Annotated in this window: 109 protein-coding genes, 1 pseudogene and 2 riboswitches (1 of these 112 cut by a window edge); of the genes and pseudogenes, 49 read left to right on the top strand and 61 right to left on the bottom strand. The window is 66.8% G+C overall.

Translation table 11 applies throughout. The features are described from left to right. Positions 1-807, bottom strand: the 5' portion of a protein-coding gene (locus tag QRN53_RS00560) for an MFS transporter (RefSeq protein ID WP_285242088.1). 573 nt of this gene lie to the left of the window's left edge; the window shows 807 of its 1,380 coding nt (coding positions 1-807); its start codon is at positions 805-807; its stop codon lies beyond the left edge, outside the window. A gap of 127 nt (positions 808-934) precedes the next feature. Between QRN53_RS00560 and QRN53_RS00555 the strand changes: the two genes are divergently transcribed. Then, a complete protein-coding gene (locus QRN53_RS00555; protein ID WP_285242087.1) occupies positions 935-1,831 on the top strand; it encodes a LysR family transcriptional regulator in 897 nt (298 codons plus the stop codon). Positions 1,832-1,883: 52 nt separating this feature from the next. Here the strand turns inward: QRN53_RS00555 and QRN53_RS00550 are convergent, their stop codons facing one another. From QRN53_RS00550 to ccmD, 3 genes are all read right to left on the bottom strand, one after another. Beyond that, entirely contained in the window at positions 1,884-2,813 is a 930-nt protein-coding gene (locus QRN53_RS00550) for a spermidine synthase (RefSeq protein WP_285242086.1), read from the bottom strand. 117 nt (positions 2,814-2,930) lie between these two features. Further along, a complete protein-coding gene (locus tag QRN53_RS00545; protein WP_285242085.1) occupies positions 2,931-3,893 on the bottom strand; it encodes a sigma-70 family RNA polymerase sigma factor in 963 nt (320 codons plus the stop codon). 165 nt (positions 3,894-4,058) lie between these two features. Then, entirely contained in the window at positions 4,059-4,856 is a 798-nt protein-coding gene (gene ccmD, locus QRN53_RS00540; RefSeq protein WP_285242084.1) for a heme exporter protein CcmD, read from the bottom strand. A 190-nt stretch (positions 4,857-5,046) separates the two neighbouring features. On the opposite strand from ccmD, the gene QRN53_RS00535 reads away from it, so the two are divergent. The 5 genes from QRN53_RS00535 to QRN53_RS00515 all read left to right on the top strand — a co-directional run bounded on the left by QRN53_RS00535 (position 5,047) and on the right by QRN53_RS00515 (position 9,012). Next, positions 5,047-6,084 (top strand): hypothetical protein, encoded by a 1,038-nt coding sequence (locus QRN53_RS00535; protein WP_285242083.1) that lies wholly within the window; start codon positions 5,047-5,049, stop codon positions 6,082-6,084. Continuing rightward, positions 6,084-6,515, top strand: a complete 432-nt coding sequence (locus tag QRN53_RS00530; RefSeq protein WP_285242082.1) for a phage holin family protein — start codon at positions 6,084-6,086, stop codon at positions 6,513-6,515. Before QRN53_RS00535 ends, QRN53_RS00530 begins: the two co-directional genes overlap by 1 nt. Continuing rightward, a complete protein-coding gene (locus tag QRN53_RS00525; RefSeq protein WP_285242081.1) occupies positions 6,512-7,153 on the top strand; it encodes a DUF3618 domain-containing protein in 642 nt (213 codons plus the stop codon). Before QRN53_RS00530 ends, QRN53_RS00525 begins: the two co-directional genes overlap by 4 nt. A 106-nt stretch (positions 7,154-7,259) precedes the next feature. Beyond that, positions 7,260-8,423, top strand: coding sequence for a YihY/virulence factor BrkB family protein (locus tag QRN53_RS00520; RefSeq protein WP_285242080.1), 1,164 nt, complete (start codon positions 7,260-7,262; stop codon positions 8,421-8,423). Between the two features lie 331 nt (positions 8,424-8,754). Further along, on the top strand, positions 8,755-9,012 hold the full coding sequence (locus QRN53_RS00515; RefSeq protein ID WP_285242079.1) for a hypothetical protein: 258 nt from the start codon (positions 8,755-8,757) through the stop codon (positions 9,010-9,012). A 19-nt stretch (positions 9,013-9,031) separates the two neighbouring features. On the opposite strand, the gene QRN53_RS00510 is transcribed toward QRN53_RS00515, so the two are convergent. The 5 genes from QRN53_RS00510 to QRN53_RS00490 are packed head-to-tail and all read right to left on the bottom strand — an operon-like array spanning position 9,032 to position 13,416. Next, positions 9,032-9,829 carry a glycosyltransferase family 2 protein gene (locus QRN53_RS00510; RefSeq protein WP_285242078.1) on the bottom strand — a complete coding sequence of 266 codons (798 nt, stop codon included), beginning with the start codon at positions 9,827-9,829 and terminating at the stop codon, positions 9,032-9,034. Beyond that, on the bottom strand, positions 9,826-11,208 hold the full coding sequence (locus QRN53_RS00505) for a bifunctional PIG-L family deacetylase/class I SAM-dependent methyltransferase (protein ID WP_285242077.1): 1,383 nt from the start codon (positions 11,206-11,208) through the stop codon (positions 9,826-9,828). Before QRN53_RS00505 ends, QRN53_RS00510 begins: the two co-directional genes overlap by 4 nt. Next, positions 11,202-12,299, bottom strand: a complete 1,098-nt coding sequence (locus QRN53_RS00500) for an acyl-CoA dehydrogenase family protein (protein ID WP_285242076.1) — start codon at positions 12,297-12,299, stop codon at positions 11,202-11,204. The genes QRN53_RS00505 and QRN53_RS00500 overlap by 7 nt, the downstream gene beginning before the upstream one ends. Positions 12,300-12,340: 41 nt before the next feature. Further along, positions 12,341-13,033, bottom strand: a complete 693-nt coding sequence (locus tag QRN53_RS00495) for an O-methyltransferase (protein WP_285242075.1) — start codon at positions 13,031-13,033, stop codon at positions 12,341-12,343. A gap of 59 nt (positions 13,034-13,092) precedes the next feature. Then, positions 13,093-13,416: a thiamine-binding protein gene (locus QRN53_RS00490; RefSeq protein ID WP_285242074.1), complete on the bottom strand. Its 324-nt coding sequence runs from the start codon at positions 13,414-13,416 to the stop codon at positions 13,093-13,095. Positions 13,417-13,538: 122 nt separating this feature from the next. Between QRN53_RS00490 and QRN53_RS00485 the strand changes: the two genes are divergently transcribed. Both QRN53_RS00485 and QRN53_RS00480 read left to right on the top strand, forming a co-directional pair. Next, positions 13,539-14,156 carry a TetR/AcrR family transcriptional regulator gene (locus QRN53_RS00485; RefSeq protein ID WP_285242073.1) on the top strand — a complete coding sequence of 206 codons (618 nt, stop codon included), beginning with the start codon at positions 13,539-13,541 and terminating at the stop codon, positions 14,154-14,156. 254 nt (positions 14,157-14,410) lie between these two features. Next, positions 14,411-14,635 (top strand): hypothetical protein, encoded by a 225-nt coding sequence (locus tag QRN53_RS00480; RefSeq protein ID WP_285242072.1) that lies wholly within the window; start codon positions 14,411-14,413, stop codon positions 14,633-14,635. Positions 14,636-14,732: 97 nt separating this feature from the next. On the opposite strand, the gene QRN53_RS00475 is transcribed toward QRN53_RS00480, so the two are convergent. The 7 genes from QRN53_RS00475 to QRN53_RS00445 all read right to left on the bottom strand — a co-directional run bounded on the left by QRN53_RS00475 (position 14,733) and on the right by QRN53_RS00445 (position 19,522). Continuing rightward, entirely contained in the window at positions 14,733-15,119 is a 387-nt protein-coding gene (locus QRN53_RS00475; protein ID WP_285242071.1) for a hypothetical protein, read from the bottom strand. Between the two features lie 84 nt (positions 15,120-15,203). Further along, positions 15,204-15,461, bottom strand: a complete 258-nt coding sequence (locus QRN53_RS00470; protein ID WP_285242070.1) for a hypothetical protein — start codon at positions 15,459-15,461, stop codon at positions 15,204-15,206. Between the two features lie 106 nt (positions 15,462-15,567). Further along, entirely contained in the window at positions 15,568-15,879 is a 312-nt protein-coding gene (locus QRN53_RS00465; RefSeq protein WP_285242069.1) for an AzlD domain-containing protein, read from the bottom strand. Next, positions 15,876-16,721, bottom strand: coding sequence for an AzlC family ABC transporter permease (locus QRN53_RS00460; RefSeq protein ID WP_502934803.1), 846 nt, complete (start codon positions 16,719-16,721; stop codon positions 15,876-15,878). The genes QRN53_RS00465 and QRN53_RS00460 overlap by 4 nt, the downstream gene beginning before the upstream one ends. Further along, complete coding sequence (locus QRN53_RS00455; protein WP_285242068.1) at positions 16,661-17,170, bottom strand: DoxX family protein; 510 nt, start codon at positions 17,168-17,170, stop codon at positions 16,661-16,663. The genes QRN53_RS00460 and QRN53_RS00455 overlap by 61 nt, the downstream gene beginning before the upstream one ends. A 111-nt stretch (positions 17,171-17,281) precedes the next feature. Then, positions 17,282-18,613 (bottom strand): CoA transferase, encoded by a 1,332-nt coding sequence (locus tag QRN53_RS00450; protein WP_285242067.1) that lies wholly within the window; start codon positions 18,611-18,613, stop codon positions 17,282-17,284. Positions 18,614-18,622: 9 nt separating this feature from the next. Beyond that, positions 18,623-19,522 carry a glycerophosphodiester phosphodiesterase gene (locus QRN53_RS00445; RefSeq protein WP_285242066.1) on the bottom strand — a complete coding sequence of 300 codons (900 nt, stop codon included), beginning with the start codon at positions 19,520-19,522 and terminating at the stop codon, positions 18,623-18,625. A gap of 205 nt (positions 19,523-19,727) precedes the next feature. Between QRN53_RS00445 and QRN53_RS00440 the strand changes: the two genes are divergently transcribed. Both QRN53_RS00440 and QRN53_RS00435 read left to right on the top strand, forming a co-directional pair. Beyond that, positions 19,728-20,933 carry a DUF445 domain-containing protein gene (locus tag QRN53_RS00440; protein WP_502934807.1) on the top strand — a complete coding sequence of 402 codons (1,206 nt, stop codon included), beginning with the start codon at positions 19,728-19,730 and terminating at the stop codon, positions 20,931-20,933. 348 nt (positions 20,934-21,281) lie between these two features. Then, positions 21,282-22,730, top strand: a complete 1,449-nt coding sequence (locus QRN53_RS00435) for an HNH endonuclease signature motif containing protein (RefSeq protein ID WP_350224150.1) — start codon at positions 21,282-21,284, stop codon at positions 22,728-22,730. A gap of 60 nt (positions 22,731-22,790) precedes the next feature. On the opposite strand, the gene QRN53_RS00430 is transcribed toward QRN53_RS00435, so the two are convergent. The 3 genes from QRN53_RS00430 to cycA all read right to left on the bottom strand — a co-directional run bounded on the left by QRN53_RS00430 (position 22,791) and on the right by cycA (position 26,012). After that, entirely contained in the window at positions 22,791-23,540 is a 750-nt protein-coding gene (locus QRN53_RS00430; protein WP_285242063.1) for a LamB/YcsF family protein, read from the bottom strand. Continuing rightward, positions 23,524-24,327 (bottom strand): hypothetical protein, encoded by an 804-nt coding sequence (locus tag QRN53_RS00425; protein ID WP_285242303.1) that lies wholly within the window; start codon positions 24,325-24,327, stop codon positions 23,524-23,526. The genes QRN53_RS00430 and QRN53_RS00425 overlap by 17 nt, the downstream gene beginning before the upstream one ends. Before the next feature lie 173 nt (positions 24,328-24,500). Further along, complete coding sequence (gene cycA / locus QRN53_RS00420) at positions 24,501-26,012, bottom strand: D-serine/D-alanine/glycine transporter (protein ID WP_285242062.1); 1,512 nt, start codon at positions 26,010-26,012, stop codon at positions 24,501-24,503. 155 nt (positions 26,013-26,167) lie between these two features. Further along, a riboswitch (glycine riboswitch) is annotated at positions 26,168-26,265 on the bottom strand. Between the two features lie 308 nt (positions 26,266-26,573). After that, a riboswitch (glycine riboswitch) is annotated at positions 26,574-26,673 on the top strand. Between the two features lie 153 nt (positions 26,674-26,826). On the opposite strand from cycA, the gene gcvP reads away from it, so the two are divergent. The 6 genes from gcvP (at position 26,827) to lipA (ending at position 35,388) form a co-directional block, all read left to right on the top strand. Next, the gene (gcvP, locus tag QRN53_RS00415) at positions 26,827-29,676 is read left to right on the top strand and encodes an aminomethyl-transferring glycine dehydrogenase (protein ID WP_285242061.1); all 2,850 of its coding nucleotides are present in this window, start codon (positions 26,827-26,829) and stop codon (positions 29,674-29,676) included. A 9-nt stretch (positions 29,677-29,685) separates the two neighbouring features. After that, positions 29,686-30,798 (top strand): glycine cleavage system aminomethyltransferase GcvT, encoded by a 1,113-nt coding sequence (gene gcvT, locus QRN53_RS00410; RefSeq protein ID WP_285242060.1) that lies wholly within the window; start codon positions 29,686-29,688, stop codon positions 30,796-30,798. Between the two features lie 59 nt (positions 30,799-30,857). Then, on the top strand, positions 30,858-31,241 hold the full coding sequence (gcvH, locus tag QRN53_RS00405) for a glycine cleavage system protein GcvH (RefSeq protein ID WP_285242059.1): 384 nt from the start codon (positions 30,858-30,860) through the stop codon (positions 31,239-31,241). A 20-nt stretch (positions 31,242-31,261) separates the two neighbouring features. After that, a complete protein-coding gene (gene glyA / locus QRN53_RS00400) occupies positions 31,262-32,551 on the top strand; it encodes a serine hydroxymethyltransferase (protein ID WP_285242058.1) in 1,290 nt (429 codons plus the stop codon). A gap of 328 nt (positions 32,552-32,879) precedes the next feature. Continuing rightward, positions 32,880-34,319: an L-serine ammonia-lyase gene (locus tag QRN53_RS00395; RefSeq protein ID WP_285242057.1), complete on the top strand. Its 1,440-nt coding sequence runs from the start codon at positions 32,880-32,882 to the stop codon at positions 34,317-34,319. 55 nt (positions 34,320-34,374) lie between these two features. Next, positions 34,375-35,388 carry a lipoyl synthase gene (lipA, locus tag QRN53_RS00390; RefSeq protein ID WP_285242056.1) on the top strand — a complete coding sequence of 338 codons (1,014 nt, stop codon included), beginning with the start codon at positions 34,375-34,377 and terminating at the stop codon, positions 35,386-35,388. Between the two features lie 10 nt (positions 35,389-35,398). On the opposite strand, the gene QRN53_RS00385 is transcribed toward lipA, so the two are convergent. The 3 genes from QRN53_RS00385 to QRN53_RS00375 all read right to left on the bottom strand — a co-directional run bounded on the left by QRN53_RS00385 (position 35,399) and on the right by QRN53_RS00375 (position 39,431). Further along, positions 35,399-37,744: a glycoside hydrolase family 65 protein gene (locus QRN53_RS00385; protein ID WP_285242055.1), complete on the bottom strand. Its 2,346-nt coding sequence runs from the start codon at positions 37,742-37,744 to the stop codon at positions 35,399-35,401. A 133-nt stretch (positions 37,745-37,877) separates the two neighbouring features. Beyond that, complete coding sequence (locus tag QRN53_RS00380) at positions 37,878-38,615, bottom strand: HAD family hydrolase (RefSeq protein ID WP_285242054.1); 738 nt, start codon at positions 38,613-38,615, stop codon at positions 37,878-37,880. A gap of 198 nt (positions 38,616-38,813) precedes the next feature. Further along, positions 38,814-39,431, bottom strand: coding sequence for an alpha/beta hydrolase (locus QRN53_RS00375; RefSeq protein WP_285242053.1), 618 nt, complete (start codon positions 39,429-39,431; stop codon positions 38,814-38,816). Positions 39,432-39,598: 167 nt separating this feature from the next. Between QRN53_RS00375 and QRN53_RS00370 the strand changes: the two genes are divergently transcribed. The 5 genes from QRN53_RS00370 (at position 39,599) to QRN53_RS00350 (ending at position 44,345) form a co-directional block, all read left to right on the top strand. Next, positions 39,599-39,856, top strand: coding sequence for a DUF6458 family protein (locus tag QRN53_RS00370; protein ID WP_285242052.1), 258 nt, complete (start codon positions 39,599-39,601; stop codon positions 39,854-39,856). A gap of 252 nt (positions 39,857-40,108) precedes the next feature. Continuing rightward, positions 40,109-40,915 carry a DeoR/GlpR family DNA-binding transcription regulator gene (locus QRN53_RS00365; protein ID WP_285242051.1) on the top strand — a complete coding sequence of 269 codons (807 nt, stop codon included), beginning with the start codon at positions 40,109-40,111 and terminating at the stop codon, positions 40,913-40,915. After that, positions 40,912-41,934 carry a 1-phosphofructokinase family hexose kinase gene (locus tag QRN53_RS00360; protein ID WP_285242050.1) on the top strand — a complete coding sequence of 341 codons (1,023 nt, stop codon included), beginning with the start codon at positions 40,912-40,914 and terminating at the stop codon, positions 41,932-41,934. The genes QRN53_RS00365 and QRN53_RS00360 overlap by 4 nt, the downstream gene beginning before the upstream one ends. A gap of 2 nt (positions 41,935-41,936) precedes the next feature. Then, positions 41,937-44,000 (top strand): PTS fructose transporter subunit IIABC, encoded by a 2,064-nt coding sequence (locus QRN53_RS00355; RefSeq protein WP_285242049.1) that lies wholly within the window; start codon positions 41,937-41,939, stop codon positions 43,998-44,000. Between the two features lie 66 nt (positions 44,001-44,066). Then, on the top strand, positions 44,067-44,345 hold the full coding sequence (locus tag QRN53_RS00350) for an HPr family phosphocarrier protein (protein WP_018763716.1): 279 nt from the start codon (positions 44,067-44,069) through the stop codon (positions 44,343-44,345). Between the two features lie 85 nt (positions 44,346-44,430). Here the strand turns inward: QRN53_RS00350 and QRN53_RS00345 are convergent, their stop codons facing one another. From QRN53_RS00345 to ku, 3 genes are all read right to left on the bottom strand, one after another. Beyond that, complete coding sequence (locus QRN53_RS00345; protein ID WP_285242048.1) at positions 44,431-44,871, bottom strand: SRPBCC domain-containing protein; 441 nt, start codon at positions 44,869-44,871, stop codon at positions 44,431-44,433. 2 nt (positions 44,872-44,873) lie between these two features. Further along, positions 44,874-45,713, bottom strand: a complete 840-nt coding sequence (locus QRN53_RS00340; protein WP_285242047.1) for a class I SAM-dependent methyltransferase — start codon at positions 45,711-45,713, stop codon at positions 44,874-44,876. 148 nt (positions 45,714-45,861) lie between these two features. Continuing rightward, the gene (gene ku, locus QRN53_RS00335; RefSeq protein ID WP_285242046.1) at positions 45,862-46,989 is read right to left on the bottom strand and encodes a non-homologous end joining protein Ku; all 1,128 of its coding nucleotides are present in this window, start codon (positions 46,987-46,989) and stop codon (positions 45,862-45,864) included. A gap of 40 nt (positions 46,990-47,029) precedes the next feature. On the opposite strand from ku, the gene QRN53_RS00330 reads away from it, so the two are divergent. The 4 genes from QRN53_RS00330 (at position 47,030) to QRN53_RS00315 (ending at position 53,274) form a co-directional block, all read left to right on the top strand. Further along, entirely contained in the window at positions 47,030-49,525 is a 2,496-nt protein-coding gene (locus tag QRN53_RS00330) for an ATP-dependent DNA ligase (RefSeq protein ID WP_285242045.1), read from the top strand. Between the two features lie 326 nt (positions 49,526-49,851). After that, a complete protein-coding gene (locus QRN53_RS00325; protein WP_285242044.1) occupies positions 49,852-50,193 on the top strand; it encodes a hypothetical protein in 342 nt (113 codons plus the stop codon). Between the two features lie 143 nt (positions 50,194-50,336). Next, positions 50,337-51,926 carry an MFS transporter gene (locus QRN53_RS00320; RefSeq protein WP_285242043.1) on the top strand — a complete coding sequence of 530 codons (1,590 nt, stop codon included), beginning with the start codon at positions 50,337-50,339 and terminating at the stop codon, positions 51,924-51,926. Between the two features lie 223 nt (positions 51,927-52,149). Further along, positions 52,150-53,274: an FUSC family protein gene (locus QRN53_RS00315; protein ID WP_285242042.1), complete on the top strand. Its 1,125-nt coding sequence runs from the start codon at positions 52,150-52,152 to the stop codon at positions 53,272-53,274. Here QRN53_RS00315 and QRN53_RS00310 read toward each other — a convergent pair. Further along, positions 53,242-54,003 (bottom strand): SDR family NAD(P)-dependent oxidoreductase, encoded by a 762-nt coding sequence (locus QRN53_RS00310; RefSeq protein ID WP_285242041.1) that lies wholly within the window; start codon positions 54,001-54,003, stop codon positions 53,242-53,244. The two genes, QRN53_RS00315 and QRN53_RS00310, sit on opposite strands and share 33 nt — an antisense overlap. A gap of 224 nt (positions 54,004-54,227) precedes the next feature. Here QRN53_RS00310 and QRN53_RS00305 point away from each other — a divergent pair, with 224 nt between their 5' ends. Then, positions 54,228-54,548, top strand: a complete 321-nt coding sequence (locus QRN53_RS00305) for a hypothetical protein (protein ID WP_285242040.1) — start codon at positions 54,228-54,230, stop codon at positions 54,546-54,548. Between the two features lie 29 nt (positions 54,549-54,577). Here QRN53_RS00305 and QRN53_RS00300 read toward each other — a convergent pair whose 3' ends face one another. From QRN53_RS00300 to QRN53_RS00270, 7 genes and pseudogenes are all read right to left on the bottom strand, one after another. Continuing rightward, positions 54,578-54,907 carry a GNAT family N-acetyltransferase gene (locus QRN53_RS00300; RefSeq protein WP_285242039.1) on the bottom strand — a complete coding sequence of 110 codons (330 nt, stop codon included), beginning with the start codon at positions 54,905-54,907 and terminating at the stop codon, positions 54,578-54,580. 15 nt (positions 54,908-54,922) lie between these two features. Further along, positions 54,923-56,278: an acyltransferase family protein gene (locus QRN53_RS00295; RefSeq protein WP_285242038.1), complete on the bottom strand. Its 1,356-nt coding sequence runs from the start codon at positions 56,276-56,278 to the stop codon at positions 54,923-54,925. Between the two features lie 96 nt (positions 56,279-56,374). Next, complete coding sequence (locus QRN53_RS00290) at positions 56,375-56,779, bottom strand: DUF1304 domain-containing protein (protein ID WP_285242037.1); 405 nt, start codon at positions 56,777-56,779, stop codon at positions 56,375-56,377. A gap of 36 nt (positions 56,780-56,815) precedes the next feature. Continuing rightward, entirely contained in the window at positions 56,816-57,679 is an 864-nt protein-coding gene (locus tag QRN53_RS00285) for a class II fructose-bisphosphate aldolase (protein ID WP_285242036.1), read from the bottom strand. Continuing rightward, positions 57,679-59,145: a GntP family transporter gene (locus QRN53_RS00280; RefSeq protein WP_285242035.1), complete on the bottom strand. Its 1,467-nt coding sequence runs from the start codon at positions 59,143-59,145 to the stop codon at positions 57,679-57,681. The genes QRN53_RS00285 and QRN53_RS00280 overlap by 1 nt, the downstream gene beginning before the upstream one ends. A 158-nt stretch (positions 59,146-59,303) precedes the next feature. Then, positions 59,304-60,197: pseudogene (locus QRN53_RS00275) on the bottom strand (NAD(P)-dependent oxidoreductase); the annotation flags it as partial. 64 nt (positions 60,198-60,261) lie between these two features. After that, complete coding sequence (locus tag QRN53_RS00270) at positions 60,262-61,773, bottom strand: four-carbon acid sugar kinase family protein (RefSeq protein ID WP_285242033.1); 1,512 nt, start codon at positions 61,771-61,773, stop codon at positions 60,262-60,264. A gap of 173 nt (positions 61,774-61,946) precedes the next feature. Between QRN53_RS00270 and QRN53_RS00265 the strand changes: the two genes are divergently transcribed. Both QRN53_RS00265 and QRN53_RS00260 read left to right on the top strand, forming a co-directional pair. Then, a complete protein-coding gene (locus QRN53_RS00265; RefSeq protein ID WP_285242032.1) occupies positions 61,947-62,651 on the top strand; it encodes a FadR/GntR family transcriptional regulator in 705 nt (234 codons plus the stop codon). A 107-nt stretch (positions 62,652-62,758) separates the two neighbouring features. Next, positions 62,759-62,971 carry a dodecin gene (locus QRN53_RS00260; RefSeq protein WP_285242031.1) on the top strand — a complete coding sequence of 71 codons (213 nt, stop codon included), beginning with the start codon at positions 62,759-62,761 and terminating at the stop codon, positions 62,969-62,971. A gap of 85 nt (positions 62,972-63,056) precedes the next feature. Here the strand turns inward: QRN53_RS00260 and QRN53_RS00255 are convergent, their stop codons facing one another. Next, a complete protein-coding gene (locus QRN53_RS00255; RefSeq protein ID WP_285242030.1) occupies positions 63,057-63,263 on the bottom strand; it encodes a hypothetical protein in 207 nt (68 codons plus the stop codon). A 149-nt stretch (positions 63,264-63,412) separates the two neighbouring features. Next, complete coding sequence (locus QRN53_RS00250; RefSeq protein ID WP_285242029.1) at positions 63,413-64,327, bottom strand: helix-turn-helix domain-containing protein; 915 nt, start codon at positions 64,325-64,327, stop codon at positions 63,413-63,415. Between the two features lie 199 nt (positions 64,328-64,526). Between QRN53_RS00250 and QRN53_RS00245 the strand changes: the two genes are divergently transcribed. The 10 genes from QRN53_RS00245 to QRN53_RS00200 all read left to right on the top strand — a co-directional run bounded on the left by QRN53_RS00245 (position 64,527) and on the right by QRN53_RS00200 (position 74,229). Next, entirely contained in the window at positions 64,527-65,348 is an 822-nt protein-coding gene (locus QRN53_RS00245) for an aldo/keto reductase (protein WP_285242028.1), read from the top strand. 75 nt (positions 65,349-65,423) lie between these two features. Then, entirely contained in the window at positions 65,424-66,395 is a 972-nt protein-coding gene (locus QRN53_RS00240; protein WP_285242027.1) for an aldo/keto reductase, read from the top strand. Next, a complete protein-coding gene (locus tag QRN53_RS00235) occupies positions 66,389-67,411 on the top strand; it encodes an NAD-dependent epimerase/dehydratase family protein (RefSeq protein ID WP_285242026.1) in 1,023 nt (340 codons plus the stop codon). The genes QRN53_RS00240 and QRN53_RS00235 overlap by 7 nt, the downstream gene beginning before the upstream one ends. An 81-nt stretch (positions 67,412-67,492) precedes the next feature. Then, a complete protein-coding gene (locus QRN53_RS00230) occupies positions 67,493-68,215 on the top strand; it encodes a TetR/AcrR family transcriptional regulator (RefSeq protein ID WP_285242025.1) in 723 nt (240 codons plus the stop codon). A 127-nt stretch (positions 68,216-68,342) separates the two neighbouring features. Beyond that, positions 68,343-69,599 carry an acyl-CoA dehydrogenase family protein gene (locus QRN53_RS00225; protein WP_285242024.1) on the top strand — a complete coding sequence of 419 codons (1,257 nt, stop codon included), beginning with the start codon at positions 68,343-68,345 and terminating at the stop codon, positions 69,597-69,599. A 45-nt stretch (positions 69,600-69,644) separates the two neighbouring features. Continuing rightward, the gene (locus QRN53_RS00220) at positions 69,645-70,841 is read left to right on the top strand and encodes an acetyl-CoA C-acetyltransferase (protein WP_285242023.1); all 1,197 of its coding nucleotides are present in this window, start codon (positions 69,645-69,647) and stop codon (positions 70,839-70,841) included. Between the two features lie 40 nt (positions 70,842-70,881). Beyond that, complete coding sequence (locus tag QRN53_RS00215) at positions 70,882-72,438, top strand: long-chain-fatty-acid--CoA ligase (protein ID WP_285242022.1); 1,557 nt, start codon at positions 70,882-70,884, stop codon at positions 72,436-72,438. A gap of 35 nt (positions 72,439-72,473) precedes the next feature. After that, positions 72,474-73,307 (top strand): aldo/keto reductase, encoded by an 834-nt coding sequence (locus tag QRN53_RS00210; protein WP_285242021.1) that lies wholly within the window; start codon positions 72,474-72,476, stop codon positions 73,305-73,307. A 130-nt stretch (positions 73,308-73,437) separates the two neighbouring features. Beyond that, the gene (locus tag QRN53_RS00205; protein WP_018763745.1) at positions 73,438-73,701 is read left to right on the top strand and encodes a GlsB/YeaQ/YmgE family stress response membrane protein; all 264 of its coding nucleotides are present in this window, start codon (positions 73,438-73,440) and stop codon (positions 73,699-73,701) included. Between the two features lie 126 nt (positions 73,702-73,827). Beyond that, positions 73,828-74,229, top strand: a complete 402-nt coding sequence (locus QRN53_RS00200; RefSeq protein WP_285242020.1) for a YtxH domain-containing protein — start codon at positions 73,828-73,830, stop codon at positions 74,227-74,229. Between the two features lie 176 nt (positions 74,230-74,405). On the opposite strand, the gene QRN53_RS00195 is transcribed toward QRN53_RS00200, so the two are convergent. Next, the gene (locus QRN53_RS00195; protein WP_285242019.1) at positions 74,406-75,248 is read right to left on the bottom strand and encodes a putative protein N(5)-glutamine methyltransferase; all 843 of its coding nucleotides are present in this window, start codon (positions 75,246-75,248) and stop codon (positions 74,406-74,408) included. A gap of 89 nt (positions 75,249-75,337) precedes the next feature. Between QRN53_RS00195 and QRN53_RS00190 the strand changes: the two genes are divergently transcribed. After that, positions 75,338-76,399 (top strand): lactonase family protein, encoded by a 1,062-nt coding sequence (locus tag QRN53_RS00190; protein WP_285242018.1) that lies wholly within the window; start codon positions 75,338-75,340, stop codon positions 76,397-76,399. Positions 76,400-76,438: 39 nt separating this feature from the next. On the opposite strand, the gene malQ is transcribed toward QRN53_RS00190, so the two are convergent. Next, entirely contained in the window at positions 76,439-78,649 is a 2,211-nt protein-coding gene (gene malQ / locus QRN53_RS00185; protein WP_285242017.1) for a 4-alpha-glucanotransferase, read from the bottom strand. 285 nt (positions 78,650-78,934) lie between these two features. Between malQ and QRN53_RS00180 the strand changes: the two genes are divergently transcribed. The 3 genes from QRN53_RS00180 (at position 78,935) to QRN53_RS00170 (ending at position 81,015) form a co-directional block, all read left to right on the top strand. Continuing rightward, positions 78,935-79,984 (top strand): aldo/keto reductase, encoded by a 1,050-nt coding sequence (locus QRN53_RS00180; protein ID WP_285242016.1) that lies wholly within the window; start codon positions 78,935-78,937, stop codon positions 79,982-79,984. Positions 79,985-80,098: 114 nt separating this feature from the next. After that, the gene (locus QRN53_RS00175) at positions 80,099-80,623 is read left to right on the top strand and encodes a DUF488 domain-containing protein (protein ID WP_285242015.1); all 525 of its coding nucleotides are present in this window, start codon (positions 80,099-80,101) and stop codon (positions 80,621-80,623) included. Positions 80,624-80,718: 95 nt separating this feature from the next. Beyond that, entirely contained in the window at positions 80,719-81,015 is a 297-nt protein-coding gene (locus QRN53_RS00170; protein WP_285242014.1) for a DUF3040 domain-containing protein, read from the top strand. Here the strand turns inward: QRN53_RS00170 and QRN53_RS00165 are convergent. From QRN53_RS00165 to QRN53_RS00120, 10 genes are all read right to left on the bottom strand, one after another. Continuing rightward, the gene (locus QRN53_RS00165) at positions 80,926-81,984 is read right to left on the bottom strand and encodes a DMT family transporter (protein WP_285242013.1); all 1,059 of its coding nucleotides are present in this window, start codon (positions 81,982-81,984) and stop codon (positions 80,926-80,928) included. The genes QRN53_RS00170 and QRN53_RS00165 overlap by 90 nt on opposite strands. Beyond that, positions 81,981-82,577, bottom strand: a complete 597-nt coding sequence (locus QRN53_RS00160) for a TetR/AcrR family transcriptional regulator (protein ID WP_285242012.1) — start codon at positions 82,575-82,577, stop codon at positions 81,981-81,983. The genes QRN53_RS00165 and QRN53_RS00160 overlap by 4 nt, the downstream gene beginning before the upstream one ends. A gap of 70 nt (positions 82,578-82,647) precedes the next feature. Continuing rightward, positions 82,648-83,181, bottom strand: a complete 534-nt coding sequence (locus QRN53_RS00155; protein ID WP_285242011.1) for a gluconokinase — start codon at positions 83,179-83,181, stop codon at positions 82,648-82,650. A gap of 2 nt (positions 83,182-83,183) precedes the next feature. Next, a complete protein-coding gene (locus tag QRN53_RS00150) occupies positions 83,184-84,269 on the bottom strand; it encodes an L-idonate 5-dehydrogenase (protein WP_285242010.1) in 1,086 nt (361 codons plus the stop codon). Beyond that, on the bottom strand, positions 84,269-85,039 hold the full coding sequence (locus tag QRN53_RS00145) for an SDR family oxidoreductase (protein ID WP_285242009.1): 771 nt from the start codon (positions 85,037-85,039) through the stop codon (positions 84,269-84,271). The genes QRN53_RS00150 and QRN53_RS00145 overlap by 1 nt, the downstream gene beginning before the upstream one ends. After that, complete coding sequence (locus QRN53_RS00140; RefSeq protein ID WP_285242008.1) at positions 85,036-86,007, bottom strand: 2-hydroxyacid dehydrogenase; 972 nt, start codon at positions 86,005-86,007, stop codon at positions 85,036-85,038. The genes QRN53_RS00145 and QRN53_RS00140 overlap by 4 nt, the downstream gene beginning before the upstream one ends. Positions 86,008-86,054: 47 nt before the next feature. After that, positions 86,055-86,810 carry an SDR family oxidoreductase gene (locus QRN53_RS00135; protein WP_285242007.1) on the bottom strand — a complete coding sequence of 252 codons (756 nt, stop codon included), beginning with the start codon at positions 86,808-86,810 and terminating at the stop codon, positions 86,055-86,057. A gap of 143 nt (positions 86,811-86,953) precedes the next feature. Further along, a complete protein-coding gene (locus QRN53_RS00130; RefSeq protein WP_285242006.1) occupies positions 86,954-87,967 on the bottom strand; it encodes a 5-oxoprolinase subunit C family protein in 1,014 nt (337 codons plus the stop codon). Beyond that, positions 87,964-88,698 (bottom strand): 5-oxoprolinase subunit B family protein, encoded by a 735-nt coding sequence (locus QRN53_RS00125; protein ID WP_285242005.1) that lies wholly within the window; start codon positions 88,696-88,698, stop codon positions 87,964-87,966. The genes QRN53_RS00130 and QRN53_RS00125 overlap by 4 nt, the downstream gene beginning before the upstream one ends. 2 nt (positions 88,699-88,700) lie before the next feature. Then, positions 88,701-89,486: a LamB/YcsF family protein gene (locus QRN53_RS00120; protein ID WP_285242004.1), complete on the bottom strand. Its 786-nt coding sequence runs from the start codon at positions 89,484-89,486 to the stop codon at positions 88,701-88,703. Positions 89,487-89,880: 394 nt separating this feature from the next. Here QRN53_RS00120 and nac point away from each other — a divergent pair, with 394 nt between their 5' ends. Both nac and QRN53_RS00110 read left to right on the top strand, forming a co-directional pair. Further along, the gene (gene nac / locus QRN53_RS00115) at positions 89,881-90,840 is read left to right on the top strand and encodes a nitrogen assimilation transcriptional regulator NAC (protein ID WP_285242003.1); all 960 of its coding nucleotides are present in this window, start codon (positions 89,881-89,883) and stop codon (positions 90,838-90,840) included. Between the two features lie 123 nt (positions 90,841-90,963). After that, positions 90,964-91,206 (top strand): hypothetical protein, encoded by a 243-nt coding sequence (locus tag QRN53_RS00110; protein ID WP_285242002.1) that lies wholly within the window; start codon positions 90,964-90,966, stop codon positions 91,204-91,206. Between the two features lie 165 nt (positions 91,207-91,371). On the opposite strand, the gene QRN53_RS00105 is transcribed toward QRN53_RS00110, so the two are convergent. Together QRN53_RS00105 and QRN53_RS00100 are read right to left on the bottom strand one after the other, a co-directional pair. Beyond that, positions 91,372-92,067 (bottom strand): 4-carboxy-4-hydroxy-2-oxoadipate aldolase/oxaloacetate decarboxylase, encoded by a 696-nt coding sequence (locus QRN53_RS00105; protein WP_285242001.1) that lies wholly within the window; start codon positions 92,065-92,067, stop codon positions 91,372-91,374. 49 nt (positions 92,068-92,116) lie between these two features. Continuing rightward, positions 92,117-93,325 carry an aspartate transaminase gene (locus tag QRN53_RS00100; protein WP_285242000.1) on the bottom strand — a complete coding sequence of 403 codons (1,209 nt, stop codon included), beginning with the start codon at positions 93,323-93,325 and terminating at the stop codon, positions 92,117-92,119. A 249-nt stretch (positions 93,326-93,574) separates the two neighbouring features. On the opposite strand from QRN53_RS00100, the gene QRN53_RS00095 reads away from it, so the two are divergent. The 4 genes from QRN53_RS00095 (at position 93,575) to QRN53_RS00080 (ending at position 97,616) form a co-directional block, all read left to right on the top strand. Next, positions 93,575-94,129 (top strand): hypothetical protein, encoded by a 555-nt coding sequence (locus tag QRN53_RS00095; protein ID WP_285241999.1) that lies wholly within the window; start codon positions 93,575-93,577, stop codon positions 94,127-94,129. 287 nt (positions 94,130-94,416) lie between these two features. After that, positions 94,417-95,796 (top strand): MFS transporter, encoded by a 1,380-nt coding sequence (locus QRN53_RS00090; RefSeq protein WP_285241998.1) that lies wholly within the window; start codon positions 94,417-94,419, stop codon positions 95,794-95,796. A gap of 323 nt (positions 95,797-96,119) precedes the next feature. Further along, a complete protein-coding gene (locus tag QRN53_RS00085) occupies positions 96,120-96,419 on the top strand; it encodes a DUF4193 domain-containing protein (RefSeq protein WP_285241997.1) in 300 nt (99 codons plus the stop codon). Positions 96,420-96,545: 126 nt separating this feature from the next. Continuing rightward, the gene (locus tag QRN53_RS00080; RefSeq protein ID WP_285241996.1) at positions 96,546-97,616 is read left to right on the top strand and encodes a quercetin 2,3-dioxygenase; all 1,071 of its coding nucleotides are present in this window, start codon (positions 96,546-96,548) and stop codon (positions 97,614-97,616) included. Positions 97,617-97,767: 151 nt separating this feature from the next. Here the strand turns inward: QRN53_RS00080 and QRN53_RS00075 are convergent, their stop codons facing one another. The 11 genes from QRN53_RS00075 to QRN53_RS00025 form a co-directional block, all read right to left on the bottom strand. After that, positions 97,768-99,003, bottom strand: coding sequence for a DUF3500 domain-containing protein (locus tag QRN53_RS00075; RefSeq protein ID WP_285241995.1), 1,236 nt, complete (start codon positions 99,001-99,003; stop codon positions 97,768-97,770). Continuing rightward, the gene (locus QRN53_RS00070) at positions 98,981-100,729 is read right to left on the bottom strand and encodes an FAD-dependent monooxygenase (protein ID WP_285241994.1); all 1,749 of its coding nucleotides are present in this window, start codon (positions 100,727-100,729) and stop codon (positions 98,981-98,983) included. The genes QRN53_RS00075 and QRN53_RS00070 overlap by 23 nt, the downstream gene beginning before the upstream one ends. Next, positions 100,729-101,610 (bottom strand): fumarylacetoacetate hydrolase family protein, encoded by an 882-nt coding sequence (locus QRN53_RS00065; protein WP_285241993.1) that lies wholly within the window; start codon positions 101,608-101,610, stop codon positions 100,729-100,731. Before QRN53_RS00065 ends, QRN53_RS00070 begins: the two co-directional genes overlap by 1 nt. Positions 101,611-101,669: 59 nt before the next feature. Then, positions 101,670-102,575 (bottom strand): alpha/beta hydrolase, encoded by a 906-nt coding sequence (locus tag QRN53_RS00060; protein ID WP_285241992.1) that lies wholly within the window; start codon positions 102,573-102,575, stop codon positions 101,670-101,672. Between the two features lie 242 nt (positions 102,576-102,817). Continuing rightward, positions 102,818-103,831, bottom strand: coding sequence for a bile acid:sodium symporter family protein (locus tag QRN53_RS00055; protein WP_285241991.1), 1,014 nt, complete (start codon positions 103,829-103,831; stop codon positions 102,818-102,820). A 109-nt stretch (positions 103,832-103,940) separates the two neighbouring features. Continuing rightward, positions 103,941-105,503, bottom strand: coding sequence for an acyl-CoA synthetase (locus QRN53_RS00050; RefSeq protein WP_285241990.1), 1,563 nt, complete (start codon positions 105,501-105,503; stop codon positions 103,941-103,943). A 7-nt stretch (positions 105,504-105,510) separates the two neighbouring features. Further along, positions 105,511-106,836: an MFS transporter gene (locus QRN53_RS00045; protein WP_285241989.1), complete on the bottom strand. Its 1,326-nt coding sequence runs from the start codon at positions 106,834-106,836 to the stop codon at positions 105,511-105,513. 108 nt (positions 106,837-106,944) lie between these two features. Then, positions 106,945-107,400, bottom strand: coding sequence for a MaoC family dehydratase (locus QRN53_RS00040; protein WP_285241988.1), 456 nt, complete (start codon positions 107,398-107,400; stop codon positions 106,945-106,947). A 49-nt stretch (positions 107,401-107,449) separates the two neighbouring features. Beyond that, positions 107,450-108,661 (bottom strand): acyl-CoA dehydrogenase family protein, encoded by a 1,212-nt coding sequence (locus QRN53_RS00035; protein ID WP_285241987.1) that lies wholly within the window; start codon positions 108,659-108,661, stop codon positions 107,450-107,452. Between the two features lies 1 nt (position 108,662). Continuing rightward, positions 108,663-109,553 carry an amidohydrolase family protein gene (locus QRN53_RS00030; protein WP_285241986.1) on the bottom strand — a complete coding sequence of 297 codons (891 nt, stop codon included), beginning with the start codon at positions 109,551-109,553 and terminating at the stop codon, positions 108,663-108,665. Between the two features lie 2 nt (positions 109,554-109,555). Next, positions 109,556-110,497 carry an SDR family NAD(P)-dependent oxidoreductase gene (locus tag QRN53_RS00025; protein WP_285241985.1) on the bottom strand — a complete coding sequence of 314 codons (942 nt, stop codon included), beginning with the start codon at positions 110,495-110,497 and terminating at the stop codon, positions 109,556-109,558. A gap of 130 nt (positions 110,498-110,627) precedes the next feature. Between QRN53_RS00025 and QRN53_RS00020 the strand changes: the two genes are divergently transcribed. Beyond that, on the top strand, positions 110,628-111,095 hold the full coding sequence (locus QRN53_RS00020; RefSeq protein ID WP_285242302.1) for a MarR family winged helix-turn-helix transcriptional regulator: 468 nt from the start codon (positions 110,628-110,630) through the stop codon (positions 111,093-111,095). 132 nt (positions 111,096-111,227) lie between these two features. Here QRN53_RS00020 and QRN53_RS00015 read toward each other — a convergent pair whose 3' ends face one another. Continuing rightward, entirely contained in the window at positions 111,228-111,803 is a 576-nt protein-coding gene (locus QRN53_RS00015; protein WP_285241984.1) for a recombinase family protein, read from the bottom strand. Positions 111,804-112,768 lie beyond the last annotated feature (965 nt).

Below are 112,768 nucleotides of genomic sequence, written 5' to 3'. Positions count from 1 at the left end.
GTAGTACATGATGTTTTCCGCGAACCGCAGGCCCATGGCCTGGAAGATGCCCTTGGGGTACTTGCGGACAACTTCGAACACGCCGTAGCTGACGGCCTGTTCCTTCTCCACCAGTTCCTTGGCTTCGAGGAAGATGGGCGACTCGCTGACGTTGGTGCGGATGTAGTAGCCCACGAACACGATCACTGCGGAGAGCCAGAAGGCCACACGCCAGCCCCAGCCGAGGAACGCCTCGGTGCTGAGGGTGGTGGACATGATGTAAAGCACCAGGGTGGCCAGCAGGTTGCCCACCGGGACGGCGGCCTGGGGCCAGCTGGACCAGAAGGCACGGGTCTTGTTGGGGCTGTGTTCGGCAACGAGCAGGACCGCGCCGCCCCATTCTCCGCCGAGCGCGAAGCCCTGGATGAACCGGAGCGCCACCAGCAGGGCCGGGGCCAGGTATCCAATATCCGCGAAACCGGGAAGGCATCCCATCAGGAAGGTGGACACGCCGATGATGATGATCGTCAGCTGCAGGGTGGGCTTGCGGCCGAGCCTGTCGCCGATCTGGCCGAAGACGATGCCGCCCAGTGGCCGGGCAATGAAGCCCACCGCGTAGGTCAGGAAGGCCTGGATGATTCCGTCCAGGTCATTGCCGGTAGCCGGAAAGAAGTACTTGCCAAAGACCAGGGTGGCGGCGGTGGCGTACAAGAAGAACTCGTACCATTCCACCACTGTGCCCACCATGGAGGCGGCAACGATTTTCTTCAGTCCAGTTCCTTTGGATGCATACCTGGCTTCGTTTGCCTGGCTGTGCTCAACGCTCATGGTTCTCCTCAGTGTCCACATTGACACGTGCTGTGATCTCCAGCACAAGTGACTCAGATGAGTATTGCTGCACAAACTTTGCAGTTCAATGCCCAAAGAGGCACCCGGCATGTGCACAATTGCAGATATGAACGCCAATCCCGATGACCTGCTGATCCTCCTGGCGGTGTCCCGGTCAGCAAAATTTACGACGGCGGCCCAGGCCCTGGGCTTGAACCACACCACCGTCTCGCGCAGGATTGCCGCGCTGGAGAAGTCGCTCGGCGGCCGGGTCCTGTCCCGGGCCGCCGGTGGCTGGGAACTCACGGAACTCGGTGAGCGGGCGGTGCAGGTGGCCGAACAGGTCGAAGCGGTGCTGGGCACGCTGGGACCGGCCGGCCAGGCACCCGACCCGATTACCGGCGTCGTCCGCATGACGGCGACCGATGGCTTCAGCGCCTACATCGCAGCCCCCGCCGTGGCGCGGCTGCGCCGGGACCATCCGGGCCTGAGCGTGGAGGTGGTGACCATGACCCGCCGGGCACTGCAGCAGCGCTCCGGACTGGACATCGAAGTGGTGGTGGGCGAGCCCCAGGTGCACCGTGCGGAGGCCATCCGGCTGGGCGAATACCGGCTGGGAATGTACGCCTCCCGCAGCTACCTCGCCGAGCACGGAACTCCTGCCACCGTGGCCGAACTCAATGAGCATCCGCTGGTCTATTTCGTGGATTCGATGCTCCAGGTGGACGATCTCGATGCGCCACGGCGGCTGGTTCCAGCCATGCGGGAAGGCCTGACGTCGACCAACGTGTTCGTCCATGTGGAGGCCACCCGGGCCGGCGCCGGCGTCGGCTTCCTGCCGTGCTTCATGGGCGATCTCCATGATGACCTGGTCCGGCTGCTGCCGGAGGAAATCGGTGAACTCCTCCCCTACTGGATGGTGCTGCGCCCGGATTCGCTCCGCCGCCCGGCCGTGGCCGCCGTCGTGCAGGCCCTGCGGGAGCGGATGGCCGAGCACCGGGGCGCGCTCCTGGGCAAGTGGTAAGGCTCGTCGACTGCTCACCACCCGCTGCCGCTTTGGAGGTTGAAAACGGCCGCTACCCAGCAGTGGGTGTGGGCGCCGGCAGGTCGTGCCGGACCGGCGCCCCGGCAGCGAAGGCCCTAACCTGGGCGTCATCCCAGAGGTGGGCTGGAACGGCCCCGCCAAGGAGCCTGCGCCGCAGCTGGGGATCGTCTCCGAAGGGGACGTCGCTGCCGGCCATCACCATGTTGCCGTAGCGACGGCCCTTCAGCATGGCGGGGTCGGCAATGATCACCGTGTATTTGAAGGCAGCGGCGATGGTGGCGGCATCCTCCCGTGCGTTCTTGAGGTCGGGGGCGTCCCCTGAGTTGGCCACGTACAGGCCTCCCGGCGCCAGAACCCGCTTGGCGTGGGCGGTGAATTCGGCGGTGGTGAGCGGCCGCGGTGTGAAAGCCCCCGCAAAGACATCGCGGATGATGAAGTCCCTGGTGTGCTCTGTGAGGGTTTCGGTCACGGCGCGGGCCTCCCCCACGCGGATGCGGAGCAGGGGCGCCTTGGGGAGGTCGAACCAGCCGCGCACGTAGTCGGCGAGCTTGCCGTCCAGTTCCACCACCACCTGCCGGGCATCGGGATAGGCGGCGCTGAAATACCGCGCCATGGAGCACGCGCCCCCGCCCAGGTGCAGGCCGCGGAGTTTATGGGCGGTACCGGCAGAAGCTGCACCGGCAGCGGCCGGCGGCCAGCGGGACTCAATGAGCGCCGCCATCCAGCGCATGTACTCAAAGTCCAGGAACAGGGGGTCGGCGAGGTCGATGTGCGAGCTCATGACACCGTTGATCTTCAGCAGCCACCCGGTGGAGTTGTCCTGGTCCGCGATCAGCTCACAGTCGCCGGTGTCGATGTAGTAGACGCCTTCCACGGGACCGTCCGGCGCAGTTCCCTTGGGAACCTCCACCACGCCTGCTCCGGACCGGCCGCGGCCCCCCGGTTTTCCGCGCCTGGCCATTACCGGTGCCCGCCTTCAGTCATGGTTCAACCCTAGTTGACGCGCTGGCGCCCAGGCAGCGGGCGCGGCTCGCCCCTGGTTGTTTGGATGCCGCTCCGCGGACGCTCCGGATCCCGACTAACTGGTACCTGTGCAGTCGAGGCGGCCGGTACCCGGGATGCCTGGCCGGCCGGCCTTCCTGGGACGGCGGAACGGCACCACCTGGTTGGCCGGCGGCGCCGTCCGTGCTTCCCGTTCCGCCCGTACTGCCCGGTCCACCCTCTCCCTGCCGTCCCCGCCAGGGCCGTCCACGCCGGCACTTTCTTCCAGGCGGCGCTGCAATTCCGCCAGCACCTTCGCCAAGCGGCGGGAAACCTGCATTTGGGACATCCCGAGCCGCTTGCCCAGCTGAACCTGCGTTTCCTCGCAAAAATAACGGCGGTACAAGAGCTCCCGGTCCGAATCGGTCAGGTCCTTCATGGCAGCACGCAGGCAGGCGAGCTCTTCAAGTTTCTCCAGCGGCGTCTCAGGGCTGGCCAGCATTTCACCAATGGAGGGGGCATCGGAGTGGGGACTCACCGCGTCCAGGGAATCGGGGTGCATGCTGCTGGAGGCAGACATGGCTTCCTGCACGTCCAAGGGATCGGTACCCAGCTCTCCGGCCAGTTCGGCCACGCTGGGGATCCTGCCCAAGGACTGGGTCAGCTCCGGCTCCGCCCTGAACAGGCGGGACCTCAGGTCCTGGACCTGGCGTGGCGGGCGCACAACCCATGTCCGGTCCCGGAGGTACCTTTTGAGTTCACCGGTGATGGTGGGCGCAGCGTAAGCCGGGAAACTGTCCCCCTTGGCCTCGTCGAATCCCCTAGCAGCCTTCACCAGTCCCAAGTAGGCGACCTGGTTCAGGTCCGCCCTTTCCCTGCCGCGTGCTTCAAACCGTGCGGCCAAGGCCTCGGCGAGGTCCAGGTACTTCAGGACCATGTCCCTTTCGGATGCTCCCAGCGGAGGCCCCGGGGTGGCGGGTGGAGATGGCTGATCAGATGTTGCGGCCTTTTGGTGGACCGGGACCGCGTTCGCGGCCAATGCGGCAAAGGATTCGGGCATGCGTGCTGTTTTCCCTCGGTCTGGTTCCGAAAGCCTGCGGCAAGACTTAGAAGCAGGAAATCATAAGGCTGCTTATAAAACAATCCTTGTCCGCCCGGCCGGGCGCGGGAACTGAGGACGGAACCCGCCCTTCCAGCTCCCGCGCTGCGGCGGAAACGAACCGGCCTAGAGGCCCTGCTGCGGGTTCCTGGCGCCGCGCACATCGCCCTCGGCGCCGGCATCATTGAGCCGGTGCCCGGCCTCACGGGGCGTCTGGTCGCCATCCACCGCGTCCCCGCGCTCCGACTCGCGGTGCGCTCCAAGGTCACGTCCGACGTCGGCCGCGTTGCCGTCCCTGCGCTCCGACTCATGGTGCGTCAGGTCGCCATCCTTGACGCCCCCGCGCTCCGACTCGCGGTGCGCTCCAACGCCATGTCCGACGTCGGCCGCGTTGCCGTCCCTGCGCTCTGACTCACTCGCCGCATGCCGGACAGGAACCGCAGCGGGCGCCCCCTCCCAGCCGTCACGGACGTCGTGAACCTCATGGCTGCTGCGGGCCGCATGGCCGTCATGGTTGCCGGCCTGGGCCTGCAGGTCTTCGCGCTCCTCGCGCGCGCCACGGCGGGTGCCGTCGCGGTCTACATCGGGATCCAGCTCGTCCGCCTTCCGGGCATGGCCGGCGACGTCACTCCGCAAGGACTGGGCTTCCTGGCTGCGCTGCTCGGCTTCCCGCTGCAGGCGCGCCGCATCCACCTTGGCCTGCTCGGCATCGGCACGCGCACGGATGGCCTTCGCTTCCCGATCGCGGGCATCGAGCTCCATGGCTTCAGCCTCCCGGCGGATTTCGGCAGCTTTCTCGCGGTGCTCCTGGTCGCGCTTCTCCTGCATGGCCTTCCGGCGCCTCCTGCCGGAGAGGATCAGCAGCACAATCAGCGCCACCGCGACGATGGCAACCACTATCCATACCCATGGAGCTGTGTCCACGTTTCCCACCACTTCCCACTTCGTTGTGACCGGCAGGCCAGAGCCTTTCCGGCTGACATTTTTACCCGAACGGTTAGAACCCAAATAGAAAGGGTACTTACTTTTCGTTAGTAAACATGCTTACTATTTTACGGCCAGTCCAGCTGGTTCTTGATCAACAACCAGCATTCTTCTGAAAGGGAGAGCGAAGATGACAGAGAACCATTGGCCCGAGGACTCCGCAAACACGGCACCTCAGGCACATACAGGAATCCCCGGCGAGCGCGAGCCCGCCACCTTCCCGTCCCCTGCCGGCCAGTACGGCAGTGAGGCCGGAACCGGGTACGCACCCGCCGATTACGAACAAACCAGTGTTGTACCGGTCGTAGCCGGGGCCCACACCGAGGCCGATACCGCCCCTGCGCCCTCCCGGACGGACGCCGCCAAGGACGAAGCAGCAGATGTAGCCCGGACTGCGGCCGGTTCCGCGCAGAACGTGGCGCAAACGGCCAAGGAAGAGGCCGCCAACGTGGCCTCTGAGGCAAAGTCCAACGCGCAGGATCTGCTGTACCAGGCGAAGTCAGGCCTCACCAGCGAGGCCGCAACGCAGCAGCAGAAGGCTGCCGAAGGCATCCGCAACATTTCCGGCCAGCTGCACAGCATGGCCAGCTCCCCGGATCAACAGGGCATGGCCACTGACCTGGTCCGGCAGGCGGCCGAGCGCACGTCTTCGATTGCCACCTGGTTGGAAAACCGGGAACCCGGGGACCTGCTGAACGAGGTCCAGCGGTTCGCCCGGAACCGTCCCGGCACCTTCCTGCTCCTCGCCGCTGGCGCCGGTGTCCTTGCCGGACGCCTCACCCGGGGCCTCACGGCGGGCGTCCCGGAATCCAGCAACCCCTCCGGCCCGGGCACTGCCGGCGTTGCCGGCCAGCACGCCGGTACCGGATATTCGAACCAGTACAGCCAGCCGCCCGTTGCCGGCGGAACAGTGCCTCCGCCGCCTGTCCAGTTGCCGGGTCCGGCCACCACCACGGCCGGATACGACGGCGGCGCACCAGGCAGCAGCTACCCTGCGTCCACTTCCACGGCGAGCGGATTCGACAACCCGCAACTGGTGGAGGAGCCCTGGTCCGGAAACCAGGTATCTGACGATCCATTGGGGGACCAGGCATTTGCCGACGATCCCATGGCGGATGACCCCCTCGCCCGGAACCGCTCCAGGGGCGGCCAGGCTGGCGGCCTGTGATGAGCAACCAGATTCCTGAGCCGCCGCCCAGTGCGGCGCACGTCAAAGCGGACAACGCCTCCCTCGGGGATTTGCTGGGCGATGTGACCCGCGATTTGTCCACCCTGATGCGCCAGGAGGTGGACCTGGCGAAAGCCGAACTGAAGCAGTCCGCCAGCAAGGCAGGGAAAGGCTCCGGCATGCTTGCCGGCGCCGGCGTGGGTGGACACTTCGTCCTTGTCTTCCTCTCCCTGGCCCTGATGTTCGGCCTCGGCGCCATCATGCCTCTGGGCTGGGCCGCGCTGATCACTGCCGTGGTCTGGGCCATCATCGCCGCGGTCCTCGCCTCCATGGGCCGCAAGGAACTCAAGCAGATCAAGGGCCTGCCCCAAACCGGCGAAACCCTCTCAGAAATACCCCCAACCCTCAAACCAGGTGAGGTAAACCGATGAGCGAAAACCCTGACGTCATCCGAGCAGACATCGAAGCCACCAGGGCACGCCTGGGAACCAACGTGGACGCCGTGGCGGACAAAGTCACCCCGTCCAACATCGTCCACCGCCAAACCGACAAGCTCAAGGACGCGGCCACCGGGATGAAGGAGAAAATCATGGGTGCAGCAGACACCGCCACCACCAACATCCACAACACCTCCGGTAACGGCGGGCACTCCGCGGCGGACAGCCTGCACCAGGCCGGCGACACCGTCTCGGCGAAACTCACCGACGCCGGCCACGCTGTCTCCCAAACCCCGGACCAGGTGAAGGCCAAGACCGCGGGCAACCCGTTGGCTGCCGGCCTCATCGCGTTCGGGGCCGGGCTCCTGGTCTCGTCCCTGATCCCTGCAAGCCGGACAGAACGGGAAACCGCGGACCAGCTGAAAACCGCAGCCCAGCCTTTGGCCGCGGAACTCTCTGATGCCGCCAAGAATGTGGCCCAGGACCTCAAGCAACCGGCCCAGGAAGCCATGGAGAACGTCAAGGCCACGGCCACCGACGCCGCCCAAAACGTCAAAGCGGAGGGCCAGCAGGCCGCAGACGACGTCAAAGACCGTGCCACGGACGCCAAAGACAACGTCCAAAACGCATAACGCGTCGCGATCTGCGGCACCCTAAGGCAACATCCATGTCGACAGGCCGGCACCGCCACCCGCGGGGCCGGCCTGTCTTCTTGGCCCCCAATCGAGAGGACTCGCCATGGCCACTCACAACACGTCCGAGACCAGCACCGCAAAGGCGGCCCAGGCTCCCGCTGCGAACGATGCAAGGAAACCCTCAAGCCCCCGGGAACTTGAGAAGCCGTCCTGGAAATACATTGCCCGGAAGACATTCCGGGAATTCAGCAAAGACCAGTGCCCGGACCTCGCAGCGGCCCTGACCTACTATTCGGTCCTATCGATCTTCCCGGCCCTGTTAGCCCTGGTGTCCCTCCTTGGGATCTTCGGCGATCCGCAAAAGACCACCTCCGCCCTGTTGGACATTGTCCAAGGTTTCGCCCCCGGGCAGACCGTCGAGACGATCCGGCCTGTGGTCCAGGACCTGGCCAGTTCATCGGCCGCCGGGTTCACCCTGATCCTTGGCCTCCTCACCGCACTCTGGTCCGCTTCGGGCTACGTCGGGGCGTTTGGCCGCGCAATGAACAGGGTTTACGAGATCGATGAGGGCCGCCCGTTCGTAAAGCTGCGCGGCACCATGCTCGGCGTTACCGTCGTGAACCTGCTGATCGTCGTCGTCATCGCTGCGATGCTTGTGCTGAGCGGTCCTGTTGCAGAATCCGTAGGAAACCTGGTTGGGCTTGGGGGTGCCTTCCTGACGGTCTGGAACATCGCCAAATGGCCGGTAATGCTGGCGCTGATCATCGTTGCGATCGCCATCCTCTACTACGCCACACCGAACGTAAAGCAGCCGAAGTTCCGCTGGATGAGCATGGGTTCGGCGATAGCCCTGGTGGTGTTCCTGCTGGCTTCGCTGGCCTTCGGCTTCTACGTGGCTTACTCCAACAGCTACAACAAGACCTACGGCGCCATCGGCGGCGTCATCGTCGCGCTGCTGTGGCTGTGGATCCTGAACATGTCCCTGTTGTTCGGCGCCGAGTTCGACGCGGAGGTGGAGCGCGGCCGCGAACTCCAGGCTGGAATCGAAGCTGAGGAAACCATCCAATTGCCGCCCCGGGACACCAAGAAGAGCGAGAAACTGCAGCAGCAGATTGACGAAGACATCAAGCACGGCCGCGAGCTCCGGGAGAGGCTCAGCCAAGACACCACGGACGGGCAGTCCCAGGGCGAACGGCACCGCGACAGGATTCGCGAGCAGGTCCGGACCCGCAGCGAAAACGGACCATCCGACGGCGGGCACCGATGAAAAGGGCAATGACTGGCAGGCGCACCCTGGCGGCCGGGAGGGACTAGGCAGGACCTGCGCGAAGGAGGAAAATTGAGGGTGAAGGTCCTGTTGACGCTTCCCGGGCTGTGCTGGTCCGGGGCGAAGCGGGGCCGGCGGTGAGATGGCCTCTTCTGAGACCGAGGCCAGTCCCCCCAGTCGCCGTCGGCCCCCTCAGTCTCAGCATCCGCTGCGCAACTGGACAAGCCGCGCGGACTGCAATAGTTTCGTGAATACCCTGCAGGGGCCCTCCGGGGCCGCCAGGGCCGCTGAAGCAGCCGGCGGCGACAAGCTCGACCCCAAATGAGCGGACATGACTGCTACCCATTTTGACCAGTTCCTCGCCGAAGCAGTTGTCGCGGACAGGGAGCCCGGACTGGGCCTCGGACGCGACGAGCTCTACGGTCTTTATACGAGTTGGTGCCTCCTGAACAAGGCTGAGCCGCAGTCCCCGGCCGCCCTCTGGGATGCCCTGCAGCGCGCGGGCATTGCCCCTGACAGCAACAACCTCTCCATGACCGGGCCGGCAGCGGCGGACTACATCGTGGCCAGCGCCCCGGACCTGGTGTAACCGGCGGTCGACGTCAACCTCAGGGTTGTGCCAGCGCCAGAAGGTAGGCTGCGAAGCCCCCTGGAGCCCGGCCGCTGGTCCGCCCCGAAGTAAGCACACGTATCGTATCCGTGGAAACAATGCCCGCTCCCGAGCGCCGCAGCTGCTCCACAAGCGCCAGGTCCTCGTCCCGGTCAACCCCGGGGAATCCACCTGCTGACAGGTAGGCGGAGGCACGGACGCCAAGGTTGGCCCCATGGATGTGCGGGTGGTCCTCGGCCAAGGCATGCCGGGCATGCCAGCGGGCCAGAAGTTCGTGGTGGGTGCCATGGGCATCGGGCTCAACGGAGCCAAGGACGAGATCGGCGCCGCCGGCTGCCAGTTCCAGTTGCCGCACCAGCCAGTTTTCCGGCACCTGGGAATCGGCATCCGTGTTGGCCAACCACACGCGATGCGCCGGAATGCCGGCTGCGCTTCCTTCCATCGCACCGGACCCGCCAAGGCTTTCCAGCACCGCCCGGCACCCGGCCCGCCGGCTCTTCCCAACACTCTGGAACGTGACAGGCAGGACCCGGAAGCGGAGGTCACGGGCCGCGAATGCGGCGGCCACGTCCAAGGACCGGTCCGTGCAGTCGTCCAGGACAACGACCACCTCCACAGCGGTTCCGGGGCTGGCGACCGCCAGCCGGTCCGCTGCGGTCCGGGCCGCGGTGAGCGCCCGCCCCAGGACCTGTTCCTCGTTGTGTGCCGGGATCACCACGGCTACGTGGTCTATCCCGGGTCCGACCGGGACGGCCCGGAACCCTGCGGCATGACCCCCCGAGGCCGCCAGCGTCATGCCACGTCCGTCCCGCGGACCGGACGTACCAGGATTTCCAGGACGAAGTCGCGCTCCCGGTACAACCCCGTGGTCTGCCACCGTAAGCGTTCGCGGGCGAGCGCGTGGACGGTGTCGCCGTCGAGCTGCCAGCCCTCGATGGGATGCCGCCAATGGCACAGGACCAGGACCCCTCCGGGCTCCAGCGCCGCCTCCACGCGGTCCCACAGGCCAGCCAGCTCGCCGGGAGCAAGGTAGTAGCCCACCTCGGACACCACCAAAAGATCGAAGGTGCCTTCAGGCCAGGAGCCGGGCACCACGCGCTGCTCAACCCTGACCCCGTCACGGCCTTCAAGGCGTTGCCTGGCCAGGCGAACCGCGGCTCCGCTGGCATCGACCGCCAGCACGCTCCGGCAGCGGCCTGCGAGGTCCTCGGTCAGGGTGCCGATGGAGCAGCCCACTTCCAGGGCGCGCTGGTACATCTCGCCGGGGAGGGCAGCGAGGGTGAGCGCCCGCTTGCGTCGCTCGTACCAGCTCGAAGCGTAGTCCCAGGGGTCGGCAGAGCCGTTATGGACGGCGTCGAAGACCTCCTCGGCATCCTGGCTGGAGTGCGCCGGCCCGGGCACGTCCCGGGCCGGCGTCCAGGCAAACACCTCGTAGCCGCGCGCGAAATGGTCCAGGAAATCGCGGCTCAGCAGGGTTTCGTCCCCCAGGGCCGGGGACAGCGGCATGACCTGGGTGGCGTGTTCTGCCATGGCCCGTTCCTTGGCCTCGCCGGACGGGGCATCCAGCGGGAACCGGACCCACGCCCGCCAGTGATCGTCCGCGGGTGTGGCCCAGTGCCAGTACCAGATGGGGTACTCCAGCAGTGCGTGGCCTTCCTCCCGGGCGGTTTCCGCCGCGACGGCACCGAGCGCGTCGTGGTCGGCGTGGCCGTCGGAACGGTAGGGCGCTACGAGGACCAGCTGATCGGGCCGGCCGGGCAGCCGGGCGGCAGCCTCCCCGACGGCAGCGGCGATGGCGTCCGTGTGGGAGCCGAGGCCGCGGTCCGGAAACCCGAGGAAGCGCCACCGGTCCTGCAGGCCCAGGGCGGCCAGTGCCGCTGCGAATTCCGCCAATCGGGCCTGCGCCAGCTCCTCGGGGGACGTAGTGGGCGAATCCGGGTGCGACCCCTCCCCCGCCGTGCACAGCAGGACTTCCACGTCTGCCCCCAGCGCGGCCAGCCGTGCCATGAGTCCGCCCGCGCCGAGGGTCTCGTCGTCAGGATGCGCGGCCAGGACCACGAAGCGCATACCGGCCAGCTCAGCGGGGCCGAGCGGAAGCTCCGGCGCAACTGCCAGTCCGCTTCGGGCCCAGGCAGCCTCCGCGGTGCCCTGGTCAGCGTGCGAGAACGTCACCACGGGCAGTCTCCCTTGAGCGTGAGGCGGCCCAGCTGGGCGTCATCCCGTACACCGTGGTGCTGGCGTACGTAGAGTCCCAGGTCGGCCGTTCGTTTGGCGTAGCGTTCGTCGAAGGCAAGCGGGCCGGGGCCCCGGTTGGAGAGCACCAGTTGCAGGACGCGTTCGACGGCGGCGGCGATGGTTCCGCGGACACGCTGGGCTTCGCTCCAGGTGCTTTGGCCGGCGGCGCCCAGGCTGCCGTCGTCGATGCGTGCCGCGGTACGGGCGAGGTATTGCATAGCGGCAGTGAGGGTGCGGTCAACTTCGCCGAGGGCGGCAAGCGACACCTGGTCCGGGTCCCTCCCGGCATCGGCACCGGCGACCAGGCCGGCGCGGAAATCGCGGGCCACGCCCACCGCACCGCCCAGCCAACAGGCCGCAACGCCCATGCCTCCCCATGCGAACCCGGGGCGGCTGTGATACCAGCCGGGTCCACCCAAGGGCACTGCCGGGACCTGGTCGAAGTGCACGGTTCCGCTGGGAATCTCCCGGAGGCCGCGCGCCACCCAGACGGGCTCTTCGCACCGTACCCCGGGGTGGCGGAGGTCGACGGCGAACGCCGCCCTGCCGCCGTCGTCCGTATGGGCGGTAATGACGGCCCTATCCAGGCGTGCAGCCAGTGAGCACCATGGTTTGGCCCCGTTCAGCATCACCGCGGCGCTGTCGGGCGTAGCCTGCAGCCTGGCACCGGGCCCCTCTGCGGCGAAGACGCCCCACGACGCCCGGGGCTCCTTCCCAGGTACCGCGCCCGGGCCTCCCGCCGCAGCCGCGGCCTGCGAAAGGATAGCCACCGCGTCCAGGTGCGGTTCAAACACCCGGGCTGCTGCCACGTCAATGGCGGCGACGGAGGCCAGGAGCTCCCATAACAGCGACGTCCGGCATTCACCGGGGCGCGGCCAGGTTGCGCCCGCTTCAACGGCGAGCGCCAGCAGGGCAGTGACGTCGCCTGCCGCTTCCGGAACGGCGCGGAGGATCGAGGCCCAGGGGGCAAGAGCGTCGGCAGTGGATTCCAAGAGGACAGGAGTGGTTACCGCTTGCAAACGTTCCTCCATCGACGCTGTGGGCGCCCGGCCACCGGACGCATCTACACAGCTTACTTACTATTTTGCGGGAGGATACGGGCCAGGGCGAATCCGTCCCAGCCCTTGGAGCCAACAGTCTGGATGACGGTGGCGTCGAGCCGCGGATGGTCGCCCAACAGCCTGAGCGCGTCAATAATGCCGGGTGCGTTGACGGGGTCCACGTCCGGATCCAGGACCGCCCCCTCCCAGATGGTGTTGTCAACCACCACGGTGGCACCCGGCCTGCCCAGCCTGACGGCCCAGTCAAGGTAGCGGCTGTTGTTCTGCTTGTCGGCGTCAATGAAGATGAAGTCGAACGGTTCCCGGTCTTCTTCCTCGAGCGCGGCAAGAGTATCCAGCGCAGGGCCCAGCCGGATCTCCACCTTTTCGCCCAGGCCGGCGGCATCAATGTTCGCCCACGCCACCTCGGCATGCTGGGGCAGGTATTCGCACGTGACCAGAGTGCCGCTGGGCGGAAGGCCCCGGCCCAGCCAGATGGTGCTGTAGCCGGCAAGCGTCCCGATTTCCAGGATGCGGCGGGCACCTGACATCTGGACCAGGAGCTTTAGCAGCTTCCCGGCGTTGGGTGCCACCTCAATGGCCGGCATCCCAGCCTCGGCCGCCGCCCGGATGGCCTGCTGGAGCGCCTCGTCCGGATGCACCACGGTCCGGGACAGGAACTCTTCGGTGGCTATCCACTCCGGCCGGGGCTTGTGCTCGAACATGGGCACAGTTTGGCACGGGGCGCCGTGGGGGTCCAGATGTTTCCGGCACTCCCGCCGGCTCAGGATTCCTGAGCCAGCGCGCCTTCCAGCCGGTCCACTTTCGCCGTGAGTTCACCGGAGTAGCCCGGCCGGATATCGGCCTTGATCACCAGCGACACCCGGCTGCCGTAGCGCCCCACTGCCTCGGTGGCGCGCTTGACCACGCCGAACACCTCATCCCATTCACCCTCGATGGTGGTGAACATGGAATCCGTCTGGTTGGGCAGCCCCGAGTCCCGGACGATCTTCACCGCGGCGGCAACGGCGTCGTGCACTGATGCGTCGTCGGGCCGGGTGCCCCCGCTGGGAACACCTGAGGGAGCCACAGAAAATGCAAGCAACATGCCCCCAGTGTCCCACGCCGTTCGGCACCGCCACAGGCCGGACAACCGGAGGGGGCCGTCACATAAGGGCCTACCCCACGGTAACCATGCCGGACGCAGCCTCCGTTGCTAACCTTTTGGCCATGAGCCTCGCAGTCGCCCGAAAGCCCCTCCGTGCTGACGCAGCGCGGAACGTGGACAAGATCATCACGGCGGCGCGCCAGTGCTTCCGCGAATTCGGCCCCGAAGTGCCGCTCCAAACCATCGCAACCACAGCCGGCGTGGGCCCGGCGACCCTCTTCCGGAACTTCGCGGACAAGGAGGAGCTGGTCCTGGCTGCGCTCAACCGGCAACTCCGCCTCACCGTGGACCCCGTCATGGACGGCGCACTGGCCGATATAGACGCCACAGCCGGGCTCCTGCGCGTACTCGAAGCACTGATGGCGGCCGCCAGCGCCGACGCCAACCTGCTCTGCGCCGTGGCCGGGCGGCGGGAACTCCTCACCGGCATCACCGGTTCACTCATGGAGTCCATCAGTGTGCTGCTGGTCCGCGGGCAAGGCCAGGGTACCCTCCGTGCCGACATTTCCATGACCGACATGTTCCGGCTGCTTGCCATGCTGATCGGCGTGGTGGACACCATGGAGCCCGGTTCCGACGCGTGGCGGCGGCCCCTGGCACTGGTGGAGGATGCCATCCGTGCCACCCGTCCGGCGCGTCCGCTTCCCGCGCACGTGCCGGTCCCCGCACCCACGGCCTGAGCCGGGCCGGACTGGACCGGACTGGTCAGCCGGCGGGCGGGCGGGTCACGCGTGGGGCCGGGTCAATAGTTGGCACAGGTCACGCGTGCGAGCGGGCCACCGGTTGGTACGGGCCTCATCGCAGCGGATCCATTGTGGGTGGTTGGCAGGTGCAATAGAATCTGGGGAGGTTAAGCAGCCAGCCTCGGAATTTTCAGCTGGAGGCGACCCATGAACAATTTTGCCCCCTTCCGCCGCGAAATGGCATCACGGCAGTGAACAGTTCAAACCTTTTCCGGTACCTCTCGGACCCCCGCGGGCCAGAGGAAGTCCTGGCTGCCCTGACGCCCGGGGAACTCGCGGGGCTGCTGGATGCCCTCTACCAGAACCTTGATACTCCCGAGCCCGAGTTCGGCGCCGAAGCGTGGTATGAGATGGCCGTCGAGGAAAGCTGCCGCCGTACCGACTCACCCGACGGCGCCACGCAAAGGCTGGCCTAGCCACCACTAACCGGTAAGGGAGGTCGGCTGCAAGGGACTTCGGCGGGCGAACCAAGGAAAGGCGCCGCCACCCCCGAGTGGAGGCCAGGCCCCGCGGTCAGCCTTCTTCCGCGACCCCTTCGCCAACGTCGTCCTTGCCTTCCGGACGGCTGTGACCGGGGGCGTCTGCGGGTCGGCCGTGCTCGGAGTCATGGGCGTGCGGGTGACCTTTTGCATCCTGGTGCTCATGGAACTCGTTGGGAACGTGCTCTTTGGCTTCCATCAGATGCTGCTGCAGCTTCTCTTCGGCATCCCGGCGCCGCCGTGCGGTGTCCCGTAGTTCCCGGGTTCCTTCCGAGCTGCGGGGATCAATGTAGGCGGGCCGCTGCTTCGCTGGCCGCTCCGCCGCCGGGCTACCGATGGAGTCCCCTTCCGGCTTGCTTCTTCCGGCGTCCTCGGTGCCCTGGCCGTCTTCAGGCCCGGCAGGCCGTGACTGTTCGTCCATCTCGATTCCTCCTTTGGTGGCAGCATCAATGCGGGCCGCCTCTCTTCCAGTGCACCACACGCGGCGCCGGGAATGCTGGGGGCGTTAGGCCCTGCCACCCTCAGACCGCTTGCGGACCTCCCGGCGCAGCAGCGCTTGAAGGGCAGGGACGGGCGACGACGGGTCCACGTCAAGTGCCGACTGGAGCCTCTGTGACAGGATCTCGAGGTCCTCCGCCGGCACGTCCGAAAGACCTGCAAAGCGTTTGAAGAAGCGTTTGGCAGGGAGACCCGCCCGGCGTCGAACATTTTTTCGGCGGGGACCGCCCACCAGTTCACTTACCGGCTGCAGCTTGTTTTCCATGGTTGCCGTTCATCGCGAATGCCATGGCCAATTGCATAAGCCGATCCCATAGTACAACCGGCGAACCACACAGGAAGTGATCTACATCACCCCGCGAGGGTCGTCATCAGTTCCAGCCCATCAGCCTCAGCAGAGCCGCCGTACCGGCGCCCGCAATGACCACCACCAGGAACGGAGCCCTGAACGCCAAGGCAACCGCGGCCGCAGCCAGCGCACCCAGCCGCGCGTCAGCAGCCAGCGCCTGTCCGGATGCCACGGCGTTGACGACGGTCAGCGAGGCGAGCAGCCCGATGGTCATGGTGCCCGCAATGCGTGAGGCCCGGGGGTCCTCCAGGAATTTGGCGGGAACGAAATATCCCACCAACTTCCACGCGTAGGCAAGCACGCAGGCGATCAGCAGCCAGATCCACAGGCTCATGGGGCGGCCGCCTGGTCCGGGGTGTCCCCGGGCTGGCTACCCGCATCCGCGGCGTTCCCTCGGGCATGGCAGCCGCCCGGGTGCGCGTACGGTTCGATGTCCGGCTCCAGGCCTTCGTCACGCCGGCCGTGGCTGAGCCATCCGGCCAGCGCCGCCACGACAGCGGCAACCAGGATGGGGACACCGGGCGGCACGAACGGCACAGCAATCACGGTGGCCACGGCGCACGCCACCGCGATCGCAACAGGTTCGCGGCCTTTGAGCCGCGGCCAGAGCAGGGCGAGGAATGCCGCCACGGCGGCGCCATCGAGCCCCCACTGCCTGGGATCTCCCAAGCCGCTGCCGGCCAGCGCGCCGATAAGCGTGAAGATGTTCCACAGCACGTAGATGCCAATTCCGGCCGTCCAGAATCCGCGGCGCTGCTCGGCCGGATCGGCCTGCCCGGTGCTGGTAGCCGTGGACTCGTCTATGGTCAGCTGCGCACCCACGTACTTGCGCCAGCCGGTGGGCCGCAGCAGCGCGTTCAACTGCATGCCATAGATTCCGTTGCGCATGCCCAACAGGGTGGCAGCGCTCATGGCGGCAATGCCCGAGCCACCACCGGCCACGACGCCGATGAACGCAAACTGCGAGCCGCCGCTGAACAAGAGCAGGCTCAGCGCCATGGTCTGCCAAAGATTGAGGCCGGACGTCACTGACAACGCTCCGAAGGAGATTCCATACAGGCCTGTGGCGATGCTGATGGAGATTCCCACCTTCACGGCCGGCGAGGCCCGCAGTTTCACGGCCTGCGGCCCGGCGGGCACCCTGGCGAGGGCGGCCTGCGCAGGCTCCAGGCCCACAGGATCAGCGGCGCCTGCAGCGGGAGCCGCAGCGAGTGGATCTTCCGGCGGCGGGGTGAACCCTCCGGTCCGTAGGCCCGCACCAGGGCGTCGATGTGGCCCGCCAGGAATGCCGTAAACATCCCGGTCAGGGCGGTGGCCGTCACCTTCCGGGTGGGCGGGAGGACAATCCCGACGGCGGCAGCGAGTTCCAGCAATCCGCTCAGCGCGATCCACTCCTCGCGGGACAAGAGGGCCAGCGGGTGCTGGGGCTCCCGGGGCTGGCCGGGCTGCGGATCCACGCGGCAGAGGTATTGCGGAACAACGTCACGGAAGAAGCCGGGGTCCCGGAAATGCTTGCCGGCGCTGGCCAGCAGGAGGGCACCCATGGCGGCGGCGGACAGGCCCTGAAGCGGAAGGCAGTGCAAGGGCAGGCCCTTGACGGCGGGGCCGGACCGGGGAAAAGGCATGGAACCACTCAACCACAGCAGGAGCGGGCTCCCGAAACCCGGCCGGCCTGGCAGCGGCGGGGCCGCGCGACGCTTTTTGACTCAGGCCCAGGTGGCGCGGCTCTTTTTGACTCAGGCCCAGGCGAGCGTGGCGCTTCCGTAGGGAGGCGGCGGAGATGGATAGTCAAGCGGCTGGCCGCCGGACAGCAGCGGCGGACCAACGTAGCGGAGCAGGCCGTAGGGGCTTTCCAAGGTGCGGTACTGCGGTGCGGGCAGTTCCCCTCGGCGTGCCATGGTGTCCGGCAACGCAAACAATTCCTCCGCCGTCCGGGCCAGCGAGAGGCGCGCCGCGCCGCCCGTCCCCGCCTGCCGACGCACGTCAAGGAGGTGGATCACGGCCGCCGCCACGCCGTACCCTGTGGCGTGGTCCAGCGCCTGGACCGGAAGGGCACCCGGGCGCCACCCGCCGTCGTCGTCCTGCCTGTACGCGTGGGCAATCCCGCATGCGGCCTGGACAATGCTGTCGAAGCCGCGCAGGCCGCTCCAGGGCCCGGTGCTGCCCCAACTGTTGAGGGTAACCACCACCAGGCCGGGGTGTGCCGCCAGCAGTTCCCCGGGGTTGAGACCAAAGCGGTCAAGGGCGGCGTGCCGGTAACCGGTAACCACTACGTCCGCGCCAGCCAGGAGCTGCCGGAGGCTGTGCTGGTTCGCCGGGAACCCGAGGTCGGCTTCCGCGCTGCGCTTGCCGAACGCCGTGTCCACGAACTGGCCGGCAATCTCGGGGATGGCGGGCGGATCGATCCGGAGGACATCGGCTCCGAGCGCGGCCAGCAAACGGGTGGCGACGGGCCCTGCGATGACCCGGGTCAGGTCAAGGACCCGGAGGCCCTGCAGGGGCATTCCATCAGTGCGCCCCGGGCGGGCGCTTATTGCAGGGAGGTCCCCCAGGCCTAAGCCGGCCGTCCGTCCATCCGCGAATTCCAGCGCGACCCAGGGTCCCTGGCCGGCGGCGCGGCCCATGCCTGTCGCAAGCCATTCGCGGCGGGTCCTGACCGCGGCGGCGATCCCGCCGTTGCTCTGGATGGCAGCTTCGGCCTGCAAGGACGGCATGGCGCGGAGTGCCTGCTCCGCCTCTTCGGCGGAGGCTGCTCCGAGTGCCTGCAGCAGCCGCTGCTCATGGTGCGGGTAGTTGGCATGGAGCCGGATCCAGCCGTCCGCCGTGCGCCGGAAGCCGGACAGCGGCGCGAAGCCCTGCAACTGGCGCCCGTCGATGCGCAGGTGACCGAAGGAGTCGAAGGCCGCCGCCGTGAGGGCCGCAGTGGTGCTGAACCGGCCGGGGTCACCGGTGTACCGGTTCAGCGCTTCAGCGGCTGACCCCACCGACCGCAGGGCCAGGGCCTCAACATCCAGCGGCCCTGCCCACCACCTGCGCGGGAGGGATCCTTCGCCGTCGGCTGCCGGCATGGGGCGGCCCTACTTCGCCTGCGGAATGGCCAGGCGCAGCTGGCCCAGAACACGGGCCGGAACGTTCGTGGTGATCTCCTGGATGCCCAGGTCCTGGCACAGTTCAACGTCCTCGGGCGAGTCCACCGTCCAGACCCGGAAGCGCCGGCCGGAGTCCAGCCAGCGGCGGACCGTGTCCCGGCGTTCGCGGACGTAGTCGATGCCGGGGCCCGCCATGCCCACAAGGGAGTCGTCCAGGATCTGTTCGCCTTCCAGCTGGGTGGCCTTCATCAGGTTGGCGATCGCACCACCGGTAATCGGGCCCACTCCCAGACCGCCGCGTATTTCGTGGACGGTGAGATCGTCCACAAGCTGGCAAATGTACCGGGGCGGGACGGATTCCAGGAGGTGGCGGACGGAGTCGGGGCTGAAACTCATGAAGGTCACGGCCACGTTGTCCACCGTGGAGCTTTCGGGATCCCAGCCCTCGCTGCGCAGGACTTCCAGGACCCGGTCCTCCAGCTTGAGCTGGTAAGGGCTGGGATGCTTGAGCTCGATGGCCAGGCCTACCGGGCGGCCCGCACCGCGAAGGATGTCCAGGAGCTCCGGAAGGGTAAGGAACTGTTCCGAACGGGCGCCGTAGGCTTCGGGGATCCGCGCCCCCTTCCAGGACGAAAAGTCCAGCTGCCGCAGTTCGTGCAGTGTCCGGTCCCCTACAGGTCCCGTCCCGTCCGAGGTCCGGTCAAGGTTTGCGTCGTGGAGTAGGACCACGTGCTGGTCCCGGGTCAGGTGGACATCGCACTCCACCCCGTCGGCCCCGTCCTCCAGGGCCTGCAGGTAGGCGGCGCGGGTGTGTTCAGCATAAGTGCCACTTGAGCCCCGGTGGGCGTAGACCAACGGCCGCTGCGGCACTGACTCGTCAGTTGTCATGCTCACACGGTAGCGGACCGGCTTCCGCCTTCGGGGCTAGGCTTGGCACATGCAGGTGAACTCTGAGGCAACTACCGGGCACGCCACGCAGGATGCACCAGCGGAGGCGACGCGGCAGTTGCCGCAGGGCACCCGGGCGGCAGGCGCCGTCGCCACCCGGGAACTTGGCGCCGGAGACGCCGAAAAGGCGGCAGCGCTGCGGAAGATGAAACTGCTGGCGCTGAGCCTGCTCATTGCCATGGCCGTGATATTCGTCTTCGCGTTTGCCCTGCAGAAAGATTATCCGGGGCTGCAGTACGTTCGGGCCGCCGCCGAGGGCGGCATGGTGGGTGCGCTGGCCGACTGGTTCGCCGTGACAGCCTTGTTCAAATACCCCATGGGCATCAAGATTCCGCACACCGCGATCATTCCCCGCCGGAAAGACCAGATTGGTGCTTCCCTCGGCGAGTTCGTGGAGACAAACTTCCTGTCCGAGCAGGTAGTCCAGGACAAGCTGGCCAGCGTCAACATCGCCGGCCGTGCCGGCCAGTGGCTGGCCGCACCGGGTGGTGCGGAGCGGGTGGCCAAGGAGGGTGCCGCCGTGATCCGCGGCGCCTTCAAGGTCCTCAATGACGACGACGTCCAGGAAGTCATCGAGGGCATGGTGCGCAAGCATTTGCTCACCCCGCCCTGGGGGCCTCCAGTGGGTAAGCTCGCCGAGCGGATCTTCCATGACGGGCACCACCACACGCTGGTGGACCTGATGGTGGACCGCGCCGCAGACTGGGTGGACGACAACCACGAGACCGTCAGCCGCCTGGTGTCCGACCGCTCTCCCACTTGGGTGCCTCAGTTCGTTGACGGGCTGGTGGGCGACAAGGTGTACGTCGAGATCTTGAAGTTCGTCCGGGCGGTCCAGGCCGACCCCAACCACCAGGTCCGGCAGTCGATCGACAAGTACCTCAACGACCTCGCGCAGGACCTTCAGCACGACCCGGCCATGATCGCCCGCGCGGAGGACATCAAGGCACAGGTCCTGGGGGATCCCGAGGTGCGCGAACTGGCGTCCCGGACGTGGGGCACCGTCAAGAATGCGCTGCTGGGGGCCGTGGACGATCCCAACAGCGAACTCACCATCAAGTTCAAGGCCGCCGTGCGGGATTTTGGAACCAGGCTGGTGGGCGACCCCGAACTGGCGGGGAAGGTCAACGCCTGGATCGGTGACGCTGCGGCGTACCTGGTGAAAACCTATCGCTCGGACATCGCCGGAGTCATCACGGATACGGTGGCCCGGTGGGATGCCGAGGAGACCTCACAGAAGATCGAACTGCAGGTGGGCAAGGACCTGCAGTTCATCCGCATCAACGGCACGGTTGTGGGTTCCCTGGCCGGCCTGGCGATTTTCACGGTGGCGCAGCTGGTCTTCGGGTGATCCTTCGCGGCGGATTTTTCGCGGCGGTAATGGTTACGACGGCGCTACGCGCCTTCTAGGGTCGGGGCACCTTCTAGCGGCGGTTGATCCTGGGGGCCCGGCGGTTGGGCAGGGACGGCTTCAAATGTCAGTGCCTCGCTGGATGATGTGGGTATGGGAATCAACGGCGGTTTTGGGGCGGTGCTGGAGGGGCTGCGTGCTTCTGTCGCGGCCCTTGACGCGCTGGTTCTTGAAGACCGGAACCTTGAGGATCCATGCTTGGAGTCTGCAGGGGCTGCCGCTGGTCGTGGTGTCAGCTCCGGCACCGGGTCTGAGGTCGATGTTTTGCAGCGTCGGTATGAGTTGTGCGTGGAACGGTTGGAGGTTGTTGCCCGGCTGGAGGCTCAGTTGGCGGCCGTGAAGGCGCGGGATGTGGCTGAGTGCATGGGGTTGCAGCAGTCCATGCTTCCGCCGGATGCGACCGTGCAGGACCGCACCTACGCGGAGATGTCCACCGTGGAGGAGATCGCCGGGGTCCTGACTATCAGCTCTGCCGCTGCGGGGGCGTTGGTGGACGTTTCCCGGCGGGTCTGTTCCTTGCCCTTGGTGTTTGGGGCGTTGTCCGCTGGGGACATGTCGTGGCAGCACGCGAAGGTTCTTGGGGATGAGATCGAGGGCCTTGATCCGGTGGGGGCGGCCGGGTTGGTGGAGCATTTCTTCGACCCCGGCGCTCCCAACGCGGCCCGGGGTGCCGCGCCCGGTGAGCTCGTGCCGTCCCGGTTCCGGGCGAAGGTCCGGGCCTGGCGGGAACGCCACCACCCCGACTCCATCGAGAAGCGGCATGCAAAAGGTGTGGGTGACCGGCGGATGGACTACACCCCCGACCGGGACGGCATGGCCTGGCTGTCGCTCTACCTGCCCGGGGACACTGCCTGCGCCATCTGGAACCGGACCACCGCCACCGCCCGGGGTTTACAGGGCCCTACGGAAGAGCGCACCCTCACCCAGCTGCGCGCCGACGTCGCAGCATCCCTGCTCCTCGGCGCAGGCAACGCGACCGGCACAGGAACTGCCGCCTCTACCGGTGAAGATCCACGCGCGGCTTCGGAAACCAACACCAAACTCGGCAAAGTCCCCACCCCTCGGGCGGATGTCCTGGTCACGGTCCCGGTGTTCTCGCTGCTCGGCCTCACCGACGAACCCGCCATACTCGACGGGTTCGGCCCCGTCCCGGCGTCCATGGCACGCAAACTCGTCGCCGACGGCGCCGAATCCTTCTACCGGGTCCTGGTCGACCCCCGCGACGGGGCACCCCTTCAGATCGGCCGCACACGTTACCGGCTCACCGAGACCATCAAGAAATGGATCCGGATGCGGGACGCCAAATGCACCTTCCCCGGCTGCACCAACCACACCCCCGACAACGACACCGACCACCTCACCGCCTGGGGCGACGGCGGAAGGACCGGAATCAGCAATCTGGCACAGCTCTGCCCCAAACACCACAGACTCAAACACCACAGCAGATGGACACCGGGTCTGGCCTACAAGAATGAGCCGCCAGCCTGGACCTCACCCACAGGACGTCGCTACACCCCGGAACAACAGGATTCAGAACCAACCCACTGGCCGCCGGAAAGCCTGCCACCAGGGCCGCAACGGGGTGTGTCCGGCGAATGCCAGTGCCTGGAGGCCAGCCTCGAACACGCGCCGCAGTGGGAACCGGACAACGACAGATTCCTGGACACCAATGACCTTCCGGCCGACGATCCACTCTGGGCGGAACTCCTCGCGACGTCATTAGTGCCGTCGGGATGATGCGGGTCCTTCCAGTCCAACGGTCAGCAAACCCAAGGCACCGGAGCGAGCCGGCACCTTTTACGCGAAAGGCTCCAGCTGCACTCCTGCGGCCTCCAGACCCGCCCGGATGCGGGCGGCCAACTCCACCGCGGCAGGGCTTCCGCCGCTGATCCGCAGCGAATCCGGGCGGATTGAAACCACGGTTCCGTCCACGGCAACCACGTCGCCCTGGGTTGCCAGGCGGACGGCGCGCTCAACTACGGCGTCGACGTCGTGCAGGACGGCGTTCTCCTCCGAGAGCGGCACCAGGCTGCCGTCGCCGAGGTAGGCGCGGTCAGGGAATGCCTCGGTGAACACCGGGTGCCCGGCTTCCCTGGCCTGCGTCAACAGCTCTGAGCCGGGAAAGCCCAGGATGGGAAGGCCGGGGTCGTAGGCGTTGACTGCCGCTACCACTGCGGAGGCCTGCTCGGCGTCGTGGATCACCGCGTCATAGAGTGCTCCGTGCGGCTTGACGTAGTCCACGGAGGCACCCACGGCGTGGGCCACGCCGTCGAGCGCGCCCAGCTGGTACAGCACGTCGCCGAAGAGCTCATCAAAGCTCATGTCCAGCGAGCGGCGACCGTAGCCGGCCAAATCGCGGTAGCCAAGGTGGGCCCCCACGGTAACGTCAAGTTCGTAGGCCGCCCTGCAGCTGTCCAGCATGGTGATGGGGTCACCGGCGTGGAGACCGCAGGCCACGTTGGCGCTGGTGGCCAGTTGGAACAGTGCCGGGTCGCCTCCTGCGGTCCAGGAACCGAATGATTGCCCTACGTCAGCGTTGAGATCCAAGTGTGTTGCCTTCCAGCGTCAGGTTGTCCGGCGCGGCAGCGGCGGTCAGCTCGCCGGGAATGGTGTCCGGCATCGGCCCGAACGCCTCGCGGGCGTTCTTGGCCACTGCGCGGCCCATCATGAGGTTACCGGCTCCGCCCACAACGGCCCCTATCCCGAAGGGGAGGGCCCGGCCGAGCAACGCCGTGCCCTGCCGCTTCAGCAGGTTCTTCAGGAAGGCCGACTGGATCCGCTTCCGGACGCTCCCGAATCCCGGCACCACCATCGACTTGGACAGGACGCTCCCCCAGGCATTGCCGGCGCTGTTGCCGGCCGACTGGCCGCCGAGCGTTCCCAGCAGCGCGGTACCCTCTTCGCCGAGCATGATGGCCATGACCATGGTGCCGGCCTTTTCCGGGTTGGCTAGACGGATGCCGTGCAGCTCCGCCAGCGAGGTGGCGTAGAGGGCGGTCGCCTCGAGGAAACCGACGGTGGCTGCGGCGGAAAGTCCCAGCGATGCGACGGTTCCAACGCCGGGGACGACGGCGGTGGCGCCCACCACGGCGCCCCCGCCGGCGACGGCCCGGAGGTAGTCGCGCTCAGCGATAGCCGCCAACTGGGCCGCCGTGGCCCGGGGGTGCTTCTTCTGGAGCCGGCGGATGTAGCCGACAACCAGTGGCCGCTGGATTTGCACTGCCTTCAGGAGAAGGTTGTGAACCCCGGGCTTGGGCTTGCCGTCGGAATCGAACATTGCGCTGTGCGCTGTTTCCTGTGCGATACGTAGTGCGGGGTTGCTGCGCCGGGCCATGGTCACCTTCATTCAAATCGACCTGCAGCGCGTGGGCTGCCGTGCTATCCCATCCTATGTGGACAAACACTAAGCATGCTGAACTTTCCACGCCACGCCCGCTACTTCCTGGCCGCCCGTCCGCCACCGCCCGGACACCGCCAAGGGCGTCCGGGCAAGGGAACGTCAGCCGATCACCGGTTGACCCGTTCTTCCCCCGCGCCTGCGGCGGCACCCGGACGGACAACCTTGCCCGATCCGGCGTCCGTGAAGTCCTGGTCTGCCTGCAATTCAGCCTGGAACGTGGCAAAACGGGCTTGGTGTGCGGGCCGGCGGCGGAGGACGAACCATGCAGCGCCCAGCAGGATGAACCAGGCCGGCGTGGCCAGCAGAGCCACCAAGGTATCCGGCTGCGTGGTGAGGGTCCAGATCACGAAGGCGAAGAAGGCGAAGACCACCCAGACCATGGCTATGCCGCCGGGCATCTTGAACTTCGATGACTCGTGCAGGTGCGGCCGGCGGCGACGGAAGGCAATGTAGCTGGCCAGGATGATCGACCAGACAAAGACGAAGCAGACGGCGGACACGGTGGTCACCATGTCGAATGCCTTCCCCACGTCCTGGCCCGCGTACATAAGGACGACGCCGGACAGCAGCAGTACGCAAGAGAGGAACAGTGCATTCTGGGGCACCTTACGCCGGGACAGTTTGCCAAAGGCTTCCGGGGCGTCGCCTTCCTGGGCAAGGCCGAAGACCATGCGGGAGGTCGAGTAAATGCCGGAGTTCGCGGAGGACATCGCCGAGCTCAGCACCACGAGGTTGACCACGGTGGCCGCGGCGCCCAGGCCTGCCAGGGAGAACATGGCGATGAACGGGCTGTGGCCGGCCCTGAACTCGGTCCAGGGGGTGACAGCCATCAGGATAATGAGGGCGCCTACGTAGAAGAGGAGCACGCGGATGGGGATGGAGTTGATGGCCTTGGGGAGGTTCCGCTCCGGGTTCTTGGCTTCGGCGGCGGTGGTGCCCACCAGTTCGATGCCCACGAAGGCGAAGACGGCGATCTGGAAACCGGCCACAAAGCCCATGAACTCGTTCGGGAAGAACCCGCCATGGCTCCACAGGTTGGTGAAGGTGGCGGGGCCGGCATCGGATTGGAAACCGGTGAGGATCATGAACAGGCCAACGATGATCAGCGCGGCAATGGCAACGATCTTGATCAGCGCAAACCAGAACTCCGTCTCGCCAAACGCCTTTACGGTGGCGAGGTTCAGCACGAGCAGGATGGCCACAGTGGCCAGGCCAGGAACCCACAGGGGCACCCCGGGCCACAGTTCACGTGAGTAGCCGGCGATGGCAATGACATCGGCGATGCCGGTGATGACCCAGCAGAACCAGTAGGTCCACCCCGTAAAGAAACCCGCCCACGGCCCCAGGAGGTCCGCAGCGAAATCGCTGAAGGACTTGTAGTTGAGGTTGCTGAGCAGCAGTTCACCCATGGCACGCATGACGAAGAACAGCATGAAGCCGATGATCATGTACACGAAGATCACTGAGGGGCCGGCAGCCGAGATGGTCTTACCGGATCCCATGAACAGGCCGGTGCCGATTGCGCCGCCGATGGCGATCAGCTGGATGTGGCGGTTGCTGAGCTGCCGTTCAAGGTGCGGGACTCCGCTGCCGGGGGACGTCGAGGAATGGGTCGTCATTGAGGAACTCCATCGTTCGAGCGGCACCCGGGGTGTCGCAGAGATTGGACTTCCTCCCCGCTCTGTCTGGGACCTGAGAGATTCCGCAAACCCAGCCAGGGCCTGCTTGCACCGTCGGTGAGCCAGGACAGGGCCTGGCTGCTTTCCAGAGTTGCCTCACCGCGGCGGTACGTGGGCCTGAGAGTTTCCTGGGGAGGGTTTGCTCCTACGGCGCCTGCTGAACGTACCGGCAGGGCTCTCCCGCCGCAGGTCAAAAGCGTTGCTTGGTAAATCAGTTTTCAGTTTTGGGAGGACATCGGCTCTGGACTTCCAGGAGCACTGCGGACTTTGGCCTCCGGCGATCTCAGCCGGCGACGGAACGCCCAGCGTTCTTTGGGCCAGTTCCGCTGCCCGGCCGGATCACGGGGTTCAGTGTGGCGTCCGTCACGAACAAAAGTCAAGCCCTGCGTTACGCCATTCATGTAACCCATCCGGACCGCAGTCCATGACAGGCCGATTTGCCCACCCCTCGGCATTGCCTGTACCCTGTGAGCCGAATCACCCACATTTCAATAAGCCTTTCGAGCTGTGGCGGGAGAGTTCTCCCGGCCATCACCGGGCAGGCGCCGTAGGAGCAAATCCTCCCCAGGAATCTCTCAGGCCCATGTACCGTCACGGCGAGGCGACTCTGGAAAGCAGTGCTGCTCAGGCGGCACTCACCGACGGTGCAAGCAGGCCCTGGCTGGGTTTGCGGAATCTCTCAGGTCCAATACAGAGCGGGGAGGGACCCGATCCATGCCGTGCCATCAGTGGCCGGCCAAACCTGGAGTTCCTCATGACGATTCAATCCCAACCGTCTGTCTTTGCGGACCGTCACATTGGCGCGCGCCGCCAGGCTGACCTCGACACCATGCTTAAGGCCGTTGGTTACGACAGCGTGGACGGCCTGGTGGATATCGCTGTCCCCACTTCGATCCGGCAGTCCACGCCGCTCGCGCTCAAGGGTGCCCTCAGCGAGGTTGAGGTGCTTGCCGAGCTGCGCCGGCTGGCCGCCAAGAACAAGACTGCCGTCCAGATGATCGGCCAGGGCTATTACGACACCATCACGCCTGCTGTGATCCGCCGGAACGTGCTGGAAGCCCCGGCCTGGTACACCGCCTACACCCCCTACCAGCCTGAGATCTCCCAGGGCCGGCTGGAGGCGCTGCTGAACTTCCAGACCATGGTCCAGGACCTGGTGGGCCTGCCCATCGCCAACGCCTCGCTGCTCGATGAAGCCACCGCCGTGGCCGAAGCAGTGCTCATGATGCGCCGCGCCAACAAGAACAAGGACGCCCGCGACGGCAAGACCGTCTTGGACGCCGACGTCCTGCCGCAGACCATCGCGATCGTCAAGGGCCGCGCCGAGGCGCTCGGCTTCGAGGTTGAGGTCGCCGACCTGTCCAACGGCCTGCCGGAGGGCGACATCAACGGCATTGTGCTCCAGCAGCCCGGCGTCTCCGGCCGCGTCTGGGACCAGGCCGGCGTTATTTCGGCTGCGAAGGAGCGCGGCGCGCTAGTGACGGTAGCCGCTGACCTGCTGGCGCTGACCCTGATCACCCCTCCGGGCGAACAGGGCGCTGACATCGCCGTCGGCTCCACCCAGCGGTTCGGCGTACCGCTGTTCTTCGGTGGCCCGCACGCCGCCTACATGGCCGTGGCCAAGGGCCTGGAGCGGTCCATGCCCGGCCGCCTGGTGGGCGTGTCCAAGGACGACGCCGGTGTTCCCGCCTACCGCCTGGCGCTGCAGACCCGCGAGCAGCACATCCGGCGGGAGAAGGCTACCTCCAACATCTGCACCGCGCAGGCGCTGCTGGCCATCGTCTCTTCCTTCTACGCCGTCTACCACGGCCCCGACGGGCTGAAGGCCATCGCCGAGCGCGTCCACAACAACGCCCGCGCCCTCGCCACCACGCTCAAGATCGCCGGCCGGGAGCTGGCCGCCGAGACCTTCTTCGACACGGTCACGGTCTCCGTCCCGGCCAAAGCCGCCAAGGTCATCACTGCGGCTGAAGCACGCGGCATCAACCTGCGCCACATCGACGCCGACACCATCGGAGTGTCCGTGGATGAAACCACGACGCCGGAAATCCTGTCCGCGATCGCCGTCGCCTTTGGTGCCGGCCCGGTAGTGGACGCTGAGGGCTTCGACCTGCCCGCAGAGGTGCTCCGCACTTCCGGGTACCTGCAGCACCCGGTGTTCAACACCCACCGGTCCGAGACCCAGCTGCTGCGCTACATCCGCAGGCTCTCGGACCGGGACCTGGCGCTGGACCGCACCATGATCCCGCTGGGTTCCTGCACCATGAAGCTGAACGCCACCGCCGAGATGGAAGCCATCTCCTGGCCGGAATTCGCCTCCATTCACCCGTTCGCCCCGGAATCCCAGACCACGGGCTGGCGTGAACTGATCAGTGGCCTGGAAGCCGATCTGGCGGAAATCACCGGCTACGACCAGGTGTCGCTGCAGCCGAACGCCGGTTCCCAGGGCGAACTCGCCGGCCTGTTGGCCATCCGCGGCTTCCACCGTGCCAACGGCGATACCCAACGCAACGTCTGCCTGATTCCCGCTTCGGCGCACGGCACCAATGCCGCGTCTGCCGTCCTGGCCGGCATGAAGGTTGTCGTCGTTGCCACGGCTGCTGACGGCACGATCGACCACGATGACCTGTACGCGAAGATCGAGGCGAACAAGGACGTCCTCTCGGCGATCATGATTACCTACCCGTCCACCCACGGGGTCTACGACGCAGACGTGACCGAGATCTGCGAGGCCGTCCACGCGGCCGGTGGCCAGGTCTACGTTGACGGTGCCAACCTGAACGCGCTGGTGGGCCTGGCCCAGCCCGGCAAGTTCGGCGGCGACGTGTCGCACCTGAACCTGCACAAGACGTTCTGCATCCCGCACGGCGGCGGCGGACCCGGCGTCGGGCCCGTTGCAGCCAAGGCGCACCTGGCACCCTTCATGCCCGGCGACGCCAACAAGGCCGCGCATGAGGAGGGCCACGGCGTGGCCATCAGCGCCTCGAACTTCGGGTCCGCCGGTGTCCTGCCGATCTCTTGGGCCTATGTGAAGCTGATGGGCGGGGAGGGCCTGACCGAGGCCACCAAGGCAGCCCTGCTCGCCGCGAACTACGTGGCAGCGCGCTTGAACGAATACTTCCCGGTCCTGTACACCGGGGAGGGCGGCCTGGTGGCGCACGAGTGCATCCTGGACCTGCGGGATTTGACCGCAAGGACCGGGGTGACCGCTGAGGATGTGGCCAAGCGCCTTATCGACTTCGGTTTCCACGCCCCCACGCTGTCGTTCCCGGTGGCCGGCACCCTGATGGTAGAGCCCACCGAGTCCGAGGACCTGGCCGAGATCGACCGCTTCATTGAAGCGATGATCACCATCCGTAAGGAAATCGACCAAGTGGCCAACGGCGACTTCACGGTCCAGGACTCCCCGCTGCGCCACGCACCCCACACCGCGGCCGCCGTCGTGAACTCCGAATGGACCCGGCAGTACAGCCGTGAGCAGGCAGCCTTCCCAACCCACCACAAGCAGGACAAGTACTTCCCGCCGGTGGGACGGATCGACGGCGCCGGTGGAGACCGGAACCTGATCTGCTCCTGCCCGCCGCTGTCCGAGTTCGAAAACTAAGGATCCCCGATGACTGAGAACTACACGGCTCTCTACGAAGAGCACAAGAAGCTTGGCGCGTCCTTCACCGACTTCGGTGGCTGGCAGATGCCGCTGAAGTACAGCTCCGAACTCGCCGAACACCACGCCGTCCGCAAAGCCGCGGGCCTGTTCGATCTCTCCCACATGGGCGAAGTCTGGGTGACCGGGCCCGACGCCGGCGCCTTCCTGGACTACGCACTGGTGGGCAAGCTGTCCGCCATCGCGGACGGCAAAGCCAAGTACTCGCTGATCTGCAATGAAGACGGCGGCATCATCGACGACCTCATCACCTACCGTTTCGGCGATGAAAAGTACCTGGTGGTTCCCAACGCCGGCAACGCACCCACCGTGGCCGTAGCCCTCGCCGAACGCGCAGCCACCTTCGATGTGACGGTGGAGGACGCTTCTGCGGCCACCTCGCTCGTCGCAGTCCAGGGCCCCAAGGCAGAGGCCATCCTGCTCAAGCTCACGGACGAGTCCCAGCACGCCCTGGTCACCGGCCTGAAGTACTACGCGTTCAACGAAGTCACGGTGGCCGGCCACGACGTCATCCTGGCCCGCACCGGCTACACCGGTGAAGACGGCTTTGAGCTCTTCCTCCCGAATGAAGGCGCCGCCTCCCTGTGGGAGTCCGTGGCCCAGGCCGGGGAAGAGTTCGGCATTGTCCCCTGCGGCCTCGCCTCCCGCGATTCGCTTCGCCTTGAAGCCGGCATGCCGCTGTACGGAAACGAACTCTCGCTGGAGCGTTCACCCTTCGATGCCGGACTGGGCCCTGTGGTGGCGCTCAAGTCCAAGGAAGGCGACTTCGTGGGCCGGGCAGCGCTGGAGGCGGCCAAGGAAGCGGGCCCCAAGCGCAAACTGGTGGGCTTGAAAGGCCACGGCCGCCGGGCCGGCCGTGGCGGCTACCCCGTCCTCAAAGACGGAACTGTGGTGGGCGAGGTGACCTCGGGCCAGCCGAGCCCCACCCTGGGCTACCCGGTGGCACTGGCCTATGTCGACGTCGAGCACGCCGACCTGGGCACCGCCTTGGACGTGGACCTGCGCGGCAAGGCCGAGCCCTTCGAAGTCGTTGCCCTCCCGTTCTACCAGCGCCAGAAATAGCCGGCGCTCCAGGATTTTTGAACCGAACTTTTTGATCCCCGAACTTAAGGAAACACACCATGGCTAAAGTTGCCGCTGAACTGAAGTACTCCGCCGAACACGAGTGGATCGCCGCTGACGGCTCCGGCCCGTCCGTGGTGGGCGTGTCCGCTGTCGCCGCCGAGGCGCTGGGCGACATTGTGTACGTGGACCTGCCCGAGGTTGGAGCCACGGTGACCGCAGGCGAGACCTGTGGCGAGATTGAGTCCACCAAGTCCGTCTCCGACCTGTACTCCCCCGTCACCGGGGAGGTCACGGAAGTCAACGACGACGTGGTCGGCGACCCCGCCGTGATCAACAACGATCCCTACGGCGCCGGCTGGCTCTTCAAGGTCACCGTCACCGAAGAGGGCCCGCTGCTGTCCGCACAGGAATACGCCGAAGCAAACGGCGGCGAACTGTGAACGCGGCAGGAGCCAACACCGTGGCCTTTGAACAGGTGGTCTCCCCCAGCCTGAACGCAGACCTGTCCGCCCTGGACCCCGAGATCGCGGCAAAGATCGACGACGAACTGGGCCGCCAGCGCGACGGCCTGGAAATGATCGCTTCCGAGAACCACACGGCTGCGGCGGTCATGCAGGCGCAGGGCTCGGTGCTCACCAACAAGTACGCCGAGGGCTACCCGGGCAAGCGCTACTACGGCGGCTGCGAGCACGTGGACGTCATCGAGCAGCTGGCCATCGACCGCGTGAAGGCACTCTTCGGCGCCGAGTTCGCCAACGTCCAGCCGCACTCCGGCGCCCAGGCCAACGCTTCGGTGATGCACGCGCTGATCAAGCCGGGCGACACCATCATGGGCCTGAACCTGGCCCACGGCGGACACCTGACCCACGGCATGCGGATCAACTTCTCCGGCAAGCTCTACAACGTGGTTCCCTACCAGGTCCGCGAAGACACCCACACCATCGACATGGCAGAGGTGGACCGGCTGGCACAGGAGCACAAGCCGCAGCTGATCGTGGCCGGCTGGTCCGCGTACGCCCGGCAGCTGGACTTCGCTGAGTTCCGCCGCATCGCCGATTCCGTGGGTGCCTACCTCATGGTGGACATGGCGCACTTCGCCGGACTGGTGGCCGCGGGCCTGCACCCGTCGCCGGTGCCGCACGCCCACGTGGTCACCTCCACCACGCACAAGACCCTTGCCGGTCCGCGCGGCGGCATCATCCTCTCCAACGATCCCGACATCGCCAAGAAAATCAACTCGGCCGTGTTCCCGGGCCAGCAGGGCGGCCCGCTGGAGCACGTCATCGCCGGCAAGGCCGTGGCGTTCAAGATCGCCGCGTCCGAAGAGTTCCGCGAGCGGCAGGAACGGGTCCTGGCCGGTGCCCGCATCCTCGCCGAGCGCCTGGTCCAGCCGGACGTCACGGCCAAGGGCATCAGCGTGGTGTCCGGCGGCACCGACGTGCACCTGGTCCTCGTTGACCTGCGCAACTGTGAACTCGACGGGCAACAGGCAGAAGACCGGCTCGCCGCGATCGACATCACCGTCAACCGCAACGCCGTCCCGTTCGACCCGCGTCCGCCCATGGTCACCTCCGGCCTGCGCATCGGCACCCCCGCCCTGGCCACCCGCGGCTTCGGCGAGGACGCCTTCCGCGAGGTTGCAGACATCATCGCCGAGGCATTGATTGCCGACGCCGGCGCCGACCTTTCCAGCCTGCGTCACCGGGTCGAGGCCTTGGCTTCGGCGCACCCGCTCTACCCGGGGCTGTAGTCACCCACGGGACTACCATCCTTGGTTTGCCCCGTGGTCACCTTCGCGACGGCGGACCGGACATTTTCACGCGTGCTGCTCGTTCCTCGCTTTGACGCACGCTTTCGAAAAGTCCGGCTCCGCCGGCGCTCGTGGGCACGACGTTACCTGCCTGCCGCGTCGCTTTGGTGACGTGCGTTGGCGACTGGGCGGATTCCGGAGACGTGCGTCTAAGGGAGCGTCACGTCCGCTTAGCGGGCGTCTTCGCGACCGAGCACGCGGAGGAATTCGGCCAGGCGCACCCACCCCGGCAACACGAAACGAATCAGAGTTTTAGTAAGGAATTGTTATGGCCGTCGGAGTCTTTGATCTGTTTTCGATTGGGATTGGTCCGTCGTCGTCTCATACGGTGGGGCCGATGCGGGCTGCTGCTGTGTTTGCGGAGGAGCTCAAAGCCTCTGGGAAGCTCCCTGAGGTGGCGTCGTTGCGGGTGGATTTGTATGGGTCGTTGGCTGCGACGGGGCATGGGCATGGGACGATGACCGCGATCTTGTTGGGGTTGGAGGGGTTCCACCCGGAGTTGATCCTGCCGGCGGAGGTGGAGGAGCGGCTGGCTTCTATCGCGGAGACCGGGGTGGTGAACCTGGCCGGGGCCGTGGCGTTGCCGTACGGGGTGGGCGATATGGTGTTGCGTCCGTTGACGGTGTTGCCGCGGCACACGAACGGGATGACGTTCACCGTCACCGATGATGCCGGTTCGGTGGTGCGTGCGGCGACGTTTTTCTCGGTTGGTGGCGGGTTCATCGTCCGGGAGGGTGAGGAAGACGCGGCCCGGCAGGAGCTGGAGGCGTCCAAGGAGGAGTTGCCGCTGCCGTTCCGGACCGCGGCGGAGTTGTTGGAGCATTGCGCCGTGACCGGCCTGGGGATCGCTGATGTGATGCTGGTCAACGAGAAAGCCTCGCGCACCGTGGAGGAGATCCGGTCCGGGTTGCTGCACATCTGGTCCGTGATGGAAGCCTGCGTGGCGGCCTCGTTAAAGCGGGACGGGGTGTTGCCGGGCGGGTTGAAGGTCCGCCGCCGCGCCCCGGACTGGTTTGAGCGGTTGAAGAAGGAATGCGCCGACGGGCAGGACACGGACGCGGACGCGGCGTGGGACGCGGGCCCGTTCGATCCCAGGTATTGGCAGGAATGGGTGAACCTGGTGGCGTTGGCGGTCAACGAGGAGAACGCCTCCGGCGGCCGGGTGGTCACCGCCCCGACCAACGGGGCGGCCGGGATCATTCCCGCGGTGTTGTTTTACGCCCTGCATTTCGCCCCGGGCATGGACACCGCCACGCAGGAAGACCGGGACGGTGTGGTGGTGCGGTTCCTGCTCGCCGCGGCCGCCGTCGGGGTGCTGTACAAGGAACAGGCCTCGATCTCCGGGGCCGAGGTCGGCTGCCAGGGCGAAGTGGGGTCCGCGTCCTCAATGGCCGCCGCGGGCCTGGCAGAAGTCATGGGCGGGTCCCCGGCGCAGGTGGAGAACGCCGCGGAAATCGCGATGGAACACAACCTGGGCCTGACCTGCGACCCGATCGGCGGCCTGGTCCAGGTCCCCTGCATCGAACGGAACGCGATCGCCGCCGCGAAAGCCATCAACGCCGCCAAAATGGCGCTCTGGGGCGACGGGACCCACCGCGTCTCCCTCGACGAAGTCATCATCACCATGCGCGAAACCGGCAAAGACATGTCCCACAAATACAAAGAAACCGCCATGGGCGGCCTCGCCGTCAACGTCGTCGAATGCTGACCGCACGCGCTGGGAACCTCAGCCAACGGCAAGACCCGAACAAAGGAACACGATCATGACATTGGCACCTGAAGGCCGGAAGATGCTGCGGATCGAGCAGCGCAACGCTGCCGTCCCGGTGGAGCGCAAGCCGGAGTGGATCAAGGCCAAGGTCCAGATGGGCCCGGAGTTCGTCCAGCTCAAGAACCTGGTGAAGAAGGAAGGCCTGCACACCGTCTGCGAAGAGGCCGGCTGCCCCAACATCTTCGAATGCTGGGAAGACAAGGAAGCGACCTTCCTGATCGGCGGCTCCGAATGCACCCGCCGCTGCGACTTCTGCCAGATCGACACCGGCAAACCCTCCCCCGTGGACATGTTCGAACCCACCAAGGTGGCCCGCTCGGTCCAATCCATGGCCCTGCGCTACGCCACCGTCACCGGTGTGGCCCGCGACGACCTTGAAGACGAAGGCGTCTGGCTCTACGCCGAAACCGTCCGCAAGATCCACGAACTGAACCCCGGCACCGGCGTCGAACTGCTCATCCCCGATTTCTCCGGCAACCCGGAGCACATCCAGGCGATCTGCGACTCCAAGCCCGAGGTCTTCGCGCACAACGTCGAAACCGTCCCCCGGATCTTCAAGCGGATCCGCCCGGCATTCCGCTACGACCGCTCCCTGGACGTCATCACCCAGGGCCGCAACCACGGGATGGTCACCAAATCCAACCTCATCCTGGGCATGGGCGAGACCCGCGAGGAAATCTCCGAAGCCCTCCGCGACCTCCACGAGGCCGGCTGCGACCTGATCACCATCACCCAGTACCTCCGTCCGTCCGAGCGCCACCTGCCGGTGGACCGCTGGGTCAAGCCGCAGGAGTTCGTGGAGCTGCAGCAGGAAGCGGAGGAGATCGGGTTCCTCGGCGTCATGTCCGGCCCCCTGGTCCGCTCCTCCTACCGCGCCGGCCGGCTCTGGGCCACCGCCATGCGCAAAAAAGGCCGCGACATCCCCGCCGAACTCGCCCACATCGCCGAAGGCATCCAGGACTCCGGCACCACCCGCCAAGAAGCCGCCACCCTCCTGGCGGGCTAGCAGCCGGGTATCAGCTGTTGCCGCGCACCACGGGGATGCTCGCCGTCGGCAGTCCACTGGGGAAGACCGTTGGCTCGGGGACGGCGACCGGTTCCAGCGGAACCTGAACGCCCTGCCCGTCTACCAGGACACGTTGACCCCGGACGTCAACTTCCAGGGGGTCGCCTTCCTGCACGGCCAGCGTGATGGAACCCGACGCGAGCTGGACCAGCAGCAGGCGCCCCCTGACTTTCAGGTGGAAGGCCAGCGTGTCCCATTCGGCCGGCAGGCGCGGATCGAAGAACGGGACCGGCCCCTGGTCCCGCATGCCCGCGAAGCCGCACACCAGCGAACTCCACACGCCGCCGGTGGAGGCGATGTGGACGCCGTCGATCGTGTTGCCGTGGGTGTCGTCCAGGTCGATGAACGCTGCACTGGTGAAGTGGTCCAAGGCTTCCTTCGAATACCCCACCTCGGCCGCCATGATCCCTTGCACGCAGGCAGAAAGGGTGGAGTCGCCGGTGGTGATGGGATCGTAGAAGTCGAAGGCGCGCTGCTTCTCCTGCGCCGAGAAGTCCTGCCACTGCAGGAACATGGCCAAGACCGTGTCCGCCTGCTTGAGCACCTGGTGGCGGTAGATCACCAGCGGGTGGAAGTGCAGCAGCAGGGGGTACTTTGACCGCGGGGTAGTCCAGTCCCAGGCCTCCAGGCTCATGAAGTCGTTGTCCTGGGAGTGCACCTTCAGATCCTCATCGAAGGGCAACTGCATCCGGTTGGCAGCCTGCTCCCACATTTCGCGTTCGGCGTCCTCGATCCCGGGGTGGTCCAGCGCCGCCGCGGTCCGCAGATTGAAGCGTGCCATCACGTTGGTGTACAGGTTGTCGTTGACCACGGCGGTGTACTCGTCCGGGCCGGTGACGCCGTGGATGTGGAAGAGGCCGTCCTTGCCGAAGAAGCCCAGGGATATCCACATCCGGGCTGTCTCGATGAGCAGTTCAGCGCCCATCCCGTCCCGGAACGCTTCATCGCCGGTGGCCCAGAGGTACCGGTTCGTGGCGAAGGCGATCGCCGCAGCGATGTGGAACTGTGCCGTTCCGGCAGCGTAATACGCGCTGGCCTCCAGCCCGTTGATGGTGCGCCACGGGAAGAGCGCACCATCCACGCTCAGTTCCTTGGCCCGGATCTTTGCCTCGGGGAGCATGCCGTGGCGGAACTCCAGCACCCGCCGCGCGCCGTCGGGATTGGTGTAGGTGAGGTACGGCAGCAGGTACACCTCCTGGTCCCAGAAGTAGTGCCCCTCGTACCCGGAGCCGGTCACGCCCTTGGCGGGGATGCCGGCAACGTCGGCACGGGCAGTGGCCTGGGCCAGCTGGAAGAGGTTCCACCGGATGGCCTGCTGCAGCCCGGGGCTGCCGCCGCCCACCACAATGTCTGAGGTGGCCCAGTAGTTGCGGTAGTGGGCCATGCTCTCGGCAAAGATCTCGTTGACCGGGCGGAGGGCTTCCTCGGCCACCGCGGCTGCGTCCACGTCGGGGTCCTGGACGCGGCGGCCGGCAGCGTAGCTCACGCTCTTTTCCAGCCGGAAGGGTTCGTCCGGGTCTACTGCCAGGACATAGCGGACACTGCTGTCGTCCTGGTCCACCAGGGTTTCGAAGGGCTGGTGTCCGGGAGAGGTCCAGTGGTCCACGGCCAGGCCTACCCGCTGCTTGGATTCTGCGGCTTCCCACGAGAGGCGCAGCGAACCGTCGCCGCCGTCAAGGCGTACCGGGAGCAGCACGCGCCCGGCGTGGCGGCCGGAGCGCCGCGGATCGTGCACGGAGTGGTCCTCCACCGGCTGGTCCTGGCGGTTGATGACCAGGGAGGTGACATCCAGCGAGACCTGCCGGTCCGTGGCCACTTCGAGGGAGATGCCAAGGCAGCCGCGGGACTCGAAGCCCACGGCGCGGCGTTCGGTGGTGGTCACGGCCGCCCCGGACCGGCACTGCCAGGTGATGCGGCATTCGTAGATTCCGGTGGAGAAGTCAACGGTCCGCCGGTATTCCACGACCTCGGACTCGGCGAGGCTGAGGCTTTCGCCATCCACCACCACGGTGAAGTTGTTGGCGTCCGGAATGTAGAGGATGCGTTGACCGGTCCGGGCGAACCCGAACGCGTTTTCTGCATGCTTGATATCCCAGATTTCGTGCAGCCCGTTGAGGAAGCTGCCCGGAAGGCCGCCATCCGCCGCGGCCCAGTGGGCGCCCCGGATGCCCAGATGTCCATTTCCAAGGGCAAACAGTGTTTCGAGGATTCCCGCATCACCCGCCTCGTGGCGGGTTTCAACGAGTTGCCAGGGGGTGTCGGGGAACCGTTCGCGGTCCGCGGTAATGACTGCCATGGTGGGGGTCCTTTGTGGCCTTGCTGGGTGCCGCCGGCGGGGGCACGAGATATTGGGGGGAATGCGGTGCTCGGATTGGTGCTGCCTTGGGGGAAGCGGCACCGGTTGCCCGGGGCGGGCAGGAATCACCGGCTTAGGGGATGAGTTCCTGAAGGTCGTTAACCACCAGGGTGGCCCCGGCGTCCAGGAGCGTCTGGCGGCCGGCGCCCCGGTCCACCCCAATAACGGAGTGGAACGATCCGGCCCGTCCGGCCTGCACACCGGACACGGCGTCTTCCACCACCACGCACTCCGCGCTGGACAGGTCCAGCAGCTTCGCGGCGTATTCGTAGGTGGCCGGGCTGGGTTTGCCGGGCAGGCCCTGCTCCGCGGCCACCACCCCGTCCACTACGACGGGGAAGTGGTGGCTGAGTCCGGCCGCTTGCAGGACGGCGGGTGCGTTTCGGGAGGATGAGACGACGGCGACCTTCAGTCCGCGGTCCAGGACGGCGTGGAGGAACCGCACCGAGCCGTCGAAGGGTTCGACGCCGGCGCTGACGATGTCGTTGAAGAGCCTGTTCTTCCGGTTGCCCAGGCCCTGGACCGTTTCGTGGGCAGGGTCGTCGTCGAGCGGGCCTTCGGGCAGCGTGATTCCGCGGGAGGAAAGGAAGTCCCGCACCCCGTCGAAGCGGGGCTTGCCGTCGATGTGGTCGAAGTAGTCGCTTTCGCGGTAGCCGGGAACGTCCGGATGCGAGGCCAGGTAGCCCTCGAACAGTTCCTGCCAGGCACGCTCGTGCACGGTGGCTGTGGGCGTCAGCACTCCGTCCAGGTCGAACAGGATGGCGGCGGCCCCGGTCCAGTCGGTGGTCCCGGGTGACGTGTGGTGTGTCATCGGCGGTGCGGTGTCCTTTCAGTCTGCGGACAGCCGGCCCCGCCGGTACGGCCACAGGAGGCTCCCGTGCCTAAGCGCACAGCAGCACATCCGTGTCCGCCCACTGCAGGACCGATCATGGCCACAGACGAGTGTAAGCGCTTGCAAATTTGACTGGCAACTGTTTTTTCCCGTGTCCAGCCAGGGCCCAGCCGCCGTTCAGCGCAGCACGTAGTGGCGCAGGAAGGCGCTGACGTCCACCATCTCGGCCTTGGACATGGCGTGCCCCATGCCCGGATAGGTCCGGGCCGTCAGCAGCGTGTTTTCCGCCAGCCACTCGGCGGTATAGGCCGTGGCGTCCTCGTTGATCACCAGGTCCCCCTTGTCCCGCCCCCAGAAGAACGGCGGCTTGGTGTCAAAGGAGTCCATTGTGGACAGGAGGTGGTTATTGAGCACGAAACCGGACAGCCCGACGACCGCCGTGTAGTCGTCGGGGTGCAGCCGCAGGAGTGTGCTGGCCATCGCCATCCCTTGGGAATACCCCATCAGGGTGACGCTGCTGTGCTGGTCCTTGACCGAACCGACCCACGTCCGCACGGAGGTCGCGGCGGAGATGACGTCGGCGAAATCGTTGGCCAGGAAGTAGTCCAGCAGGAACCAGCCCCACTGGTCACCGATCGGCATGGGAGCGCGCAGCGCGGCGAACGTGAATTCCTGGGGCAGGTACTCAAAGAGGCGCACCATCCTGGACTCGTCCGTGCCGTAGCCGTGCATCATCACCAGCAACGGGGTGCCCGCACGCAGCTCTTCGGGTTTGGACCACACAACAGTTTCCACCGCACCAGCGTAGCGAGGCATGCGCGCCGCCCCGGCCGGGTGATTGAATCCGGATTCTCCGGGAGGTAGCGTGTCGCCTGACAGACAGCATGCTTAGTAGTTGCAGCAGTACCTTTCCGCAATGCCCCATCCAGTGCCGCGCCGGACGCGGCTATAAGGAGCACGTTATGAGAATTGGTTCGTCAATCTTCCTCATCGCCCTGGGAGCCATCCTTGCCTGGGCCGTGACTCCAGGGCTGATCCCATTCGTGGACCAGCAACTGGTGGGCTACATCCTGATCGCCGTGGGCGTGATCGGTCTTATTGCCTCACTGATCCTGGCGTCTCCCGGGCGGAGCCGCCGCGTCAGCGAGTCCCGCTCGGTCATCGACCCCAACACGGGCGAGCGCATCACCCGGCAGGAAACCCGCGACGGCGGCATCTAGCCACCACCGGCTAACTGAACCGGGCGAAGCCCCGGGAGTCGACAGCATGCCCGAAAGCCGGGCCGGTCCATTGCGGACCGGCCCGGCTTTCGTATTCCCAGCAACCCGCCCACGTCGCCATCGCACGCCGCCGCAGCTCGATTTTGTTTCGTGTGGGTTTCCATTGACAAACCAACACAAGCAAAGATAAAGTCAAGTAACTCAACATCAATGTGATGCCAGTCACGCAGGAACCTACGCAACGGAGGGTACGTGTTCGCCGAAGAGCGCCAGCAAAAGATTGCCGAGCTTGTCGCCGGCAACGGCCGGGTCAGCGTGACCTTGCTTGCTGAGCGCTTCCGCATCACCACCGAAACCGTACGCCGGGACCTTGCCGCCCTGGAAAACGCCGGCACCGTCCGCCGCGTCCACGGCGGCGCCGTGGCGGCCGACCGTTTCAGCACCACCGAAGAAAGCGTTACCGAACGGGCCATCCAGCGGCCGGACCAGAAGATCCGCATCGCTGAAGCCGCCCTGAACCTGATCCCCCGCAACTCATCTGCCAGCGTCCTGGTGGACGGCGGGACCACCACCGAGGTACTGGCGGACATGCTTGCCCGGCGCATCGCCGTCGAGCCGTCCGACGGAACCGGCCCGCACCATGAACTGGTGGTCATCACCCACGCTGTTCCCATCGCCAGCAAGCTCTCCAACGTCCCCGGCGTTGCCCTGCAGATCCTGGGCGGACGCGTCCGCGGCATCACCCAGGTGGCCGTAGGCCAGGCAACCGTGGACGCCGCCTCCCGCATCCGCCCGGACATTGCCTTTGTTGGCACCAACGGCATCCACGCCACGTTTGGCGTCAGCACTCCCGATCCTGAAGAAGCCGCCGTCAAGGCAGCCTTCGTCCAGTCGGCACGCCGCATTGTGGTGTTGGCCGACTCCTCCAAGCTGGACACGGAAACCCTGGTCCAGTTCGCCTCCCTGAAAGATCTGGACACCTTGATCACAGACAGTGAACCCGGGCCGGAACTCGCGGCCGCCCTGGAAGACGCCGGCGTAGACGTGGTGATCGCATGATTGTCACCTTCACGGCCAATCCCAGCCTCGACCGCACCGTTGCCCTGCCCGGCCCGCTGGCCCGCGGCGAGGTGCAGCGCGCCCTCTCCGTCCGCCAGGAGTCCGGCGGCAAGGGAGTCAACGTCTCCCGCGCCCTGGTGGCGTCCGGCCTTGAGTCCCTGGCCGTCCTCCCCGGAGCGGACAGCGATCCCGTCCTCACCGGACTGCGCGAGCAGGCGGTGCCCTTCATCTCCCTGCCCATCGATGAGCCACTGCGCACCAACGTGGCGCTCACCGAACCCGGCGGCGTGACCACCAAGATCAACGAACCCGGACCGGTCCTGGCCGCAGACCAGCAGGAAGCCCTCATCAAGCTGCTGCTGGAAAGCTCACGCGGCGCCAGCTGGGTGGTCCTGGCCGGCTCGCTGCCGCCCGGATTCCCGGAGAACTTCTACGCCGTGGTGGCCCGCCGGATCCGGGAGGCGGGCAACGGCACTGCGCCGCTGATCGCCGTCGACTCCTCCGGTGCGCCCCTGGCCGCTTCCCTGACCGACGCCGGTACCTCCGGCGACGGAACGGGCAGCGGCGCAACAACCCCAGGTTCCGGGAAACCGGACCTCCTCAAACCCAACGCCGAAGAACTGGCTGAGCTGGCTGCAGCCGCCGGTTTTGCCCCGGCCACCGGAGACGAGCTGGAAGCGGACCCGGCTGCTGCCGCAGCCGCCGCGGCCGCCGTCGTTCGTTCCGGTGTGGGTGCTGTGCTGGCAACTCTCGGTTCCAAGGGAGCTGTCCTTGTAACGGCCGACGGCGCGTGGCTGGCCACGCACCCGCCGGTCGCCGCGGTCAGCACGGTGGGCGCGGGCGACTCCGCGCTGGCCGGCTACCTGCTCGCCCACGGCCGGGGATCCGCCCCGGCCGACTGCCTTCGTCAGGCGGTGGCCCATGGTGCCGCCGCTGCCTCGCTGCCGGGTTCCACCGTTCCGGCAGTACACCAAACAACCCCTGATGCCGTAACCATCACGGCCCTTCGAAAGGATTGACAGTGACCCAGCTCATCACCACGGAACTGGTCGAGCTCGACCAGAACCTGGGTAACGCGCCCGAAGCGGTGATCCGGCATCTGGCAAGCAAGGTAGCTGCCACCGGACGTGCCTCAGAAGTCGAGGGCCTCTTCGCCGATGCCTTCGCCCGCGAGCAGAAGACCGCAACGGGCATCCCCGGCGGCATCGCCATCCCGCACTGCCGCTCGGCCGCCGTCACGGTGCCCACCCTGGCCATGGCCCGCCTGAACCCCAAAGTCGACTTCGGCGCCAAGGACGGCCCGGCGGACCTCGTGTTCTTCATCGCCGCCCCGGACGGCGCGGACCAGGAGCACCTGAAGCTGCTCTCCAAGCTGGCCCGCTCCCTGATCAAGAAGGATTTCACCGCAGCGCTGCGCAACGCCTCCTCCGAGGCGGAAATCGTGGAACTCGTTGAAGGCGCACTGGCGGACAAACCTGCCGCGCACGCATCCCCGGCCCCGGTGGACGCAGTTCCCGTGGGTGCAGGCGTTGGCGCAGCGGGCGCCGCCGGCTCCGGCGGGCGCGGCCCCAAGCGGCTGGTCGCCGTCACGGCCTGCCCCACCGGCATCGCACACACTTACATGGCGGCTGATTCCCTCGTGGCAGCGGCCCGGGAAATGGGCGTAGACCTGCAGGTGGAGACCCAGGGCTCATCCGGCGCCAAGGCACTGGACCCCGCAGTCATCGCCGCCGCGGACGCTGTGATCTTCGCGGTGGACGTGGACGTGCGCGGCAAGGAGCGATTCGCCGGCAAGCCCGTCATCAACGCCCCCGTAAAGCGCGGCATCGACGAGCCGGACAAGATGGTCCAGGAAGCCCTCGCCGCGGCCGACAACCCCCACGCCCGGCGCGTCCCGCACTTCGGGGCTGAGGAACAGGCCGAGCACGAGGCTGAGGAGAAGGGCGAGCACATCGGGCAGAAGCTCAAGAAAGCCCTGCTCACCGGTGTCAGCTACATGATTCCGTTCGTGGCAGGTGGCGGCCTCCTGATCGCCCTCGGCTTCCTCATGGGCGGCTACCTGATCACCAAGTACGCGGACAACATCGTTGTCCAGAACAGCCTGTTCAACCTGCCCACCGAGTTCCCCGACTACGCGTGGGGTCCGCTGGGCGCCTACCTGGGTGCGGTGTTGTTCAAGATCGGTGCACTCTCGCTGGGCTTCCTGGTCCCGGCGCTGGCCGGCTACATCGCCTACGCGATCGCCGACCGTCCGGGCATCGCCCCCGGCTTCGTCGCCGGTGCCGTCGCCGGATTCATGGGTGCCGGCTTCCTCGGCGGCATCGTCGGCGGCCTGCTCGCCGGTTACATCGCCCACGTGGTGGGCCGCCTGCAGGTGGCACGCTGGCTGCGCGGCCTGATGCCTGTGGTGATCATCCCGCTGCTGGCATCCCTGGTGGCGTCCGGCCTGATGTTCCTGATCCTGGGCGGACCGATCGTGGCCATCACCAAGGGCCTGAACGCCTGGCTGTCCGGACTGACCGGTGCCGGCGCTATCGCCCTCGGCGTGATCCTGGGCCTGATGATGTGCTTCGACCTCGGCGGCCCGGTCAACAAGGTTGCCTACTCCTTCGCCGTCGCCGGCCTGGGTGCAGCGACCATCGACAACCAGGCGCCCTGGCAGATCATGGCCGCGGTCATGGCTTCGGGCATGGTTCCCCCGCTGGCCATGGCGCTGGCCTCCACCGTCCTGAACAAGAAGCTGTTCAGCCTCGCGGAGCAGGAAAACGGCAAGGCCGCCTGGCTGCTGGGCGCGTCCTTCATCTCTGAAGGTGCCATCCCGTTCGCCGCGGCGGACCCCCTGCGCGTCATCCCCGCCAGCATGCTGGGCGGCGCGGTGACCGGAGCCATCTCGATGGCTGCGGGCGTCGGATCGAAGGCCCCCCACGGCGGCATCTTCGTCTTCTTCGCCATCGACAACTTCCTGATGTTCGTCGTCTCGATCGTGGTGGGTACGGTAGTTACGGCCCTGTCGGTGATCGCCCTCAAACGCTGGGCAGTCAAGAAGACCGTTGATACGGTTGAACCGGTTCCCGTAACCGTCTGATCCGGTTTAGCCACATACCTTCCCGGCGCTGGACCGTCAGCACGCCGAAAGACTAAAGGAGCAAAAATGCCAGAACGTACCGCAACCGTTGCCAGCCGCGTGGGCCTGCACGCCCGCCCGGCCGCCATCTTCGCTGAGGCGGCAGGCGAGTTCGACCTGGAGATCACCATCGCCCGTGAAGGTGAGCCGGCAGACGAGGCAATGGATGCAGCCAGCATCCTGTCCCTCATGAGCCTGGGCGCCTCGCACGGCGACGTTGTGGTCCTCCGCGCCGAGGGCGCGGGTGCGGACGACGCTCTGGAGCGCTTGGTGCAGATCCTGGAAACGGATCACGACGCCGAGTAGCAGCTTCGCCGCTTAGCGGCACCAACCCAGGCGGCCGCCGTCGCGCTTTCCCTTTATGGAGAAGCCCGACGGCGGCCGCTTGGCGTTAAGCGCCTCTCCCGCCTTCCGCAATCCGCTTCACGTCCGCCACCAGCTTGTCCCACATCGCCTGCGAGTGGGCGGCGGCCTCTTCGCTCGGGTTGTTGTCCTGGGTCAGGGTCAGCCGGGTGGTGCCGCCCCGGTCCTCCAGGGTCCATTCGAGCGTGTGGTAGTTCCCGGGCTCGTCCGGCTGGCCGGACAGCGGGCTGAAGTGGGTGTGGACCAGTTTCCGCCCCCGTTCAACGGCCAGGATTTCGCCCTTGTCCTGGTACGGCTTTCCTTCCCATTCGCCCTGCCAGATGATGGGGCTGCCAACTTGCCAGTCCGTCTTCAGGACGGCTCCGAACATGAACTCCTTCACGGCAGCCGGATCGGTCATCACCTCCCACACCCGTTCCGGGGCGGCGTCGATCGTGGTGGCGGACGTTGCTACATAGTTGCCGGTCATGCCTACTCCTTCTTTGCCGTGAAGACCAGGTACTCCCATTCCATCTGGAACGGGACATCGCCGTGCGCATCCCCGCAGGAATCGGCCAGGTCCGTGAGGGCCCGGTCCAGGGCCTTGACCCTGTCCGGGGTGCCGGCCAGGGATTTGTAGACGGAGATCATGGGGCCATAGTGCGATTTGAAGTACCTGACGAAGTCCGCCGGCTGGTGGAAGCTCTTGACGGCCAGGTTCTGCCTGCGGGTGTGGACGTCCGTGATCCTGTCCCCCAACAGCTCGCGGACGTGCTCTTCGCTTCCCCACAGCGGCGCCGGCTGTGCGCCCGGCGGGGGCGGCGGCGCGAAAGGCTTCATCGCCGCGAGCATTTGTCCGACGAACCCTTCCTGGGTCCAGCAGAGCAGCCCGATGGTGCCTCCCCGTTTGCATACCCGGAGCAGTTCGGCGGCGGCGGCCTGGTGGTGCGGCGCGAACATCACTCCGATGCAGCTCATCACGGTGTCGAACTGTTCGTCGCCAAAGGGCAGCGCTTCGGCGTCGGCCTCCTGCCAGTCGAGGGTGACGCCCCGGTTCGCTGCCTCTTTCCGTCCTGCGTCGAAGAGTTCGGGAGTGAGGTCGCAGGCCACCACCTTGGCGCCCATCATGGCCGCGGGAATGGCTGCGTTGCCGGTTCCTGCCGCAACGTCGAGGACGCGTTGCCGCGGATGGATGCCGCACGCCTCCACCAGGACGGCGCCCAGTTCCAGGAGCATTTCGTCCGCGAGCGCCGGGTAGTCCCCCGAGGCCCACATGGCCCGGTGTTTTGCCTTGAGTTGCCGGTCCGCCTCCGCTGCTGCCTGATCGTTCATGTCCGCGCCCCTTTACGGGTCCGTTCCCACGGGTCCGTTCCGAATGGGTGACAGCACGCTGTTGGCACAGCGGAGGCTGCGATGCGACTCATTGTGGACGCCCCGGCTGCCCCTGTAAAGGCGCAGCAACCATTCCGTCCGGGCAGGGTCAGGCAGGCTTGCGGGTCCTGGTGCTGGTCTTCGCGGCCGGTTTGTCGCCGGCCGCGCCGGTGGATTTGGTGCCGTCGGCTTTAGCGCCCGAGGCCCTGGCTGCGGTTTTGGCCGCCGGCTTCGCGGCAGCCTTGGTGGCGGCAGCCTTGGTGGCGGTGGCCTTGCCTCCCTGCCTCGCGGCGGCGGGCTTTGCATCGTCGGAACCCGCCTTGCCGGCGGCTGCCCCGGTGCCGCCGGACGCTGCGGCCTTGGTACCGGCCGCCCTGCGTGCCGGTTTTGAGGGTTCTTCTTCCCCGGCGTCCGCGCCGCCGTCGGAATCCCCGCCCGCGGCGGTACCGCCGCCGCGCTTCCGGTCCAGGCTCCGCTTGAGCGCCTCCATAAGGTCGATAACCTCGCCCTTGCCGCCCTCACCGGACTCGACGCCGAAGGTTTCCTCCGTATCGAGCGATTCGCCCTGCTCAAGTTTGGCCTCGATGAGCTGGCGGAGCTGCACCTGGTACTCGTCGGTAAAGGAGGCGGGGTCGAAGTCGGCGGCCATGGACTCCACGAGCGCCGCGGACATATCCCGCTCCTGCGCCGAGATCCTGATGTCGGCCTCCAATGACGGGAAGCTGGCCTCCCGCACCTCATCGGGCCAAAGGAGGGACTGCAGTACCAGGACGTCGTCCTTGATCCGCAGGGCCCCCAGCCGGGTCTTCTCCCGCAAAGCGAACTGGACCACCGCCACCCGGTCCGTGTCCTCCAGCGCACGGCGCAGCAGCACGTACGCCTTGGGTGACTTGGAGTCCGGCTCCAGGTAGTAGCTCTTCTCGAACATCATGGGTTCAAGCTGCTCGGACGGCACGAACTGCACCACTTCGATTTCGTGGCTGTTCTCGGCCGGAATGGACTTGAGCTCATCCTTGGACAGCACCACGGTCCGGCCGTCCTCCTCGAACGCCTTCTCAATGTCCGAGTAGTCCACCACCTCCCCGCAGACCTCGCACCGGCGCTGGTAGCGGATCCTTCCGCCGTCGGCATTGTGGACCTGGTGCAGACTGATGTCATGATCCTCAGTGGCGCTGTAGACCTTCACGGGCACATTGACCAGCCCGAACGCGATGGCACCCTTCCAGATGGCTCTCATTCCTACAGTCAACATCAGTGCGGGCCGGAGGTGAAGACCCGTGGCCGGCAGTAGGGAACGTGTCCGGGTGGCGGGACGCGAACTGACGCTCACCAACCTGGACAAAATCATCTATCCGGAGACCGGCACCACCAAGGCAGACGTGCTGGCCTACTACGCCGCGGTGGCCCACGTCCTGATCCCCGCCGCGGCCAACCGGCCGGCCACCCGGAAACGGTGGGTCAACGGGGTGGGCACGGCGGACAAGCCCGGCGAGGTGTTTTTCCAGAAGGAACTGGAGGACTCGGCCCCCGGCTGGCTGCCGCGGGCGGCGATCACCCACAAGGACCGGACCATCCACTACCCGCTGGTCAATGACCCCGCTACCCTGGCCTGGTTTGGGCAGATCAATTCACTGGAAATCCACGTCCCGCAGTGGCGGGTCGACGCGCACGGCAACCAGTTGAACCCGGACCGGCTGGTACTGGACCTGGACCCGGGCGAAGAGGCAGGCCTGCCGGAATGCCGCGAGGTGGCCGTACTGGCGCGGTCCATCCTGGAGGATGTGGGCCTGGAACCCGTACCCGTGACCAGCGGCAGCAAGGGGATCCACCTCTACGCCGCGCTTGACGGTTCCCAGACGTCGGACCAGATCTCCGCTTTCGCCCGGGAACTGGCACGGGCGCTTGAGGCGGACCACCCGGACCTTGCCGTCAGCGACATGAAGAAGACGCTCCGCAAGGGCAAGGTGCTGGTGGACTGGAGCCAGAACAACGCGGCAAAAACCACGGTGGTCCCCTACTCCCTGCGCGGCCGCCCCACGCCCACGGTGGCGGCGCCACGGACATGGCGGGAAATCCAGTCTCCCGCGCTGAAGCACCTGGACTACCGGGAAGTGCTGCGCCGGGTGCGGGACGGCAAGGACCCGTTCGCCGTCGTCGTCAATGCTGCGGCCCGCGCGGACCAGCCGGAGGACGGGCACGACGGCGACCCCCGGCTGGGCGCGTACCGCTCCATGCGGGACCCCCAAGCGACGCCCGAACCTTTCGCGGGCGTCCCTTCGGGCGGGAACACCTTCGTCATCCAGGAACACCACGCCAGCAGGCTGCACTGGGACCTGCGCCTGGAACACGAGGGCGTCATGGCATCCTGGGCGTTGCCCAAAGGGGTCCCCGAATCCGGCGGCAAGAACCACCTGGCCGTCCAGACCGAGGACCATCCCATGGATTACCTCACCTTCCACGGAACCATCCCCAAGGGGCAGTACGGTGCCGGTGAGATGACCATCTGGGACACCGGCACCTACGAGCTGCACAAGTGGATCAACGGCAAGGAAGTCATCGTCACCCTTACCGGGTCGGAGGGCGGCGGGCTGGGCGGGCCCACGAAACTGGCGCTCATCCACACCGGCCGCGGCCAGGGCAAGGACGGGGAGAAGCAGTGGCTCATCCACCTGATGGACCCGGAACACCCGGTCGGCCGATCGCAGCACGCGGCACCGGAGCCGTCGCGGGAGCCGGGCCAGGAAGCCGGCGCCGGTGGAACGGCCCCGGCTTCGGAACCCGCCCGGACCGCGGCCACCCCGATGGATACCCCGGCAGACCCGCAGGCGTACCGGCCCATGATGGCCGCTGCGGGGACCGAGGCAGACCTGCGCGGCAGCACGTGGCAGTACGAACTCAAATGGGACGGGGTCCGGGCGATCCTGGTGGCCGACATGGAAAAGATCCGCATCCTGAGCCGCAACGGCAATGACGTCACCAAGACCTACCCGGAGCTCACGGACCGCGCCTGCTGGCCGGCGCAGCCGTTCGTGGCCGACGGCGAGATCGTTGCCGTCGGGCCCGGCGGTAGGCCCGACTTTGGGCTCCTGCAGGCCCGGATGAAGCTCACCCGGGCCGCCGACGTCGCCAAAGCCCGCACGGCCGTCCCGGTGCAGCTGATGCTGTTTGACCTCCTCTTCGACGACGGGAAGGACCTGCGGCGCCTGCCGCTCAGCAAACGGCGGCAGCGGCTGGAGGACTTCTTCCGGCCGTCGGAGTGTCCGGTGGGCCTGTCCATGGTGTTGGACGAACCTGTGGGGCTCCTCCTCGAGAGCGCCGGGGAGCTGGGCCTGGAGGGGGTGATGGCCAAACGGACCGACAGCCGCTATGTGAGCGGGCAACGGACCCGGACCTGGATCAAGCTCAAGCTTGAGCAAACCCAGGAAGTGGTGGTGGGCGGCTGGCGGCCGGGAAAAGGCGGCCGCCAGGAGACGGTGGGCTCACTGCTGGTGGGAGTACCGGATGGGGACAAGCTGCAGTATGTGGGCCGGGTGGGCAGTGGTTTCAGCGCCCGCGAGCTCTCGGAGCTGCGGCAAACCGTGGAACGGCTGGGCCGGACGGAGTCCCCGTTCCACGACGTCCCCCGGCCGGACGCTGCGGATGCCCACTGGGTGGCACCGGAGCTGGTGGGCGAGGTGACCTACAGCGAGTGGACCGGGCCGGGCAGGCTGCGGCACCCGCGGTGGCGGGGCTGGCGCGTGGACAAGGACCCGGCAGAGGTGGTCCGGGAATGATGGCCAGGTTTTCGATTTCGAACTCCGGCGACGACGCACAAACTACCTGGCGCCCAGGGCATTTTCGGGGCGCCAGGTAGTTTGCGTATCTCTTGGTGGGGGTGGCCGTCGCCAGGCCGCTAGGACGAGTGCGGCATCTGCGGCCGGCCGGTCCTGTGGACAGCCGTAACGGCGGCCTCGTGGCCCACGCGGCCGTGGCCGGCTGCCCGGTCCTTCGGATGCCGGCGTTTGCCGTCCCCATCCGGCCACGCGTTCTGCCGGGCCGGCGGGACGCCCCCCGCAGCTGCGGGGCCCGGTGTGACCGGTGCATCCATGGCTGCGGCCAAATGGTGCGCCACCTCTGGCCTGATGTTGAACTGGTTGGAGTCTTCACCCATGTTTTTCTTCCCTTCTTTCCTTCGTTCTTCGTTGAAACGATGCGCCGGCTGCAGCGCCCGGGTGTGCGCGGAGTTTTACCCGAAAAGAAGTGTTTTCACCGCTCTACCATAGGCACCGCCAAGGCTCCTGTGAACCCCTCCAACGGCCGTGACCGCACTCACTTTCGCGCCCGCGTTCACCCAAAAAAACCGTTTGAAACGGTTCCCGATGGAAAATTTTTGGTAACGGCGCCGTTGATCATCCTGCTTCCCAGTAGCAGCGCGGGAATCCGCGGTGAAAAAAGTTGCTGAATGCGGTGCTGCAGGGGCGCAAAAGGGAGCATGCTACGCCATTGAACCGAGCAAACGCCACAGATATCCCGTAAAATTGAAGGCCTGCCCGGAGCGGGGCAGCTACAAGTCGCAAGCAAATGACCTCCACAGGAGTTGCCCAAATGCCCACAGACCGAAGCAGTAACCACTCTCCAGCAGGCGCCAGGAACGCCCGCGGAACCGACCCGTCAGCCCCCACGGCTGCCAAGAAGCCGAGGCTCCTGCCACGCCGCCGGCTCAAGGAATCCGACGTCAACGTTGTTGACCAGCCCATGCTGAAGAAAGCACTCGGCGGCACCATCGTCGGAAACACGATGGAATGGTACGACGTCGGCGTTTTCGGCTACCTCATCACCACCATGGGACCGGTGTTCCTGCCGGAATCCGATCCCACGACGCGAAACCTGTTCCTGCTGGGAACGTTCGCGGCGACCTTCATCGCCCGCCCACTCGGTGGCGTTGTTTTCGGCTGGCTTGGTGACAAGGTGGGCCGGCAAAAGATCCTGGCCACCACGCTGATGATCATGGCCGCGAGCACCTTCGCCGTCGGCCTGCTGCCCGGATACGCCCAGATCGGACTGTGGGCGGCCGCACTGCTGGTGCTCCTCAAGGTAATCCAGGGGTTCTCCACCGGCGGTGAATACGCGGGCGCCACCACTTTTGTCAGCGAATATGCCGCAGACAAGCGCCGTGGCTTCTTCGCGAGCTTCCTGGACCTTGGCAGCTACATGGGCTTCGCGATGGGTGCCGCCCTGGTGTCCGTCCTGCAGCTGACCCTGGGCCATGCCACCATGGAGGACTGGGGATGGCGCATCCCGTTCCTGCTTGCCGGCCCGCTGGGGCTGATAGCCGTGTACTTCCGGAGCAAGATCGAAGAATCGCCGCAGTTCCAGGCCACCCTTGACGCCCAGGAGGAGAACGCCAAGAACGCCTCCGCGGGTGACACCGCCGCCACCAAGGGACCCGTCGGCATTGTCAAGGCTTACTGGCGCCCCATCATTGTCGCCATGATCGTTGTGGCGGCGGCCAACACCGCCGGCTACGCGCTGACCTCCTACATGCCCACGTACCTGACGGACGCCAAGGGTTACGACGAACTCCACGGCACGCTGCTGACCATTCCGGTCCTGGTGGTCATGAGCCTGTGCATCCCGCTGACCGGCAAGCTGTCCGACCGGATCGGCCGCCGGCCGGTGCTCTGGATCGGCGCCGTGAGCACCATCGTCCTGGCCGTGCCGGCGTTCATGCTGATCGGCATTGGACAGATTTGGTCCACCCTGGCCGGCCTGGCCCTGGTGGCCTTCCCGGTCACCTTCTATGTGGCAAACCTGGCCTCGGCCCTCCCGGCCCAGTTCCCGACGTCCAGCCGCTACGGTGCCATGGGCATTGCCTACAACTTCGCGGTGGCGATCTTCGGCGGCACCACCCCGTTCATCGTGGAGCTGCTGATCAAATCAACCGGCAACGACATGATGCCGGCCTACTACCTGATGGCTACATCGCTGGCCGGCGCCGTTGCCATCTACTTCCTGAAGGAATCCGCCAACCGCCCCCTGCCTGGATCAATGCCCAGCGTTGACACCCAGGCCGAGGCCAAGGAACTGGTGGAAACCCAGGACCAGAACCCGCTGATCAACCTGGACGAACTGCCCTTCGACACCCAGGACGGCACGGATCCGCACGCGAACCGCGGTGTTACGGCAGGCGCATAAGCTTCCACCTGCCACCCGGGCATTCTTGTAGCCCACGCTCGCAGGCCCGTCCGGCGTGCTTCCTTGCGAAGCACACCGGGCGGGCCTTTGCGCGGGTTCCGGACACCCCGGTGTCCCCGTGTGACTGCAGCCATATGGCCCTGCCTGGCGCCCGGTGATAACTTCCAAGGGGCGCGGCACTTAGATCGAAACCGCAGCACAGCACTACAGGACAGGTAGGGACATGAAGCGCGTAATGGACCAGGTACGCGCGCTCCACCGGCTGGAACCGGCCACCAACGACCATCTGGCGGCCCTCCGGGTAGCACTCAGCGTGGCCGCCCCCTCCCTGGTCCTGCTGGCCTTGGGCCGGACCGACCTGATCATCTACGGCGTCTTCGGAGCCCTCACCGGGATGTACGGCCGCTCGGAGCCGCACCAGCTGCGGCTCCGGCACCAGGGCCAGGGTGCCCTGGTGCTGCTCAGCGGGGTAGCCGTTGGCGTTACGCTGTCCGTCAACCACATCCACTCGTGGTGGCTCGTGGCCGTGGAAGCAATCCTCGCCGGAGTGGGCTCCATCTACTCCGACCGGGTGCGGCTGAAGCCGAACGGGCCCTTCTTCGGGATCCTCGCCCTCGGCGCCTGCGCTTCCGTTCCCGCCGCGGTCCCCTGGCATGTGGCCATGTTCATCGCGGCGGCATCATCAGCGTTCTCCATCCTGATCGGATTCAGCGGCTGGGTGCGAAGCAGGGCGTGGGAGCCCGGAGCCACCCGGAAAGTACCGCGCCGATCGGCGGCAAGGCGGCGTGAACTCGTGGTCCACGCCGCTCGGTATGTACTGGCCGTGGGCGCCGCCGGAACGGTGGGCGTCATCAGCGGCAGCGGCCACCCGCACTGGGCCATGGCCGCCGCCGCCGTACCGCTGGCAGGCGCCGACCTCCCCAGCAGCGTCCGGCGGGGTGTCCACCGCATCGTGGGGACGCTCATTGGGCTGGCGGTCACCGCCGTCGTGCTTCTTCCGGAGCCCTGGGCCTTGCCGGGCCTTTACCCCGCATTCCAGGAACCGGTACACCGGACCGCCGTGCTGGCACTACTGGTCATCCTCTTCCAGTTCGCCACCGAGCTGTTCATGACCCGCCACTACGGCCTGGCGATGGTCTGGTTCACCCCGGTCATCCTGCTGATGACCCAGCTTGCCTCGCCCACCGAACCCCGGGTACTTATCCTTGAGCGCGCCGTGGAGACGCTGGTGGGGGCGCTGCTGGGAATCCTGGTGGTGCTGGCTGTCCGGCGGCCGGGCGCCCGGACGCGTCCGGCAGCCCTGGCCGGCCGGACCTTATTTCGGTTTCCGCGCCGGCCCGGCCATTAGCCGCGCCGGGGCCACCCTTGCCACCGCAGCCACCGCTTTGTAGCGCTTGGACGGAATGGACACAGCCTTGCCCCGCTCGTTGTCCGCGAGGCCTTCACGGACCACCCGTTCGGCCCGCAGCCACGTCCAGGACGGCGCCACCGACTTGTCCATGCCCATCCGGTCGTGGAACTCCGTATGGGTGAACCCGGGACAGACGGCCGTGACCTTGACCCCGCGCTTGCGGTAGGCCAGGTTTGCCCAGCGGCTGAAACTCACCAGCCAGGCCTTCGCCGCGGAATACGTTCCCCGGGGCAGGAAGGCGGCCACGCTGGCGACGTTGATGATCCTGCCTTCCCCGCGTTCCAGCATGCCCTTCAACGCCGCGTGGGTGAGCAGCATGGACGTTTCCGCGTGGAGCTTGAGGTGGTTCTGTTCCTCCTGCGCGTGGTTGTCCTCGAAGTTGTGCAGCAGCCCGATCCCGGCGTTGTTCACCAGGATTCCCACCGGGCGGGAAGCGTCCTGGAGGCGTTCGACGACGGCGGCGACGTCGGCGTCCAGCGTGAGGTCCGCGGGCAGCACCTCAGCCGTGATCCCGTGGCGCCGTTGCAGATCCGCCGCCGTTGCCTCGAGGCGGGAGGCGTTGCGCGCCACAAGGACCAGGGGGTGCCCCTGGGCCGCGAGCTGCCGTGCGAATTCGAGTCCCAGCCCGGCGCTGGCTCCGGTGACAAGTGCGGTTGTTGGCGTCATGCTGCAAGCCTAACCAGCCGCCGGCGCTAAGGCCTGACGAACCGGGCGGCGGCCTGCGCCCCAACCCGGTCACACCAGCCCGCGGCCGCGAAGGCCCGGGCGCAGGACTTGTGCATCAATTAGTAAGCATGCTTTTCTTGTGGGGTAGATGAACCTCCGCAAGCAGTTCGCGGCGGGACAGCCGGCCCCGGCGGTTCCGTGACAGAAGCCCAAGGAAGAACATAATGACCACCGCAATGGATGACCGGCTGATGGCGTTTGGGGAGCGCCGCGAACCGGCTGAGCAGTTTCTGGCCACCACGGTACCCGTCGACGCAGGACTGCTGGTGACCCTCAATTCGCGCATGCACTGCCGCACGCCGATGCAGCTTGTCGACCACGGGGAACGGCCGGTCCGGCAGCCCGTCTACGTCGACGGGACTTCCGTGGTGGCGCTGCGGCCGGAGACGGCCGAAACCATCACCACGTACCGCTGCGCCTGCGGCTTCACCATTGACGACCCCGGAAGCGCCCTGGCGGTCAGCGACAAGGCCCTGGCCAGCTGACTCCCGGCCCCGTCAGCGCCGGCCCAAGGTCAGCGCCCGGGCCAGTCCACAAACTGCTCGTACCCTTCGTGCTTGCGGAGGTAGCTGGACATGAACGGGCAGTGCGGAATGATGCGTTTGCCGGTGGCCACCACGTCATCCAGGGCAAAATGGGCCAGCACCTTGGCCAGTCCCTGCCCCTCGAATTCCTGGCCCGTCTCGGTGTGGGTGAAATCGATATGACCCGGCAGGTCGTGGAAAAAGGCCTGGACGGCGAGCCGTCCGTCCACCAGGAGCTCATACCGGTGATCCGCGTCATTGCGCCTCAGGGTGACGTTGGGGGTGAACTCATCCTCTGTGGACATGGTGTTCTCGGTCATGGTTCGACACTGGCACTACTTCACCCCGCTGGCAATGCCCCTTCTGCCGCGCCTCCGCCGGGATGCGGGCCGGGCCGCCGGTAGACGCCGGGATGCGGTCCCGGCCGGTGGCCGGCTACGGCGGGAAAAGCCGCCCAGCAGCAAGATCGCCGCGGAAAAGCACAGCGTTCCCGCAGCCAGCAGTCCCAGTGACAATCCGCTGAGGGCGGCGTCAGCCGCGGGAATGAAGACCACCACGACGGCGGCCGCAGCGAAGGCGGGCCGTCCGCCGTAGGCGTGTGGCGTCGTCGTCCGGTCCTCCAGCCGGCCAAAGGCGGCCGCGACGGGGAGCAGCAGGAGGACCAGGGCCAGGACCACCACGGGCCGCGACCACCACCACGCGGCGGTGCCGGCGCCGGGCTTGGGGAACGGCACCAGGAGCAGCAGTCCCGACATCGCGCCCAGCAGCGGCAGGTGCCACAAGTACACCGTCAGGGACCGGCTGCCCGCCACGCCCACGAGGCGGCCAATCCAGCGGACCTCGGCGAGCGACGCGAGGACCGGCCGCGCCAGCTCCATCACGGCCAGCTGAGAAACGCCCAAGAGGACCAGGGTGAGGTTGGGTGGATTGAGGTTCACCAGCATGTTGCCGGTGTACAGTCCCAGCCCCGTCACCACACCCAACGCCAGGTTTGCTGCCAGCGCGATGGCCAGCAGCCCGGAACGGGAAAGCCGGGACGTCCAGCCGTCGGCCGCCAGGAAGCCCAGTTGCTGCACTGCGCACCACACGAACACCAGGTTCGCGTAGGCAAGGTTCGGCAGCGCTGACCGGAAGCAATCCACGGCAACCACCAGGCCGAGGAGCAAGCCGAGGGCCAGCCAGGGGGAACGCGCATGGAGCGCCGCCAGGACCGGAATGTTCAACTGCGCCGCGAGGTAGGCGGCCAGGAACCACAGCGGCATGCCGGCGCCGGTGGCCATGAGCTGGACCACCTGCGGGTCCACCCCGAGGGCACGGGCCAACGACAGTCCCAGGACCATCGCCGCAAGCAGCGCGGTGGCCGGACGGACCAGGCGCAGGAGCCGTGCCCGGATGAACTGGGCCGCCGTCCCGCCCCGCGCCTTCAGCCGGCGCCAGGACTGCAGGCCGGTCACACCCCCGGTAACGAAGAACAGGGGCATCACCATGAAGATCCAGATGACGGGGACAAACCAGTCCTGGTCGCCAAGGGTGTTCTGCGTGGTTACGGTCCCGTCCGGGTGCAGGACCGGGCTGACCATCATGGAATGCCCCACCACCACCAGTGCCAGGCAGACGAAGCGGACAAGGTCGATCGCCGGATCACGGGCTGCCGTGTCCGCCTGGCCTTCACTCCCCTGCCCGCGCCGCACCGCGTGGCCCTACAGCGTCCCGGCCCTGTTCACAGCACTATTCTGCGCCCGTTGCCGGTGGTGTAGAAGGGGCAGGTGCGCCGGCGGCCGGGCGGGCTAGAGTACCGCCACCAGGCCCAGGACGACGGCGAGCAGCGGCGTTACGCCCTGGGTGGCGGCCGCGCGGAGGTACTTGCGGCCGCTGAGGGCCAGGACCAAGGCCGCCAGGAGCATGGACCCGCAGCTGGAAAAGACCAGGGTCCAGCCGGCCACGTCCTGCGCGGACCCTGCCCCGAGCCCGAACACCACCAGGCCGATTCCGGTCAGGGCGCCTGCCGCCAGGAAGAGGTTGTAGAACCCCTGGTTGTACGCCAGTGACCTGGTGATCTCGGCATGGTCCTGGGATTCGATGCTGAAGCGTTGCCAGGTGGCGGGCCGGGTCCAGGTCACGGATTCCATGGTGAAGATGAACACGTGCAGCGCCGCAGCAAGGAAAGCAAAAAAGAGGGAGGCCAGGATCATTGCTTGATCCTAGCCTCCCGCGAAGTGGAGTTGTTCCTAGCGTGCGAGCGTGGCCAGCGTTGCGGTGGCGAATTCCCTGGCGGAGTGGTTCCACCGGCCCAGCAGGCCCTGCAGGTTTTCGCCGTCCGCGCGGTGGGCGGGCAGCTGGTCCTGGAGGGTGGCCAGCACGGCGGTCCTCAGTTCGGTGTTGAAATTGACCTTGCCAACGTTCATGGCCGCCGCTTTGACCAGTTCCTCGGCGGGGATCCCGGAGGCGCCATGCAGCACCAGCGGAATATGCACCCTGGCCGCAATGTCCTGGAGCACGTCCCATCGCAGCCGCGGCTCGCCCTTGTACTTGCCGTGGACATTGCCCACGGCCACGGCAAGTAGTTCCGCGCCGGTGCGGGACACGAAGTCCTCCACCTGCGCTGAGTCCGTCAGCCCCGCCACGTCGACTCCGGCTTGGCCTGCCGGCTGGTCGGCGGAGAACGCCCGGTCCTCGTCGCCGGCCAGGCCGCCAAGCTCCGCTTCCAGCACCACGTCGGGGCCCAGCAGGGCGCGGGCAGCCTGGACCAGCGCGATGTTGTCCTCGTAGGGCAGAGACGAACCGTCGGCGAGGACGGAATCCGCCCCAGCCGCGACGGCGTCGGCCATCACCATCAGGTCGCCGGCGTGGTCAAGCTGCACAGCCACCGGTACCGCTGCGGCATCCGCCAGTCCACGCAGGGCAGCAATGAGCCGGAGCCCGTTGGGGGTGGCGGCGGTCTTTGGGGCCACCAGCAGGATCACGCCCCGGCCGGAGTCCTCGGCGGCACCCACCACAGCCAGGGCGGTGGTGAAGTCGTAGCAGGTGAAGGCCGGAACGGCGGAACCCTGCTGCAGGGCGGAGGTAACCAGATGGTCCAGTCGGGTACGCATCAGACGCCCAGGCCTCCCACCAGGATCCAGGCCACAAAGGTCAGCAGGAAGCCGGCCACGCCAAGGATGGTGGTCAGGACGGTCCAGGTCTTCAGGCCGTCGGAGACGGTGAGTCCGTAGTACCGCACCACCACCCAGAAGCCGGCGTCCGTCACGTGGGACAGGCCCAGGGCGCCGAAGCCGATGGCGATCACGATCACGGCAATCTGCGCCGGGCTGTAGCCGCCGCCGCTGACTGCCGCGGACAGCAGGCCGGTGGTGGTCACGATGGCCACGGTGGCCGAACCCTGGGCGGCGCGCAGGGCCAGCGAAATGATGAACCCGAGCAGCAGCAGCGGCACACCGAGGGTGTCCAGGGTCTTGGACAACGCCGAACCGATGCCGGAGACCTGCAGCACGTTGCCGAACACACCGCCGGCGGCCACCACCATCAGGATGGAGGCGATGGGAGGCAGGGAGCCTTCGAAGATTTCACCGGTTTCCTTGAAGGACCAGCCGCGGCGGACGGCCAGCAGGAAGAAGGAGAGCGCGACGGCCACCAGCAGGGCCAGGAAGGGGTTGCCGATGAAGGCTGCCAGGCCGTACATCGGATCGGACTTGGGGAGCACCAGCGTGCCAACGGTGCCGAGCAGGATCTGCACGATGGGTGCTGCGATCAGGAAGATGATCAGGCCCGGCCGGGGAGGTGCAATGGCAGCAGCGCCGGGGCCGTCGTGGCCCACCTTGACGAGCGAATCGGAGCCGAACTCCTCCACCTGGGCCTTCACGGCGGCCAGCAGTTCGTAGTCCTTGCGGTTCATGATGGAGGCCACCCAGTAGGACAGGAAGCCCAGCGGGATGCAGATCAGCAGCGAGATCAGGGCGATCAGTCCGATGTCCGCGCCCAGCACGCCGGCGCCGGCCACGATGCCCGGGTGCGGGGGCACGGCCACGTGGATGGCGAGCATGATGCCGGCCATGGGCAGGCCGAACTTGACCGGGTGCACCTTGGCGATCTTGGCGAAGGCGTACACGATGGGCACCAGCACGATGATGCCCACTTCGAAGAACACGGGGATGGCCACCAGGAAGCCGACTGCGGTGAGCGCCACGGCTACGCGGCGGGCACCGAGCTTGCGGGTGAAGTGGTCAGCCAGTGACTGGACCCCGCCGGAGACCTCGATCATGCGGCCCAGCACGGCGCCGAGCGCGATCAGGATGGCCACCTTGCCCATGGTGCTGCCCACGCCGCCGGCTACCACGGTGAAGATGTCCTGCAGCGGGATGGTGGCGGCCACGGCCACCAGGATGCTGACGGTCAACAGGGCTACGAAGGCCTGGATCTTGAAGCGGATGATCATCACCAGCAGGATGGCGATGCCCACCGCCGCGATGGTGAGCAGCAGCGGGGTGCCCAGCTCCACGGCGGGCTTGATGGCCGGGGCGTCGGCGGCCCGCTGGATCAGCGGACTCATCAGGTGGTTCACGGGGTGTCTCCTTTGACGTGCCGGTCCCGGGGCAGGACGGCATCAGGTATCACGGCGGGGATGGAACGCTGCGGAACAAAGCCGCAACGCTGGGAGGTACGACGACGGCGGAGGGGGGACCGCCGTCGTCGCACCGTTTGGGGGGAAGGCGCTTACTTGGTGCGCTTGGCCGGGGCGACGACCTTGATGACGGCGGAGTCATCAGCGGCGGCGAGGCCCTGGGCCTGGCCCAGGAGGTAGAGCTGCTCGGCGGCGGCGGCAACGGGGGCTGCCAGGCCGGCGGCGCGGGTGGCTTTGCCCACGATGCCCATGTCCTTGACGAAGATGTCCAGGCGGGACAGGACCTCGGCGCCTTCCTCGTTGTAGGCCTCCAGGATGCGGGGCCCGCGGTTGGAGAGCATGAAGGAACCGGCGGCGCCCGCTTCGAGGGCGGCGAGGGTCTTGGCCTGGTCCAGTCCGAGTGCGTCGGCGAGGGCCAGCGCCTCGGCGGCGGCGGCGATGTGGACTCCGCACAGGAGCTGGTTGACGGTCTTCAGGGCCTGGCCGTCGCCGGGGTTGTCGCCCACCACGGTGAGCGTGGAGGCGAGCAGGTCAAGTGCGGGTGCTGCCTTTTCGCGGGCTTCCGGGGATGCACCGACGACGATCAGCAGGTCGCCTTCGCCGGCGCGCTTGGGGCCGCCGGAGAGCGGGGCGTCCACCAGGTCCACGCTGTATTCGGCCAGTTTGGCGACGGTGGCGGGGATGGCGTCGGTGCCCACGGTGCTGCCCAGGATGACCACGGCGCCCGGCTCGAGGACGGAGGCCACGCCGTTTTCGCCGAAGAGGACATCGTTGAGCTGTTCTCCGTTGCGGACTGCCAGGAGGACGGCGTCGGCACCCTTGGCGGCTTCGCGGGCCGTGGCGAAGGTGGCGATGCCGGCTTCCCGGGCGAGCTCCAGGCGGGGTTCGGCGATGTCGAAGCCGTGGACGGTCAGCTGGGAGGCCAGGCGGGTGGCCATGGGCAGGCCCATGGCGCCGAGGCCCAGGACGGTGACGGTGTAGTTGCTGGTCATGGTGTTTCTCCGTTGAATTGAATAGGGGCCACGCTCGCCGGGTTCCCTGGCCGAGCTTGCGAGGTTAGGGGGCGAGTGGGGATGTGTTGCTGAGCTTGCGGGTGACCTGGGCGAGGGAGTCGTCGTCGCCCACGTTGCCGGCGAAGACGATGTACGGGATGCCCTTGGCGGGTCCGTCCACCGGCTCCCAGAGGCTGACGATGCCCGGGAGCATGGGGCCGCGGACAATGCCGTGGCGGATTTCCAGGCCGTGGGCTGCGACGTCGGAGGAGGTGATCCCGCCCTTGGCGATGACGAACCGCGGCGGGAAGGTCTTCAGGGTGCGGTTCACCACGTCCACGACGGCGGCGGAGACGGTCCGGGCGATCCGCAGGCTTTCGGCGGGGTCGTCCGTCTTGATCAGCAGGCGGCTGGTGTGGACGATGACGTCGCCGGTGCGCAGGGCGTCAACCACTGCGTCCACGGTCCCGTCCAGGTGTGCGCCGGCGTCGGTTTCGGCACCGAGGAGCTTCTCGACGTCGATCTCGATAATGCGCGCCGAGCTGTGTTCGGCGGTGAGGACGTTGAGTTGGCGGGTGGTCACGCCAACGTGCGAGCCGACCACGATCAGGCCGCCGGCTTCCGACGGGGTGTTGCCGGCGTAGGCCTCTTCGGAGGTCAGCGCAGTCCGGACTTCCTGTCCGATGCGGCCGCGGACGAACGGGGGGCCCACGCGGTACAGCAGCTTCTTGCCGCGGCGTTCCGCCTCTTCGAGGCCCAGTGCCAGGGCCCGGAAGTCGTTCTCCGTGACGATGTCCGCCACGATGGGGGTGGAGTCCGTGGCGGGTTCGATGGCGTCCGCGATGGCCTTGGCGGAGATTGCCGGGTCCTGGGCGAAGGAGCCGGCACGGATGATGTTCAGGTCCAGGACGATCACTGAGTCCGCGGGGAACCGGCCCTGGGATTTCTCAGCGACGTAGTCGGCCATGACGGAGGTGCTGAAACCGAAGGAGGCGTCCTTGGCGAACTCGGTCTCGGAGACGGGAACCAGGGTGCCCTTGGCTTCGCCGGTGCCGCGCATGTAGTGGACGCCGCCGATGGTGAGCCGGCCGGCGTCGGGGAAGGCGGGGACCAGGACCACGCCGTCGGTCTTCTCTCCGCTGACCTCGGCAACAGTGGCCGCGATGACGTCGGGCTCCAGCGGATAGTGGCCGCGGAGGGTGGAGTCGCTGCGGCTGACGAATCCCAGCCGCAGCGAGCCGGACGAACCTGCCGCGGTGAGGGCGTTCCGGACCACTTCAGCGTTGCGGTCCGCAGCTTCCGCGGGGTCGAGGCTGCGGGTGTTGGTGAGGACGTACACCGCGGGCTTCGCCGTACCTTGCGCAATATGCGCAAAGGCCCAGGTGAAGTCCTCCACGTCCCACCTGGTGAGCACGGGCAGGTCCGCCACGGACTGGGTGCCGGTGGGATCGTCGTCCAGCACCACCAGGATGCGGGGAACCTCGGCGTTGGCAGCGTCCAGGGAGGCGGCAACAAGCCCTGCGGGGATCTCTATGTCTGCCGGGTAGGCGGCCAGAAGGTCTGCTTCAAGCGTCACAGTGCACTCCGTTGTGTAGCGATCCGGGACCCGGATACTGGTGTAAAAGGTAACTGTAAGATGTCTGACATCTTGCATTTGAATGCTAGTGTGGCACACGGCATAAAGACGCGCAAGTAGACTTGTCTGACATATCCGCCGGGCGTTGGCCCGAAGCAGGAAGCGGGGGAACCATGGCAAGGAAATCGCTGGTCGGCATCGTGGCCGATGAGCTGCTGGACCGCATCATCGAAGGCGAGTTCCCGCCCGGCGCCACGGTTCCGGGCGAACTGGAACTCAGCGCCCGCCACGAAGTCAGCCGGATGACGGTCCGCGAGGCCATGAAGACGCTCCAGGCCCAACAGATCCTCAGCGTCGAACGCGGCAGGGGAACGTTCGTGAACCCCCTGAGCCGCTGGACATCGCTGGAAGCGGTGCTGCGGGCAGCATCCGAGGGCAAGAACGACGCCGACGCCTCCATCCAGCTCATCGAGCTCCGCCGGATGCTGGAAACCGGGGCCTGCGAACTTGCCGCCGGACGCATCTCGGAGGAGGACATCGCCTCCCTGTTTGCCTACGTTTCCGCCATGAAGGCGGCCAACAGCATCAACGACGTCGACGCATTCGTTGAGGCCGATCTCGGCTTCCACGACGTCATCCTGCGGGCCTCGGGCAACGTCTTCGTCTCGGTCCTGTTCGAACCGCTGCACCGCGTCCTGGAGAAGCGCCGGGCCGAGACATCGGCGGTTCCGGCGATCCAGGAACACGCCATCGGGCACCACCAGAACATCGCCGAGGCCCTGGAATCCCGCGATCCGGTCCGATCCCGCACGGCCATGGACGCCCACATGCAGCAGACGCTGGACGACCTGCGGAGCCTGGTCCTGCCCGCCAAATAGTCCGCGACGCTGTAGGGGGCCACCCCCTCTGGTCAACGCTCTCGGAGTGCCACTAGGCTTCAGGGACGGCCCGCAACCGGGAGCAACGATGATCACGAGGAGCGAAGTTGTCCAACCACACGTACAGCATTTCTGAAATTGTCGGCACCTCCACCGAGGGCGTGGACGACGCCGTCCGGAACGGCATCGCCAAAGCCTCCCAGACCCTCCGGAACCTCGACTGGTTTGAGGTGAAGGAAATCCGCGGACACCTGGAGGAGGGCAAGGTGGCCGACTGGCAGGTGACCATCAAGCTCGGCTTCCGCCTGGAAGACAACTGAACACCCAGTCTTTAACGCCGGGAGGTCGTGAAGCGATGGCTTCACGACCTCCCGGTTTTAGATTGTCGCCTACTCCGTTGGCGCCCTAGTTCGCCGTGCCCGGGCTGCGGCGCCGCCAGACGGTTGCGACGCCGTCGAACGCGGGGAAGACCTGGCCCTCGAAGAAGGACAGGACGGTGCGGGAATCGGATTCAGGGCTCCACAGGCCGGAGGCCGGGCAGTGCGAACCCGTGGCTGTTGACGTTGCGCCGGCGAAAGCGTGGCGTTCCTTCAGCAGTGCGATGCGTTTCATCGTTGAGACCATCCTGGGGTGACTAAAAAGGGGCGGGAAGCTTGTCCTTCCACCCTAGGAAATGGCCGGCCGCAGACCAATGGGCGGCTGGCCAGAATCGACGCCATTCGCTGGACGAATGTACAGTAGCGGCGTCCAGGCGGCGGCGATCAGTCCGCCGGGCCGCCGTCGGCCACCGTGGCCGCGTCCCGCGCGCCGCCCGTTTCGCGTGCGGCAACGGTGCCGGCGGCACCCAGGCTGCCCAGCAGCGCCAACGCGTCCGACGACGGCGATCCCGGCCGTGCGGAATACACCCGGAGCATTTGGTCGGGGTCCTCCGGCAGGACCAGGTTCTCGAAGTTCAGTTCCAGGTCGCCCACCTCGGGATGGTGCAGCCGGACGGTACCCGCCGACCTCGTCGCCACCCGGTGCCCGGCCCACCATTGGCGGAAATGCTCGCTGTTCACGGCAAGCTCACCCACCAGGTGGTTGGCTTGCGGATCGTTGGGGTGCCGCCCCACGTCCAGCCGAAGGGATCCGGCAGCTTCGGCAGCCACTGTCTTCCAGTCCCTGAACAGCTCCCTGGCCGAGGGGTCCAGGATGGTCCAGCGGGTGAGGTTCCGCTCCGCCGCAGGCAATGCCGGAAAATCGGTGAACAACAGGAATGCCATCCGGTTGCCTGCCAGGACATCGCTTCGCCGGCCCAGCACCATGGCGGGCACCTCCCCTACCGCGTCCAGGAGCTGCCGGAGTGCGGGCCGCACCCCCTGCGCGGCGGCGGCGCCGGCCTCGCGTGGACCGCCGGCACAGTTCTCCAGCAGGTCCAGCATGTGCGCGTGCTCGCTGCTGTCCAGCCGCAGCGCCCTGGCCACAGCGTCCAGCACGGTGCGTGAGGGGTGGATGTTGCGGCCCTGCTCCAGCCGGACGTAATAGTCGGTGCTGACCCCGGCCAACCGCGCCACTTCCTCCCGCCGCAGGCCCGGAACCCGGCGCGCGCCGGTGCTCGGGCCCGTGCCCGCCACCTCCGGACTCAGCCGGGACCGCATGGCTTTGAGGAATTTTCCGAACTCGGCGCTTTGACCCATGCACACCATTCTGCCCGTGAAGGGTGCCGCGCTCCACCTGCAAGGTAGGACTGGGAATCCTAGGAAAAACAGGAACAGCTTTGCCTGCTGACTTGTCCGGCAAAAGTGCATAGGCTCAGGAGTGAGCCAGCGGAAACCGCTTTCTTCGTCGAGCAGCCGGCACCGATCCACGCATCACCACCGTCTTAGGAGCACACCCATGTCAGAGCTGACACTCATCAACGGCGTCACCATCCCGCAACTTGGCTTCGGCGTTTTCCAGGTCCCGCCGGAAGACACCCAACGCACCGTGGAGGACGCCCTCCAAGCCGGCTACCGCCACATCGATACCGCGGCCGCCTACCGCAACGAGGCCGGGGTAGGAGCTGCACTGGCCGCCACCGGCATCCCGCGCGAGGAAATCTTCGTCACCACCAAGCTGCGCAACGGCGAGCAGGGCCGGGCACAGGAAGCCTTCCAGAACAGCCGCAAAGCGCTGGGGCTGGACTTCATCGACCTTTACCTCATCCACTGGCCCGTCCCCTCGCAGGGACTGTTCGCCCAGGCATGGAAGGAGATGGAGCGCCTGTACCAGAACAAGGAAATCCGCGCCATCGGAGTCTCTAATTTCCTGTCCGACCACCTCGACACCCTGCTGGAGTCGGCCGAAACCGTGCCCGCCGTCAACCAGATCGAACTGCACCCCAGCTACCAGCAGGCGGACCTCGCCGCAAAGTGCCGGGACCTGGGAATCGCGGTCGAGGCGTACAGTCCGCTTGGCCAGGGCGGGGACCTGAACGGAAATGCCGTCACAGCGATCGCCCACGCCCACGATGCCACCACCGCCCAGGTGGTTCTCGCCTGGCACCTGGCCCAGGGCAACATCGTCATCCCCAAGTCAGCCAACCCAGGGCGGATCCGGGAAAATTTTGCGGCGTCCTCCCTCACCCTCTCCACCGAAGAACTTGCGGCCATCACGGCGCTGGAATCCGGTGCCCGCATCGGTTCCGATCCCGCCGTCGCCGCCTTCACCCAGATGTAGGTTCCGGCAAGCCCAACCACCGGGCGGCACGCCCCATCGTCGGGCGGACAGGCCCAACCCTCGAAAGGATCTTCCATGCAGTACACCCAGTTGGGCCGCTCAGGCCTGAAAGTTTCCCGCCTCTGCCTTGGCACCATGAACTTCGGGCCGCAGACGGAGGAAGCGGACGCCCACAGCATCATGGACTCCGCCCACGAGTCCGGCATCAACTTCTTCGACACCGCCAATGTGTACGGCGGGGCCGACCACCGCGGCTGGACCGAGGAAATCATTGGGCGCTGGTTCGCCAAGGGCGGCGAGCGCCGCGAACGCACCGTCCTCGCCACCAAGCTCTACGGCACCATGACGGACCGGCCCAACGAGTCCAAGCTGTCGGCCTTGAACATCCGCCGGGCCTTGGATGCGAGCCTCAAGCGGTTGCAGACGGACTACATCGATGTGTACCAGTTCCACCACATCGACCGGGACACACCTTGGGACGAGATCTGGCAGGCCATCGAAGTGGCGGTGCAGCAGGGGAAGATCCTGTACTCCGGCAGCAGCAACTTCGCCGGCTGGCACATCGCGCAGGCCCAGGAAGCGGCACGGCGGCGGAATTACACCGGGCTGGTCAGCGAACAGTCCATCTACAACCTGTTCACGCGGCAGGTGGAGCTGGAGGTCATCCCGGCGGCGCAGCAGTACGGCCTGGGCCTGATCCCCTGGTCGCCGCTCCAGGGCGGCTTGCTGGGCGGCGTTCTTAAGAAGGAGCGCCAGGGCGTCCGCCGCACCGAAGGACGCGCCGCCGAGACGCTGAAGAAGCATGAAGACCAGATCCGCCAGTATGAGGACTTCGCGGACGAACTGGGCCACGAGCCCGGCGACGTGGCCCTTGCCTGGCTGCTGCACCAGCCAGCCGTGACCGCCCCGATCGTGGGACCTCGTACGCAGGAACAACTCGATGCCGCCATCCGCGCCCTGGACGTCACACTCGACGCAGACGCGCTCAAGCGGCTTGACGACATCTTCCCGGGCCACCGCACGGCACCGGAAGACTACGCGTGGTAACTCCGCTTGCCGCCGGAACGGTGGCGCCACGGAACATCCTCTTCGTTGGCGGCACCGGGGTCATCAGCGCGGCGGCGGCAGAACACGCCGTCGCGCTGGGCCACCGGCTGACCATCCTCAACCGGGGCCAATCCACCAGGCCGGTTCCGGACGGCGCTGAAGTGCTCCATGCGGACGTCCGAGATGCTGACGCCGTCCGGAAGGTGCTGGGCGGCAGGGAGTTCGACGCCGTGGCGGACTTCATCGCCTACACCTCGGACCAGGCGCGAACCAGCATGGACCTGTTCCGGGACCGGGTGGGGCAGTATGTCTTCATCAGCTCCGCCTCGGCCTACCAGAAGCCGCCCACCAGGCTGCCCATCCTGGAGTCCACGCCGTTGAAGAATCCCTTCTGGCAGTACTCCCGGGACAAGATTGCGTGCGAGGAGCTGTTGTTCCGGGCCTACCGGGAGGATGACTTTCCAGTGACCGTCGTCCGGCCGTCGCACACCTATGACCGCACCAAGATCGCCATGGTGGGCGGCTGGACGGACATCCACCGCATGCGCAACGGCCTTCCGGTCATGGTCCACGGTGACGGCACCTCGCTGTGGACGCTCACGCACAGCAAGGACTTCGCCAAGGCGTTTACCGGGCTGCTGGGAAGGCCACAGGCGGTGGGCGAGAGCTACACCATCACCTCGGACGAGTACCTGCCCTGGAACCAGATCTACCAGCTGTTCGCCCGGGCGGCCGGCGTCCGTGAACCGGAACTGGTGCATGTGGCGTCCGAAACCATCGCCGCGCACGACGAGGAACTGGGTTCCAACCTGCTGGGTGACCGGTCCCATTCGGTGGTCTTCGACAACACCAAGATCAAATCCCTGGTCCCGGATTTCGCGGCCACAATCCCGTTTGCGGACGGCGCCCGGGAAATTATCCAGTGGCACGACGCCCACCCGGAGCTGCAGCAGGTCAACGAGGCCTATATGCAGCTTTCGGACAAGCTCATCAGCTGGGCCCGGCAAGGCGCCTGATCCGTCCCCGCCGGCGTGGCCGGCCTGCCGCAGCATCCCGCGGCAGGCCGGCCACATTGCTGCTGTGCTAGATTTCGGCGCATGACCTCGCCCCCTCCCAGCCATCCTGCCGACGGGCCCGTTGCCGCCGCTATCGACCTCCTGGCCAAACAGGGTTTCGATGCAACGTCTGTTGAGGAACTGGCGGAGGCCTCGGGCATGAGCCGCAGCACATTCTTCCGCAGGTTCGGGTCCAAGGAGGATGTGGTCTTCGCCGACCACGAGCGCATCCTGCTGCAGGTCAACGACCGGCTGGCGGATTCGCGGCTGGAGCCGCTGGCCGCCGTGGCGGATGCGGCGCTGCTGGTGTTCGACCACCACCTGCAGAACCGCGCAACGTCGCTGGCCCGGTACGGGCTCCTCCAGGCGGTGCCGGCCCTCCGGGACCGCGAGCTGGTCACCTCCCACCGGTATGAGCGGGCTTTCCTGCGGTACCTCAAGGAGAACCTGCCCAAGGACGGCCGCCACGAGTACACGGCCGTCGCCTTCGCCGCAGCGGTGGTGGCCGTACACAATGCTTTTCTCCGGCAGTGGCTTCGCGCCTCCGCCGTCCCCGGGGAATCCGGGCCGCCGGACAGGGCGCGGGCGGCAGCCTTGGCCAGTGAACTCTCAGCCCTGGCCGAAACGTTCCGGCCCGCCCTCCTCGGTGCTGCCGCCCCTGCCGCCGCCAGCGATCACAAGGCGGCCACCGTCGTCGTCACCGTGCTCGCCGGTCCGGCGGACAAGGACGCCATCGCCCAGGCGGTCCGCGATGCACTGCCCTGAAACGCCCGAAGCAATTGATACGGAGTTTCTTGACGTGGAACTGCGTTTCAGTGCATTCTTAGTCGATGCGGCGTGAGCCACATCACCCGGGCGGCCCGCGGCCGCCGCTGAACCAGAGGATGCAGACATGACGACGACGTCGCCCAGCCCCGCGCCCACCATCACCGGAGGTGCGCCGGAGTTCCCGGCCGGAACGATGGAACCCGACTACCTCCTCACCGAGGCGCTCGGCACCGATCCTGCCTCCGTTTTCACCGGTATCGATGCCGAAGACCGGAAGTACTGGGACCGCGCCCGCCGCTTCGTCCAGGAAGAAGTCCTCCCCGTCATCGACGGGTACTGGGAACGCGGCGAATACCCGCTGCACCTGCTCCACCGCCTCGGCGAACTGGACCTGCTCCGCGACGGCATCACCGTCAACGGCTTCGAGCCGATGAGCAGCATGGCCGCGGGACTGGTGAACATGGAAATCAGCCGCGGGGACGGATCCGTGGCCACCATGATCGCGGTCCAGGGCGGCCTTGCACTGCGGTCCGTTGCGGAGTGCGGATCCGATTCACAGAAGGAGCGCTGGCTGCCGGCGATAGCCCGCGGTACCGAGTACGCAGCCTTTGCCCTCACCGAGCCCACCCATGGATCCGACTCCGTGGCGCTGGAAACCACGGCAACCCGTACTGACGGCGGTTTCCTGCTCAACGGCGAAAAGAAGTGGATCGGCAACGGTTCCATCGGCGGCGTCAGCGTTGTCTGGGCGCGCGGCGAGGACGGCCAGGTCCACGGCTACCTGGTCCCGCAGGACTCCCCCGGCTACGCCGCCACCAAGATCGAGGGCAAGCTGGCCCTTCGCGCCATCTGGCAGGCCCACATCCGGCTGGAGAACGTCTTCGTGCCCGAAGCAAACGTCCTGCCCGGCGCACGCACCTTCAAGGACACCGCCCGCGTCCTGTTGGCGACCCGCCTGGGCGTGGCCTGGTCCGCCGTCGGACATGCCACCGCATGCTACGAAACTGCCGTCCAGTACGCCCGGCAGCGCCAGCAGTTCGGCCGCCCGCTGGCCGCGTCTCAGATCATCCAGGAGCGCCTCGCGCGGATGCTGAGCGAACTGGCCACCATGCAGCTGATGGTGGTCCAGATGACCCGGCTCGACGAAGCCGGAACGCTGACCCCGGAGCAGGCCTCGCTGGTCAAGTACACCTGCACCCGGACGGCCCGCGGCATCGCCTCCAATGCCCGCGACCTCCTGGGCGGCAACGGCATCCTGCTGGCCAACCGGGTGGCCCGGCACCTGGCGGATATCGAAGCAATCCATACGTATGAAGGCACCGAAACCGTGCAGGCGCTGATCATCGGCCGCGGCATCACAGGCGTCTCCGCCTTCGCCTGACCCGTGCCCCTGGCTCCGCAACCCGTCTGCCCGAAAGGACTGTTCTTGAACCAGAACGCCAACATCCCCGTCATCCTCGGCGGCGCCCGGACCCCCTTCGGCAGGTTCCGCGGCGGCCTCACGCCTTTCTCCTCGAGCCAGCTTGGCGCCCACGCCATCCGGGCAGCGCTGGAACGGAGCGGCGTGGCACCGGAACAAATCGATGCCGTCATCGTGGGGCAGGTGATCCAGGCCGGCGCAGGCCAGGGCCCCGCACGGCAGGCCAGCCTGGCCGCCGGCATCGGCTGGGACGTTCCCACCATCACCATCAACAAGCTCTGCCTGTCCGGGCTCACTGCGGTCATTGATGCCGCCAGGATGATCCGCACCGGCGAAGCCGACTTTATTGTCGCCGCAGGCCAGGAGTCGATGACCAACGCACCGCACCTGGTCCCCGGGCTTCGCGCAGGCGTCGTCATCGGCGATGCTCCCATGCTCGACTCCCTGAACCACGACGGGCTCCAGGACCCGGTGAGCGGCAAGCTGATGGGCGAGGCCACGGATACAGGAAACGCCGAACGCGGAATCACCCGTGCCGAGCAGGACGCCGTGGCCGCCCGCTCCCACCAGCGCGCCGAAGCCGCCCGGGCCGCCGGCGTGCTCGCGGAGGAAATCGCGCCGATCCAGGTACCGCAGCGCAAGGGCCCCGCCGTGACCCTTGAACACGACGAGGGCATCCGGCCGGAAACCACCGAGGAATCCCTGGCGCAACTCCGGCCCGCGTTCTCAAAAGACCCGGCAGCAACCATCACCGCAGGCTCCTCATCACCCCTGTCCGACGGAGCGGCGGCGCTTGTCATTGCCAGCAAGGCCGCCGCGATCGCCGCCGGGCTCGAATGGATCGCCGAAATCCGCGCGCACGGCCAGACTGCCGGACCGGACGGCTCCCTGCACTCGCAGCCGGCCCGGGCCATCGAGCGCGCCCTCAAGGACGAAGGCCTCAGCACGCAGGACCTTGACCTGGTGGAAATCAACGAGGCCTTCGCCTCGGTCCTGATCCAGTCCGCGAACGATCTTGGCATCGATTCCGCCACCGTGAACGCCGAAGGCGGCGCGATTGCCCTCGGCCACCCCGTCGGCGCCTCGGGCGCCCGCCTGGTGCTGCACCAGGCGCTGGCGCTGAAACGGCGCGGCGGAGGCACCAGCGTCGTAGCCCTCTGCGGGGGCGGCGGCCAAGGCGACGCCCTCATCCTCAAAGCGTGACCCTCCCACCAGCGCAACCCTCCCACCAAAGAAGCAGGCCATGAACAACACCACCTCCGCCGACGGCTTCGCCACCATCTCCGTCGCCGCCATCCTGGCCGAATCGGCACACCGCACTCCGGACAGCATCGCCCTCATTGTCGGTGACGACCAGGTCAGCTACCGGGACCTGTGGAACCATACCCGCGCCTACGCCGGAGCATTGAAGGCGCGGGGCGTGGGCCCGGGAGACGCCGTCGCCGTCCTGATTCCCAACGTTCCGGACTTCGCGCGGGTGTACTACGCCATCCTGTCGCTGGGCGCCATCGTTGTCCCTGTCCACGCCCTGCTCAAGGGCCGCGAGATCGAATATGTCCTGCAGGACAGCGGGGCCGGGCCGCTGGTCTGCGCTGCCCCGCTCCTGGCGGAGGGTGCGGCGGGCGCTGCCGCCAGCGGGGTGGACGTGGTGACGGTCTTGGCCCCGGACGACGACGGGTTCCCCCGGCTGGAGGCGGAGGCAGCCGCCGCCGAACCCATCCGCACCTATGAACCGTGCCGCCCCTCGGATACGGCCACCATCCTTTACACCTCGGGCACCACCGGCAAACCGAAGGGGGCGCTGGGCACGCACTTCGCCCTGGTGGAACAGACCAGCGTGCTGCTCACCAGCGTGATGGACTTCCGGCCCGGTGACGTCCTGTTCGGCGGGTTGCCGCTTTTCCACACCTTCGGCCAGACCGTTGTCCTCAACACGGGACTCCGCGCCGGTGCCACGATCGTCCTCATGCCACGCTTCACCGGTCCGGACGCGTTGAAGCTGCTGGCAACGCACGACGTGAACATCTTCCTCGGCGTGCCCACCATGTACGTGGCGCTCCTGGAAGCCGCTAAAACAGTGCCGGACCGGCCGACGGCCCTGCGGTACGGCATCTCCGGCGGAGCGTCGCTGCCGCTGGCCGTGATGGACCGGTTCCGCGACGTCTTTGGCGTGGAGATCCACGAAGGGTACGGCCTCACCGAAACCTCCCCGGTGGCCGCTTTCAACCATGTGGGCACCCCGCCCCGGCCGGGAACCATCGGCGTCCCTATCTGGGGCGTCGACATCGAGATCGCCCGCCCGGAGACCGTGGAAAGCATCGAACTGCTGCCCAACGGGGAACTTGGCGAGCTGGTGATCCGCGGACACCTGCTCATGAAGGGCTACCTCAACCGCCCGGACGCCACCGCGGAAGCCGTGGTGGACGGTTGGTTCCGCAGCGGAGACCTTGGCACCAAGGACGACGACGGCTACCTCACCATCGTGGACCGCAAGAAGGACATGATCATCCGCAACGGCTACAACGTCTACCCACGCGAAGTGGAGGAAGTCCTGTTGACCCACCCCTCCGTGGTCAGCGCCGCCGTTTACGGAATTCCGGACGAGATGCACGGGCAGGAGATCGCGGCCGCAATCGTGTTGGACTCGGGGGCCACCGTCACGGAATCCGAGCTGATCGAGTTCGCCAGCACACGGCTGGCGGCCTACAAGTACCCGCGGGTGGTCAGGATCCTCTCCGAGCTTCCGCTTGGTCCGAGTGGAAAGATCCTCAAGCGGAAACTTGCCGGGGACCCGGCCTAAGGCCGGATCCGTCCGATAAGGGGGAGACTGATGGCATGACATTTGCACCGCTCATCCCCCTCAATGACGGCAACAGCATCCCCCAGCTCGGTTTGGGCACCTGGCCGCTGGACGACGACCAGGTGGCGGCCGCCGTCGTACGGGCCGTGGAAGCCGGGTACCGGCACATCGATACCGCGGTGAAGTACGGCAACGAGCGCGGGGTGGGCAACGGCATCCGGGCAACCGGACTGGACCGCGGCGAACTGTTCGTCACCACCAAGCTCGACGGTGAATTCCAAGGCCAGGACCGCGCCGTTGCGGGGCTGGAGGGCTCGCTGAAGCGCCTGGGCGTGGACTATGTGGACCTGTTGCTGATCCATTGGCCCCTGCCGGCAAGGGACCAGTACGTTTCCACCTGGCAGACGTTTGAACGGCTGCAGGCGGAGGGAAAGGTCCGGTCCATCGGGGTGTCCAACTTCAAGCCGGCCCACTTGGAGCGCCTGATGGCAGAGACGGACGTGGTGCCTGCGGTCAACCAGGTCCAGCTGAGTCCCGCGATTACCCGGACCGCTGAGCGGGAATTCCACGCCAAGCACGGGATTGTCACGGAATCGTACAGCCCCCTGGGCGGATCCGGCGCAGGTTTGCTGGGCGCCCCCATCCTGGCGCAACTGGCGGAAAAACACGGGAAAACTCCCGGCCAACTGGTCCTGAGGTGGCACATACAAAACGGATTGGTAACGATTCCCAAGACCGCTGATCCGGGGCGTATGCAGGAGAATTTGGACGTGTTCAATTTCGTCCTGGACCCGCAGGATCTAGCGGATCTTTCGGTCCTGGACGAGGGTCCGGGCGCAGGCAACGATTCAGATAGAACCGGGCACTAAAAACTGCCTGAAGCGCTCTTTTTCCAAAAACAGGTTGGCAAATAGATAGTAAGCATGATTACTATTGAGCCAGAAGGATGAAGTGCCTCCGGGACCCGGAGGCCTCCTCTACGTAGGAAGAGAGCGACAAATGGGATTTATTGCATTTTTGATTCTCGGACTTATCGCTGGTGCGATCGCTAAGGCGATCCTCCCGGGCAGGCAGGGTGGCGGCTGGGTCGTCACGCTGATCCTGGGCGTTGTTGGCGCGCTCCTCGGCGGCTGGCTGGGCGGAATGATCTTCGGCAGTGGACTGCAGGAGTTCTTCTCCATCCAGACCTGGCTGCTGGCGATCGTCGGCTCGCTGATCGTCCTTGCCATTTACGGCATGGTCACCCGGCGCAGCGCCCGCTAACAGCTCGGGCAAGCCAGGAAGCCGGCTTGGGGACACCCTCCCCAAGCCGGCTTTCATTTTCTCCGGTGACGGGCGCGCACCGCGCCGGCCGGAACTGACAACCCTCTCGGAGAGCAGGAGTTCATCGTGAAAAACAAGCTTCTTTTGGGTGTTGGCGTTGCCATTGGGTACGTTCTCGGCTCACGGTCGGGCCGCGCAGCCTACGACAAGCTGAAGACCCGTGCGGCCGGCATTTGGGACAGCAAGCCGGTCCAGCACAGGGTCGCCGTGGCCACCGAGGCCGTCAAGGAAAAGGCCCCTGAAGTGGCCGACCAGCTCGGTGAAGCCGCCCGCAGGGCAGGCACTGTGATCGGCTCCGCAATGCATCGCGACGGGACCTCCGGCACAAACCGGACGTCCGCAGCCACTGCCGGCACCTCCCCCGCCAGTGGCATGGCCGGGCTGGACGAGGACCACATTCCCGCCCACAGCACCCACCCGGAGACCACCAACCTTGGCACCTCAACTGGGTCAGGCGGCAAGGCCTGACCCCTGGCCCATCGCCTTCGGTCCGGTTCTGCAGCCGTGTGACAAGCAGGCCCGACCGGTGGTGTGCTACAACTGAATCGCTTTGCTGGCCGTCGCGATCCTTGGGGGACGCGGCGGCCAGCATTGTCTTAAGCCCGGCCACGTCGTTTTCGCGGCACGTTTCAGCCACGGCGCACTTAGTCCTTCCCGGCCCCGGGCACGGCGCGGCCTACAACAACCGTCGCATCCAGCTCCTCCGAACGGACTATCCGGGTCCGGAACCCGGCCGCAGCCAGGGTGGCTGAAGTCCCTGCCGCCTGGCGTTCACTCGTTTCGATAACCACGTGCCCACCAGGCGCCAGCCACTCGATGGACCCGGCCGCAACACGTCGGTGGAAGTCCAGTCCGTCCGCGCCGCCGTCCAGCGAAATTACCGGTTCGTACAGCCGGGCTTCGGGCGGCATGGTCCGGATGGCTTCAGTTGGCACATAGGGAGCGTTGACAGCCAGCAGCCGGACCCTGCCGCGCAACGCGGAGGGAAGCGCCTCAAACAGATCGCCCCGGTGAACGCGGCCACCAAGCGGTCCGATGTTTCGCAGCGCGCACCGTGCAGCAGTGGCATCGATGTCGGCCGCGTGCAGTTTCACGCCGGGCACCGCCTGCACGATGCCTGCTCCAACGGCACCGGATCCGCAGCACAGGTCGACGACCACCGGAGCTGCCCCCACGGGGCCGGAGGACAGCAGGGCAACAGCCTGGTTGACCAGCAGTTCCGTGCGCCGACGCGGTACAAATACCCCCGCTTCAACAACAATGCGCCGGCCCGCGAACTCCGCCCAGCCCAGCACGTATTCCAGCGGCACACCCGCGACGCGCCGCCGGATATTCCGGTCCAGCTCCGCAGCACCGGCGGCTTCCGACAACAGCAGCCGGGCCTCCTCCTCGGCGAAAACGCAGCCGGCAGAGCGCAGGAGGGTGACGATGTGATCGAAAGCCGGGGTGGGATGGCCGTCAACAGCGCTCAGGTCAGGAACCGGCATATCAACGCCTCTCTGCCATGGCTGGAAATCCCATGCTAACGGCCGGTCCGGTGCAGGGAAATGGGGCAAAGTGTTGGAAGGATGGAACCATGACCTCGGGCACAGACACCAGCATTCTCTGGATCGGAAGCTACACCGACGACGCCGGCGGCCGGGCCGACGGTATCGGTGCGGCGGCCGTGCGTCCGGACGGGAGCCTTGAATGGCTGGGCACGGCAGTCCAGGCCCCATCGCCGTCGTTCGTGGCAGTCCACCCAACCCTCCCGGTGGTGTATGCGGCTGCCGAGCATTCCCAGGAAGTGCGCGCCTACCGCCGCCGGGGCGATTTTGGATTGGAACCGCACGGACAGCCCCAACCGGCCGGCGAGGCCACGTGCCACGTTGCCGTGGATCCGGCCGGGCGATTCCTCACTGCAGCGTGCTGGGGCGACGGGCAGGTCCTCCTTTACGAATTGGATACCGACGGCGGCATCACGGGGCGGTTTCCCGGCGCACCATCGGTGGATCCCCACGCCGGCCTGGTTCCCGGCGGCCTGGTTCCCGGCGGCCCCAGGCAAAGCCGCGCCCACGCCAGCCTGATGCTGCAGGACGGCCGCATCATGACCACCGACCTGGGTCATGACGTGCTCCGAATTTGGAACTACGTGCCGGGAACCGGGCTGGTGGCCGACCATCACGTGGTCCTCCCCCACGGCAGCGGTCCCCGGCACATGGTCCAGCACCACACCGGCGCCGTCTTCATCGTGTCCGAATACTCCGTGGAGGTTTTCGTGGTCCGCCCGGCGGCCGGCACCTACGAACTGGTATTCAGCGGACCCGCCACTGCAAGCGGTGGCCAGGAAGGCGATTCCGCAGCCGAAATCTGCCTCGGCCCGCAGGGCAGGTTCGTCTACGCCGGCGTCCGCGGCTCCAACATCATCAGCGTCCTGGCTGTGGCCGGGAGCGGCATGGAACTGTTCCCCACCGGGGACGTCCCCAGCGGCGGTGACTGGCCCCGGCACCACCTGGTCCGGGGAAACCGGCTGCACGTAGCCCACGAACGGGCGGACAACGTCGCCACGTTCGAACTGGACCCCGCCACCGGCTTCCCCGGGTCCAGGCTGCATCTCCTTCACACCCCGTCACCCACAGCCCTCATAGCCGCCGGATAGCGGCAAGCCACGTGGGTCCGTTGAGCACATGAAAACCGTTCAGGACCCGTGCAGGGCCCCCTCCACCGCCGCGAGCAGGGCATTGAACCGCTCGTTGGCGGGAAGGTCGTCAAGGTAGACGGGTTTGCCGTCGGGGCCGCCCAGCGGAACCTGCCAGTTGGGGTACAGCGCCCCCGTGGTTCCAGGCTGGTTCTGGACCCGCCGCTCCCCCACCGCATCCACCAAGGCCACGCCGAGCAGCACCGAGGGCGCCTGTGCCAGCAGGAGGTGCAGCGCTTCGACGGTGTGTTCCTCAGCGGACTGCCCACCGGCAGCCACCTCGGTGAGGAACCCGCGTTCGCGCAGCAGGGCGAACATCTTTTCCAGCGAAGCGTTGTGTTCGGCGCGTTCCTCCGCCTCGGAGCGCTCCAGCAGGCCAAGACGGCTCCGCAACGCCACGTGGTCCCCGGCGAGGTAGCCGGCGGTGGGCGGGAGGTCGTGGGTGTTCACGCTGGCGAGTGCCTGCGTACGGTACTTTTCCGGCGCCAGCGGGGAGTCGCCGTCGTACTCAAACCACAGGATGGACGTGCCCAGGATGCCGCGGGCGGCGAGGTAATCGCGCACCCACGGTTCAAAGGTGCCCAAGTCCTCTCCGATGACCACCGCACCGGCCCGGTGGGCCTCGAGGGCGAGGATGCCGATCAGGGCTTCGTGGTCGTACCGGACGTAGGCGCCGTCCCCCGGAGCGTTGCCGTCGGGGATCCACCACAGCCGGAACAGGCCCAGGATGTGGTCAACACGGATACCGCCGGCGTGCCTGAGCACGGTGGCCAGCATGTTGCGGAACGGCTCGTAGCCGGTTTCGGCGAGCCGGGTGGGGTGCCATGGCGGCTGGCCCCAGTCCTGGCCCTGCTGGTTATACATGTCCGGCGGCGCGCCCACGCTGGTGGCCGGTGCCAGCACGCCGCGGAGCGTCCATGCGTCGGCACTGCTGTGGTCCACTCCCACAGCGAGGTCGTGCACCACGCCCAGCCGCATGCCGGAGCGCAGCGCGGCCTGCTGGGCCTCTTCCAACTGTTCGTCGCAGATCCACTGCAGCCAGCGGTGGAAACCGATCCGGTCCGCCAGCTTTTCCCGCAGCGCCTCCGCCTCGCGCGTCCCGATGGCGAAGGCCGGGTCCGTCCACAGCGGATCGTCCGGCGCGAAGTCCTCGCGGATGGCGGACCAGAGCGCGAAATCATCGAGTCCGCTGCCGGAGATCCGGCAGAACTCGTCGAACGCTGCCTGCCGGGCCGGCGAGCGCCGCGTGTGGTAGAGCATTTCCAGCGCCTGCAGCTTCGCCGCGTACACGGCGTCGCGGTCCAGCCGGGCACCGTCCCTGTTCAACCCGGCGACTTCCTCGTGCAGCTTTTCCAGCGCCGCCCGTTTCCGCGGCCGGACGTAGGCAAGCTCGGGAACCGCCTCAATGCGGATGTACAGCGGGTTGAAGAACCGCCGGGTGGACGGCGAGTAGGGCGAGGGCTGGACCGGCGGCACCGGCTCCGCCGCATGCAGCGGGTTGACCAGCACATAGTCGGCGCCGCGCTCGCCGCTGATGGCTGCCAGGTCCGCCAGGTCTGCGAAATCGCCAATGCCCCACGAGCGCTTGGACCGCACCGAATAGAGCTGCGTGGCCAGTCCCCAGCCGCGGCGCTGCTCGAGCGGATTTGCCGTGGCCAGCCGGGCGGGGGTCACCACCAGGGCTGCGGTGGCCGTGGCGCCCTCGGAGTCCGCATGCAGGGTGTGCCAGCCCAAAGGGAGATCCGGCGGCAGTGAAAAGGTGGCCCGGCCGGTGGGGGTGCCGTCGACGTCCCGCGGCTGGACCCAGATGTCATCCTGAACTGCGTCCAGGGAGCCGGCGCCCCCTTCGAGCGTGACCGTCAACCGGGCTGTGGCGCCGTCCCGGACATGGACCGGAACCTGGGCGGGCTCGCCCTGCTTGATGACGACGGCGGGCGGCAGCATCCGCCGCCAAGGCGCCAGTTCCGCCTCCGCCAGGGCGGCTTCAATGTGCTGGTCCGTATCGGCCTGCACGCCCAGGGCGGCGAGCACTTTGATCAGCGTAGTCCCGGCAACGGCGTGAGGGAGCCCGTCCCAGCCCTGGAAGGATGTGCCAACGCCGTGTGCGTCCGCCAGCTGCTGGAGGAGCAGCGGATCCACGGGCTCCCGCGCAACGGGAGGGTCTTCGGGCATGCTGGGCCGTGCTGCGTGCTGCTGGTCTGAAGCCGTCATGGGTGTCCGCCTCGTCTGTGATGGTCCCGAACTTACAGTGCTGCCTGTTGCCCCGGGAGCTGACACCCCAGTGCACAACCGTTGGTTCAGATTATTGCAGGGCGCAGCCGGCGCGAAACCCGGACCGCGGACAGCCTGCGCCGCCACAAAACGTCATCCTTGGCCCTGCGGTTACTCCGTGCGACGAAAAGAGAAGGACTAAGGCGGAAATCTGGGGCTGCCTGCGGAATCTGTGTAGCGTCATGACGATCCACGCGGCGGTAATAACAGGGAGGAACCGGTCAGATGAGCCTTAGCGAACTGCGGGTGTTCGGACGGTCAGGCACCCCCATCAGCCCGCTCACGCTTGGAACCATGAATTTTGGCGAGGGGACCGGCGGCCCGGCGGGGGCTCCCACTGGCGCGGAGGAGGCCACCCGCATCATTCATGCGGCGCTCGATGCCGGCATCACGGCCATCGACACTGCCGACGTGTATTCCCAAGGCGAATCCGAACAGGTGGTTGGCCGGGCACTGCGCGGCCGGCGTGACGATGTTTTCCTGGCCACCAAGTTCCACGGCCAGATGAGCCCCAACCCGGCGCATTCCGGGAACTCGCGCCGCTGGATCACCCAGGCCGTGGAGGGCAGCCTCCGCCGGCTGCAGACGGACCGCATCGACCTGTACCAGGCGCACCGGCCCGACTACAACACCGATGTCCTGGAAACCATCACCACCCTCAACGACCTCATCCGCCAGGGAAAGATCCTCTACTACGGCACCTCGGTGTTCACACCGGCGCAGTTGGTCGAGGCGCAGTGGCTGGCCACCACCAACCACCTGATTCCGCCGCTGGGCAACCAGGTTCCCTACTCCATGCTGGTCCGCGGCAACGAACGCGACGTGCTGCCCATCGCCCAGCAGTACGGGCTGGGCGTCCTGGCGTACGGCCCGCTGGCGGGCGGATGGCTGTCCGGCAGCTTTGTCCTGGACGCGGGCAAGCCGCCCACCCGGGTGCACACGATTCCTGGCCGGTACGACATTTCAGGGCCCTCCAGTGAACGGAAGCTGCTCGCCGCGGACTCCTTGGCCCGGCTGGCGGACAAACTGGAGATGCCCCTGGTGGACCTGGCGGTCGGCTTTGCCCTGGCCCATCCCGCCATCAGCAGCGTCATCATCGGCCCGCGCAGCGAGGAACATCTCCAGGCGTACCTCCGCGCCGCGGACGTCCAACTCGGCGAGACGGTCCTGGACGCCATTGACGACCTTGTCCCCCCGGGGACCAACTTCGTGGAGCGGGATGCCGGCGCGATTGTCCCGTCCATCGAGTTCGCTGAATTACGACGCCGGTACTGAACTCCGGCTGCGCGGCACGCCCAGGTGCCATTCCTCTGGGAAGGCCGGCGCCGTCGTCGTACGTCCTGATTTCCGCCGGCGGTGCTCCGCCGTCCGATGCCTATGATGGCTTCGATGAAGGCCCTGTTCACCGTAGGTCACGGCACCGCGTCCCGGGAGGATTTCACCAGGCTGCTCAGCGTCGCCGGGGTGGAATCGTTGGTGGATGTCCGTATTGCGCCGGGCAGCCGCAAGTTTCCGCATTTCGGTAAGGATCGCATGGCCGGCTGGCTGCCCGCGGCAGGCATCGCCTACCGCTGGGAGCGGCGCCTGGGCGGCTTCCGGAAACTGCCTCCCGATTCACCGGACACGGCCCTGCGCAACGAATCCTTCCGCGCCTATGCCGCCTACATGCGCAGCGTTGACTTTGCGGCAGCTGTTGCGGAACTGGTAGCCGGCTCGCAGGCAGCCCGGACGGCGATTATGTGCAGCGAAACCCTATGGTGGCGCTGCCACCGCAGGCTGATTTCAGACCATTGCGTGCTGCTGGCGAACCTCCCGGTTGAACACTTGATGCCGCCGGACAAAGCGGTACCGCACGTTCCCACCAAAGGCGTGCGGGTGACGGACCACCAGCTGCGCTACGACGTCCTGGAGTGACCGCCGCCCGGGACGCCCGGGAAACTCTTGACTAAGCGGTAGAAGACTCCTACGGTCGAAACCAAAACCGCCTCCCAGGAACCACAGGGGCTGCCATGCCAATGTCCGATGAGGAGCGACGCCTGCTCAAGGAGCTGGAACTGGGATTGATCGCGGACGATCCCCATCTGGCCATGGAACTGCTGTCCGGCTATCCCGCGCGCCGATTCCCCACCGCGCTTCTCCCTGGTTTGGCGGTGGCGGTGATCGGACTGGTGCTGATCCTGGCGGGGGCCGGCCTGCGGGCACCTGGCTCCGTGGTGCTAGGAATTCTGCTGCTGGGGCTGGGCGCCTGCCTCTTGCTGGGCCCCATCGGCCTGAACCGGAGCCGGCGGCGCCAGCCCACCGCCTGAGGGGACTGTCGGCCGCCGCCCGGCGGATGCCGCCGTCGCCTGTCCGCCGGGGACCGTGCGTGCCCGGGGCGCCAGGATGAACAGGCTGGCCAGGACTGCGCCGGCGCCAAGCCAGCCGGCCGCCGGGAGCCTCTCGCCCACCACCAGTACCGCCAGCACGGCAGCCACCACCGTTTCGAGCAGCGAGATGCCGGTGGCTGTGCTCGCCCCCACCCTGGCAAGGCCCCAGCCGAACAGCAGGTAGCCGGCGAACATCGGGACAACCGCCATGTAGGCGCCCACGGCCACCGTGGTCCAGGACGCCAGGAGCGGACCGCCCGTCACGGCGAGGACCGGCATCAGCAGGAGCCCGCCCACGCCAAACACTGTTCCCATGGCTGCCCGGGAGGTGACGCCCCCGCCGATCAAGCGGTGTGCCGCCCATGAATACAGTGCATATGTGGCCCCGGCCAGCAGGCCCATGAGGACTCCCGCGGTGGTGGTCCAGGAGCCGGGGTCCGCCTCGGACCCCGTGGGGGCGTGCCCGGCGAAGGAGAGCGTCGCCGCTCCGCCAACCCCCAGCAGCGCCCCGGCTGTCCACCGGCGGCGGAGCGGCTCCTTGTCCGCTGCACGTTCAATGAGTGCCGCCGCGATGGGGGCCGACCCGATGGAGACCACCGTTCCCACGGCGACCCCGGAGAGGTGCATCGAGCTGTAGAAGGCCAGCGGATAGACAGCCACCGCCGCTGCCCCCAGTAGCACCAGGCGCCACCGCAGCAACAGGCTGCCTGGTTGGTTGGCGATCTGCCGTGCGGCGCACAGAGCCTGCAGCAACCCGCCCGCCCCCATGGCCACGGCGCCGATGGCCATGGGACTCACCCCCGGTGCGAAGGTGGCGGCCGTCCCGGTGGTCCCCCAGAGGACTGACGCCGCCACCACTGACAGTGCTCCCCACCGCTGCGCCGCCGGGTGGCGTGGAGTGGTGGTCACAGCGCGTCCAGCAGCTCCGCGGCGATGGCACGGGCCTGCCGCAGCGGCGCATCGCCTCCCTCCAGGCCTGCCCTGGCCATGGCACCTTCCAGCAGGAAGGCGAGGTGGGCGGCTATCCCGGCAGCACGCTCTTCCTTTCCTGGCAGCAGACCGGCCACGTGGATTCCCAGGAGCTCCTGCACTTCCTCTTTATGGTGCCGCACGGCCGTCCGGCCGGGATCCCCGGCGGGCAGTTCGGCGGCCGCGTTGAGCAGCCCGCATCCGCGGAAGCCGTGGCGGTAGGCGGCGTTTGCGTGGTCCAGGTAGGCGTCGAAAACCGCCAGTGCCCGCTCCGCCGCGGTGGAGGCCTTCTCCAGTCGGGCTCGGTAGAGGCCCAGCCACTCCTCATGCCGTGCTTCCAGGTACGAGGCCACCAGGTCCGCTTTGGAATCGAAGTTGTTGTAGAGGCTCTTCTTGGCCACCCCCGCTTCGGCGGTGATGGTGTCGATACCGGTAGCCGCGACGCCGTTGGCGTAGAAGAGCCGTGCCGCGGCAGCGAGCAGCAGCTCCCGGGCGGGGCGGCGGGTGGTCGATGAAGGGCTGGACGCAGGCATGGGGCTCCTTGCACAGGTGGTAGGTAGACCAGTCTACCTACCACCTGTGCAAGGGCAATTCCGCCGGGATTCAGGCCGTCCGGGTGGGCAAGGCCTGGACCTGCGCGGCCAGCCATTCCACCAGGAGTTCCGGGGGCTCGGTGATATCGGCCAGGACGTGGGCCTCGTCTTCGTCCAGTTCCTCCAAGGCTGCGAACTGGGATTCCAGCAGGGTCCGCGGCATGAACTCGTGGGCGCGGGCTTCCATCCGCGCTCCAATGGTGTCTGCGCTTCCGGTCAGGTGGATGAAGACAACATCCGGCGCTGCGCTGCGCAGCAGCTCCCGGTACCGGCGCTTCAACGCTGAGCAGGCGACGATCGGCGGGTCCGTTGTGACGCCGTCGGCCTTTCCTGCGAGCAACTCCCCCAGCGTGCCAAGCCAAGACTCCCTGTCAGCGTCCGTGAGCGGTATGCCGGCGCCCATCCTCTGCTTGTTGGCGGCCGGATGGAAATCGTCGCCATCGAAGAACGGCATGTCCAGGCGCAGGCCCAGCAGGGAGCCCATGGTGGATTTCCCCGAACCGGACACGCCCATCACCACCAGGGGCGGCAACGGGGCGCTCACCGTCACTCCCCGTTCCCGGCGAAGCTCAAGAGGACCTTGCCGGAACTGGTGGAGTCCTTGGCCACCTCGAATGCGTGCAGGGCGTCGGTGAGCGGGAACTGGTGCGTGATGACGGGGTCGATGTGCAGTGACCCGTCGGCAAGCGCCGCGACGACCTCGTCGATTTCATCGTTGAAGCGGAAGGAGCCCTTGAGGTCCAGCTCGCGGGTGATGGCCAGCGAGATGGGTAGCGGCTGCATGCCGGTGGGCAGCAGCCCCACCATCACCACGGTGCCGCCGCGCACCGCGCCGCGGATGGCGGAGGCCAGCCCGTGGTGGTTGCCGGAGGATTCGATCACCACGTCCGCCTCCACGGCGGCGATGGCTTCAGTGTCTGCGGCGTTGATGACGTGGTCCGCGCCGACGGCCTTGGCGATCTCCAGCGGTTTGGGATGGAGGTCGACAGCGGTGATGTGCGCTGCGCCGGCCCGTTTGAGGACGGCGACGGCAAGGGCACCGATGGGGCCGGAGCCGATGACCAAGGCTGTTTTGCCCTCCACGTCCCCGGCGCGGGAGACGGCGTGCCAGGCGACGGACGCGGGTTCGACCAGGGCGGCCGTGCGCAGGTCGATGCCTTCGGGCAGAGGCCGCAGCATCCGGACGGGCAGGGCGACGTACCGGCTGAAGGCGCCGTCGGTGTGCGGGTCGCGGGCGGCGCTGCCCAGGTAGGTGCAGCCGGGCGAGAGGTTGGGCCGGTCCGCGGGGTACCTGGCCGCGCCGGGTCCCGGGGTGGCGGGGTGGACGGCGACGGCGGTTCCGGGCTGCGGTCCCTGGCCGTTGGCGGCGGCGCGGACCACCACGCCCGAGATTTCGTGGCCCAGCACCAGGGGCGCCTTCAGGATGGATTCCCCGGCCGCGCCGTGCAGCCAGTAGTGCAGGTCCGAGCCGCAGATGCCGCCGTACAAGACCTCGACGACGGCCTGGTCATCCGCCGGCAGGGCCAGCGGGACTTCGTCGATCCGGAGGTCCCCGGCCGCGTGGGCCACTAAGGCCGGTCCGGAGGCGGGCAGCGTGTTGGGGCCTGCCTGTACAGGTGTGTTCGCGGGCATCAGACCACCACCGTCATTCCGCCGTCGATGAAGATGGTTTGGCCGTTCACGAAGTCTGACCCGCTGGAGGCCAGCCAGACCACGGGCCCGGCCAGGTCCTTCGGAGTGCCCCAGCGGTGGGCCGGGGTGCGGCCCAGGATCCAGGTATTGAACTGTTCGTCGTCCACCAGGTTCTGGGTCATTTCGGTGTGGATGTACCCGGGTGCGATGCCGTTGATCTGCAGGCCGGAAGCGGCCCACTCGGCCGTCATGGCCCGGGTGAGGTTCCGCAGCCCGCCCTTGGCGGCAACGTAGGGGGCAATGGTGGGGCGGGCCAGGTCCGTCTGCACGGAGCAGATGTTGATGATCTTGCCGCGGCCGCGCGGAATCATGTGCCGCGCAGCCTCACGGCCCACCAGGAACGCACTGGTGAGGTCCGTGGAGATGACCCGCTCCCAGTCCGCCACGTCCAGGTCCAGCAGCGGGACGCGGTGCTGGATCCCGGCGTTGTTGACCAGGATGTCCAGCGGGCCCACGTTCTCTTCGATCCACGCGATGCTGCGGGCTGCCGCCTCGCCGTCGGTGACGTCAAACGCGATGCTGGCGATGCGGCCGGCCGGGAAGTCGGTGGCGAGCGCGGCTTCGGATTCCTTGAGCCGCTCCGGGCTGACGCCGTTCAACACAACCGTTGCACCGGCGTCGGCCAACGCCCGGGCGAGCGAGGAGCCGATGCCGCGGCTGGAGCCGGTGACCAATGCGACGCGGCCGGTGAGGTCGAACAGCGCGCTCACGCGGACTGCCCCTGCGTGAAGGACCCGCGTGGGAACGGTCCCTGCTGCACCAGGTTGCCCGGGGTTTCGCCGGCTGCGAGGGCCTCAAGCTGCCGTTTCAGGAGTTTCAGGATCCGTGGTTCGAAGGCTGACGCGTTGCCGCCAACATGCGGTGTGATGAGGGCGTTCTCCGACGACCAGAGCGGGTGGCCGGCGGGCAGCGGTTCGGGATCGACGACGTCGATGGCGCACTGCAGGCGGCCGGACACCACTTCCCGGGTCAGGGCCTCGGTGCTGACCACGGCGCCGCGGCCAACGTTGACCACCAGGGCGCCATCGGGCAGCGCGGCCAGGACCTCCTGGCCTACGAGGTGGTGGGTGTTGTCGTTCAGTGGCAGGACGGAGACCAGGATGTCGTGGCCGGCGGCGAGGGCCACCAGTTCGTCGGGCCCGTGGACCTGCCCGTCCGTGTCCGTGCGCGCCGCGCTTCCCACCCGGGTCAGTGTGACTTCGAAGGGCTCCAGGCGGCGGGCCAACTCCTTCCCGATTCCGCCGATGCCCAGCAGCAGGACCTTCCGGTCTGCCAGGGACTGGCGGCGTTGCGGGTTCCAGCGTTCGGCCTGCTGGTCGCGGGCGGCCTGGTCGATGCCCCGCAGCTTGGCAAGGATGAGGCCAACGGCCAGCTCTGCGGTGGCAGCTGCGTGGACGCCTGAGGCGTTTGCCACTGCGGCGCCCGGCCCGGCAGCCTCGCAGACGCCGTCGTACCCCGTCGACTGGGTCTGCACGAACTTAAGGTCCGGGACTTTGCCCAGGTTACCCAGCACGGCTCCGGCGTTGAGGTACGGCAGGATGACCCCGTCGATGCTTCCGTGGGCCTCGTCAGGGGCCCCCTGCATGTCCCACACGACGCCGCGGAGTCCTTCGGGAAGCGGCGAAAGGTCGGCGAGTAGCTGGGGTTCGGGGAAACTGACGGTCTGTACTGACTGCATCGGTAGGGCCTATCGGTTGATGAGAGGAAAGTGCTGCGGGCGGATCGTTATGCTTCGCGGCGGTCGAAGGTCAGTCCGCCGGGAACCTGGAAGGTGGGCATGAGTTCCAGCATGCCAACATTCACATGCCGCGGGGTTTCGATAGCGTAGTCAAGGGCATTGACGATGTCGTCCGTGGTGAGGGACTCGTAGCCCTCGTAATAGGTCTGCCAGGCTTCTTCCATGGCCTCGGGGCTGCCGCCCAGGTTGCGTCCGAAGATTTCGGTCTCCACCCGGCCCGGGCAGATTTCGGTGACGCGGATGCGCTTGCCGACCGTGTCGTTGCGCAACTGCCGGGAGATCTGGTGCACGGCGGCCTTGGTGGCGTGGTAAGCGGTGTGGCCGTAGAAGTTGTAGAGCCCGGCGATCGAACTGATGTTGACCACGTGGCCCAGGTCCCGTTCCACCATGCCGGGCAGCACCAGCCGGGTGAGCTGCAGCAGGCCGCGCAGGTTCACGTCGATGAGTTCGTCGATGTCCTGCTCGGACGAGTCCAGGATGTTGCCCGGCCGGGAGACCCCGGCGCAGTTGACCAGGACGTCCACCTTGAGGTCACGCACGACGCCGGCCAGCGCGGCGGTGTCGGTCAGGTCCACCACATGCGGAACTACTCCCGTGCGGTCGGCCAGTTCGGCAAGGCGTTCCTCGTTGCGGGCCACCGCGTGCACGGTCAGTCCGCGCTTGGCGAGCCGTTCGGCGATGGCGGCGCCCATGCCGGTGGACGCTCCGGTGACGAGGGCTGTGGTGTAGTCGGAAAAAGGCATTGGTACTCCAAAGTGGTGGAAGTCGGGCGGGCTCTTGCGTCCGGCAATGGGCTGAACGTAGTAGCTCCGGGTGGGCAGTGGTTAGGGATCGAGCAGCGGTTTGTGGGCGCGGTCCTGGGCGGTGGGAAATACATTCATGATGTTCAGGCCCCTGACGCTGGGCTGAGTTCGTACCAGCGCTGGCCGGCACCGATCCCGAGGAGACCGAAGACTGTGTTGATGGTCTGCCGCAGTCTCTCCAGTTCGAGGCAGGCCGTGCGGTGCGTGGCTGTTGCTTCCGCCACGGTTGTCCTCCTGAAGGTGACGGTGTGTCCCGGCCTGGCTTGCGCCAGGAGGTCCAGGGAGCGGCTGGTGACCACTGCCAGGACCGGGTAGCCGGCCGTCACGCCGCGTCCGCGGTGCAGCACCAGCAGTTCGTCCCGGGACGGGACCTCGATGGCCCCGACCGGAACGCCGCGGGAGAGCACTTCGGAGGTGAGCTGGCGCTCGGGAAGGGCACCACCAAGCCTCAGTCCGATGTGGTTGCTGCGCGGGCTCACGGCGTACTGCGTGGTGAACAACAGGCCCGCCGTGTCCCCGAATTCCGCCACGTCCGGCCCGTCGGTGACATCAATGACCGGGTTGGTGGTGAAGGCTGGTTTGGTGATTCCCAGCCGGAACAGCGGCAGGCCGAAGTGTGGCTGGGTGATGGGCGCCGTGGTCGTCCGTGTTTCCAGGCGGAAGCCCTCCACGAGCTTCAATCCGAAACCCACCACTGTGTCGGGGGCGCAGCTGCCCAGCAGGCTGGGGACCGTGAAGGACCCGTGAACGGCGATGTAGGCGCGGAGCCCGGTTCGGATTCCGCGAACGGCCACGACTTCGCCGGCCCGGACAGACACCGGCTCCCATTGTGGGCTTTCGCGGCCGCCCACAGTGAGGTCCAGGGGCGCACCGGTGACGGCGATCAGCAGGTCGGTGGTGGCCCGCATCCGGAAGTCCAGCGCGGTGAGTTCCAGCAGGGGGTCGTTATCTGCGTTGCCGGCGAGGATGTTGGCGGCCTTGGCCGAAAACTGGTCCAGGGCGCCGTTGACGGGGAGGCCGTAGGCGGGGCCCTTCGTCCGGCCCAGGTCCGTGACTACGGAGTGTCCGGGCTGCAGGATGATCAGGGAACCGGTCATGGCCGTGCCTCCAGGAACTGCCCCGCGAAGTTTCCGAAGTCCTCGGCGGGAATGCGGTAGAAGCGGAGTTCATCGCCGGGGACATAGGGCACCAGGGGTTCGCGTGCTGCGTCCAGGACCGTCAGGGGGGTCTGGCCGATGACGCACCAGCCACCCGGTGCCACTGCGGGCGCGATCACGGCTTGGCGTCCGGCCACGGATACGGCACCGGCGGGAACGGACAGCCGCGGGTCCTTGAGCCTGGGGACGGGGACCGGGAAGTCCGGTCCGTCCATCATGGGGGATCCAGCCGGCGCTCCGAGGCAGCGGATGACGTAGGTCTTGGCGGTGTGCCGCGCGATGACGTCCTCAACATCCAGGCCTTGGTGTTCCGCCACGCGGTCCAGGTCTGGCCCGTAGTCCCCGCCGTACACGACGGGGACTTCGAAGCGGCGCGGCTCGCGCAGGGTGGTGCCCACAAAGTCCAGCTGGCGCATTCCGAGGAGGACGAACGCCCTGACCTGCCGGGCAGAGGTGAGGTAGGGATCGAATTCCACCAGGACGGAATCGTAGGTGGGAACGGCGCCATGGATGCCTTCGACGCCTGTGGCCGCCAGCCAGCCGGCCAGGGAGTGGACCGTGGCCCAATTGGTTTCTGCGTCACCGGACCGTGCCACCACGCGCAGGGCAGCATCACCTGACTCGTAAATGTCCAGCGTTGTCTGGCTGGTCGTCGTCGTTGTGGCGGCCATGGTCAGGAAACCTTTTGCTTTGCGGCGAGGACCTGTGCCAGCGGGGCGATGGTGACGCCTGCGGCGATCAGTTCGCTGCGGATCAGGCGGGCAAGTTCGACGGCGCCCGGGTTGTCGCCGTGGAGCAGCACCGTGTCGGCCTGGATGGCGATGTCCCTGCCCGAAGCAGTCTCGATGAGGCCTTCGGTGACCATCCGTACAGTTCGCTGGACGATGACGGAGGGGTCGTGGATCACGGCGCCGGGCTGGCTGCGCGGCACGAGTGTGCCGTCATCCTGGTAGGCGCGGTCCGCGATGCCAACGATGGCCACCCGCAGGCCGCGCTCCGCCGCCGCGGTTGCGAGTTCCCCGTCCTGGGCCAGGATGATCAGCTTCGGGTCCACCCGGGCCGCGGCATCCGCTACGGCTCCGGCATAGTCCGCCCGGGTAGCCACCAGGTTGCCCAGGCGGCCGTGCGGTGCCAAGTGGGAGACGGAACCGCCGTGGTAGGCGGCAAACGCTGACAGGGCTCCCAGCTGGTAGATGACGTCGGTGCGGACTTCGTCAGCTGTGAGGTCCATGGCCCGGCGGCCGAAGCCGCGGAGATCCGGGAAGCTCGGATGGGCGCCGATGCCGACTCCCGTCCTGACACATTCAGCCACGGTGGCGTCCATGATGTCAGGGTCCCCCGCGTGGAAGCCGCAGGCGATGTTGGCGCTGGACACGATGTCCAGCAGGGCTTTGTCGTCACCGATCGAGTAGGCACCAAAGCCTTCACCAAGATCCGCAACGAGATCGACTGTGGGCATTGCGGGCCTTCCTCTGCTGGTACTGCGGGTGTAAATCAGTGTGGCATCGGGATATGAGCCACACAAAGACGAATGCGGTATCACGCTATAGGGAACAGTTATGACCTTCGCCGGCGCTATTGCTCCGGTCCAAAGAATGTACGCAACCCTATTTTGGTGACGATAAGAATGGCGCTTCCAATAAACTGCTTCCCGGCTTATGCACAAAACATATGCCGCCATAAAAATCGGCGATGGCTGGGGCGGGGATAGAATGTTCTGATAATTGGAAGGTCATCTGCAATTAACCTATGCCCGGGACTCGGATCACACAAAGACGTAATGCCTGTCCCGCCATAGCGCCAACGTATGACCCCGCATGCTGTGCCGTCCCGGCCGGAAAAAGAGGAGCGCTATGGACACCCGGAAGCTGGCGTACTTCGTGAAGATCGTTGACTCAGGAAGCATTACCAAGGCGGCCGCCGCCCTCCACGTGGCCCAGCCGGCGCTGAGCCAGCAGGTGTCGGCCCTGGAAACGGAGCTGAAGCAGCGGCTCCTGATCCGGAGCAAGCAGGGCGTGGAGCCCACAGCGGCCGGCCACACCCTGTACCGGCACGCGCAGACCATCCTGCGCCAAGTGGAGCAGGCCAGGATCGATGTGGCTGCTTCAGGAGCGGCGCCGTCGGGCCGCGTTTCCATCGCAATCGCTCCCTACAGTATGGCCTCAAGCCTCACTCCGCGGATTATCCGCGAAGTGGGGCGGCGCTACCCCGACATCGTGCTGCACCTGACCGAGATTTACGGCGGCGTGCTCAGCGAGGCCATCAAGAACGGGCGGCTGGACATGGCCCTGATCTACGAGCCCGGGCCCATCCGGGGCGTGCAGTTCACCACGCTGATCGTGGAGGACCTGTACCTGGTGGTCAACGCCGCGCGGGAGCTTCCGGTGGATCCCGGGGCCGGCACCATCACCCTGGAAGCGGCGGCCACCCTGGGCCTGTTCCTGCCAGAACGGATCCACACCCTGCGCCAAGTAGTGGAGGCCGGTTTCGACAGCAAGGGCCTCACGCTGCACCTGGTGGGGGAAGTGGAATCGGTGCCATCGCTGACCAGGCTGCTGCGCAGTGACCTGGGCGCGACCATCCTGCCCAAGTCGGCAGCTGATGCCCTCTTCCATGAAGAGGACTTCCGGGTGCTGCGGATCACCGGGCCTGCCCTCCAGTGCAAGATCGCGCTGTGCACCCCGGACCACGAACCGCTCTCCGAGGCCGGTTCCGCCGTCCTGCTGGTACTGAAAGAAATGCTCCAGGAAATGCTGCGCAGCAAATACCAGCCGCTATCCAGCGGACCCTCCGCGGCGGCGGATGCATCATAAGCTACCCTTATCAGGTCACGCTCCATTAGTCTTATCCACAGAATTGGAAGGGTCCTAGGATAAAAGCCATAAAGGTTTCGCCGAAGGCGATACCGTGGCAATAAATTCTCTTGGAGCCCAGCCATGAAAAAGATCACCAGCCTGCAATACCGGAAATCCTCGGAACGAAGGATCCAGCTGAAGGCCAGCACCGGTTCGCATTGCCCCACCAACGGATTTTGGCGGGCCGAAGAGGGCGCTGCCTCGGATCCCGTTTTTGTTTTCGAGGGCAGCATGATGCCGCCGGGCAAACGGGGGTCCACCATGTGGTACCTGGACGACTCCCAGGTGGGGCCGCCGGCGTACCTTCTTCCCGGGATGAACTGAGGTGGTGAACCACCGCACAGCCCGACGGCGGCCGAGATACGGCGACGAGAAGGCCCGGAGTTCCGAAAGGAACCCGGGCCTCGTGGTTTAACCCCATCGATTGCTCCGTACTTGTCGTTATGAGGGCTCAAAACGACAAGTACGGAGCAATCGAAGGGTGTGGAGCTAAAGGGCGGGCTCCAGTTCGGCGTCCTCTACCAGCAGGCCCTTGGCCTTCAGCACATCGGTCAGCTTGCACAACTCGATGGTGGTGCCGCCTTCCTTGTAGCGGCGGATGAGGTCGTCCTCAGCGTCCACGCGTGCCTTCGACAGCTTAATGACGTCCTCGATCTCATCCTTGCGGACCACCACCACACCGTCGGCATCCCCGAGCAGGACATCGCCCGGGTAGACAATTTCGTCCCCGAACACCAGGGGATGGTTGATGGGGCCAATGGTTTCCTTGACGGTCCCCTTGATGCAGACACTGCCGGAGAAGACCGGCAACCCAAGTTCAATCAGGTCCTTGGTGTCGCGGACACCGGAATCCGTGACCATGCCGGCCAGGCCTTTCGCCTTCATGGCGTTGCCCAGCACGTCGCCGAACGTTCCGGCTTCCTCGTACTCACCGGCTGCCACCAGGACAACGTCGCCCTTCTGCGCGTAATGGATGGCCACCTGCAGCATCAGGTTGTCCCGCGGCGCACAAACCACGGTGACGGCGGGGCCGCAGAAGGACATGCTGCGGTCGATCGGCTTGATCTTCGAACTCAGGGCACCTTTGCGGCCCTGTGCTTCATGCACTGTGGCGGAAGAGAACTTGGAAAGCCGCTGGACGGCATCTTCGGAAGGCCGGTCGAATTTCGTTTTGACGTGGATCATGGGGGTGCTCCTGTTGTTGGAAAGCGTGGGAACCGGGATGGGGTGCTTGTCAGGCCAGTGCGTTGACGGCCTTTTCGATGGCAGCGATGGATTCCTCGATCACCGGCAGCCCGGTGGCGTAGGAAATCCGGAAGTAGGGGCTCAGTCCGTACGCCGAACCCTGGATGACGGCGACAGACGCCGCTTCCAGCAGGTACAGCGTGAAGTCCTCGTCGTTGGCGATCTGCCTGCCATCGGGCGTCGACCTGCCGATGACCCCGGCGCAGTTGACGTACGCGTAAAAGGCGCCGTCCGGCGTCGTGCACTGCAGGCCCTCGACGGCGTTCAGCGCGGAGACTGCCGCATCGCGCCGTTCGCGGTAGACGTCCACGCTTTCGCGGACGAATGCCTGGTCCCCGCCGAGTGCCTCGGCGGCGGCGGCCTGGCTGATGGAGGACGGGCAGGAGGACATCTGGGACTGCAGCTTGTTGATGGCGGCCACCAGGGGCGCCGGTCCGCCGGCATAACCCAGCCGCCATCCGGTCATGGCATAGGCCTTGGAAACGCCATTGGTAACCAGCACACGGTCCTTGAGCTCAGGGGCAACGGCTACCAGGCTGGTGATGGGCTCGTCGCCGAAGTGGATCTCGTCGTAGATCTCATCGGTGAGGACGTAGACGGCAGGGTGGTCCTTGATGACGGCAGCCAAGGCGGCCAGTTCCCCGCGGGAGTAGACAGCTCCTGTGGGATTGGAGGGCGTGTTGAGGATGACCCACTTGGTGCGCTCCGTCAGCGCCCCTGCCAGGGCTTCCGGAGTCAGTTTGAACCCCGTCTCCTCGCCGCAGGAGACAATGACGGGGGTTCCTTCGTTGGCGAGCACCATGTCCGGGTAGGAGACCCAGTACGGTGCGGGGATGACAACCTCGTCACCTTGGTCCAGTGTGGCCATGAACGCGGTGAAGATGACCTGCTTGCCGCCGCCGCCGATCGTGATTTCGGCCTGAGAGTACTGCTGGCCGGTTTTGCGCCGGAGCGTCTCCAGGATGGCCTTTTGCAGTGCCGGCGTTCCGGTGACTGATGTGTACTTGGTTTCACCGCGGCCGATCGCTGCGATCGCAGCATCCTTGATGTGCTGAGGCGTGTCGAAATCCGGCTCGCCCACCGTCAGGTCCAGGATCCTGCGACCCTCGGCCTTGAGCTCCCGAACACGGGCCGCCGCGGCAACGCTGGGTGAGGATTTAATACGGGTTACGCGTGATGCGGGCACGAATTCAGGCATGGTCTCTTCCAGGCTTCCGGTACGGATGAGGGTGGTTCATTCGAGCCTAGGGAAGGACCCACCCTCTTGGATAAGACCTAAAGTGCGTGGACAGATAAGCAGCCCTTATGACGGGGCAGCCAAAGCTTTGGCGTATTGCTCCACGCAGATTCGGTATTGCCTGACCGCCGGGCCGGCGGCGTAGCCTGCAGGGTGGATAACGGGCCCACAGGACCGGCGGGGGAAAACCAACGGAGACGAGGAGCAGGGGTGCACGGTAAAGAGAGTCGGGACTGGACACCTCCGCGTCCGGCCGGCACCGGGACGGACGGGGCCGGCGCAGGAGCGTACCGGTACCGGGGCGTCCCGAAGCCGGACCCCGCCACGGTCCGCACCCAACAAGCCCTGGCCATGCTGGCCCGGCTGCGGACCACCATCGCATTTCGTTCCAGCAGGGTGCGCGCCCTCACCGCCGAACTGGGCGACTGCGTTGCCCAGGCCCTGTGCGATGGGGTGAAAGTTGCTGCCCTGGCACAGGCCGCCGGCCAACCTGCCGCCAGTATCCGGTCTGCCGGGGTGGCACGCGCGGGGCTGTACCCCTCCGGCCAAAGCCGGAGCGGTCATCTTCGCCTCATTGCAGGGTTGGCCGCAGAGCTGGCGGCAGCCGAAGGCGCACGGAGTGCGGCGGAAGAAGAACGAACGCAGGTACTGGCCCTGGCCAGGAAGGCCCGGCTCCTTGACGACTACCAACTTGCCGGAGCAAGCGGCCTGAAGTCCGACGAAATCCGCAAGATCACCAGGGGCGTCGGCTTGCGTGTGGCCTAGCCGCATGGCTCGTCCCGGCCGATCCGCCGCCGGCCGCCCACCGGCCACGCATCCAGGCCTGCCGCTCTTCGGCTGCCATAACAAATCGCTATGTAGGTACATAAAAGAGGACTTTGTGTGACCCACACCGCAAACGTTAACTTGATCTCAGGGGCCGGTCCGCAAGGCCGTAAAGACAACTTGCGAGAGAGCTCACCGCAGGACAACCGGACATTTCACTCGAGATCTCTTTCCGAGAGCCCAGGTGCAGCGGCAACCGGTGTTCACCCATCACCCACGGAGACGAAATGACAGAAACCACACTTCCCAGGAAGACCCCGGTCAGGGCCGCAATCGCGGCCTGGATCGGCACAACGTTGGAGTACTACGACTTCGCGGTGTACGGCACCTCGTCGGCGCTGGTTCTGAACGTGCTCTTCTTTTCACCCGATCTGCCCCAGGGCCTCAGCGTGCTGCTCGCCATGATCACCTTCGCGGTCGGCTACGCGGTACGCCCCCTCGGCTCCCTCATCCTGGGGCCGCTGGGTGACCGCCGCGGGCGGAAGTTCGTCATGATGATCACGCTGTTCGGCATCGGCGGCTGTACCTTCCTGATCGGCTGCCTGCCCACGTACGCCCAAATCGGTCCTCTTGCTCCGATCCTGCTCGTGCTGATCCGCGTCATCCAAGGGCTGTGCCTTTCCGGCGAGCAGCCCAGTGCCATCACCATGAGCCTGGAGCACGCTTCCGAAGGCCGGCGCGGTTTCCTCGCGAGCTTCACCACGTTGGGCTCCTCCTCGGGCACGCTGCTCACCCTGCTGGTCTTCATCCCGATCGCCGCTATGCCCTCGGAGCAGTTGCTGAGCTGGGGTTGGCGTCTGCCGTTCTGGGCCTCCGCTATCGTGGTCGTCGCCGCATACCTGATCCGCCGCCACGTCCAGGAGCCGCCCGAGTTCGTCAAGACCCAGGCCACCAAAGCGACCGTTGCCCCCCTCCGGCATCTTCTGCGCTTCCACTGGCGTGCAGTGCTGCGGATCGTCTTCTGTGCCCTCATCGCCGGCACGAGCTACATGATGCAGACCTTCTCCGTAGCATTCGGCACCGCCGGGTACAAGCTGGACAAGCCCACCATGCTCCTCACCACCACGGTCTCGGCCGTGATCGCCCTCGGCGTCACGCCCCTGGCAGGATTCCTTGTGGACAAGATCGGCCGCAAAACGATGTTCCTCATCGCAACGGGCGGCGCAGGCATCACGATGGTGCCCTACCTGTGGTCCATCACCACCGGCAACTGGTCGCTGATCTTCCTGTTTGGCATCATCAACTACTCCCTCTTTTACTCAATGGTGAACGCGTCCTGGCCGTCATTCTTCGCTGAGATGTTCCCCGGCCGGCTGCGCGTCTCCGGACTCGCCCTCGGCACCCAGGTCGGCTTCGCCATCTCAGGCGTCATCGGCCCCGTTCTCTCGACAGCACTCGCCGGCCCCGACCTGAAAGATTGGGTCGGACCGTCCATGGTCGCGCTCGGGTTCATGGTCCTGGCAGGAATCTCGGCCCTCACCGCCAAGGAGACCAAAAAGTACACCCTCAAGGAACTCGACGAAGTGCAGCAGAGCGAGCGGGAAACGTCCGTCCTCACGGGCGCGGCCATGTCCGCCAGCCCGGCTACCCGCGGCCTCGCTGGTTAGCCAAAAAGCACGGGTGGCAGGATCGCCCCTGCTGATCGGGTACGGGCTGTACGGGCCAGGACATTGATTCTGTTGTGAACACGTGAAGACCCCTTAGTAACGGCACCAGCACAGCCGGCAACTAAGGGGTCTTCACTGTTGGTGTGTGGCCCGGGGCTGAGGGGAAGCGTCCCGATGGCGTCGGATGACCTGCGGAGTGGCCCCGTGTGTGCGGCGGCCTGCCGTCGTCGAAATTCCTGCCGGGAATTTGTTGACGGGCCCCTGCGTTGTCGATCTGTTCAGAACAATCTGGACAACTGCAGCTCGACAGGAGAAAAAACCACATGTCAGTTGACTACGACGCTCCGCGGGTTACTCCCGAGGAAGAGCCGAACGTCGCTTTGGAGGAGCTGAAGTCCGATAAGTCCGGCCGCCGGGAGGCCAGTCCCGACATGGACGAGACGGACCTCGCGGACAGCTTTGAGCTGCCCGGCGCCGATCTTTCCAACGAGGAACTCCTCATCCAGGTGATTCCGGTGCAGGCAGACGAGTTCACCTGCATGTCCTGCTTCCTGGTCCACCACCGCAGCCAGCTGGCCCGGGAAAAGGACGGCAAGAAGTACTGCAAGGAATGTGAGGGATAGCAGGGACATCCGGCCGGTCAGGTTCGGATTCCAACCATTGGAATCCGGGCTCGTGGACGGGGCGTGGGACAGCCATGATGTAGGTCACGCTCCGGCAAGGGCCGGCCGACTGGAAAGAAGGAAACCATGTCCCTCAGCGTTGAGGAAATGAACAAACAGCTCCCGGTGGCCAACGCGCTGCCCGGCGAGGCGGTCCCGTACTACATGGCGTCCGGTGAAGGTGCACGCTATGAAATCAACGGCCAGTTGGTGACGGTCATCGCCCGCGCCGCCGATACGGGCGGGATCTTCAGCGCAGCCTACATTTCCGGCGGCATGGGAGCCGGATCTCCGTTCGTCAGCCACAGCATCGAGCACAAGACGCTCTACGTGTTCGACGGGATCCTGCACGTCTGGCTGCCGGGCGAGAGCCGCATCCTCGCCCCGGGCGACTCGGTGGTCATCCCGCCGAACACCCCGCACGCCTACACCATGGCCGCCCACTACACGCGTTTCCTGAACTGGATGACCCCCGGCGGCGGCGAGGCCTACTACGAGCGGGTGGGCACTCCCATCGATTCGCACGTCCCGCCGGTCCGGCCCGGGCACAAGGCCGGCCTGCAGGAGCAGGCCGAGGTGGGCGCCGAGTTCGGCATCACCTTCCCCGACGTTGAGCGCGTGGCGCCGTCGTTCAAGCACGACGCCGGCCTGCCGCCCACGCAGAGCCCCTATTTCCTCAGCGCCGGCGAGGGTGAGCGGCTGGTCAGCTACCAGACGATGTTCACCTACCTGTCCCGGCCCGCGAACACCGGCTCCAACTATTTCGCCGTGCACACCAAGGGCGCCAAATCCCCCTACATCCCCCTGCACTTCCACTCCCAGCACACGGAGAACTTCCTCTGCACCGAGGGCCGGATGTGGCTTTATGCCAACGGCCGCGAAATGCTCCTGACCAAGGGCGACTTCGTGCACGCCCCCGCCGGGACCGTGCACTCGTTCGCGTTCGATGCCCACAACACCCAGATGGTGGGCTTCCTGACGCCATCCGTTTTCAATGGTTTCTTTGAGTATTTCAACAAACCCACGGAGGACTACATGTACACCGAGGGCGGCGAACCGTACATGGACATGGAAGGGTTCGGACGCGCCCAGGCCGAGATGGACCTGACGGTGGTGGGACCCCCGCCGCAGCGCCGCGCCGCCCTGGACATCCTGTAGTCCACAGCGGAAAAGGCCCGGACTTCCGAAAGGAAATCCGGGCCTTCTGTGTGTACCGAACCCCATCGATTGCTGAGTAAACGTCGTTATGGCGCCCCAAAACGACATCTACTCAGCAATCGACGGTGGGTGGAGGGACGGGGGGTGAGGGTCAGGGTGTGGCTTGCTTCACCAGTTCGCGGCCGTAGTCGTTGCCGTTGGGCGTGCGGACCACGGTATGCATGTGGAACGGGGCGGGCTCCTCGTTGCTCAGGAACACCCCGGTATGGTGGTCGAGTTCCAGCACCACCACGGGGCTCTGCAGCCGGAAGTAGAAGGCTTCTTCCCCCTCCCAGCCGCCGATCCAGCTGAAGTACGTCTCGCCGTAGTGCTCCTGGATTTCCCGGCGGCGCGCGGCGCGGGGACCGTCCGGCAGGTAGGCAATAAAATCGTCCACCACGGCATCGAGCAGTTCCCGGGCATCGGCGGGCATCCCGGACACCAGGATGCCCTCGTACGGGATCACCCGGTTGTCCTGGAAGCAGCCGCCCAGGTGCCGTTCATCTCCGGGGTGGAGGCGGCCCTCCGGCATAGCGGGGTCCACCATTGCCCCATACACAACGGCGCCGGACCGAAGCTCCGCAGGCAGGGCGCCCATCAGGTCCCGGGCCAGGGCGATGCGCTCCTTGAATACTTTGACGCGCCGGTGCGGGCCAGCGTCGATCATGTCCGGCTCGGCACCCATGAACACGGGCGAGATGACCAGCTGCGTCCCGGCCACCAGGCAGTTCAGCGCCGCGTGGTGGCCAAAGAGCTGCCACCCCCACGGTTCGGTTTCCGAGGGCTCACCATAGAGGGCGAAGTTGTAGCTGAACTCGTTCATCAGCAGGGGCAGCTCTACCAGGTCGCCTAGGAACCCGTTGATGCGCATGAGGTTCCGCACCAGCTCAAACCCGGCCGGGCTCAGCGAAGCCTCCACCACCCCCAGCACGGCATCGCGCACCGCGGGTTCCAGTTCATCGAGCCGGAGGCCGGTGTCGTGCTGCATGAACTCCGGGTTGGCCCAGCTCTGCCATTCGGGCGCGTCCACGGGGTAGCAAAGCTTCAGCGCCTGGTCCGCGGTGACAGCGCCAAGCAGCTTCCGCCCCGCAGCCATCATGTCCGCGGTGGGTGCCTCCTCCCCGGGCCGGGCAGGCACCAGCGGGTAGAGGCCCTCCCGCCGGACGCCGTCGCTGGTAATCCCGGTGAAAGGCTGCGGGTAGAGCTGCTGCCACCCTTCGATCATGGGCCCGGCGAACGAATCGCTCTTGGCCGCTTCTGCGTACTCGCGGGCATCCAGTCCGCGGATCCCGGCGACGCGCGGGTGGTCAGGGGCGAACAGGTAGTCACGGAAGGACGGCGTCTGCACGGATGCTCCTGGTGGTTTCGAGGGAGGTGGGCGCCCAGCCGGACGCCACGGACAAGGCTGCGCCGGCGGCCGCGGCGGAATCGCCCCGCCAGGACACGTGCTGGTCCGGGCGGACCAGCAGGATGCCGGCGCCCCATAGCCGGGACAGCTGCGTTCCGGCGTCGGAAGGTCCGACGACGGCGATGGTCACCGGGACGCCCGTCCGTTCAGCGGCTGCCAGCACCGGCTGGAAGGCTTCCGCTGCGGGCACCCCGTGGAGCGCGGCGGCGTCGGCCAGCAGGGTGAAGCCGGTTCCCAAATGGGCGTACAGGGAGGTGCCGTCCGCCAGCCAGGTATGCGGCAGGAGGGCGCCGGGGGCGGCTGAGGCAACGTAGTGGATGGGGTCCTCGGCGGGGGCGGGCAGTGCGTCCGGCACCACCAACGATGACTGCGTATACGAGTAGCCCAGCACCAGGCCCAGGGAGTCGAACTCACTCTGTTTCACGGCCAGCGCCGCGTTGGCGGCCTGCCGTGCCGCGTCGCCGAGTGCCCCCGGTGCCGCGAGGTGGGGGTCCGCGAAGTGGTAGGCCAGGGCCTTGCCGTTTTCGGCGGCGTCGCGGATGGTGCGGGCTGCCACCGGGCGGCGTTCTTCCCCGTAACTGGGCAGGAGTGCCGGGCCAGCCCATCCGGTGATGGCGGCGGCGAGCTTCCAGGCCAGGTTGGCGGCGTCGCCGATGCAGGTGTTGAAGCCGTGGCCGCCCCAGGGCGGGTTGAGGTGCGCGGCGTCCCCCACCATGAACAACTTGCCCCGGCTGTACTCGGGAGCCAGCAGCATCCGGGCGGTCCACGGATCGGTGGCCACCACGTCAATGTCCACCTCCGCGCCCACGAGGGAGCGGACCATGGCCGCGGCGTCTTCCGGGCTGGTGTTTACAGCTGGATCCACGCCCTGGATGATCGCCCACCAGGTGCCGGCCAGGTCCATGGGACCCACCATGCCGGAGGTTTCCGCTCCCACCACCCAGTACTGGACGGCCGGATCCAGTGCGATGGCGGATGCCAGGGACTGCGACCGGAACAGGATGCTGACGTTGGACAGGGCCGCGGAGCCGCCCTCCAGCCGCAGCCCCAGGCTGCGGCGCACGGTGGAGGACCCGCCGTCGGCTCCGACAAGGTACTCCGCCGCGATGGTGCGCCGGGTGCCTGACGCACCGGTGACGACGACGGCGTGCGGCCCGGTGGCGTCGCCGCCGGCAGGGCCGGCAGGGCCGGCATCGGTCACGGTCCACCCGGTCACCAGGGTGACCAGGGGGTTGTCCGCAGCGGCGCTGCGGAGGACTTCTTCGAGGACCGGCTGCGGCACCTGCTGGCCGCACTCGGGCTGCGGACCATACCTGCCCGGGACCAATTGGAAGGCATTACGGAACCGGCGCAGTTCGTGGGCGGAGGGGCCGGTGAGTCCGGTGCAGAAGATGACATCCTGGGCGTACTCCACCGGCAGCGGCGCCGCGTCGCGGAGCAGGTCCGCGAGGCCCAGGCGGCGCAGGTGCGTCATGGTGCGGGCGTTGGTGGTTTTGGCGCGGGGCCGGGTGTGGTCGACGGCGGTGCGGGGTTCGATGACGGTGCTGGCGACGCCGCGGGAGGCCAGGTCCAATGCCAGGAACAGCCCGCTGGGGCCGCCGCCGGCGATCAGGACCTGCACTTCCGCCGGGATAGCGGCGGGGAGGGGGTTTTGCAGGACGGTCATCAGGCACGGCTCCGCAAGGTGAGGTCCCCTACCGGCGTGGTCAGGGTGCCGAGCTTCTCGATCTCCACTTCCACGGTGTCGCCGGGTTGGAGGAGCCATTGCGGGGTGCGGGCGTACCCCACGCCGTCGGGGGTGCCGGTGGCGATGACGTCGCCCGGGTGCAGCGTGAACGTCTGGCTGATGAGGGCAATGATGGCGGGGACGGAGAAGATCATGTCCCGTGTGTTGCCGTTCTGGGCTTCGATGCCGTTGACGCGGGTGCGGACCTGCAGGCCGTCGCGGAGGTCGCCTACCTCGTCGCGGCTGACCACAGGGCCCAGGGGGCCGCTGAAATCGCCGTTCTTGCCCAGGGTCCACTGCGAGGTGAGCTTCTGGGCCTTGCGTGAGGTGATGTCGTTGAAGGTGGAGTAGCCAAATACGGCGTCCGCCGCGGCCGTTTCGTCCGCGGATTCGACCCGGCGTCCGATGTACGCGGCCACTTCGCCTTCCCAGTCCAGCCCGTCCTCGCCCGCGGGGACGGGGACCGGAACGTTGCCGACCGACAGGGACGCCGTCCACCGGGCAAAAAGGGTGGGGTACGGCGGCAGTTCCTCGTCCTTGAAGCTGCCTTCGGCGACGTGCGCCTTGTAGTTCAGCCCTACGCAGATGACCCGGGCGGAGGCCGGGACGAGCGGCACCTCGGTGACGCTGCGACGCTTCAGCCAGGCGCCGGCGTCGGAGGTGTTCTGGTCCGCCGCATTGGCTGCCAGGCCCGCGGCCTTGTCCTGCCAGTCCTCGGCGTCGGCCCAGAACCCGGCGACGGGTACGAGCGGGAGGACGCGGGAACCGGCGAGGGCGGCTGCCCAGGGTTCGCCGTGGTGGGTGATGCCGATGAACTGCATGGGGGCCTTTCAGGTCCGGTTCCCGGAGCGCGCGTGGGCGCCGGGCAAGGGGTGGGAGGTCAGTGCTGTTCCGACTGGCGGCGGAAGAAACCGATGGTGGCGGCAATCGCCTGCTCCGCGGCGCCGCTGTTGCCGTCCGGACTGGCCCACATGTGGTCCGTGTCCTCCAGCAGGAGGAGTTCGACGGCGTTGCCCGCGACTTCCAGCGCATCGGCCAGGCTGGTGGACTGGGCCACGGGGACGAAGCGGTCAGCGGTGCCATGGATCAGCAGGAACGGTGGCGCGTCCGGGTGCACGTAAGTGGCGGGGCTGGCGGCCCGTGCCTTGCCGGGGGCGGCGGCCGGCTGCGCGCCGATGAGCAGTGCTTCCCGGGAGCCGGGATCATCCGCCCGGGCTACGGCATCCGGTGGCGCCTGTTCGCCCATCCGGAGCAGGTCCGTGGGCGGGTACCAGGCTGCGACACCCGCAACGCTGTCATCGATGTCCGCAGTGCCGCCGGGTTCACGGAACTCCGCTGCTCCGGCCGTGAGGCCCAGGAGGCAGGCCAGGTGGCCGCCGGCCGAGTCACCCCAGGCGTAGATCCGGTCCGGGTCCACCCCGTACCCGGCAGCGTTGTTGCGGAGCCAGCGGACCGCTGCCTTGGCGTCCAGCAACTGGGCAGGGAAGGTGGCGGCGTCCGTGAGGCGGTAGTCCGCGGAGGCCACCACGAACCCTGCGGCGGCGAGCTGTTCGATGGGGCTCAGCCCCAGGCGGTCAACGACCGGACCCAGGGAAGACCGCTCCCCCGTCCGCCAGCCGCCGCCGTGGAAGTGGACCACGGCGGGGCGGCCGGTCCCGCGTCCGTCCCGGGCCGCGGCGGGTGCCCCCTCCGGAAGGTAGAGGTCAAGCAGCAGCGGGTCCGCGTTCAGTGGGCGGGCGAACTCGATCCCCCGGAGGGTCCGCAGTTCCGTCGTCGTTGACTCCATGTGTGCCGCGCCGTTTCTGTCCTGTTGATCCATACCCGGCGTGCCGGGCCCGGGACCAGATGGTCCCGGCTTCTTGGACTCCACTGTGGGGCATGGGCCGGTCCGCATGCGCCGGCGGTTTCACTGAATGAAACTGCTTCGTGAATGAAGGGCGCCCGGGCGGCAACTCGGTGGCGCGGGGGTTGAACCTGGCGTGGTGTCAGGTCCTGCGGCGGGCGGGATGGAACAACGGGCCCAACAGGTCAGGGCGTTTTTTGCACTGGAACTTTGTCCGCCAGCGGACGGCGCGCCAGCCAGGCAGCCACGATGGCGCCGGAGATGTTGTGCCACAGGGAGAAAACGGCGGAGGGCAGGGCTGCCAGCGGCGTGAAGTGGGCGATGGCCAGGGTCGATGCGAGGCCGGAGTTCTGCATGCCCACCTCGAAGGCGAGCGCGCGGCGCGCCTTGTCATCCAGGCGCCCCAGCTTGCCGGCCAGGTAGCCCAGGCCCAGGCCGAAGCCGTTGTGCAGCACCACAGCGAGGAACACGATGGCGCCGGCGTCGATGATCTTGCTGGCGCTCCCGGCCACCACGATGGCCACGATCAGGGAGATCACGACGGCGGATGCCCACGGCAGTGCCGGCAGCACCCTTGCCACGAGCTTTTTGAGGAAGAGCCGGGCCACGAGTCCGGCGACCACCGGCAGCAGCACGGTCTTGACGATGTCCAGGACCATGCCGGCGGCGTCGATCTGCAGGTACGAACCGGCCAGGAACAGGACCAGCAGAGGGGTGACGATCGGGGCGATCAGGGTCGAGACGGAGGCCACCGCCACGGACAAGGCAACATCGCCCTTGGCCAGGAACGCCATCACGTTCGAGGCCGTGCCGGAGGGTGCGCAGCCCACCAGGATCACGCCAACGGCCAGTTCCGGGCTGAGGTTGAGGGCGCTGGCGATCAGCCAGCCGGCGCCGGGCATGATCACGTAGTGGGCAACGATGCCCAGCGCCACGGCCCACGGCCGTTTGGCCACGGCAGCGAAGTCCGGCGGGGTCAGCGTCAGGCCCATGCAGAACATGATGATGCCCAGGAGGTAGGGCACGCTCGGTCCCATGGGTTTGAAGACGCCGGGGAGCAGGAAGCCGGCGATGCCTGCGACGACCACCAGGAGGGGGAACACCGTCACCGCGATGCGGGCGATCCTGCTTTCCGCTTCCAGCGCAGGGTTGAGGGGTGCCCCGTCCGGGGAATTCTGGGGTTTAGTTGCCTCAAGCATCCAATCATGGTGTCACCGGGTGGTATGGCTCCGCCAATTGATGACCGGGAACGGTAACAACGGCGGAGCCCCACACCCGCGGGAACCTCCATCTTCCGGGGCGAAGCGCTCAGAGCTGTTTGCCGAGCTCCATCTTGCGGATCTTCCCGCTGGCTGTGCGGGGCATCTCGGCCACCACCACCAGGGACTTGGGGATCTTGTAGCGGGCGAGCCTGCCGTCAAGGAAGCCGCGCAGCTCCTCGCTGGTCAGCGATCCGCCTTCGCGGAGGGTCACGATCGCTTGGGGAACCTCGCCCCACTTCTCATCCGGGACGCCGATAACGGCCACGCTGCCCACGGCGCTGTGCTCGGCGATGACCGCTTCCACCTCGGCCGGGTAGATGTTCTCCCCGCCGGAAATGATCATGTCCTTGAGCCGGTCGGAGACAAACAGGAAGCCTTCCCCGTCCCGGTAGCCCATGTCGCCGGAGCGGAACCAGACCGAATCGGCGTAGCTTCCGGCAGTCGCCTCGGGCCGGTTCCAGTACTCCTTGATCACGTTGGGCCCGGAGATCTGGATCTCTCCCACCTCCCCGGGAACCACGGCGCCGCCCATGGGATCGGCGATCCGGACGTCGGTGAAGAAGTGCGGCAGGCCTGCCGAACCGGCCTTGTCCCTGGAGCGGGCCACGGGGAGCATGGTGGCGCCCGGTGCTGTTTCGGTCATGCCGTAGCAGCTGGTGAACCCGATGCCGCGGTCCTCGTACGCGTCCAGGACCCGGCGGGGAATGGCGGAGCCGCCGCACGTGAGCTTGTCCAGGGAGCGCAGGTCCGCCGCCTCCCAGCCCGGGTGCTCGCAGAGCAGCTGGAACGTGGTGGGCACCCCGTTGAGGGTAGTCACCTTGTGGTGCTCGATCAGGTCCAGGACCCTGGCGGGATCAAACTTGGCTTCCAGCACCACGGCGGCGCCCTTCAGCAGCATCGGCAGCAGGCCCATGTCCAGCGACGCCACGTGAAACAGCGGCGAGATCATCAGCGCCACATCGTTGCGGTTGATGTCCATGTCCACAATGGTGTTGATGCAGTTCCAGGTGATGTTCCCGTGCGTCAGCAGGGCTCCCTTGGGCTTTCCAGTGGTCCCGGAGGTGTAGAGGATCATTGCCCCGTCGTCGTGCCCCACCGGCACGTCGGGGTGGTCCGGCGCCGCCGCCTGCAGCGCTTCTTCGTAGCGTTCCGCCGTGACGGAACGCTCGACGCCGGCCGGTGGCTGAGCGCCGGAAGGTTCCGTCCCGCCGTCGGCCGCCATCACCAGGCGGTGGGTGACCCCTGTCGCCTCCACCGCGGCGGAGGCGGACGGTTCCAGGGCGGCGGCGTTGACCAGGAGCCGGGCTCCGGAATCCTGCAGCTGGAACTGGAGCTCAGGCGGGGCGAGCCGGGTGTTGAGCGGGACGAAGATGGCGCCGAGGAGGCCGCAGGCGAAGAACGTCTCCACGAAGGACGGGTGGTTCTCCCCCAGGTACGCAACCCGGTCCCCTTTTGTCACTCCCCTGTCCCGGAGTGCATTGGCCAGGCGGTCCGTGCGCGCGGCGAGCTCTTCGTAGCTCAGGGTGCCCGCGGCTGAGAGCAGGGCCGTCTTGGCGCCTGATTTGTGCCGGCGGCGCTCCAGCCAGGAGCCAACTCCGTTGTTGTCCATGGTTCTCCTAACGGACCGTGGTGAGGTCGTTGTTCTTAGATTCCCGCGTCAGGGCGATGAAGACAATCGAGACCAGCGCCATGACGGACAGGAACACCACCACCGGCAGGATGTTCTGGCCGGAGTCCTTGTAGAGGCCGGCGATGATGCCCGGGGTGAAGCCTGCGCCGATGAGGGTGGCCAGCTGGTAGCCCACGGCGGCGCCGGTGTAGCGGGAGGTGGTGCCGAACTGTTCGGAGACGAACGCCGCCAGGGGTCCGTAGAGGGATGAGTGCAGGATGAGCGCCACGGTGAAGGCCACGAAGACCAGGCCCACGTTGCCGGAGCCGAGCATGCCGAACATGGGGAACAGGTAGGCGATGAACAGGGCCAGCCCGGTGATCATCACCGGCCTGCGGCCGAAACGGTCCGAAAGGCGGCCGCCCAAGAGGACGAAGACGATGGAGATGGCCGAGGCTCCGGCGAAGGCGTAGAGCACGCCCTGCTGCGGTGCGCCCTTGGAGACGGCGTAGGTGACGGAGAAGGTGGGCAGCACCACCTGCAGGCCGAACCCGGCAGCCCCGGCGAACATGATCATGATCAGCGCCTTGGGCCGGCGGAGGACGTCCAGCAGCGGGATCTTGCGCTTGGCGCCCTGTGCTTCTTCCTTGGCCACGGCCTCGGCGAAGATGGGGCTTTCGGAAACCCGCAGGCGGACGAACATGCCCACAATCAGGAGCACGAAGGACAGCAGGAACGGCACGCGCCAGCCCCAGGCCAGGAAGGCGTCCTGCGGCAGGGCCGAGAAGATGCCCATCACCACGGTGCCCAGCACGGCGCCGGTGGGGGCGCCGGCGTTGACGAAGGAGGCTGCGAAGCCGCGCCGTTTGGGGTCGGCGTGCTCCAGCGCCATAAGTGCGGCGCCGCCCCATTCGCCGCCGACGGCGATGCCCTGGCAGACGCGCAGCAGGACCAGGAGGACGGCGCCCCACGGCCCGATCACGCTGGCGCCCGGGATCACGCCGATCAGGGTGGAGGCGATGCCCATCATGGCCATGGAGATGATCAGCATCCCCTTGCGGCCCACTTTGTCGCCGAAGTGGCCGAAGATCACCCCGCCCAGTGGCCTGGCCACGTACCCCGCGGCGAAGGTGGCGTAGGCGGCGACGACGCCCACCCATTCGTCCGTACCGGCAAAGAAGACCTTGGGGAAAGCTACTGCTGCGGCGGTGGCGTACAGCAGGAAGTCGTAGAACTCGATGGTGCTGCCCAGATAGCTGGACAGGATGACCGTGCGCGCTTCCTTGCGCTTGGCGGCCGTGCCCGCGGGTGCGAGCGTGGTGTGTCCGGACATGGCTGTTCCTAATGACGGAGGAATGTGGGGATTTTTGGGGTTGCCTGAGGCGGCGGCGCCGGAGCGGACCGCCTGGGGTTTGGAACTGCTGTTACTGGTTGAAGCGGGCTACTTGTAGAAGCGGGCCAGGAATTCGGCGACGACGGCGGGGCGTTCCTGGCCTTCGATCTCGATGGTGGCGTTGACCTTGATCTGGGCGCCGCCCTTGACCTCGGTGACGTCGGCGATGGTGGCCTGCATGCGGACCTTGGAGCCCACTTTCACGGGAGAGGTGAAGCGGACCTTGTCCAGGCCGTAGTTCACCTTGGTGGTGACGCCTTCGACGTCGAACAGCTCGCCCCAGAACGGGATGATCAGTGACAGGGTGAGGAAGCCGTGGGCGATGGGGGCGCCGAAGGGGCCGTCCTTGGCGCGTTCGGGATCGGTGTGGATCCACTGCTGGTCGTCGGTGGCGTCGGCGAACAGGTTGATCTGGTCCTGGGTGATTTCACGGTAGTCGGTGGTGCCGAGGTCCTTACCGGACAGGGTGAGCAGGGTGTCGAAATCGACGACGAGATTGGGCATCGTTGCCTCCGGGTCTTGTTGGGTGGGGTTGCGTGTCGTGGTGCTGGGTTTAGCGGGTGAAGGCGCTTTCGCCGGTGAGGGCGCGGCCGATGATGAGGGCGTTGATCTCGTGGGTGCCTTCGTAGGAGTAGACGGCCTCGGCGTCGGCATGGAAACGCGCGACGTCGGCCGCGAGGGTGATGCCGTTGCCGCCCACCACTTCGCGGGCCAGGGCTACGGTGTCGCGCATGAACAGGGACGTCTGCATCTTGGCCAGCGCCGAGTCCTGGTCCCGGTAGATGCCTTTGGCCTGCTGTTCCGTGAGCCTGACGACGAGGGACAAGCTGGCCGTGACGTTGCCGAGCATGCGGGCCAGTTTCTCCTGGACCAGCTGGAAGGAACCCAGGGTCCGTCCGAACTGGCGGCGTTCGTTGACGTAGCCGAGGGCAGCCTCGAAGGCGCCGGCGGCGATGCCGGTGGCAATCCAGGCGACGTCCGAGCGCATGGCCCGGAGCATTGCGGCCACGTCCCGGAAGGAGTTCACGTTGTGCAGGCGCATGGCCTCGGGGACGCGGACACCTTCCAGCGTGATGTGGGCGTTCTGCATCATCCGCAACGCGGTCTTGCCCTGGATTTTCTCCAGGGTGACGCCATCCGCGGTGCGGTCCGCCAGGAAGGCCTTGACTTGCCCGTCCGCGGTGTCCCGGGCGAAAACGGCCAGGACATCCGCGGTGGAGGCACCGCCGATCCAGCGCTTGGCGCCGTCAAGCACCCAGCTGCCGTCGCTTTCGCGGCGGGCCGTGGTGGACAAGCCGCCGGCGATGTCCGAACCCGATTCGGGTTCGGTCAGGGAGAAGACGCCTTTGAGCGAGAAGTCGACGACTTTGGGCATCCACTCGCGCTGCTGCTCCGCCGAGGCACCCACGCGGATGGCGGTGCGGAACAGGCCGGCCTGGGCGGTGTACCAGGTGGCCAGGGACGCATCGGTGCGGGCAAGTTCGAAGATCCGGAAGCCCTGGTAGATGCCGCGGGCCGGACCGTCAGCTGTAAGTTCGGCCGGTTCCATCAGGCCCAGGTCAATCAGCGGCCGGACGAGCTGTTCCGGAAACTCTCCGCGTTCCCAGTACTCGGCCAGGAGGGGCTTGGCCTCCGCGTCCAGGAAGGACCGCAGCCGGGCGAGCACCCGGCGCTCGCCGTCGGTCAGCAGGGATTCGGCGTCGTACCAGTCCGCCGCTTCGTAGAGCCGGGCACCCAGGCCGGCTTCCGCCGTCGTGGTTCCCATGTCAGTTCCCCAGCCCGAGGAGGCGGACCGCGTTATCTTTGAGGATCTTGGGCCGGACCTCATCCTTCAGCGGGAGGTCCGCGAAGGCTCCGAGCCACTTCTGCGGGGTGATCAGCGGGAAGTCGGTGCCGAACAGCACCTTGTCCTGCAGGTAGGAGTTGGCGGCCTTGACCAGGGACTCGGGGAAGTACTTGGGTGACCAGCCGGAGAGGTCGATGAACACGTTGGCCTTGTGCGTGGCGATCGAGTTGGCCTCGTCCTGCCACGGCACGGACGGGTGGGCCATGATGATCTGCAGGCCAGGGAAGTCGGCGGCCACGGCGTCCAGGAGGAGCGGGTTGGAGTAGGCGAGCTTGATGCCAAAGCCGCCCGGCAGGCCAGCGCCCATGCCGTTTTGGCCGGTGTGGAAGATGGCGGGCAACCCCAGTTCCTGGAGGGTTTCCCACAGCGGGTAGAAGCGCTCGCTGGAGGGGTCGAAGCCCTGCAGGGACGGGTGGAACTTGAAGCCGCGGGCGCCGAGTTCGATCGCTTGGTGCTTGGCGCCGGCGATTGCGTCCTCGCCGGTGCGCGGGTCCACACTGCCGAACGGGATCAGGACGTCATTGTTCCGGGCCGCGCCCGCGATGAGTTCGGGGATGCTGTTGGGTTCGTGCTTGAGCTGGGTGCGGGCGTCCACGGTGAAGACGACGGCGGCCATGTTCAGTTCGCGGTACACCTCGGCGATGCGGTCCAGGGAGGGGCTGCGGTCCTCGGCCTTGAAATATTTGGCCGAGGCCTCGGTGAGCGCTTCCGGCAGGGAGCCGTGCCCGCAGCTGTCCACCTCGAGGTGGACGTGCATGTCGATGGCATCGAGCTTTGCCGGGTCGACGCCCAGTTCGTAGCGGTCGGCCATGGTCAGCGGGCCTCGGCAGGCTGCGCGGGCTTCAGGTCCTCCGGCAGGGGCAGGAATTCCTCGCCGTAGCTCTGCAGCGTTTCCGGGGTGAACAGCTGGCCGGCGTTTTCCTGCAGCGCCTCATAGCTCCAGCCGCCGTCGCGGTACTCGGTGGTGGCCGCTTCCGGGTGGGTCCAGACCTGCAGCCGGTCACCGCCGGCGCCGATGGCCTGGCCGGTGATGGTGGCGGCCTCGTCGGAGGCGAGGAAGGCAACCAGCCCGGCGACGTCGTCGGCCGTTCCAAAGCCCAGGTCGTGGCGGAAGAAGGACGGCATGGCCTCGCCCCGCTCGTCGGCCTCCACTGCCTTCTGGAAGTAGGGCACGGTCTTGGTCATGGCGGTGGCGGCCACGGGAATGACGCTGTTAACCGTGACGCCTGCCTTCTTCATTTCCAGCGCCCAGGTGCGGACCATGCCCACGATCCCGGCCTTGGCAGCGGCGTAGTTGGTCTGGCCGAAGTTGCCGCGCTGCCCGGTGGGCGACCCGATGGTGATGATGCGGCCCTGCACGGTGTTTTCCTTGAAGTACGCGAAGGCCTCCCGGACGCAGGTGAAGGTGCCCTTGAGGTGGACGTTGATGACCAGGTCGAAGTCCTCGTCCGTCATCTTCAGCAGGGACTTGTCCCGCAGGATTCCGGCGTTGGTGACCAGGATGTCCAGCCGGCCGAACGTGTCGACGGCTCCGGCCACCAGCGCCTTGGCGGCGTCCGTCGTCCCTACCGGAACCACCACCGCGGCGGCCCGGCCGCCGTCGGCCTCGATCTGCGCCACAGCCTGGGCGGCAGTCTCGGCGTTCACGTCGTTGATGACGACGGCGGCGCCCTGGCGGGCCAGTTCCCTTGCGTAGGCGAGGCCGAGGCCCTGCCCGCTGCCGGAGACGATTGCAACCTTGCCGTTCAAGCTCATGGCCTGCTCCTTCGCATGCGCCGGCCGAAGCCGTTGGGGTGGTCCCACTGCGGTGTGAGATCCTTGTTGGATTCAATGAAATTACGGATCATTGAAAAAGTCAACGATTGTTTTTTACACCGGAGTTGTGATGGCCACCTTGGGCACCGAAGTTCAGACCCCCCGCCTTGCGGCAGCCAGGATTGGCAGCGATGTGGGCCTGCTGCTCGCCAAGCTGCACGCAGCGGGGTCAGTGCTGAACAACAAGGCGCTGGCGGACTTCGGACTGCGGGAGCGTTCCTTCTCTGTCTTGACGTTGGCGTGCAGCGGGCTGGAGCCGACGCAGCGGGAGCTGGCGGATTTCCTCAGCCTGGACCCGAGCCAGGTGGTCACCCTGGTGGACGACCTGGAGCGCCGCGGACTGGTGGAGCGCGCGCAGGGAAAGCAGGACCGGCGCGCCAAGATTATCGTGTCCACCGCCGAGGGCCGCCGGATGCACGGCAAGGCCCGCTCCGCCATGGACGCGGCCGAGCTGAACCAGCTGGCAGTGCTGTCCGGGGAGGAGTCGCAGGAGTTGAAGCGGCTGCTCCGCAAGGCACTGTGGGGCGCGGCGGAGTAGCGCCTGCCTGGATTCTTTTGGCTTTGTCATCAGTTCCCGCGCCTGCTGTGTGCCGTGCGGGATGCGAAGGTCTCCATGTCATTTTCCGAAGTCGTCTGCACAAATGCCCAACGTCCTCTGCACAGCCCGCACTTATATGGACCGTCGTTGGAGTTCGCGGTACACCGTGGTCCTGGATACTCCGAACAGCTCCGCGAGTTCCGCCTGCGTGTGCTCCCCGGCGTCGTGCAGCGTAAACAGATGCTTCCGCTGCGTCTTGGACAACTTAGGCTGCTTTCCTTTCAACCGCCCCTTCGCCCTGGCGACCGCCATTCCCTCACGCGTGCGCATCCTAATCAGGTCCGACTCAAACTCGGCCACCATACCCAGCACGTTAAACAGCAGCCGGCCCACGGGGTCAGTCGGATCGTACGTGCTGCCACCGAGACTGAGCACCACCCCTTTGGCCGTCAGCTCGTCCGCTATATCCCTGGCATCGGAAAGGGAACGTGCCAAACGGTCAAGTTTGGTCACCACGAGAGTGTCACCGGCACGGCACGCTGCCATAGCTTCGCGCAGCCCTGGACGAACTCTATTCGTTCCTGTCAGGCCCTGGTCCACATAGATCTGCTTCTCATCGACACCCAAGGCGAGGAGGGCATTTCGTTGGGCCGTCAGGTCCTGACCTGTCGTCGAGACGCGCGCGTACCCGATCTTCATTCCCGTCATAGGAACATAGTTGCAGTAATCCCCCCGCCAGCGTACATATCACCGTGCGGGTTATACGTACCTGCTGCTTAGCAGCAGCGGCGCGGGACCTGCTGGCTGCCGCTTTGAGCACGCTGATCGACCGGCTATCGGGTACGTCTCTCTGGCAGTCAGGATGCACATGGGACGGCACGCATTCCCGTCCGTCACTAGATCTGCCATCCCGGCCCCGGGATGGCAGGTGCCCCGACTCTCCTCGTACATCAAAGTACTTCCGAAATTCCCGATTTGGCGGAATTATGGTGAAGGTCGGCGCAGAGAGGATCGGGAATAGATGTATTGGCCACTAATTCCATCCCTGCTCGGACTTGCCATTTTGGGCTTTTCTATGCTTTACGTCAGGCGCAATAGGCCGGGCGGCGACGGAACCCCCTTCCGAGGACGCCCCGTCATTATGGTGCTAACAATCATCTCTTTGGGCCTGTTTATTTACGCCCTCGTGGGAGCTCTTACGACGGCGTCGCCTTAACCCCTTCTGGAACCTTGATCCCTATATACCTCAGTAGGATTATGGCGCCGGTTCAGCGATCCTCTACCGGGCGTTCGCGCGCAGTCGCAGGATCCCCGCCTTGCATAGTTAGCCTTTTGAGGGGGCAGGATTGACTCCAAAAGCGCTTGAGAGCTCCTCTGGTTGTCCTCCGATACCGGATTGGCCGGTGCTAGATTCAGGTGCATGGGGACATCTGAGTTAAGGAAGCTGCCATCGGGTTGGCAATGGATAGGACCGGCGAAGCCGTTCTTGGACTGGCTAGACCATGATGTTTTCCTGAAGTATCCCTTTGCAACAGGGCACGTCCTGCCTCATGGGACTGAGGACAGCACCTGGATTTTGCACTCTCAGTACGTGTGTCCGGTCGGCGTGGATCCTGATTGAATATTCGCTCTTGAGGGGTCCATGTGTGGTGCGGGTTAGCGCCAGGGTCCGA

This window comes from Pseudarthrobacter sp. fls2-241-R2A-127 (assembly GCF_030209355.1).
GTDB lineage: Bacteria > Actinomycetota > Actinomycetes > Actinomycetales > Micrococcaceae > Arthrobacter.
Note: the sequence above shows the minus strand (reverse complement) of the source record. Positions and strands in the feature narration are given on the sequence as shown.

Coding starts and splice junctions, on each gene's coding strand:
- QRN53_RS00470 (WP_285242070.1), bottom strand. CDS start 15,461: ATGGAAAACAAGCTGCAGCCGGTAAGTGAACTGGTGGGCGGTCCCCGC.
- QRN53_RS00150 (WP_285242010.1), bottom strand. CDS start 84,269: ATGCCCGCGAACACACCTGTACAGGCAGGCCCCAACACGCTGCCCGCC.
- QRN53_RS00060 (WP_285241992.1), bottom strand. CDS start 102,575: ATGGAGTCAACGACGACGGAACTGCGGACCCTCCGGGGGATCGAGTTC.
- QRN53_RS00250 (WP_285242029.1), bottom strand. CDS start 64,327: ATGGGTCAAAGCGCCGAGTTCGGAAAATTCCTCAAAGCCATGCGGTCC.
- QRN53_RS00340 (WP_285242047.1), bottom strand. CDS start 45,713: ATGAACGATCAGGCAGCAGCGGAGGCGGACCGGCAACTCAAGGCAAAA.
- QRN53_RS00510 (WP_285242078.1), bottom strand. CDS start 9,829: ATGACGCTGGCGGCCTCGGGGGGTCATGCCGCAGGGTTCCGGGCCGTC.
- QRN53_RS00070 (WP_285241994.1), bottom strand. CDS start 100,729: ATGACCGTCCTGCAAAACCCCCTCCCCGCCGCTATCCCGGCGGAAGTG.
- QRN53_RS00030 (WP_285241986.1), bottom strand. CDS start 109,553: ATGGCCGACCGCTACGAACTGGGCGTCGACCCGGCAAAGCTCGATGCC.
- QRN53_RS00130 (WP_285242006.1), bottom strand. CDS start 87,967: ATGACCGGTTCCCTGATCATCCTGCAGCCCGGACACTCCGTAGTCACG.
- QRN53_RS00310 (WP_285242041.1), bottom strand. CDS start 54,003: ATGACGCCAACAACCGCACTTGTCACCGGAGCCAGCGCCGGGCTGGGA.
- ku (WP_285242046.1), bottom strand. CDS start 46,989: ATGAGAGCCATCTGGAAGGGTGCCATCGCGTTCGGGCTGGTCAATGTG.
- QRN53_RS00300 (WP_285242039.1), bottom strand. CDS start 54,907: ATGACCGAGAACACCATGTCCACAGAGGATGAGTTCACCCCCAACGTC.
- QRN53_RS00475 (WP_285242071.1), bottom strand. CDS start 15,119: ATGGACGAACAGTCACGGCCTGCCGGGCCTGAAGACGGCCAGGGCACC.
- QRN53_RS00085 (WP_285241997.1), top strand. CDS start 96,120: ATGTCAGTTGACTACGACGCTCCGCGGGTTACTCCCGAGGAAGAGCCG.
- gcvT (WP_285242060.1), top strand. CDS start 29,686: ATGACTGAGAACTACACGGCTCTCTACGAAGAGCACAAGAAGCTTGGC.
- QRN53_RS00265 (WP_285242032.1), top strand. CDS start 61,947: ATGGCAAGGAAATCGCTGGTCGGCATCGTGGCCGATGAGCTGCTGGAC.
- QRN53_RS00035 (WP_285241987.1), bottom strand. CDS start 108,661: ATGGGAACCACGACGGCGGAAGCCGGCCTGGGTGCCCGGCTCTACGAA.
- QRN53_RS00090 (WP_285241998.1), top strand. CDS start 94,417: ATGACAGAAACCACACTTCCCAGGAAGACCCCGGTCAGGGCCGCAATC.
- QRN53_RS00490 (WP_285242074.1), bottom strand. CDS start 13,416: ATGTTGCTTGCATTTTCTGTGGCTCCCTCAGGTGTTCCCAGCGGGGGC.
- gcvP (WP_285242061.1), top strand. CDS start 26,827: ATGACGATTCAATCCCAACCGTCTGTCTTTGCGGACCGTCACATTGGC.
- gcvH (WP_285242059.1), top strand. CDS start 30,858: ATGGCTAAAGTTGCCGCTGAACTGAAGTACTCCGCCGAACACGAGTGG.
- QRN53_RS00345 (WP_285242048.1), bottom strand. CDS start 44,871: ATGACCGGCAACTATGTAGCAACGTCCGCCACCACGATCGACGCCGCC.
- lipA (WP_285242056.1), top strand. CDS start 34,375: ATGACATTGGCACCTGAAGGCCGGAAGATGCTGCGGATCGAGCAGCGC.
- QRN53_RS00455 (WP_285242068.1), bottom strand. CDS start 17,170: ATGCCTTTTCCCCGGTCCGGCCCCGCCGTCAAGGGCCTGCCCTTGCAC.
- QRN53_RS00255 (WP_285242030.1), bottom strand. CDS start 63,263: ATGAAACGCATCGCACTGCTGAAGGAACGCCACGCTTTCGCCGGCGCA.
- QRN53_RS00290 (WP_285242037.1), bottom strand. CDS start 56,779: ATGATCCTGGCCTCCCTCTTTTTTGCTTTCCTTGCTGCGGCGCTGCAC.
- QRN53_RS00210 (WP_285242021.1), top strand. CDS start 72,474: ATGACATTTGCACCGCTCATCCCCCTCAATGACGGCAACAGCATCCCC.
- QRN53_RS00360 (WP_285242050.1), top strand. CDS start 40,912: ATGATTGTCACCTTCACGGCCAATCCCAGCCTCGACCGCACCGTTGCC.
- QRN53_RS00040 (WP_285241988.1), bottom strand. CDS start 107,400: ATGCCCAATCTCGTCGTCGATTTCGACACCCTGCTCACCCTGTCCGGT.
- QRN53_RS00135 (WP_285242007.1), bottom strand. CDS start 86,810: ATGCCTTTTTCCGACTACACCACAGCCCTCGTCACCGGAGCGTCCACC.
- QRN53_RS00385 (WP_285242055.1), bottom strand. CDS start 37,744: ATGGCAGTCATTACCGCGGACCGCGAACGGTTCCCCGACACCCCCTGG.
- QRN53_RS00100 (WP_285242000.1), bottom strand. CDS start 93,325: ATGCCTGAATTCGTGCCCGCATCACGCGTAACCCGTATTAAATCCTCA.
- QRN53_RS00205 (WP_018763745.1), top strand. CDS start 73,438: ATGGGATTTATTGCATTTTTGATTCTCGGACTTATCGCTGGTGCGATC.
- QRN53_RS00285 (WP_285242036.1), bottom strand. CDS start 57,679: ATGCGTACCCGACTGGACCATCTGGTTACCTCCGCCCTGCAGCAGGGT.
- QRN53_RS00105 (WP_285242001.1), bottom strand. CDS start 92,067: ATGATCCACGTCAAAACGAAATTCGACCGGCCTTCCGAAGATGCCGTC.
- QRN53_RS00215 (WP_285242022.1), top strand. CDS start 70,882: ATGAACAACACCACCTCCGCCGACGGCTTCGCCACCATCTCCGTCGCC.
- QRN53_RS00520 (WP_285242080.1), top strand. CDS start 7,260: ATGGCCACTCACAACACGTCCGAGACCAGCACCGCAAAGGCGGCCCAG.
- QRN53_RS00555 (WP_285242087.1), top strand. CDS start 935: ATGAACGCCAATCCCGATGACCTGCTGATCCTCCTGGCGGTGTCCCGG.
- cycA (WP_285242062.1), bottom strand. CDS start 26,012: ATGACGACCCATTCCTCGACGTCCCCCGGCAGCGGAGTCCCGCACCTT.
- QRN53_RS00305 (WP_285242040.1), top strand. CDS start 54,228: ATGACCACCGCAATGGATGACCGGCTGATGGCGTTTGGGGAGCGCCGC.
- nac (WP_285242003.1), top strand. CDS start 89,881: ATGGACACCCGGAAGCTGGCGTACTTCGTGAAGATCGTTGACTCAGGA.
- QRN53_RS00140 (WP_285242008.1), bottom strand. CDS start 86,007: ATGCAGTCAGTACAGACCGTCAGTTTCCCCGAACCCCAGCTACTCGCC.
- QRN53_RS00495 (WP_285242075.1), bottom strand. CDS start 13,033: ATGTTCGAGCACAAGCCCCGGCCGGAGTGGATAGCCACCGAAGAGTTC.
- QRN53_RS00545 (WP_285242085.1), bottom strand. CDS start 3,893: ATGCCCGAATCCTTTGCCGCATTGGCCGCGAACGCGGTCCCGGTCCAC.
- QRN53_RS00025 (WP_285241985.1), bottom strand. CDS start 110,497: ATGAGCTTGAACGGCAAGGTTGCAATCGTCTCCGGCAGCGGGCAGGGC.
- QRN53_RS00535 (WP_285242083.1), top strand. CDS start 5,047: ATGACAGAGAACCATTGGCCCGAGGACTCCGCAAACACGGCACCTCAG.
- QRN53_RS00065 (WP_285241993.1), bottom strand. CDS start 101,610: ATGCAGTTCATCGGCATCACCCACCACGGCGAACCCTGGGCAGCCGCC.
- QRN53_RS00440 (WP_502934807.1), top strand. CDS start 19,728: ATGAAACTGCTGGCGCTGAGCCTGCTCATTGCCATGGCCGTGATATTC.
- QRN53_RS00160 (WP_285242012.1), bottom strand. CDS start 82,577: ATGCCTGCGTCCAGCCCTTCATCGACCACCCGCCGCCCCGCCCGGGAG.
- QRN53_RS00445 (WP_285242066.1), bottom strand. CDS start 19,522: ATGACAACTGACGAGTCAGTGCCGCAGCGGCCGTTGGTCTACGCCCAC.
- QRN53_RS00425 (WP_285242303.1), bottom strand. CDS start 24,327: ATGGCCCGGCGCAGCAACCCCGCACTACGTATCGCACAGGAAACAGCG.
- QRN53_RS00225 (WP_285242024.1), top strand. CDS start 68,343: ATGACGACGACGTCGCCCAGCCCCGCGCCCACCATCACCGGAGGTGCG.
- QRN53_RS00380 (WP_285242054.1), bottom strand. CDS start 38,615: ATGACACACCACACGTCACCCGGGACCACCGACTGGACCGGGGCCGCC.
- QRN53_RS00175 (WP_285242015.1), top strand. CDS start 80,099: ATGAAGGCCCTGTTCACCGTAGGTCACGGCACCGCGTCCCGGGAGGAT.
- QRN53_RS00325 (WP_285242044.1), top strand. CDS start 49,852: ATGGTGCGCCACCTCTGGCCTGATGTTGAACTGGTTGGAGTCTTCACC.
- QRN53_RS00240 (WP_285242027.1), top strand. CDS start 65,424: ATGCAGTACACCCAGTTGGGCCGCTCAGGCCTGAAAGTTTCCCGCCTC.
- QRN53_RS00370 (WP_285242052.1), top strand. CDS start 39,599: ATGAGAATTGGTTCGTCAATCTTCCTCATCGCCCTGGGAGCCATCCTT.
- QRN53_RS00045 (WP_285241989.1), bottom strand. CDS start 106,836: ATGTCCGGACACACCACGCTCGCACCCGCGGGCACGGCCGCCAAGCGC.
- QRN53_RS00465 (WP_285242069.1), bottom strand. CDS start 15,879: ATGAGCCTGTGGATCTGGCTGCTGATCGCCTGCGTGCTTGCCTACGCG.
- QRN53_RS00315 (WP_285242042.1), top strand. CDS start 52,150: ATGAAGCGCGTAATGGACCAGGTACGCGCGCTCCACCGGCTGGAACCG.
- QRN53_RS00170 (WP_285242014.1), top strand. CDS start 80,719: ATGCCAATGTCCGATGAGGAGCGACGCCTGCTCAAGGAGCTGGAACTG.
- QRN53_RS00320 (WP_285242043.1), top strand. CDS start 50,337: ATGCCCACAGACCGAAGCAGTAACCACTCTCCAGCAGGCGCCAGGAAC.
- malQ (WP_285242017.1), bottom strand. CDS start 78,649: ATGACGGCTTCAGACCAGCAGCACGCAGCACGGCCCAGCATGCCCGAA.
- QRN53_RS00015 (WP_285241984.1), bottom strand. CDS start 111,803: ATGACGGGAATGAAGATCGGGTACGCGCGCGTCTCGACGACAGGTCAG.
- QRN53_RS00350 (WP_018763716.1), top strand. CDS start 44,067: ATGCCAGAACGTACCGCAACCGTTGCCAGCCGCGTGGGCCTGCACGCC.
- QRN53_RS00180 (WP_285242016.1), top strand. CDS start 78,935: ATGAGCCTTAGCGAACTGCGGGTGTTCGGACGGTCAGGCACCCCCATC.
- QRN53_RS00195 (WP_285242019.1), bottom strand. CDS start 75,248: ATGCCGGTTCCTGACCTGAGCGCTGTTGACGGCCATCCCACCCCGGCT.
- QRN53_RS00125 (WP_285242005.1), bottom strand. CDS start 88,698: ATGGCCGCCACAACGACGACGACCAGCCAGACAACGCTGGACATTTAC.
- QRN53_RS00120 (WP_285242004.1), bottom strand. CDS start 89,486: ATGCCCACAGTCGATCTCGTTGCGGATCTTGGTGAAGGCTTTGGTGCC.
- QRN53_RS00055 (WP_285241991.1), bottom strand. CDS start 103,831: ATGCTTGAGGCAACTAAACCCCAGAATTCCCCGGACGGGGCACCCCTC.
- QRN53_RS00110 (WP_285242002.1), top strand. CDS start 90,964: ATGAAAAAGATCACCAGCCTGCAATACCGGAAATCCTCGGAACGAAGG.
- QRN53_RS00190 (WP_285242018.1), top strand. CDS start 75,338: ATGACCTCGGGCACAGACACCAGCATTCTCTGGATCGGAAGCTACACC.
- QRN53_RS00395 (WP_285242057.1), top strand. CDS start 32,880: ATGGCCGTCGGAGTCTTTGATCTGTTTTCGATTGGGATTGGTCCGTCG.
- QRN53_RS00245 (WP_285242028.1), top strand. CDS start 64,527: ATGTCAGAGCTGACACTCATCAACGGCGTCACCATCCCGCAACTTGGC.
- QRN53_RS00450 (WP_285242067.1), bottom strand. CDS start 18,613: ATGCCGGCAGCCGACGGCGAAGGATCCCTCCCGCGCAGGTGGTGGGCA.
- QRN53_RS00485 (WP_285242073.1), top strand. CDS start 13,539: ATGAGCCTCGCAGTCGCCCGAAAGCCCCTCCGTGCTGACGCAGCGCGG.
- QRN53_RS00515 (WP_285242079.1), top strand. CDS start 8,755: ATGACTGCTACCCATTTTGACCAGTTCCTCGCCGAAGCAGTTGTCGCG.
- QRN53_RS00020 (WP_285242302.1), top strand. CDS start 110,628: ATGGCCACCTTGGGCACCGAAGTTCAGACCCCCCGCCTTGCGGCAGCC.
- QRN53_RS00530 (WP_285242082.1), top strand. CDS start 6,084: ATGAGCAACCAGATTCCTGAGCCGCCGCCCAGTGCGGCGCACGTCAAA.
- QRN53_RS00500 (WP_285242076.1), bottom strand. CDS start 12,299: ATGGAGGAACGTTTGCAAGCGGTAACCACTCCTGTCCTCTTGGAATCC.
- QRN53_RS00550 (WP_285242086.1), bottom strand. CDS start 2,813: ATGGCCAGGCGCGGAAAACCGGGGGGCCGCGGCCGGTCCGGAGCAGGC.
- QRN53_RS00050 (WP_285241990.1), bottom strand. CDS start 105,503: ATGGACAACAACGGAGTTGGCTCCTGGCTGGAGCGCCGCCGGCACAAA.
- QRN53_RS00230 (WP_285242025.1), top strand. CDS start 67,493: ATGACCTCGCCCCCTCCCAGCCATCCTGCCGACGGGCCCGTTGCCGCC.
- QRN53_RS00080 (WP_285241996.1), top strand. CDS start 96,546: ATGTCCCTCAGCGTTGAGGAAATGAACAAACAGCTCCCGGTGGCCAAC.
- QRN53_RS00525 (WP_285242081.1), top strand. CDS start 6,512: ATGAGCGAAAACCCTGACGTCATCCGAGCAGACATCGAAGCCACCAGG.